Source organism: Mesorhizobium sp. B2-2-4, from assembly GCF_006442375.1.
GTDB lineage: Bacteria > Pseudomonadota > Alphaproteobacteria > Rhizobiales > Rhizobiaceae > Mesorhizobium.
Genome location: NZ_VFWB01000017.1, coordinates 1 through 114,322, shown reverse-complemented (window position 1 = coordinate 114,322; position 114,322 = coordinate 1). Strand labels below are relative to the sequence as shown.

General features: G+C 62.7%; 104 protein-coding genes, 1 tRNA gene, 1 pseudogene and 1 riboswitch (1 of these 107 cut by a window edge). Of the genes and pseudogenes, 56 read left to right on the top strand and 50 right to left on the bottom strand.

What is annotated here, in order from left to right; genetic code table 11:
- Both FJ959_RS29805 and FJ959_RS29800 read left to right on the top strand, forming a co-directional pair.
- Positions 1–126 carry the final stretch of a heme o synthase gene (locus tag FJ959_RS29805; protein ID WP_140633586.1) on the top strand. Its footprint begins 810 nt before the window's first position, so only the last 126 of its 936 coding nucleotides appear in the window; its start codon lies off the left edge, out of view; the stop codon is at positions 124–126.
- A 312-nt stretch (positions 127–438) separates the two neighbouring features.
- Positions 439–1,260, top strand: a complete 822-nt coding sequence (locus tag FJ959_RS29800; protein ID WP_140633583.1) for a DUF2189 domain-containing protein — start codon at positions 439–441, stop codon at positions 1,258–1,260.
- Between the two features lie 61 nt (positions 1,261–1,321).
- Here FJ959_RS29800 and FJ959_RS29795 read toward each other — a convergent pair whose 3' ends face one another.
- From FJ959_RS29795 to FJ959_RS29765, 7 genes are all read right to left on the bottom strand, one after another.
- The gene (locus tag FJ959_RS29795; RefSeq protein WP_140633580.1) at positions 1,322–1,795 is read right to left on the bottom strand and encodes an aminoacyl-tRNA deacylase; all 474 of its coding nucleotides are present in this window, start codon (positions 1,793–1,795) and stop codon (positions 1,322–1,324) included.
- A 190-nt stretch (positions 1,796–1,985) separates the two neighbouring features.
- Positions 1,986–2,384 (bottom strand): cytochrome C oxidase subunit IV family protein, encoded by a 399-nt coding sequence (locus FJ959_RS29790; protein WP_140495791.1) that lies wholly within the window; start codon positions 2,382–2,384, stop codon positions 1,986–1,988.
- A 9-nt stretch (positions 2,385–2,393) separates the two neighbouring features.
- Positions 2,394–3,113: a heme-copper oxidase subunit III family protein gene (locus tag FJ959_RS29785; protein WP_140495792.1), complete on the bottom strand. Its 720-nt coding sequence runs from the start codon at positions 3,111–3,113 to the stop codon at positions 2,394–2,396.
- A gap of 13 nt (positions 3,114–3,126) precedes the next feature.
- On the bottom strand, positions 3,127–3,831 hold the full coding sequence (locus FJ959_RS29780) for a cytochrome c oxidase subunit 3 (protein WP_140633577.1): 705 nt from the start codon (positions 3,829–3,831) through the stop codon (positions 3,127–3,129).
- Complete coding sequence (gene ctaD / locus FJ959_RS29775; RefSeq protein WP_140495794.1) at positions 3,828–5,597, bottom strand: cytochrome c oxidase subunit I; 1,770 nt, start codon at positions 5,595–5,597, stop codon at positions 3,828–3,830. Before ctaD ends, FJ959_RS29780 begins: the two co-directional genes overlap by 4 nt.
- A 21-nt stretch (positions 5,598–5,618) precedes the next feature.
- A complete protein-coding gene (gene coxB / locus FJ959_RS29770; protein WP_140495795.1) occupies positions 5,619–6,503 on the bottom strand; it encodes a cytochrome c oxidase subunit II in 885 nt (294 codons plus the stop codon).
- 284 nt (positions 6,504–6,787) lie between these two features.
- Positions 6,788–7,468 carry a GntR family transcriptional regulator gene (locus FJ959_RS29765; RefSeq protein WP_140495796.1) on the bottom strand — a complete coding sequence of 227 codons (681 nt, stop codon included), beginning with the start codon at positions 7,466–7,468 and terminating at the stop codon, positions 6,788–6,790.
- A 216-nt stretch (positions 7,469–7,684) separates the two neighbouring features.
- On the opposite strand from FJ959_RS29765, the gene FJ959_RS29760 reads away from it, so the two are divergent.
- From FJ959_RS29760 to FJ959_RS29730, 7 genes are all read left to right on the top strand, one after another.
- Positions 7,685–8,812, top strand: a complete 1,128-nt coding sequence (locus tag FJ959_RS29760; protein WP_140633574.1) for a sugar ABC transporter substrate-binding protein — start codon at positions 7,685–7,687, stop codon at positions 8,810–8,812.
- A 75-nt stretch (positions 8,813–8,887) separates the two neighbouring features.
- A complete protein-coding gene (locus FJ959_RS29755; protein ID WP_140633619.1) occupies positions 8,888–10,429 on the top strand; it encodes a sugar ABC transporter ATP-binding protein in 1,542 nt (513 codons plus the stop codon).
- The gene (locus tag FJ959_RS29750; protein ID WP_140561501.1) at positions 10,426–12,492 is read left to right on the top strand and encodes an ABC transporter permease; all 2,067 of its coding nucleotides are present in this window, start codon (positions 10,426–10,428) and stop codon (positions 12,490–12,492) included. The genes FJ959_RS29755 and FJ959_RS29750 overlap by 4 nt, the downstream gene beginning before the upstream one ends.
- 13 nt (positions 12,493–12,505) lie before the next feature.
- Positions 12,506–13,312 (top strand): SDR family oxidoreductase, encoded by an 807-nt coding sequence (locus FJ959_RS29745; protein ID WP_140495799.1) that lies wholly within the window; start codon positions 12,506–12,508, stop codon positions 13,310–13,312.
- Between the two features lie 10 nt (positions 13,313–13,322).
- Entirely contained in the window at positions 13,323–14,270 is a 948-nt protein-coding gene (locus FJ959_RS29740) for a 3-hydroxyacyl-CoA dehydrogenase (protein WP_140561497.1), read from the top strand.
- Positions 14,267–15,229, top strand: coding sequence for a 3-keto-5-aminohexanoate cleavage protein (locus tag FJ959_RS29735; protein WP_140633572.1), 963 nt, complete (start codon positions 14,267–14,269; stop codon positions 15,227–15,229). Before FJ959_RS29740 ends, FJ959_RS29735 begins: the two co-directional genes overlap by 4 nt.
- 37 nt (positions 15,230–15,266) lie before the next feature.
- A complete protein-coding gene (locus tag FJ959_RS29730; protein ID WP_140633569.1) occupies positions 15,267–16,145 on the top strand; it encodes an SMP-30/gluconolactonase/LRE family protein in 879 nt (292 codons plus the stop codon).
- 195 nt (positions 16,146–16,340) lie between these two features.
- On the opposite strand, the gene FJ959_RS29725 is transcribed toward FJ959_RS29730, so the two are convergent.
- The 9 genes from FJ959_RS29725 to map form a co-directional block, all read right to left on the bottom strand.
- A complete protein-coding gene (locus tag FJ959_RS29725; RefSeq protein ID WP_140633566.1) occupies positions 16,341–17,657 on the bottom strand; it encodes an ArgE/DapE family deacylase in 1,317 nt (438 codons plus the stop codon).
- Between the two features lie 2 nt (positions 17,658–17,659).
- Complete coding sequence (locus FJ959_RS29720; protein WP_140517085.1) at positions 17,660–18,616, bottom strand: ABC transporter permease; 957 nt, start codon at positions 18,614–18,616, stop codon at positions 17,660–17,662.
- Positions 18,613–19,539, bottom strand: coding sequence for an ABC transporter permease (locus FJ959_RS29715; RefSeq protein WP_224518945.1), 927 nt, complete (start codon positions 19,537–19,539; stop codon positions 18,613–18,615). Before FJ959_RS29715 ends, FJ959_RS29720 begins: the two co-directional genes overlap by 4 nt.
- Before the next feature lie 68 nt (positions 19,540–19,607).
- On the bottom strand, positions 19,608–20,594 hold the full coding sequence (locus FJ959_RS29710; RefSeq protein WP_140495805.1) for an autoinducer 2 ABC transporter substrate-binding protein: 987 nt from the start codon (positions 20,592–20,594) through the stop codon (positions 19,608–19,610).
- A gap of 31 nt (positions 20,595–20,625) precedes the next feature.
- Positions 20,626–21,396 (bottom strand): ATP-binding cassette domain-containing protein, encoded by a 771-nt coding sequence (locus tag FJ959_RS29705; RefSeq protein ID WP_140495806.1) that lies wholly within the window; start codon positions 21,394–21,396, stop codon positions 20,626–20,628.
- A gap of 27 nt (positions 21,397–21,423) precedes the next feature.
- On the bottom strand, positions 21,424–22,200 hold the full coding sequence (locus FJ959_RS29700; protein ID WP_140495807.1) for a glutamine amidotransferase: 777 nt from the start codon (positions 22,198–22,200) through the stop codon (positions 21,424–21,426).
- Positions 22,201–22,236: 36 nt separating this feature from the next.
- The gene (locus tag FJ959_RS29695; RefSeq protein WP_140521013.1) at positions 22,237–23,418 is read right to left on the bottom strand and encodes a PfkB family carbohydrate kinase; all 1,182 of its coding nucleotides are present in this window, start codon (positions 23,416–23,418) and stop codon (positions 22,237–22,239) included.
- A 231-nt stretch (positions 23,419–23,649) separates the two neighbouring features.
- Positions 23,650–24,375, bottom strand: coding sequence for a DNA repair protein RadC (gene radC, locus FJ959_RS29690; RefSeq protein ID WP_246675555.1), 726 nt, complete (start codon positions 24,373–24,375; stop codon positions 23,650–23,652).
- 112 nt (positions 24,376–24,487) lie between these two features.
- Positions 24,488–25,315: a type I methionyl aminopeptidase gene (gene map / locus FJ959_RS29685; RefSeq protein WP_140517079.1), complete on the bottom strand. Its 828-nt coding sequence runs from the start codon at positions 25,313–25,315 to the stop codon at positions 24,488–24,490.
- A gap of 209 nt (positions 25,316–25,524) precedes the next feature.
- On the opposite strand from map, the gene FJ959_RS29680 reads away from it, so the two are divergent.
- The 4 genes from FJ959_RS29680 to FJ959_RS29665 all read left to right on the top strand — a co-directional run bounded on the left by FJ959_RS29680 (position 25,525) and on the right by FJ959_RS29665 (position 27,145).
- Positions 25,525–25,923: a hypothetical protein gene (locus FJ959_RS29680; protein ID WP_140495811.1), complete on the top strand. Its 399-nt coding sequence runs from the start codon at positions 25,525–25,527 to the stop codon at positions 25,921–25,923.
- A gap of 108 nt (positions 25,924–26,031) precedes the next feature.
- Complete coding sequence (locus FJ959_RS29675) at positions 26,032–26,268, top strand: hypothetical protein (protein WP_140495812.1); 237 nt, start codon at positions 26,032–26,034, stop codon at positions 26,266–26,268.
- A gap of 178 nt (positions 26,269–26,446) precedes the next feature.
- Positions 26,447–26,743 carry a DUF982 domain-containing protein gene (locus FJ959_RS29670; protein ID WP_140517077.1) on the top strand — a complete coding sequence of 99 codons (297 nt, stop codon included), beginning with the start codon at positions 26,447–26,449 and terminating at the stop codon, positions 26,741–26,743.
- A gap of 87 nt (positions 26,744–26,830) precedes the next feature.
- Positions 26,831–27,145, top strand: coding sequence for a DUF6074 family protein (locus FJ959_RS29665; protein WP_246680841.1), 315 nt, complete (start codon positions 26,831–26,833; stop codon positions 27,143–27,145).
- Between the two features lie 40 nt (positions 27,146–27,185).
- On the opposite strand, the gene FJ959_RS29660 is transcribed toward FJ959_RS29665, so the two are convergent.
- The 5 genes from FJ959_RS29660 to phaC all read right to left on the bottom strand — a co-directional run bounded on the left by FJ959_RS29660 (position 27,186) and on the right by phaC (position 35,124).
- Entirely contained in the window at positions 27,186–28,328 is a 1,143-nt protein-coding gene (locus tag FJ959_RS29660) for a hypothetical protein (protein ID WP_140633563.1), read from the bottom strand.
- Positions 28,329–28,494: 166 nt separating this feature from the next.
- A tRNA-Glu gene (locus FJ959_RS29655) sits at positions 28,495–28,569 on the bottom strand.
- A 228-nt stretch (positions 28,570–28,797) separates the two neighbouring features.
- Positions 28,798–31,530 carry an SUMF1/EgtB/PvdO family nonheme iron enzyme gene (locus FJ959_RS29650; protein WP_140633560.1) on the bottom strand — a complete coding sequence of 911 codons (2,733 nt, stop codon included), beginning with the start codon at positions 31,528–31,530 and terminating at the stop codon, positions 28,798–28,800.
- Positions 31,531–31,824: 294 nt separating this feature from the next.
- Positions 31,825–33,072 carry a YcbK family protein gene (locus FJ959_RS29645; protein ID WP_140495817.1) on the bottom strand — a complete coding sequence of 416 codons (1,248 nt, stop codon included), beginning with the start codon at positions 33,070–33,072 and terminating at the stop codon, positions 31,825–31,827.
- Between the two features lie 216 nt (positions 33,073–33,288).
- Positions 33,289–35,124 carry a class I poly(R)-hydroxyalkanoic acid synthase gene (gene phaC, locus FJ959_RS29640; protein WP_140633557.1) on the bottom strand — a complete coding sequence of 612 codons (1,836 nt, stop codon included), beginning with the start codon at positions 35,122–35,124 and terminating at the stop codon, positions 33,289–33,291.
- Between the two features lie 98 nt (positions 35,125–35,222).
- Between phaC and FJ959_RS29635 the strand changes: the two genes are divergently transcribed.
- The 7 genes from FJ959_RS29635 to recJ all read left to right on the top strand — a co-directional run bounded on the left by FJ959_RS29635 (position 35,223) and on the right by recJ (position 41,995).
- Positions 35,223–35,615 carry a hypothetical protein gene (locus tag FJ959_RS29635; RefSeq protein WP_140633554.1) on the top strand — a complete coding sequence of 131 codons (393 nt, stop codon included), beginning with the start codon at positions 35,223–35,225 and terminating at the stop codon, positions 35,613–35,615.
- Positions 35,616–35,689: 74 nt separating this feature from the next.
- Positions 35,690–36,907, top strand: a complete 1,218-nt coding sequence (locus tag FJ959_RS29630) for an LL-diaminopimelate aminotransferase (RefSeq protein WP_140633551.1) — start codon at positions 35,690–35,692, stop codon at positions 36,905–36,907.
- 48 nt (positions 36,908–36,955) lie between these two features.
- Positions 36,956–38,269: a homoserine dehydrogenase gene (locus FJ959_RS29625; protein WP_140633548.1), complete on the top strand. Its 1,314-nt coding sequence runs from the start codon at positions 36,956–36,958 to the stop codon at positions 38,267–38,269.
- Positions 38,270–38,397: 128 nt separating this feature from the next.
- Positions 38,398–38,754 (top strand): hypothetical protein, encoded by a 357-nt coding sequence (locus tag FJ959_RS29620; RefSeq protein WP_140517065.1) that lies wholly within the window; start codon positions 38,398–38,400, stop codon positions 38,752–38,754.
- A 65-nt stretch (positions 38,755–38,819) separates the two neighbouring features.
- Positions 38,820–38,987, top strand: a complete 168-nt coding sequence (locus FJ959_RS29615) for a Thivi_2564 family membrane protein (RefSeq protein ID WP_140495823.1) — start codon at positions 38,820–38,822, stop codon at positions 38,985–38,987.
- A 179-nt stretch (positions 38,988–39,166) separates the two neighbouring features.
- Positions 39,167–40,150 carry a class II fructose-bisphosphatase gene (gene glpX / locus FJ959_RS29610; RefSeq protein ID WP_140495884.1) on the top strand — a complete coding sequence of 328 codons (984 nt, stop codon included), beginning with the start codon at positions 39,167–39,169 and terminating at the stop codon, positions 40,148–40,150.
- Positions 40,151–40,210: 60 nt separating this feature from the next.
- Entirely contained in the window at positions 40,211–41,995 is a 1,785-nt protein-coding gene (gene recJ / locus FJ959_RS29605) for a single-stranded-DNA-specific exonuclease RecJ (RefSeq protein WP_140633545.1), read from the top strand.
- An 11-nt stretch (positions 41,996–42,006) separates the two neighbouring features.
- Here the strand turns inward: recJ and FJ959_RS29600 are convergent, their stop codons facing one another.
- From FJ959_RS29600 to folE, 3 genes are all read right to left on the bottom strand, one after another.
- Positions 42,007–42,978, bottom strand: coding sequence for a patatin family protein (locus tag FJ959_RS29600; protein ID WP_140633542.1), 972 nt, complete (start codon positions 42,976–42,978; stop codon positions 42,007–42,009).
- 97 nt (positions 42,979–43,075) lie between these two features.
- Complete coding sequence (hisI, locus tag FJ959_RS29595) at positions 43,076–43,534, bottom strand: phosphoribosyl-AMP cyclohydrolase (RefSeq protein WP_140633616.1); 459 nt, start codon at positions 43,532–43,534, stop codon at positions 43,076–43,078.
- A gap of 89 nt (positions 43,535–43,623) precedes the next feature.
- Entirely contained in the window at positions 43,624–44,259 is a 636-nt protein-coding gene (folE, locus tag FJ959_RS29590) for a GTP cyclohydrolase I FolE (protein ID WP_140517057.1), read from the bottom strand.
- A 242-nt stretch (positions 44,260–44,501) separates the two neighbouring features.
- On the opposite strand from folE, the gene FJ959_RS29585 reads away from it, so the two are divergent.
- Positions 44,502–44,948 (top strand): iron-sulfur cluster assembly scaffold protein, encoded by a 447-nt coding sequence (locus tag FJ959_RS29585; protein WP_140495827.1) that lies wholly within the window; start codon positions 44,502–44,504, stop codon positions 44,946–44,948.
- 16 nt (positions 44,949–44,964) lie between these two features.
- Here FJ959_RS29585 and FJ959_RS29580 read toward each other — a convergent pair whose 3' ends face one another.
- A complete protein-coding gene (locus FJ959_RS29580) occupies positions 44,965–45,870 on the bottom strand; it encodes a LysR substrate-binding domain-containing protein (protein ID WP_140633539.1) in 906 nt (301 codons plus the stop codon).
- 91 nt (positions 45,871–45,961) lie between these two features.
- Between FJ959_RS29580 and FJ959_RS29575 the strand changes: the two genes are divergently transcribed.
- The 5 genes and pseudogenes from FJ959_RS29575 (at position 45,962) to FJ959_RS29555 (ending at position 50,712) form a co-directional block, all read left to right on the top strand.
- A complete protein-coding gene (locus tag FJ959_RS29575; RefSeq protein WP_140521002.1) occupies positions 45,962–46,120 on the top strand; it encodes a hypothetical protein in 159 nt (52 codons plus the stop codon).
- Positions 46,121–46,196: 76 nt separating this feature from the next.
- A complete protein-coding gene (yidD, locus tag FJ959_RS29570; RefSeq protein ID WP_140633536.1) occupies positions 46,197–46,571 on the top strand; it encodes a membrane protein insertion efficiency factor YidD in 375 nt (124 codons plus the stop codon).
- Positions 46,572–46,713: 142 nt separating this feature from the next.
- Positions 46,714–47,531, top strand: a pseudogene (gene blaOXA / locus FJ959_RS29565) (class D beta-lactamase).
- Positions 47,532–47,678: 147 nt separating this feature from the next.
- On the top strand, positions 47,679–49,655 hold the full coding sequence (gene thrS / locus FJ959_RS29560) for a threonine--tRNA ligase (protein WP_140633533.1): 1,977 nt from the start codon (positions 47,679–47,681) through the stop codon (positions 49,653–49,655).
- 118 nt (positions 49,656–49,773) lie between these two features.
- Positions 49,774–50,712 carry a GNAT family N-acetyltransferase gene (locus tag FJ959_RS29555; RefSeq protein ID WP_140633531.1) on the top strand — a complete coding sequence of 313 codons (939 nt, stop codon included), beginning with the start codon at positions 49,774–49,776 and terminating at the stop codon, positions 50,710–50,712.
- Between the two features lie 52 nt (positions 50,713–50,764).
- Here FJ959_RS29555 and FJ959_RS29550 read toward each other — a convergent pair whose 3' ends face one another.
- Complete coding sequence (locus FJ959_RS29550) at positions 50,765–51,727, bottom strand: hypothetical protein (RefSeq protein WP_140495833.1); 963 nt, start codon at positions 51,725–51,727, stop codon at positions 50,765–50,767.
- Positions 51,728–51,881: 154 nt separating this feature from the next.
- Between FJ959_RS29550 and FJ959_RS29545 the strand changes: the two genes are divergently transcribed.
- The 3 genes from FJ959_RS29545 (at position 51,882) to FJ959_RS29535 (ending at position 53,952) form a co-directional block, all read left to right on the top strand.
- Entirely contained in the window at positions 51,882–52,466 is a 585-nt protein-coding gene (locus tag FJ959_RS29545; RefSeq protein ID WP_140633528.1) for a nitroreductase, read from the top strand.
- On the top strand, positions 52,467–53,075 hold the full coding sequence (locus FJ959_RS29540; protein ID WP_140633525.1) for a flavin reductase family protein: 609 nt from the start codon (positions 52,467–52,469) through the stop codon (positions 53,073–53,075).
- A 202-nt stretch (positions 53,076–53,277) separates the two neighbouring features.
- Entirely contained in the window at positions 53,278–53,952 is a 675-nt protein-coding gene (locus tag FJ959_RS29535) for an isoprenylcysteine carboxylmethyltransferase family protein (protein ID WP_140495836.1), read from the top strand.
- Positions 53,953–53,955: 3 nt separating this feature from the next.
- On the opposite strand, the gene FJ959_RS29530 is transcribed toward FJ959_RS29535, so the two are convergent.
- Together FJ959_RS29530 and FJ959_RS29525 are read right to left on the bottom strand one after the other, a co-directional pair.
- Entirely contained in the window at positions 53,956–54,837 is an 882-nt protein-coding gene (locus tag FJ959_RS29530; RefSeq protein WP_140633522.1) for a CoA ester lyase, read from the bottom strand.
- On the bottom strand, positions 54,837–55,289 hold the full coding sequence (locus tag FJ959_RS29525) for a MaoC family dehydratase (protein WP_140517043.1): 453 nt from the start codon (positions 55,287–55,289) through the stop codon (positions 54,837–54,839). The genes FJ959_RS29530 and FJ959_RS29525 overlap by 1 nt, the downstream gene beginning before the upstream one ends.
- A gap of 152 nt (positions 55,290–55,441) precedes the next feature.
- Between FJ959_RS29525 and FJ959_RS29520 the strand changes: the two genes are divergently transcribed.
- A complete protein-coding gene (locus FJ959_RS29520; protein ID WP_140633519.1) occupies positions 55,442–56,566 on the top strand; it encodes a DUF2336 domain-containing protein in 1,125 nt (374 codons plus the stop codon).
- Between the two features lies 1 nt (position 56,567).
- Here FJ959_RS29520 and FJ959_RS29515 read toward each other — a convergent pair whose 3' ends face one another.
- Together FJ959_RS29515 and parE are read right to left on the bottom strand one after the other, a co-directional pair.
- Positions 56,568–58,634 (bottom strand): FUSC family protein, encoded by a 2,067-nt coding sequence (locus tag FJ959_RS29515; RefSeq protein WP_140633516.1) that lies wholly within the window; start codon positions 58,632–58,634, stop codon positions 56,568–56,570.
- 38 nt (positions 58,635–58,672) lie between these two features.
- Positions 58,673–60,733, bottom strand: coding sequence for a DNA topoisomerase IV subunit B (gene parE, locus FJ959_RS29510; RefSeq protein WP_140495843.1), 2,061 nt, complete (start codon positions 60,731–60,733; stop codon positions 58,673–58,675).
- A 235-nt stretch (positions 60,734–60,968) separates the two neighbouring features.
- Between parE and cpaB the strand changes: the two genes are divergently transcribed.
- From cpaB to FJ959_RS29460, 10 genes are all read left to right on the top strand, one after another.
- On the top strand, positions 60,969–61,895 hold the full coding sequence (cpaB, locus tag FJ959_RS29505; RefSeq protein ID WP_246672739.1) for a Flp pilus assembly protein CpaB: 927 nt from the start codon (positions 60,969–60,971) through the stop codon (positions 61,893–61,895).
- A 122-nt stretch (positions 61,896–62,017) separates the two neighbouring features.
- Positions 62,018–63,397 (top strand): type II and III secretion system protein family protein, encoded by a 1,380-nt coding sequence (locus FJ959_RS29500; RefSeq protein ID WP_246679019.1) that lies wholly within the window; start codon positions 62,018–62,020, stop codon positions 63,395–63,397.
- 4 nt (positions 63,398–63,401) lie between these two features.
- Positions 63,402–63,671: a hypothetical protein gene (locus FJ959_RS29495; protein ID WP_140517033.1), complete on the top strand. Its 270-nt coding sequence runs from the start codon at positions 63,402–63,404 to the stop codon at positions 63,669–63,671.
- A gap of 24 nt (positions 63,672–63,695) precedes the next feature.
- Complete coding sequence (locus FJ959_RS29490; RefSeq protein ID WP_140633510.1) at positions 63,696–64,910, top strand: response regulator/pilus assembly protein; 1,215 nt, start codon at positions 63,696–63,698, stop codon at positions 64,908–64,910.
- A complete protein-coding gene (locus FJ959_RS29485; protein ID WP_140633507.1) occupies positions 64,907–66,328 on the top strand; it encodes a CpaF family protein in 1,422 nt (473 codons plus the stop codon). Before FJ959_RS29490 ends, FJ959_RS29485 begins: the two co-directional genes overlap by 4 nt.
- Positions 66,329–66,332: 4 nt before the next feature.
- The gene (locus FJ959_RS29480; protein ID WP_140517027.1) at positions 66,333–67,298 is read left to right on the top strand and encodes a type II secretion system F family protein; all 966 of its coding nucleotides are present in this window, start codon (positions 66,333–66,335) and stop codon (positions 67,296–67,298) included.
- 1 nt (position 67,299) lies between these two features.
- Positions 67,300–68,262, top strand: a complete 963-nt coding sequence (locus FJ959_RS29475; RefSeq protein WP_140564047.1) for a type II secretion system F family protein — start codon at positions 67,300–67,302, stop codon at positions 68,260–68,262.
- Positions 68,263–68,418: 156 nt separating this feature from the next.
- Entirely contained in the window at positions 68,419–69,150 is a 732-nt protein-coding gene (locus tag FJ959_RS29470) for a hypothetical protein (protein WP_246679018.1), read from the top strand.
- Positions 69,151–69,312: 162 nt separating this feature from the next.
- Positions 69,313–69,783, top strand: coding sequence for a tetratricopeptide repeat protein (locus FJ959_RS29465; protein ID WP_140633504.1), 471 nt, complete (start codon positions 69,313–69,315; stop codon positions 69,781–69,783).
- Positions 69,784–69,958: 175 nt separating this feature from the next.
- Positions 69,959–71,134, top strand: a complete 1,176-nt coding sequence (locus tag FJ959_RS29460) for a diguanylate cyclase (RefSeq protein WP_140495851.1) — start codon at positions 69,959–69,961, stop codon at positions 71,132–71,134.
- Between the two features lie 9 nt (positions 71,135–71,143).
- On the opposite strand, the gene gcvP is transcribed toward FJ959_RS29460, so the two are convergent.
- The 9 genes from gcvP to FJ959_RS29415 form a co-directional block, all read right to left on the bottom strand.
- Positions 71,144–73,954 (bottom strand): aminomethyl-transferring glycine dehydrogenase, encoded by a 2,811-nt coding sequence (gcvP, locus tag FJ959_RS29455; RefSeq protein WP_140633501.1) that lies wholly within the window; start codon positions 73,952–73,954, stop codon positions 71,144–71,146.
- A gap of 17 nt (positions 73,955–73,971) precedes the next feature.
- A complete protein-coding gene (gcvH, locus tag FJ959_RS29450) occupies positions 73,972–74,340 on the bottom strand; it encodes a glycine cleavage system protein GcvH (RefSeq protein ID WP_140495853.1) in 369 nt (122 codons plus the stop codon).
- Positions 74,341–74,347: 7 nt separating this feature from the next.
- A complete protein-coding gene (gene gcvT, locus FJ959_RS29445; RefSeq protein ID WP_140633499.1) occupies positions 74,348–75,445 on the bottom strand; it encodes a glycine cleavage system aminomethyltransferase GcvT in 1,098 nt (365 codons plus the stop codon).
- A gap of 148 nt (positions 75,446–75,593) precedes the next feature.
- A riboswitch (glycine riboswitch) is annotated at positions 75,594–75,680 on the bottom strand.
- 103 nt (positions 75,681–75,783) lie between these two features.
- Positions 75,784–76,575: a molybdopterin-binding protein gene (locus tag FJ959_RS29440; RefSeq protein WP_140579705.1), complete on the bottom strand. Its 792-nt coding sequence runs from the start codon at positions 76,573–76,575 to the stop codon at positions 75,784–75,786.
- Between the two features lies 1 nt (position 76,576).
- On the bottom strand, positions 76,577–77,455 hold the full coding sequence (locus FJ959_RS29435) for a cytochrome b/b6 domain-containing protein (RefSeq protein WP_140633607.1): 879 nt from the start codon (positions 77,453–77,455) through the stop codon (positions 76,577–76,579).
- A gap of 116 nt (positions 77,456–77,571) precedes the next feature.
- Positions 77,572–78,249 carry a DUF1345 domain-containing protein gene (locus FJ959_RS29430; RefSeq protein WP_140633496.1) on the bottom strand — a complete coding sequence of 226 codons (678 nt, stop codon included), beginning with the start codon at positions 78,247–78,249 and terminating at the stop codon, positions 77,572–77,574.
- Between the two features lie 25 nt (positions 78,250–78,274).
- Entirely contained in the window at positions 78,275–78,742 is a 468-nt protein-coding gene (locus FJ959_RS29425) for a YaiI/YqxD family protein (protein WP_140495857.1), read from the bottom strand.
- A 64-nt stretch (positions 78,743–78,806) separates the two neighbouring features.
- Positions 78,807–79,376: an S-(hydroxymethyl)glutathione synthase gene (gene gfa / locus FJ959_RS29420; RefSeq protein ID WP_140495858.1), complete on the bottom strand. Its 570-nt coding sequence runs from the start codon at positions 79,374–79,376 to the stop codon at positions 78,807–78,809.
- Positions 79,377–79,441: 65 nt separating this feature from the next.
- Entirely contained in the window at positions 79,442–80,569 is a 1,128-nt protein-coding gene (locus tag FJ959_RS29415) for an S-(hydroxymethyl)glutathione dehydrogenase/class III alcohol dehydrogenase (RefSeq protein ID WP_140497529.1), read from the bottom strand.
- A 202-nt stretch (positions 80,570–80,771) separates the two neighbouring features.
- Between FJ959_RS29415 and FJ959_RS29410 the strand changes: the two genes are divergently transcribed.
- From FJ959_RS29410 to FJ959_RS29400, 3 genes are all read left to right on the top strand, one after another.
- On the top strand, positions 80,772–82,784 hold the full coding sequence (locus tag FJ959_RS29410; RefSeq protein WP_140562434.1) for an acetyl/propionyl/methylcrotonyl-CoA carboxylase subunit alpha: 2,013 nt from the start codon (positions 80,772–80,774) through the stop codon (positions 82,782–82,784).
- A gap of 113 nt (positions 82,785–82,897) precedes the next feature.
- Positions 82,898–86,425: a DNA polymerase III subunit alpha gene (gene dnaE / locus FJ959_RS29405; protein ID WP_140562435.1), complete on the top strand. Its 3,528-nt coding sequence runs from the start codon at positions 82,898–82,900 to the stop codon at positions 86,423–86,425.
- Between the two features lie 67 nt (positions 86,426–86,492).
- Positions 86,493–87,296 carry a potassium channel family protein gene (locus FJ959_RS29400; protein WP_140501525.1) on the top strand — a complete coding sequence of 268 codons (804 nt, stop codon included), beginning with the start codon at positions 86,493–86,495 and terminating at the stop codon, positions 87,294–87,296.
- A 17-nt stretch (positions 87,297–87,313) separates the two neighbouring features.
- On the opposite strand, the gene FJ959_RS29395 is transcribed toward FJ959_RS29400, so the two are convergent.
- The gene (locus FJ959_RS29395) at positions 87,314–88,195 is read right to left on the bottom strand and encodes a DMT family transporter (RefSeq protein WP_140623444.1); all 882 of its coding nucleotides are present in this window, start codon (positions 88,193–88,195) and stop codon (positions 87,314–87,316) included.
- Positions 88,196–88,374: 179 nt separating this feature from the next.
- On the opposite strand from FJ959_RS29395, the gene FJ959_RS29390 reads away from it, so the two are divergent.
- Positions 88,375–88,881 carry a hypothetical protein gene (locus tag FJ959_RS29390; protein WP_140501529.1) on the top strand — a complete coding sequence of 169 codons (507 nt, stop codon included), beginning with the start codon at positions 88,375–88,377 and terminating at the stop codon, positions 88,879–88,881.
- 23 nt (positions 88,882–88,904) lie between these two features.
- On the opposite strand, the gene FJ959_RS29385 is transcribed toward FJ959_RS29390, so the two are convergent.
- Positions 88,905–90,233, bottom strand: a complete 1,329-nt coding sequence (locus tag FJ959_RS29385) for a DNA polymerase IV (protein WP_140623446.1) — start codon at positions 90,231–90,233, stop codon at positions 88,905–88,907.
- A 65-nt stretch (positions 90,234–90,298) separates the two neighbouring features.
- Between FJ959_RS29385 and FJ959_RS29380 the strand changes: the two genes are divergently transcribed.
- Positions 90,299–90,886 carry a GNAT family N-acetyltransferase gene (locus FJ959_RS29380; RefSeq protein ID WP_140518294.1) on the top strand — a complete coding sequence of 196 codons (588 nt, stop codon included), beginning with the start codon at positions 90,299–90,301 and terminating at the stop codon, positions 90,884–90,886.
- Positions 90,887–90,980: 94 nt separating this feature from the next.
- Entirely contained in the window at positions 90,981–92,483 is a 1,503-nt protein-coding gene (locus tag FJ959_RS29375) for a hypothetical protein (RefSeq protein ID WP_140633604.1), read from the top strand.
- A 150-nt stretch (positions 92,484–92,633) separates the two neighbouring features.
- On the opposite strand, the gene FJ959_RS29370 is transcribed toward FJ959_RS29375, so the two are convergent.
- Positions 92,634–92,933: a DUF3572 domain-containing protein gene (locus FJ959_RS29370; RefSeq protein ID WP_140501536.1), complete on the bottom strand. Its 300-nt coding sequence runs from the start codon at positions 92,931–92,933 to the stop codon at positions 92,634–92,636.
- 236 nt (positions 92,934–93,169) lie between these two features.
- Between FJ959_RS29370 and FJ959_RS29365 the strand changes: the two genes are divergently transcribed.
- The 10 genes from FJ959_RS29365 to FJ959_RS29315 all read left to right on the top strand — a co-directional run bounded on the left by FJ959_RS29365 (position 93,170) and on the right by FJ959_RS29315 (position 105,082).
- Positions 93,170–93,541, top strand: coding sequence for a response regulator (locus FJ959_RS29365; RefSeq protein ID WP_140501538.1), 372 nt, complete (start codon positions 93,170–93,172; stop codon positions 93,539–93,541).
- A gap of 33 nt (positions 93,542–93,574) precedes the next feature.
- Positions 93,575–94,948, top strand: coding sequence for a PleD family two-component system response regulator (locus tag FJ959_RS29360; protein ID WP_140633493.1), 1,374 nt, complete (start codon positions 93,575–93,577; stop codon positions 94,946–94,948).
- Positions 94,949–95,476: 528 nt separating this feature from the next.
- Complete coding sequence (locus tag FJ959_RS29350; RefSeq protein ID WP_140633490.1) at positions 95,477–96,970, top strand: FAD-dependent monooxygenase; 1,494 nt, start codon at positions 95,477–95,479, stop codon at positions 96,968–96,970.
- Between the two features lie 150 nt (positions 96,971–97,120).
- The gene (locus FJ959_RS29345) at positions 97,121–97,855 is read left to right on the top strand and encodes a FadR/GntR family transcriptional regulator (protein ID WP_140501544.1); all 735 of its coding nucleotides are present in this window, start codon (positions 97,121–97,123) and stop codon (positions 97,853–97,855) included.
- A complete protein-coding gene (locus tag FJ959_RS29340) occupies positions 97,852–99,039 on the top strand; it encodes a PLP-dependent transferase (protein ID WP_140633488.1) in 1,188 nt (395 codons plus the stop codon). The genes FJ959_RS29345 and FJ959_RS29340 overlap by 4 nt, the downstream gene beginning before the upstream one ends.
- A gap of 29 nt (positions 99,040–99,068) precedes the next feature.
- Complete coding sequence (locus tag FJ959_RS29335) at positions 99,069–100,346, top strand: sugar ABC transporter substrate-binding protein (RefSeq protein ID WP_140579680.1); 1,278 nt, start codon at positions 99,069–99,071, stop codon at positions 100,344–100,346.
- Between the two features lie 180 nt (positions 100,347–100,526).
- Positions 100,527–101,450, top strand: a complete 924-nt coding sequence (locus FJ959_RS29330) for a sugar ABC transporter permease (protein WP_140501550.1) — start codon at positions 100,527–100,529, stop codon at positions 101,448–101,450.
- Positions 101,450–102,298 carry a carbohydrate ABC transporter permease gene (locus FJ959_RS29325; RefSeq protein WP_140501552.1) on the top strand — a complete coding sequence of 283 codons (849 nt, stop codon included), beginning with the start codon at positions 101,450–101,452 and terminating at the stop codon, positions 102,296–102,298. Before FJ959_RS29330 ends, FJ959_RS29325 begins: the two co-directional genes overlap by 1 nt.
- 3 nt (positions 102,299–102,301) lie before the next feature.
- Positions 102,302–103,369: a sn-glycerol-3-phosphate ABC transporter ATP-binding protein UgpC gene (ugpC, locus tag FJ959_RS29320; protein WP_140501554.1), complete on the top strand. Its 1,068-nt coding sequence runs from the start codon at positions 102,302–102,304 to the stop codon at positions 103,367–103,369.
- Positions 103,370–103,942: 573 nt separating this feature from the next.
- Entirely contained in the window at positions 103,943–105,082 is a 1,140-nt protein-coding gene (locus tag FJ959_RS29315; protein WP_140564033.1) for a hypothetical protein, read from the top strand.
- A gap of 270 nt (positions 105,083–105,352) precedes the next feature.
- On the opposite strand, the gene rpmG is transcribed toward FJ959_RS29315, so the two are convergent.
- The 8 genes from rpmG to FJ959_RS29275 form a co-directional block, all read right to left on the bottom strand.
- Entirely contained in the window at positions 105,353–105,520 is a 168-nt protein-coding gene (rpmG, locus tag FJ959_RS29310; RefSeq protein ID WP_006201775.1) for a 50S ribosomal protein L33, read from the bottom strand.
- A gap of 152 nt (positions 105,521–105,672) precedes the next feature.
- A complete protein-coding gene (locus FJ959_RS29305; protein ID WP_140633485.1) occupies positions 105,673–106,131 on the bottom strand; it encodes a hypothetical protein in 459 nt (152 codons plus the stop codon).
- 149 nt (positions 106,132–106,280) lie between these two features.
- Positions 106,281–107,456 carry an MFS transporter gene (locus FJ959_RS29300; RefSeq protein WP_140501562.1) on the bottom strand — a complete coding sequence of 392 codons (1,176 nt, stop codon included), beginning with the start codon at positions 107,454–107,456 and terminating at the stop codon, positions 106,281–106,283.
- A 23-nt stretch (positions 107,457–107,479) separates the two neighbouring features.
- A complete protein-coding gene (locus FJ959_RS29295) occupies positions 107,480–108,220 on the bottom strand; it encodes an NUDIX domain-containing protein (protein WP_140633482.1) in 741 nt (246 codons plus the stop codon).
- Positions 108,221–108,293: 73 nt separating this feature from the next.
- Positions 108,294–108,740 (bottom strand): DUF983 domain-containing protein, encoded by a 447-nt coding sequence (locus FJ959_RS29290; protein ID WP_140633479.1) that lies wholly within the window; start codon positions 108,738–108,740, stop codon positions 108,294–108,296.
- Positions 108,740–111,058 carry a ribonuclease R gene (rnr, locus tag FJ959_RS29285; protein ID WP_140633477.1) on the bottom strand — a complete coding sequence of 773 codons (2,319 nt, stop codon included), beginning with the start codon at positions 111,056–111,058 and terminating at the stop codon, positions 108,740–108,742. Before rnr ends, FJ959_RS29290 begins: the two co-directional genes overlap by 1 nt.
- 6 nt (positions 111,059–111,064) lie before the next feature.
- Positions 111,065–113,686 carry a type I DNA topoisomerase gene (topA, locus tag FJ959_RS29280; protein WP_140633474.1) on the bottom strand — a complete coding sequence of 874 codons (2,622 nt, stop codon included), beginning with the start codon at positions 113,684–113,686 and terminating at the stop codon, positions 111,065–111,067.
- A gap of 345 nt (positions 113,687–114,031) precedes the next feature.
- Positions 114,032–114,322: hypothetical protein (locus FJ959_RS29275; RefSeq protein ID WP_140633471.1), on the bottom strand; the 291-nt coding region annotated here is incomplete at its 5' end.

The window sequence follows — 114,322 nt, the reverse complement described above, 5'->3', positions numbered from 1 at the left end:
CCCGACAAGGAGATGAAGCAAGCAAAGGCGTTGTTTTCTTATTCGATTTTCTACCTGTTCGCGATCTTTGCAACGTTACTTGCCGACACTACTGTAATGCGTACGATCGCATCAGCCGGCCGTTGACGCCGGCGCAAAACATTACGTCGGCAGTGCGCAAAAACCCAGCAGCAGCAGAACAACGACGCCAAGGCCGAGTATGAGAACTGTCCTTCCGTCCATGACCCTTCACCTTCGACTTGAGGAGAATATCGAAGAAAGGCGTCCAGAGCTAGCCAGGCGACCGGGCCTTCTTACCCAACCTTCTTACAAAGCGCGACAAGTCGCTCGCATGAGAGTATATTGATCCTGGTGCAGGTCGCGGTTTGCGTGGCCAGTCTTGCAGAACGGCAGCACCGTGAAACCGCGGCCTTACCAGACCTGTCTGGAGGAATGGTCATGGCAAGCTTTCACGTCATAGCAGGCGCCAGCGAGACGCTGGAGCACACCAGAATTCGCAAGATCGGTGTCACCGACCTTTTCGATGCGCTCAGGCGCGGCGTCGACGATTTCATGGTCAAACCGTCGCACATCATTTTTCTCTGCCTGATCTACCCGCTTGCGGGGGTCGTGCTTGCAGTCTGGACATCGGGCAATAACACGCTCCCATTGTTGTTTCCGCTCGTGTCCGGATTTGCGCTAATTGGTCCATTCGCCGCAATCGGCCTCTATGAGATCAGCCGGCGACGGGAAGCCGGGCTAGACGCCTCATGGAGGGCCGCCTTCGAGGTCAGGAATTCTCCGGCGCTGCCAGCCATCGCCGCGGTTGCGATCATGCTGCTTGCAATCTTCATCGCCTGGCTTTTGACTGCGCAGGCGTTTTACCAACACCTGTTCGGCCCCGCCCCACCGCAATCCTTATCCAGCTTCATCAATGACATATTCGCCACAGGACGCGGCTGGACGCTCATCATCCTGGGGCACGCCATCGGCTTCGTCTTCGCTGCGATCGTGCTGTGCACGACGGTCGTCGCCTTCCCGTTGTTGCTCGAGCGAGATGTCGGCGCCTATGAAGCCATCCACACCTCGGTGCGCGTGGTGCTGGCGAACCCGATCGTGATGGCGGTATGGGGCCTGATTGTCGCCGTCGCCCTGATCATCGGCACGCTGCCAGTATTCGCGGGGTTGGCGGTCGTGCTGCCGATCCTCGGTCACGCTACCTGGCATGTCTACCGCAAGGTCGTGGAACCGCCGCCGACGGCCGGACCGGCGCCTCGATGAACTCCCTGCCGCGCCGGCAAGAGGACCGGTGCGTGCAGGTTGATCAGAGCCCTTTCCGGCTTCAGTAAGCCGGATGGCTGAAGCGGGCCTGGTGGGCGCCCATAGTCAGGTTACGGAAATCCTTGCCGCTGACACGCACCAGCGTCCTGTGATCGCCGCCCTCGAAATAGATATCGGCGGCACCGCCAAGGCTTTCGTCAATGACTACCGGCACATCGTAGGCCGCGCCGATCGGCGGAATGGCGCCGGTATCGCAATCGCCAAAGAGCGAAACCGCTTCATCTTCGGTGGCGAGTCCAAGATTCTTGTCCATGACCTTCTGCAACGCGCCGAGCTCGATCCTATGTGTGCTGGGGACCACGGCCAGCGCATAACCCAGATCGTGGTGAACGAGCACCGATTTGGCCATTATGCTGCCGGGCACGTGCGCGGCTATGGCGGCCTGCCTGCTTGTGGCCGTGCGATGATGCGCGACAGTATCGTAGGAAATCCCTTTCCGGTCGATATAGTCCTTCAGTTTGTTTGCGATTGTCATTTTGGGCGTCCCTTGCTGAGTTCGCGACGCAGGTCAAAACGCGGCAATCATTTCGCTTCCGTCGTTTCGGTATGAATAAAGATGGCCCAACCGTCGATTGTTTCAAGGCGAGGGTGGCGGCACCGGACCGCCCGCAGCATCGTCGGAATCCCTGATCGGCCATCGACAAGGTCTGAACTCCGATTTGGCGTCAGGGCCCAGCCCCGAAAAACGCCATCCGGGTGAGAAGCGTGTAATCCGCTTCAAAGACCATCATCGCCACGAATACCAACACCAGCACGGGCGGCAGGATGATTGCGTATGTCAGCGCCAGCCGTTCCCAGGCCATGTGCATGAAAATGGCGACGATGAGCCCTGCCTTGAGGATCATGAAGATCAGGATCAGCGACCATCTGAGATAGCCGTGCAGACCGAAATAATCGATCAGATAGGAGCAGGTGCTGAGAATGAACAGCCATGCCCAGACCACCAGATAAAGCTTGATCGGGTGCTCCTGATGAACTTCTGCCGGGGGGGCGCCGGTCGTCGCCGCGTCATGAGTAGCGTGCAGCGTGTGTTGCCCGAGGCCGTTTGCGGTTGCTTCAGCCATATCTGCCTCTCACCAAAGATAGAAGAACGCGAAAATGAAGACCCAGACCAGGTCGACGAAATGCCAGTAGAGTCCCATGATCTCGACGTTCTCGTAGCGGCCCCTGCGGCTGGTAAAGAAGCCGGGCCGCCCAAAGTCAAAATCTCCACGCCACACCTTTCGCGCCACGATGATCAGGAAGATCACCCCGATTGTCACATGCGTGCCGTGGAAGCCGGTGATCATGAAAAAGGTTGACCCGAACTGGGCAGCGCCCCAGGGATTGCCCCAGGGCCGCACGCCTTCGGTGATCAGCTTGGTCCATTCGAAGGCTTGCATACCGACAAAGGTCGCACCGAGTGCTGCGGTCAGAAGCATCAGGATTGCCGTTTTGCGGCGGTCGCGGCGATAGCCGAAATTGACCGCCATGGCCATGGTCCCGCTGCTTGAGATCAGCACGAAAGTCATGATGGCAATAAGGATCAGCGGAATATCCGAGCCGCCGATACGAAGCGCAAAGACCTCGCTGGGATTGGGCCACGGCACGCGTGTCGAAATGCGCGCGGTCATATAGGAGAGCAGAAAGCAGCCGAAGATGAAGGTGTCGCTGAGCAGGAAGATCCACATCATGGCCTTGCCCCATGACACGTTCTTGAACGCCCGCTGATCCGAGGACCAGTCGGCGGCGATGCCTTGCCAGCCTGCGGGCCGCGGCTCTGTCTGAGCGATATGCGTGAGTGTCTCAGCCATCCGCCCGTTCCTCCTACGTCAGTAACCCCCGGCAAATATCGATGAAAGTCGCGGCCCAGCCGGCCAGAAGCGCGAAGATGGCAAGCCAGACGAAAAGCAGGAAATGCGAATACATGGCGCACAGCTCGACGCTGAGGCGAAGCCGCGCCGGCCTTGCCCCGTTCCAAGCGCCGACGGTTGTTCTGCCCAGGCCCACCAGTCCGCCCAGTATGTGCAGGCCATGCATTCCGGTAAGCAGGTAGAAGAAACTGTTGGCCGGATTGGAAGCCAGAAAGTAGCCATCGGCAGACAGCTCGCGCCAAGCCATAAACTGTCCAATCAGGAAGGAGAGCGCCGTAAACCCGGCGGTGGCAAGGCCGAGCTTAACCATGTCCATTTGACCCTTACGCGCCGCGAGCGAGGCGCATTGCAGCGCAATGCTGCTGAGGACCAGCATGCCGGTGTTGAACCAGAGCAGCCGCGGCAGCGGCAGCGCCTGCCAGTCCGACAGCGCCATGCGCATGAAGTAGGCGCTGGTGATCAGCGCGAACAGACAGCCGACGACCGCCAGGAAGACGCCGAGGCCGATCTTGGCGGTCGGTAGCGCCGATCCTTCCATACCAACAAAATCCCCGGCCATACCTTGCTCGAGCCATGGCTTGGTCATCAGCCGCTGGTGGGAAAGCCACCATCCGGCAAAACCGGCGATCACGAGCATGAAGACCAGAATGACGCTCATGCCGGCTCCTTGGAGGGACCGAAGGAGCCCGGTACGTTTTGCGGGATAAAGTCCTCCTTGGCGCCCGGTACGCTGTAGTCATAGGCCCAGCGATAGACGATCGGTAGGTCTTTGCCGAAATTGCCATGGGCCGGTGGTGTTTGCGGCGTCTGCCATTCGAGGGTCGTGGCCCGCCACGGGTTGCCGCCGGCCTCGCGGCCATGACGGATGCTCCAGATCAGATTGAACAGGAACACAATCTGGGCAAAGCCGACGATGAACGCCATGATGCTGATGAACGAGTTCAGATGGTGGGCCGATTCTGTCATCACCGTCATATCGGTCAGTTCATTGTAACGCCTGGGCACGCCCATCAGTCCGAGGTAGTGCATGGGAAAGAAAATCAGGTAGGCGCCGAGGAAGGTGACCCAGAAATGGAACCGGCCCAGCGCCTCGTTCAGCATCCGGCCGGTGACCTTCGGATACCAGTGGTAGATCGCACCGAAGATCACGATGATCGGCGCGACCCCCATGACCATATGGAAATGGGCAACGACGAACATCGTGTCCGACAGCGGGACGTCGACCACGACATTGCCAAGGAACAGCCCGGTCAACCCGCCATTGACGAAGGTGACGATGAAAGCCAGGGCAAATAGCATCGGTATGGTGAGGTGGATGTCGCCGCGCCACAATGTCAGCACCCAATTGTAGACCTTGATGGCGGTCGGAACCGCGATGATCAATGTCGTGGTGGCGAAGAAGAAACCGAAATAGGGATGCATGCCGCTGACATACATGTGGTGCGCCCAGACGACGAAGCTCAGCGCACCGATGCCGACGATGGCCCAGACCATCATGCGATAGCCAAAGATGTTCTTGCGCGCATGGGTGCTGATCAGGTCCGACACGATGCCGAAGGCCGGAAGGGCCACGATGTAGACTTCGGGATGGCCGAAGAACCAGAACAGATGCTGAAACAGGATCGGGCTGCCGCCATTATGCTGTAATTGCTCGCCCATTTCGACGATCGCCGGCATGAAGAAGCTGGTGCCGAGCGTCCGATCAAGCAGCATCATCACACAGGCGACGAATAGCGCCGGGAAGGCGAGCAGAGCCATGACGGTCGCGGTAAAGATGCCCCAGACAGTCAGCGGCAGACGCATCAGCGTCATGCCGCGCGTGCGGCCCTGCAACACCGTCACGACATAGTTCAGCCCGCCCATGGTGAAGCCGATGATGAACAGGATCAGTGAGACGAGCATCAGGATGATGCCCCAGTCCTGGCCCCCCGGTGTGCCGGTCATGATTGCCTGCGGCGGGTACAGCGTCCAGCCGGCCCCCGTCGGTCCGCCAGGCGCAAAGAAGCTCGACACCAAAACCAGCACGGCAAGCAGGTAGATCCAGTAGCTCAGCATGTTGACATAGGGAAAGACCATGTCGCGAGCCCCCACCATCAATGGGATCAGGTAGTTGCCGAAACCGCCGAGGAAGAGCGCCGTGAGCAGATAGATCACCATGATCATGCCGTGCATGGTGATGAACTGGTAGTAGGCTTCAGGCGTGATGAAGTCGAAGGTGCCGGGAAAGCCGAGTTGCAGCCGCATCAGCCAGGACAGCACCAGGGCGACCAGGCCAATTCCCGTTGCCGTCGCCGAATACTGGATGGCAATGACCTTGGCGTCCTGCGAGAAGACGTATTTCGTCCACCAACTGTGCGGATGATACAGTTCGACTTCCGCGACTTCGGCCGGCGGGATGGCATCAGCAGGGGTAATATCGACCATAGGAACACCTCCGTGTCCTTTTTAGCGGGACCCGACGGTTTCGAGCTTTGCTGCAATCCTCGAACTTGACACCGTCGTTGGACCCGACGCCTGGCTTGCCGAGCCCGTCTGCTGGGGCGCCGACAATTGCGCAAACGTCTGTTGCTGGCCAAGCCACGCTAGGTAATCCTCCTGCGTATCGACCATCACCACACCGTGCATCATCGGATGTCCTTGGCCGCAGAGTTCAGCGCACAGGACCTGGAAGGTTCCGGTTTTCGTTGGGGTGAACCAGAAGTAGGTGACCGAGCCCGGGATCATGTCCATTTTGGCGCGGAATTCCGGCACATAGAAATCATGCAGCACGTCGATCGAGCGAAGCAACATCTTGACCGGCTTGCCAACCGGCAGATGCAGATCGGCCGCTTCGACCACGACATCGTCCTGGCCATTGGAATCGCTGGTGATCACGCCCAACGGATTGTCAGCGGTGACGCCGCGGGTGTCGGACGTGCCGAGCTTGCCGTCCTTGCCGGGCAGGCGGAAACTCCATTGCCATTGCTGGCCGACAACTTCGACCACGGTTGCGTCGCTCGGAACGTTGACGAACCGGTTCCAGACGAACAGGCCGGGAACCAGCAAAGCCGTTACGCCGACCGCGGTGACAACCGTCAGCCAGGATTCGAGCCGCCTGTTCTCCGGTTCATACGCCGCCTGATTGCCTTCCCGATGACGGAAGCGGAAGACGCAATAGGCCATGAACAAAACCACGGCGGCAAAGACGACGCCGGTGATCCAGAAAGTTATGATGATGGTGTTGTCGATATAGTCCCAGTTCGAGGCAATCGGCGTCCACCACCATGGGCTCAGGAGGTGGAACAGCACCGAGCCCACAACTATCAAAACGAGTACAAGCGCGAAGGCCATGTCCCGTTCCTCCCGGCATTCCAGGGGCGCGAAGCCGTCTCCGGAAATGCCAAGTGCATCATAGCTTGATTTGGGGTCGCAATTCTAGAGCCGACTGTCTTGACGGGAAAAATCCCGCCTTGCCTGCGCCAACCCTTCGAGAGGAGCCGTCCATCACACACGGGGACGCGTTCGTCCGGCTGATGCGCCTGCGCCGGATCGTTTGGGCGAAGTCGACGGTGGGGTGTGCCAAGCCACGTCGGCAGGCCGAATTCGATCTTCGCGCCGACGAAGTTTCGTTTGTGCTATTTCAGCAGGCCGACCAGAACGTCGAAGGCGGCGTCGATGTCGGCGCGGACCGCGGCCTTGACCGCTTCCGCGTCCCGGTCACGCAACGCAGCGAACATCTCCTGATGGTGCGCATTGGCGGTCGAATAGTTTCCGGAATCGTGCAGCATGTTGAAATAAGGACTGATCTGCAGCCACAAGTTCTCGATGATGTTGAGAATGTTCTCGGAGCCGGCCGCCCGGTAGATGGAGAAATGAAAGGCGTAGTTGGCGCGCAGATAGGACTTGACGTCTCCCGCCGCATTGGCCTGTTCGAGCGCGTCCAGATGCTGGCGCAGCCGGGCGATAGCTTGGTCGTCCATACGCTCGGCCGCCCATGCGGCGGCGATCGCTTCGATCTCGAAGCGGACGTTTCTCAGATCGACGAGGCGTGTGCGGCTGAGTGCGGGAATGCCGATCGAGCGGCCTGAAACCACCATCAGCGCGTTGGCGGCGGTCAGCCGCCGCAGGGCCTCCCTGACCGGCATCGGACTGACGCCGAAAGCATCGGCAAGGCTTTGCACCGTTACCATCTCGCCCGGCACGATGCTGCCGTCGAGGATCAATTCGGTGACATGGCGATAGACCCTGTCCTGCAAGGTCTCCTTGGACAGGGGCGCGATCTCGACGCCCGGCTTTCTGAACGCCGCTCCAGCCATCTCCCCTCAACCTTCCCGCGCAAGCTGCGCCATAACCCGTATCCGGAATGCAGGCTTCCGGCTGCGGCGTCAAGCACCCCCGCCGTCGCCTTGTTATGAGCATATTTCATCATTGATCTTTGATCAAATGGTGATACGGTTGCGATATCGGATGGCAAGGTCACGTCTCGTGCCCTTGGGAGGCATCCGATCGTTCGGATCGGGAGGAGTTTCATAATGGGTATCGGATTGAAAGCCCGGCGGCTTGCGCTGCTGGCCGGCATGGCTGCCTGTGCTTTTGGCATCTCCGCGGCCGAGGCCGCTGAAAAACACAAGATTTTTCTCAGCATGAGCTTCATCGGCAATGACTGGCAGGCCGAGGCGGCGAACATGGTCAAGGCGATGGCCTCGCACAAGAGCCTGGTCGACAAGATCGACCTGCAGGTCCAGGTGGCCGGGCCGAATGCGCAGCGCCAGATCCAGCAGATCAACGCCATGGTGCAGGCGGGAGCGGAGGCGATCGTGATTTATCCGATCTCGCCGACGGCGCTGAACCAGGTCGTCAAGAACGCTTGCGAGAAGGGGGTCAAGGTCTTCGCCTACGACGCCGAGATCACCGAGCCCTGCGCTTACAATGTCCATATCGACCAGGAGGAGGCTGGCAGGGTGACAGCCGAATGGCTGGCCAAGAAGCTCAACGGCAAGGGCAACATCATCGCCGTGACCGGCGTTCCCGGCACCTCGGTCGACGAGCTGCGCACCAAGGCCGCCAAGGCGGTGTTCGCCAAATATCCGGACATCAAAATTGTCGGCGAAGCGGTCGGCATGTGGAGCCAGGCGGTGGCACGCACCGAGCTTTCCAAGATTCTCGCCACGCGCAGCTGGGACGACATTAACGGGCTGTGGATGCAGGTAGGCTGCTTCACCGCCAATTCGATGCAGCTCGAGGCGGGCAGGAAGGCCAGCCAGCTTCTGCCTTGCGCCGGTGAAGGCTCCAATGGCGGCCGCATCCAGATGCTGCCGGAAGGGACGGAGGTCGAGGGTGCTGCTTCTCCCTATGCACCGCTCGGCGCGCCGCGCATTTCGTATGCCTCGCCGCCCTATTCCGGCGCGCTCGCCTTGAAGCTCGCCATCGAGGCGATCGAGGGCAAGGATGTGCCGAAAGCGACAATCCTGCCGCTGCCGATCGTCACCAACGAGACGAGCAAGCTTTGCAACGAGGGCACCTGGGCCGAAATGAAGGCCGGATGCAACACCTTCAACCCGTCGCTGGTTTCCAACCCCGGCTGGTTCGCGTCGATCTTCTCCGACCAGACGCCCGAGATCGGCCTCAACGCGGCGCTCGTCGGCCAGCCCGAGGAGTAGGCTTCAGCAATCCGTGCGCGTGGGGCACTGTGGGCTCCACGCGCCCGCAAGCATGGCATGCCGGAACCGGGAATGATGACTTCAACAACGCATGTGCCGGCTATTGCCGTCAACGGCATACGCAAGGCGTTTGGCGCGACGGTCGCGCTTGACGACGTCTCCTTCGCGATCTCGCCTGGCAGCGTGCACGCCTTGCTGGGTGAGAACGGCGCCGGCAAGTCGACGCTGGTCAAGCTCCTATCGGGACTGGTGCGGCCCGATCAGGGCCAGATCAGCATCCTTGGCGCGCCGGCCGCGCTCGGTTCGCCGCGCGCCGCGCATGAACGCGGGGTGCAGACGGCGTTCCAGGAGATGACGCTGGTCCGCGACCTCAGCGTTCTCGACAATATGCTGCTGCCCTATGCGCCATCCGGCCCGACCGGATTGATCAGGCGGTCGGCCGCGCGCAAGGCAGTCGGCCGGCACATTGCCGATCTCGGTTTTTCGGTCGATCTCGACGCCGAGGTGGCGACGCTCGATCTCGCGGTCCGCCAGAAGATCGAGATCGCGCGCGCCGTCTACCGCAAGCCGCGCATCCTGTTGCTGGACGAGCCGACCTCGACGCTTTCGGGCGGCGACGTCGAATGGCTGGGAACAATCATCGCGCGGCTCAAAGCCGCCGGAACGACGGTCGTGTTCATCACCCACCGCATGCGTGAGGTGCGGGCCTTCTGCGATACCTTGACCATCCTTCGGAATGGCCGCCACATCATCACCGCACCGGTGGCCGACATCTCGGATGAGGATGTGATCGGGAAGATCATCGGCCGCGCCCTCGCGCAGACCTTTCCGCCAAAGCCCGAGGGCGCGGCAGTCTTCGGTCCGCCGGTGCTCGGCGTGCGCGATCTCAAGGCGGGCAGAAAACTCGACGGCGCCAGTTTCGACCTGCGCAAGGGCGAAATCCTCGGCATCGCCGGACTTCAGGGCATGGGCCAGCTAGACCTGTTCCTCGCCTGCTTCGGCATGGCCGAGATCGAACGCGGCCACGTCATGGTCGACGGCCGCAAAGTGTGGCTCGGCTCGCCGGCCGATGCGCTGAGGCCCAACATGGCGATCGGGCTGGTGCCGGAGGATCGCAAGACCGAAGGCCTGTTCCTGAAATTGTCGGGCCGGCAGAATGCATCGCTGCCGGTGGTCGGCCGCTTCACCCGGCTCGGCTTGATCCGCGAGGAGGAGGAAGCACGCGCCGTGCAGGCGGCCTTCTCGACGGTCGAGGTGGACAAGCGTGCGCTGTGGACAAGGGCCGGCGCCTTTTCCGGCGGCAACCAGCAGAAGATCGCCATCGCCAAATGGCTGGTTGCCGAAAGCCGCATCCTGCTGCTCTTCGACCCGACCCGCGGCATCGATGTGGGCACCAAGCACGAGCTTTACGTGATGATGCGCGACTATGTGGCGGCCGGCGGCTCGATCCTGCTGCATTCGACCGAGATTCCCGAACTCGTCCATCAATGCGACCGCGTGCTCGTCCTCTATGACGGACGGCTGGTGGCCGAACTCGCCGGCGGCGAGATCACCGAGAGCGCGATCATGCGGCCGGCGCTGGGACATGGCGGCAATATGCTGGAGGCAGCACAGTGAGCGCGGTCGGTTCGACGGCAACCGGGCAGGCCGGATCCCTGGTGCGCCTCCTGGCGCGGCATCGCGGCGCTATTATCGCGGCGATCGTCTTTGCAGTGCTGCTCGTCGTCGTCGACCTGATCAGCGCCGGGCGGCTCACCTATTTCGATATCTCGTTCCTGTCGAGTGGCGGCGCCACCTCGGCGCTGGCGGCGATGGGCCAGACCATCGTCATCCTGTCCGGCGGCTTCGACCTGTCGGCGGGCGCCGTGGTTTCGCTGGTTAATGTGGTGCTGGCCACGTCGATGGATCCGATGGCGACCGGAACGAACGTCTGGCTGTGGACGCTGGCCGGCATTGGCGTCGGCATGCTCGTCGGGGCGTTCAACGGCTTCTTCATCGCGGTGCTGCGCATGCAGCCCATCGTCGTCACGCTGTCGACCATGTTCATCTTGCAAGGCATCACACTGCTGGTCATGGACAAGCCCGGCGGCTTTGTCTCGCCCGATCTCGGCGCCTTCTATCTCGGCGACGCGATCCCAGGCTGGTTGCCCATGCCGTTGGTCGTCATCGGCGTGGTCCTGCTGGCATGGTTCTGGCTGAAGGGCACGCGGTTCGGCACGGCGCTCTACGCGGTCGGCAGCGATCCGGACGCCGCTGCCGCGGTCGGCGTGCGCGTCGTTCTCGTGCGCTTTCTCGTCTATGTCATCGCCGGCGGCTGCTATGGGCTTGCCGGTGTGTTCATCAGCGCCCAGACCGGCAGCGGCGATCCGCTCGTCGGCAATCCGCTGCTGTTGTCGATGTTCGCCGCCGTCGTGGTCGGCGGCACGCGGCTCGGCGGCGGGCAGGGTGGTCCGTTCGGCACCGTCTTCGGCGCCTATATCCTGATGATGGTCGTCAACGTCCTGCTCGTCCTCAACGTCTCGGCCTATTATTCGACCATCGCCGAGGGCACCATCCTCATCCTTGCCGTTCTCGCGGGCTCGCTGTCGCATGGCTCCGTGCTTGCCTACCAGGTTCGCGCCTTGCGCGCGCGGTTCGCCGCATGGCGCGCCGGCATGCTGCCGTCGCAACTCGACCCCACCGACCGCAGGCTGCGCATCGCCCACAAGCCCGCCGTTCCGGGACAGGCACCCGGCTTTCGCATGCGCAATGCCGAGACGCTGCGCTACGCGCTGCCGGCTTACGTCTGCCTGGCCGCCGTCATGATCGTCACCCAGATCTGGCTCGGCCGGGCCATCTTCAATCCCACCTACTGGAACTCGTTGTTCGTGCTGTCGAGTTTCCTTGCCGTGCTTGCGCTCGGGCAGGGCGGCGTCATCCTCACCGGCGGGCTCGACTTGTCGGTGCCGTGGACGATCGGCTTGTCGGGCATCCTTCTTGCCGGCATGGTCAACGGATCGGACGCGGCACTCGTTTATGCGCTGCCGGTGGTGCTGGCCATCGCCTGTCTTATCGGATTGGCGAACGGCGTCGGCATTGTTTTCCTCGGCATCTCGCCGATCGTCATGACGCTCGCCACCAACGGCATCCTGCAAGGCTTCGCGCTTCTCTATTCGCAAGGCACGCCGGCCGGCTTCTCCTCGCCGATGCTGCGCTGGTTCATGACCGGCAAGATATGGGTAGTGACGCCGGTCGTGCCGTTCATGGTCGTCTTCGTGGCCCTTGCGGTGCTGCTGCTCGGCCGCACCGCCTTCGGCCGGAAGGTCTACGGCATTGGCAACAGCCCGCGCGCGGCCCAGCTTTCGGGCATCGCCGTCGGACGGACGCTGATCTTCGTCTATATGCTGTCAGCGCTGTGCGCGGCCATCGTCGGCGTCATGCTGACCGGCTTTTCCGGCCAGGCCAGCCTCGGCATGGGCGACGACTATCTCCTGCCGTCCATCGCCGTTGTCGTGGTCGGCGGCGCGCTGATCACCGGCGGGCGCGGTCACTATCTCGGCATGCTCGGCGGCGTGCTGCTGTTGACGGCGCTGCAGATGCTGCTGGCCGGCACGACGCTGCCTTACGCCACACGGGCGATCCTGTTCGGGCTGGTGGTGCTCGGTGCCGTCATGGCGCTGCGTGAAAGACGCATTCAATGAAGGGAATGGAATGATGAGCACGAGCGCACCCAAATCGCCCGACGAATTCCTGGCGGGGCTCAAAGGGCAACGTGTCCTGGTCACGGCGGGCGCCGGCGGCATTGGCTTCGCCATTGCCGAAACGCTGTCGCGGCTCGGTGCGCGCATCGTCGTCTGCGATGTGTCCGACGAAGCCCTGGCGGCCGCCCCCAAGAAGATGGCGCTCGTCGCAGCGGTCAAGGCCGACGTGTCGCGCGACGACGATGTCGACCGGCTGTTCGAGGCGGTGGAGGAGAAACTCGGCGGCCTCGACGCACTGATCAACAATGCCGGCATCGCCGGGCCGACCGGCGGCGTCGACGAAATCGATCCGGCCGACTGGAGGCGCTGTCTTGACATCGGCCTGACCGGCCAGTTCCTGTGCGCACGGCGCGCCGTGCCGCTCATCAAGGGGGCCGGCGGCGGTTCGATCGTCTCGATGTCGTCGGCGGCCGGCCGCCACGGCTATGCGTTCCGCACGCCCTATTCGGCGGCCAAATTCGGCGTCATCGGCTTCACGCAGAGCCTTGCCAAGGAGCTTGGGCCGCACGGGATCAGGGTCAACGCCATCCTGCCGGGCATCATAGAGGGGCCGCGCATCGAGAGCGTTATCTCGGCACGCGCCAAACAGGTCGGCATCAGCCATCAGGAGATGACCGAACGCTATTTGCAGAACATCTCGTTGCGCCGCATGACCAGCCCGTACGACGTGGCTTCGATGGTCGCATTCCTGCTGTCCGACGCGGGCATCAACATTTCAGGCCAGTCGCTCGGCGTCGACGGCAACGTCGAAACGCTTTGAGGAGCAAGCCATGGCCAGGGTTGCAATTGTCGGAAGCGGGTTCATCGGACGGGCATGGGCGATCAGCTTCGCGCGCGCCGGCCATGATGTGCGCATGTGGGACCAGTCGCCGGTCGCGGCAGGCGGCGCGCGCGACTACATAGAAGGCGTGCTCGGCGATCTCGCTTCGAATGATCTGCTGCGCGGACAGACCGCGCACGCGGTGCTCGAGCGCATCGTCGTCATGGGAGACTTGGACGCGGCTCTGGCCGGCGCCGTGCATATCCAGGAGAACACACCGGAAAATCTCGAAGTGAAGCGCGAGGTGTTTTCGCGGATCGATTCCCTCTCTGATCCGCAGGCGGTGATCGCCAGCTCCACCTCGGCGCTGCTGCCGTCGAAATTCACCGATCATCTCCCGGGGCGGCACCGCTGCCTGGTCGTGCATCCGATCAACCCGCCCTACCTCATTCCGGCGGCGGAGGTGGTGCCGGCGCCGTGGACGTCCGCCGAGACGCTCGAAAGGACGCGCGCCTTCCTCCTCGATGCCGGCCACGCGCCGCTGGTGATGAAGCGCGAGCTCGACGGCTTCATCATGAACCGGCTGCAAGGGGCGCTGCTCGAGGAAGCTTTCCGGCTTGTCGCCGACGGCTATGCCAGCGTCGAGGACGTCGATATCGGCATCCGTGATGGCTTGGCGCTGCGCTGGTCGTTCATGGGGCCCTTCGAGACCATCGATCTCAACGCGCCGGGCGGCGTGCGCGACTATGCCGAGCGCTACCAGGGCATCTATTCCAATATTTTCCCGCAGATGCTGCGTCGCGTCGACTGGGCGGGCGAGGTGATGGAAACCGTCGAGTCCGAGCGCAGCAGGCGCTTGCCCAGGGAGAAACTGGGCGATCGGCAGGTATGGCGGGATCGCCGGCTGATGGCGCTGGCGGCGCACAAGAAGAAATCGGATCAGGAGTTCGGACAATGAAAGAAACCAGCCGCAAGCCCGGCGTCACGGCGGCCAGGGGCAAGGTCATCATCACCTGCGCGGTGACGGGGGCGATCCACACGCCGACCATGTCGCCCTATTTGCCGATCACGCCGGACCAGATCGCCTCGGAGGCGATCGCCGCCGCGGAAGCCGGCGCCGCGATCCTGCATCTGCATGCCCGCGATCCGGAGACCGGCAAGCCCGACCAGACGCCGGAGGCCTTTGCCCGTTTCCTGCCGCGCGTCAAGCAAGGCACCAACGCCGCCATCAACATCACCACCGGCGGCAGCCCCTATATGAAGGTCGAGGAGCGGGTGCGCCCGGCCGCCCAGTTCAAGCCGGAGGTAGCCTCGCTCAATATGGGCTCGATCAATTTCGGGCTCTATCACCTCGCCGACAAATACGAGATCTTCAAGTTCGACTGGGAAAAGCCGCATCTGGAAGCGACGCGCGACCTCGTCTTCCGCAACTCGTTCAAGGACATCGAGTACATTCTCGCGACTTGCTACGACAACGGCACGCGGTTCGAGTTCGAGTGCTATGACATTGCGCATCTCTACAATCTCTCCCACTTCGCCGACCGTGGGCTGGTGAAACCGCCCTTCTTCGTGCAGTCGGTGTTCGGCCTGCTGGGCGGCATCGGCACGCATCCGGAGGATGTCGCGCATATGAAGCGCACAGCGGACCGGCTGTTCGGGGATCAGTTCCGCTGGTCGGTGCTCGGCGCCGGCGCCAGTCAGTTACGCATCGCCGCGCAATCGGCAGCACTCGGCGGCAACATCCGGGTCGGGCTGGAGGACAGCCTGTGGGCCGGCAGGGGCAAGCTTGCCAAGTCGAATGCCGAGCAGGTCGTGCTGGCGCGCAAGATCATCGAGGGGCTCGGCATGGAGGTGGCGACGCCGGACGAAGCGCGCGAGATCCTGTCGCTGAAGGGCGGCGACAAGGTCGCTTTCTGACGCAGCCAATCGCCGCGCGAGCAAAGAGGAGGACGGCATGAAGATCGAAGTCGTGGTGGACGTGAAGACGACGCTGGGCGAGGGACCGCTCTGGGACGTCGAGCAGGAGCGTCTCTACTGGATCGACAGTTTCGACGGGCGCGTCTTCCGCGCGACCGCCGACGGGCGCGAGATCCGCTCCTGGAACGTGCCGATGAAGATAGGCTCGATGGCGCTGCGCAAGGATGGCGGCGGCGCTGTCGTCTCGTTGCAGCGCGGTTTCCATCTGCTCGATTTCGCCACCGGCGAGGTGACGCCGATCCATGATCCGGAGCCGGACAAGCCAATGAACCGTCTCAACGACGGCAAGGTCGACCGGCGCGGCCGCTTCTTCGCCGGCTCGATGGACACGATGGAAGAGGGGCCCTCCGGCGGCCTTTACAGGCTCGATCCGGATTTCTCCGTCACCAGGATCGATTCCGGCATCATCTGCTCCAACGGTCCATGCTGGAGCCCCGACGACCGCACCTTCTATTTCGCCGACACCTGGACCGGCGAGATCTGGGCCTATGATTACGACATCGAGACCGGTACGGCCAGCAACCGCCGCACCTTCGTTCGCGTCGATACCAGCCGCGGTGGTGCCGCCGACGGCTCGACCGTCGATGCCGAAGGCTGTCTGTGGAATGCGCTGGTCTATGACGGCCGCCTGGTGCGCTACGCGCCGGACGGCAGCATAGACCGTATCATCGACATGCCGGTGAAGAAGATCACCAGCGCCATGTTCGGCGGACCGAAGCTCGACACGCTCTACGTCACCTCGATGGCCAAGCCGCCGCTGCCGCGTTTTCCCGGCGATGGCGTGCTGCGCGGCAGCCTGTTCGCCATCACCGGCCTTGGCGTGACCGGAGTTCCCGAGCCGAGGTTTGGTGGCTGACGGGCGGCCTCTTAGAGCAGTTCACCGTTTCATGGAAACGGCGAACCGCTCTATCTCTTTGTTTTTGCGCAATTCCATAGGGAAAGCGCTACGCGCTTTTCCCGGGAAAACCGTACACACTTTTCCTGGAATTGCTCTCGCCGCTCCTCCCGGACGTCTTCCGCAAACTTCCTGCCGCTCGCAGTCAGCTAAAAACTATCGGCACCATTTCTCCACCGCTAAGGCGATGGCCTTCGTGCAGTCGACGAGATCGCGCACCGAAACGCGCTCGTTCGGCTGATGCGCCTGCGCCGGATCGCCAGGACCGAAGTTGACGGTCGGGGTGTTGCCCAGGCCGGTCGGCAGGCCGATGTCGCTGTGTGCGCCGAAGCCGCTCAGGGCCGGCGACAGGTCGGCTGCTTTGACGGCCTCCTGGAACAGGCCGACAAAGGGGTTGTCCGACGGGATCTCGGCGCAATCGGCATCGAGGATCCATTCGACACGGGCAGGGTGCTTTCGCAGATAAGGATCCGCCTGGCAGACATTGGCGATGTGCTCTTCGATTTCGCGTTTGACATTGCCGCCCAGCCTGAACTCGTCATGCTCGCTCGGCAGATACTGTGCGTCGATGATGATCTCGCCGCGTCCTGCCATGGAGGATGGATGTTCGCCGGCATTGATCTGGGTGACGATGATCTGGTTGGGCAGGTCCATCAGCGGGTGGTTCTTCCTGGGATCGAACATCCATCGCCGGTTGAGGATGTCGATGCCGTCGAGGATCTGCCGGCAAAGCTGGACGGCGTCGACCGGGCCGCTCGAATACCAGGCGTTCGGCGTCAGTTCGGCATGGCCGCCTATGCCGTCGATGATGATCTTGCCCCACAGAATGCCGTGACAAAGCGGTGCGATCCTGTTCGCCGTCGGTTCCGTCATGATGCCGGCGTCGGCGCGAAAGCCGCGATCAACCATGGCGAGCGACCCCATGCCGCCGATTTCCTCGTCGACGACGGTGGTGAAGACGACGTCGCCGGAGAGGGAAACGTCGAGTTCCTTCAGGATTTCGACCGCCATCAGCATGCAAGCGACGCCGCCCTTCATGTCGACCGTGCCGCGACCGTGCAGGAATCCATCTTTCAGGACAGGCTGGAAGGGATCGGTGGTCCAGTGCCCGGCGGCACCCGGCGGCACGACGTCGATATGGCCGGTCAGCATGATGGACCGCCCGCCGCCGGTGCCTTTCAAAACGCCGCCGAGATTGGGCCGGCCCTCGAACGTCCTGCCCTTGTTGGCGCCGGCACGTCCCTTGTATTTTTCGTAGAGTGCCGGGCCGTCTGGATCCCAGAGATCGGTCGAGAAGCCGAGTGCCTCAAGGCGCTTTTGCAGGTAGCGCTGGCAATCCCGCTCGCCGGGGCCGGCCTCCTTCGGATTCGATTTCACGATCGAAGGGAAGGCGACGAGATCGCTCAGCGTCTTAACGATGCGCTCGGCGGCTGCCTCGACGCGCGCGGCGATGGTCTCTTCCATGGAAGGCATTGTTATCTCCAACGTTGGGAAAGTCGGTCGGCGAGAAGGACGAAAACCAGAAGGGCGCCGACAATCCCCACCTGCCAGACCGTGTTGATGTTCAATTGCAGAAGGCCGGTCTTCAGCGTGACCAGCAGCAGGACGGCCGCGAACACGCCGCCGACGCCACCGCGTCCGCCGGTGATGACGATGCCTCCCAGCATGGCCGCGGTCAGCGATTCCAGTTCGAGGTTCTGGCCGATATTGGGCCTGCCGCTGCCGAGCCAGGCGAGAGAGACGAGGCCGGCAGCACCGGCCAGTGCGCCGCTCAGCACGTAGAGAATGAAGCGTACGCGATCGACCGGAATGCCGACCAGTTTGGCCGAGCGCTCGTTGAAGCCCATGGCATAGATCCAGCGCCCCCAGGCCGTCGAGAGCAACACGAGACCGGCAAGCGCGAAGCAGGGGACGGCGAGCGTGAGGAAAGGCACGGGGATGCCCATAATCGCACCGCGCCCCCAAACGAGCAGCCAGGCGGGCACGCCGGACTGCGCCGCGCCGCCGGTGACCGCAAGCGCGAGGCCGGAATAGACGAAGAATGTTCCCAGCGTCGCGATGAAGGGGAGAAGGGCGAGCTCGTTCACCAGCCATCCGTTCAAGGCACCGAGCACAGCGCCAGCCAGGATGCAGACGACCGGCAACAGAAGGGGCGGCAACCCCAGCTTCAGGGAAAGCATGGCAACGATCGCCGAGAGCGAAACGGCGCCGCCAACGGACAGGTCGATGCCCGCGCCCCCGGCCAGGACGACCAGCGCCTGTCCAAGGCCGACCAGGGCCAGGATCGTCGAAAATTGCAAAATCGTGGTGACGGTGCCAAGATTGAAGACCGAGGGCTTGAGCGCCAGCAGGCCGACAATAACGACCAGCCAGAGGCCGCACAGCAGAGCCAAAGTGAGGGCGGGGCCCTGCAGGTTCCGGATCCTGTTCATGCGCGGGCTCGCAGGAATTGGGCAAGCGGCAGCCGGTTGGAGACAGCTTCGAAGCCAAGCACGCCGATGATGAGAACGCCGGTAACCACAGGCTGCCAAAGCGAGGGGACGCCGATCAGGAGCAATCCATTCTGGAGAATTCTCAGAAGCAGTACGCCGAAGACCGTGCCGATCAAGCTGCATCTGCCGCCCAATATGCTCGTGCCGCCGAGAATGACCGCGGCGATCGCATCGAGCGCCAGCGTGCTGCCGATCGTCATCTCCACATTGCGGTAGGTGGCGACGTAAAACGTGGCGGCAATGCCAGTCAGGACGCCACTGATGACGAAGGTCATGAAGCGTACCTTGACCACGGGGATTCCGGACAGCCGGGCCTTTTCCTCGGAATTGCCGATCGCCAGCAGGTGCGGCCCGTAGGGGGTTCGCCGCAACGCCAGCCAGACGACCAGATAGGCGATGGCAATGACGATGGCTGGGACTGGAATGCCGAGTACGGTGGTTGCCAGAAGATTGGTGAGGCTCGAGGGCAGGCCCGAGAGCCACTGCCCGCCGAGAAGGACAAAGACGGCGGTGCGGTAGACGCCAAGCAGGCCGAGCGTTCCCACGATTGCCGGAACGCGACCGAGGACGACGACGGTGGCCGTCACGCAGCCGAGCAGCGCACCGACCGCAGGGCCAGCGATGAGCGCCAGCAGCGGATTGCCCTCGGCGCCGAGCACACGGCCGATCGCTATTGCCGCCAGACCCATGACGATGCCGATCGAGACGTCGATGCCGCCCATGGCCAGCAGCAAGGTCATGCCAAGGCCGATCAGCAGCAGTTCGACGCTGTTGCGCAGGACGGTCGCCGCATTGCCTGGCGTCGCGTAGTGGGGCGATGCGACAGAAAAGATGACGATCGCCAGGAGACAGGCGGCAAGCAAGGACCACTCCCGCCCGTTCATGGCCAAAACGCCGTTTCCAAACTGTCGCACCGTGTTCATCCCAAGGCTCAGAAGTTGAACTTGTCGACATTGTCCTTCGTGAAGACCGCCGGCGGTCCGAGCAGCAGGATGCCCTTGGCGGCATCATAGGTGGCGGGCTTTTCGAGGCCGGCGATCTTGTTTTCCGCTTCGAAGCTCTTGCCGTCGATCAACTGCTTGCCGGCCCAGACCGTGAGATAGCCCAGCTGTTCGGGATCCCACAGCACGGTGAAGCCGAAGGCGCCGCTCTTCAGGTAGGATCGCGCCGTGTTCGGGCTGCAATAGCCCGTGCCGATGACGGAGCCGATCTTACCGGCGGTTTCGATGGCCTGGGCGACGCCCGGGCAGGTCGAGGATGCGACGGCGATGATGGCCTTGATGTCGGGATTGGCGGCCATGAGATCGCCTGATATCTGCGCGGCGCGCTCGGCCGTGCCGCCGGCGAATTGCGGAGCCAGCAGTTTCAGCTTCGGATATTTGGCGGTGGCCTCTTTCTGCATGAAGCCGATCCAGGCGTTGAGATTGGACGCCGTCGCCTCGCCGGAGACGATGCCGATCGTGGCGTCCTCGCCGACGCGCTTCACCAACTCATCGATGATCGTCGTGCCGAGCCCTTCGTCGGTCGCCTGCGCCACATAGACGGCACGGCCGCTGTCGGGTGCATCGCTGTCGCTGGTGAAAAGCTTGATGCCCTTGGCCTTGGCGCTCTCGACGACGGGCGCGATGCTGGACGCATCCAGCACGCTGACCGAGATCGCCTGGACACCCTGGTCGATCAGGTTCTGCACGATCTGCAACTGATCGACCGGGTTGGTGTCGACGGGGCCGGAATAGATGAAATCGACGCCCAGGTCCTTCGCGGCGCGATTGCCGCCGGCTTCCATGGCATTGAAATAGGGTATGCCGATCAATTGCGGGACGAAGGCGACCTTGGGCTTGTCGGCGGCATGCGCCGCCGTGGCGACCACGAGTGACAGCACGGAAACGGCGAGCGCTTTTTTGAGTTGAGAAAGCATTGGTTTATCCTCTCTGGAATGGACGTGCATTTCAGTTTGATTTTTCAAGCGCCCGCACGTCGGGATGAGCGCCTGTTATGAGCGAAACGACTTCCTCGTGATTGGTCTCGGCCGCCAGCCGTTCGGCCACCTTGCGGCCGCGCCGGAACACCACGATGCGGTCGGCGACCTCGAACACTTCGGAAATGTTGTGGCTGATGAGGACGACGGCACAACCGCGCGCGGCAAGCCGCCGCGTCAGTGCCAGAACCTTGCGGGTTTCGGCGACGGCAAGGGCCGCCGTCGGCTCGTCCATGATGACCAGCCTGGCATTCAGATTGAGGGCCCGGCAGATGGCCACGGCTTGGCGCTGACCGCCGGACAGGCTGCCGACGGGTGCTTCCGGATCGGAAATATGCGCGTCGAGCTCTTTCAGCAGGCCGTCGACGCGCTGGCGCATTTCCTTGCGCTTCAGGAAGGGAATACCCAAAATGGAGCGTTTCAATTCGCGGCCGAGAAAGACGTTTTCGGCAATCGACAGGTTTTCCGAGAGCGCCAGTTCCTGAAAGATCGTCGCGATCCCCGACGACGCCGCATCCTTGGGCGAGGAGAAAGCCACCGGATTGCCCTCGATGAGAAGCTTTCCATCGCTGGGCGGATGGGCGCCCGCCAGGATCTTGATGAAGGTGGATTTGCCGGCGCCGTTGTCGCCGAGAAGCGCCAGCACCTCGCCGGAGCGGATTTCCAGGTCGACATCGGCAAGCGCAGTCAGGGCGCCGAAGCGCTTTGCGATATTTCTGGCGACAAGAAACGGTTCTGTCATGGCGGTTCCCCGGCGGTTGCTGGTCGGCTAGACGGCCTTGCTGACCCAGCGCAGCACGTTGGTCCAAAGACGCGCATAGCCCGGCCATTCCACGAAGCTGTTGGGCAGCCAATGCGGGCCGATATCCGACGTCCAGGCCAGCGTGCGGCCCTGGCCATGGCGGCCGGTGACCAGCAGCGGATGACCGCCGTGATCCTGCGGCAACCGTGCGAGGATTTCGACGTCATCGCGATCGCGAGCGACGACCTCGTTGGCGCCGAGCAGCAGCGGCCATTCGCCTTCGATGCCGGCAAAGATCGGGTGATCCTTGGGACCGGTGATTTCAGGCCGGAACCCTTCGGGAATCTCGAGCCGGTCGTCATAGGGGAGGCAGGTTACCGGCAGCGCCTCCTCGACGGCCGTGCGGTGCCAGCGCGCCTTGCCGTCGATGCCCTGGAAAGAGAAATAGCCGCCGATCATGACCATGCCACCACCGGCCTGCGTCCAGTCGCGCAGAAGCTTGAGCCGGTTGGGCACTGTCTTGCCGTGCAGCCAGACATCGGGGTGAAGCAGCAGCGAGTTCGCGCCGATGTCGGAGAGGATGATGGCCTTGTATTGCGACAGGCCCTCCGTGGTGAAAGGCAGCTTTTCGACGGCTTCATGGGCCGGCATGTAGTCGAGGTCGAATTCGCTGCTCTTCAAGGCATCGACCAGCGGCGTCGCGCCCAGGTGAAAGGTGACGCTGCCGAACTGATCGAACCCCTTGTAGTGGGTCGCCGAACTCATCCAGCTCTCGCCGACCAGAAGCACTCTTGTTTTCGCCATGACCAATACTCTCCTGGGTTCCCGTAAGTTGTTGGTTCAGCTTGCCAACATGGCGTTGTTCGCCAAAGCGGCAGCCTTCAAAGTCGCGAAATCCGCGATGTAGCCCTGTGCGCCTTCGACCGTGGTCGTCAGGCTCGCGCCGATCGCCGCATGGCGGGCGGCGTCGTCCAGCGACGCACCATGCAGCCAGAGGCTTAGGAATATGCCGGCGAAGCTGTCGCCGGCGCCCGTCGCATCGACGCGGTCGACAGGCAGTGCCGGCACCTCGATCTGCGGTCCGCCATTCGCCGGAAAGACGACCGCGCCAAACTCGCCGAGAGTGAGCACGACCGTTCCGCGCGGCTTGATGCGCGCCAGCATCAGCCGCACCTCTTCGATCATCGTCGCCATCCTGGAGCGAAAGTCGAAAATCTCCCGCATCATCACATCGTTGATGAAGGTCAGGTCGATGTGCCGGACCATCTGCGTGAAGGTTTCAGGCGTGCGTGCGCTCTTGGGCAGGCCGGCCGAATGCAGGCTCACCCTCCAGCCGGCCTGATGAAAGCGCGCGATGGAAGCGGTCATCGTTTCGTAGTGGAAGCCTTCGATGTGAAGACAGGCCGGGCGCGGTTCGGGCTGGATGTCCAGATTGGCGGTCAGATCGATCTCGCCGAGTTCGAACGGTTCACTGATGATCGTGCGGCTGCCATTGCGCTCGATGATCACGATGGCCTGCGAAAGGCGGTTGTTGGGCGTGTTGCGGATCGGCAATGCGTGGACGCCCAGTTTGGAAAGCGCGCCGAGCGCCCAGTCACTCTCCGGGTCTTCGCCGACCGCCGTCGCCAGTTCCACGTCGAGAGCGTAGGGCGCCCCAACACCGGCGGCGGCAACCGCGAGATTGGCCGCGGGCCCGCCCAGCGCCTTCTCGATATGGCTGGCTGTGATGCGGTCGTCGCGATGCGGCAGGACGTCGACGCGGCAGAGAAAGTCGACACTGACCCGGCCCGCGACCAGGAGCCTCGGCAGATGATCGAGATTCTTCGGCCTGTGGGGCGCGCGGCCCGGCAGCGAGCGCGCAAACGAACTCGGCCGGTACATCAGCGTGGCGATCGCCTTTTCGATGCGTTCGCGCGTGGCCTCCTTCAGGCCGGCGGTCCCATTGATGAAGTTCGACACCGTTCCGATGGAGACACCGGCGGCGCGTGCGACATCCGCTATGGTCGGGCGCTTGCGTTGCAACGGCAGGTTCCAATTGAAGCGTTTCAAACGGTATCAACGGAAAAGCCGCCCCTCAACGGAATTATGTTCTAAAAGGTCTGGAATCTGCGAGTGAATTTGGAAAACTATGGCGATATGGCCTCAATTTCGGGCCATTCGTTCCAGAATTGAACGATTTTCAAATTCTTGAGCCGAAAGACCGGGCCGGCGAATTGCCTGCTTTCATTCGGATAGCTTCGCCGAGCCGATGATCTAGATCAGCAGCAAGCCCTTCATGCTGGAATAGCCCTTGCGACCGATGATGATGTGGTCATGCACGGAAATGCCCAGCCGCTTGGCCGCGTCGATGATCTCCTTGGTCATCTCGATATCGGCACGCGATGGCGTCGGATCGCCCGACGGGTGGTTGTGCACCAGGATGATTGCCGTCGCCGACAGTTCGAGAGCGCGCTTGACCACCTCACGCGGATAGACGGGCGTATGGTCAACAGTGCCGGTCTGCTGCACCTCGTCGGCAATCAGCGTGTTCTTCTTGTCAAGGAACAGGATGCGGAACTGCTCGCGCGCCTCGAAGGCCATGGCTGACCGGCAATAGTCGAGAAGCTGCTGCCAAGAGGAGAGGATTTCGCGGCCATGGACCTCGCTGCGCGCCATGCGCTGGGCCGTCGCCGCAATGACCTTCAGGTCGAGCGCTACCACCGGGCCCACGCCCTTGACCTCCTGGAGGAGGCCGACGGGCGCGCCAAGCACCTCGGCCAGGGTACCGAAGCGGGAGAGCAGCGCCTTGGCGACCGGCTTGGTGTCGGCGCGCGGGATCAGGCGGAAGAGCAGGAGTTCCAGAAGCTCATAGTCGGGCAGGGCGTCCGAACCTGCCGAGGCGAAGCGTTCGCGCAAACGGTCGCGGTGGCCGAGATAATGCGGCTTCTCCTCGATCCTGCCGGCCTTCGCAGGAGGCCGGGCTGTCCCAGGAGAGTGCATGGTCGCGGAAAGCTGCGCAGGCTTTTCTGCAAAGAAACTGCGCTCGTCGTCGTCACCTGACATCTCGTCTGCCCCCCAGCTCCCCGACCGCGAGCGCCGGGAGAACGAAACATTAGGCTGGCAGGCCGGGGCGGTCGAGCTTTTTGGGGGAGAGCGTGAAGATCTCGCAGCCGGTGTCAGTCACGCCGATCGTGTGTTCGTATTGCGCCGACAGCGAGCGGTCGCGTGTCACCGCCGTCCAGCCGTCCGACAGGACTTTCACATGCGGCCGGCCGAGGTTGATCATCGGCTCGACGGTGAAGATCATGCCGGGCCGCATCTCGACGCCCTCATTGGCGCTGCCATAATGCAGGATATTGGGCGCGTCGTGGAACAACTGGCCGACGCCGTGGCCGCAGAAGTCGCGCACCACCGAGCAGCGCTCGCCCTCGGCATAGCTCTGGATCGCCGCGCCAATGGCGCCGGTGCGGGCGCCAGGCCTGATCGCGGCAATGCCGCGCATCAGGCATTCGTGGGTGACTTCGAGCAGGCGTTCCGCCGCGCGTTTTATGGTGCCGACGGGGTACATGCGCGAGGAATCGCCGTGCCAGCCGTCGAGGATGTAGGTGACGTCGATGTTGACGATGTCGCCATCCTTCAGCGGCTTGTTGTCGGGGATGCCATGGCAGACGACATGATTGATCGAGGTGCAGGAAGACTTGGTGTAGCCGCGGTAGTTGAGCGTCGCCGGCAGCGCGCCATGATCCATGCCGAACTCGAAAACGAAACGATCTATGGTGTCGGTGGTGACGCCGGGCGCAACCATCGGCACCAGTTCGTCGAGGCAGCGCGCCGTGAGGTCGCATGCCTTGCGCATGCCGGCAAAACCTTCCTCGCCATAGAGGCGGATCTGGCCGGTGTTTCTGAGCGGTGCCGTGGCGGCGTCGAGATAAGTGACCATTGGTGTCCGTCTTGCCGGTGTGGCTCTGCAAGGGAGCCGGCGTGAAAATCTCCCCAGATTTGGCACTTGAGGGCAAAAGGTTCAAGGAAGAACTGCCCGGACACGACCAAGCGGCAGGGATATTCGGCGCGCCCCGGTGTCCTTGACGCCCTTGTTCCTTCCCTTTCAGTCGACCGTGCGGTAGGGCGAGGGAGGTTTTTGGAGATTTCATGAGCGTCGAGCACGCCAGATTGCCTGAAGCGCCGTTGAAGGCGGCCTGCTCATTGCTGATGAGCCTTGTGCTGCTGGCGATGCTGTCGCTTGGCCGGGCGGAGGTGCCCGTCTTTGCCGGAGCAGCCTCCGGTGTCGCCAGCGCCGGCGTGGAGCGGTCCGGCGAAGCGGCGGCGCTGCTGCGCATCACCGGCAAGGCGCAGGCGCTGGAAGTTCGTTCCGGCCGGCCGGCCCTGGTTAAGTTCGCCGGCGGCCATCCGGCCCTGTCGGCTCGGGACACCGTCTTTTCCTGGTTTGTTTCGGTTCCGCCGGCAGAGGTCGTCGCCGCCGACGGGGACGCCCGCACACCGTGGGCGACTGCCAATCAGCCGCGCGCGCCGCCATCGGTTCCGGCCTGAGCGGTTTCAACCGCTCCTTCACTCAAACCACTTCCTGTTCGCGCCTCGATCCGCGCGGCGGCTTCGGTCGCGCAGCGGTGCGTAGCGCGTCATTTCCGGATTGTTTCCATGCAACGTATCAAGACACTCAAGAGCCTTTCGCGCGCGGCCTGCGCCGCCATTTTCCTTTCCGTCCAGGCGCTCATCTGTATCGGAACCGTCTACTGGGCGCTGACGGAGACGCTCGGCCTTTCGGCGACAGGGGCACTTGTCCTTGGCGGGATTTTCGCTGTGCCGTCTGCTCTCGTGCTGCTTACGGCGGTGCGCATGGCCTTCGGTGCGGAGACCGATCCCGCCAACCAGTAGCCGGACCGCCAAGGCGCCCGCGTTCGACAAGGCCGGGCGCCTTGGCGCTTGCTTGCGGCGGCTGCGGCAAAACGTCCATGACCGCGGAGACGCCACATTCCTGCGGTAGCGACAGGCCAGAGCAACTTTTTACGACGGATGGCGTTGCCGCTGGTGACGACAGTTCGGGAGATGGCGGATGGACAGACTGCAATTCGAGGTGCCGGTGCGTATCGCGCCCGGACCCGGCCTGCCTGTCGAGGAGATCTACAGCGTCGAACAGGCCCTTGATTTTCTCCAGGCCTGGCCGCTGCGCCGGCAAGGCCCGATTTACCAGAAGGCCTTCAACGCCTGCTTCGGCGCCACCGTGGACGTGGTCAAGACCGAGGATGCCTGCCGGGCGTTCATGGCGTTCTGCCGGGTGACCGGGCTGATGGCCCGGGACATGATGGCGCCGCGCAAGCGCGGTGGCCAGGCGAGAGGGCTGCAAGCCTGAGGTGCGCTGCGCTCTTCGTTCTCCTGGCCGAACGGCGCATCGATGCCGATGCCATTAAGCTTCCGTTTCCACTTTCGCGGCTACGCCATGCTTGTTCGGCAATGGTTGATTCGTTGCGTCAGTCTCGTGGTTCGGAAGATGTCCCCAGAAAAAATCCGTGCATTCCCGATCGACCGTCAGGCATTCCTGGTTCGGGAGGTGGCTGCCAGGCTCGACAGTTTGCATGGCGACAGCGCCACCTCGTTCTGGAGGGCCAAGGCGACGGAGTTGTTCGATCTCGTCGTCAGGTCAGGCACGGACAGGGCGGCGGCCAGCGACGAGGTGCGCAGGTTCTTCTTCGCCGTGCAAAAAGAGATATCGGCCGGCGCGGCCGCTGAGCCGATGCCAATTCTTTCCGCCTGAAGTGCTCCGCAAGGCGTCCCACAGCCGGTCCATGCCACCGCTAGCGTAACAGATATTTTGAAACTTCGGGGTTGCCGCGTCGCCACATGACGTTGTCAAGGAAGTAGTGGTGCACGTTGATGAAGATCAGCACTATGAAGAAGAACAGCGACGAACCCAGGACTTCCTTGTCGTAAGGGATCAAGGCAGTCAATGCCGCCGGGATCAGCCAGAAACCGAGACCGCCGAGGATCCCGCCGGCGACGACGAACCCCAGGACTCGCGTCCTGTAGATCGGACCAAGAACGGACAGGATTCTGGAGTCCGGAACCTTTTGTGCATCGGGACCGTCACGCTCGACATTGCTTTGATAGCGCCAGACCACGGCCAGGTACTGTAGCGAATGGAGAGCCGGCACCACGAGCAGCCAGAGCGGGTTTATTCTCACGACCAGGATCCAAAGATATAGGGACGCGATATAAGCGACGACGCCGTTATACGGCAGGCTGCCGCCATTTTTACTCCAGCGATTGATCAGCATCACGACGGTGGCGGCCGTGGAAGCGGCCGCGGCCGACAGCGCAATCGTGTTGAGCCACGCAGGCGTGGCAAACGTATAATATTCCAAGCCGTAATATTTTGCTTGGCTGACCGCCGTGTTCGTCTGAAGCCATGCGAACAGCCATACGGCATAGCTGTTGACCAGCAAGATTTTCTTGTCCGGATTGGTGAAGAACCTGCGCTTCAACACGGCGTCCACCATCAACATGCCGTAGCCTTGCTTGACGTAGTGCCAGCCCACGAAAAAGAACATCGCGTTGGCTGCGTTTCCGAGCAGCCGGGCGTTCGCCGTTATCGAGCCGTAAGCAAAAAACCCGACCATGAGCAGGGGAACGACAATGCCGGCGAAAATGTAGCGGATCTGGAGGCCCCTGTCGTATCCCTCGCCGCGCACCTTGCTTCCAAAATTGCGATAGAAGAGTTGGTAAGAGTGGGCGAAATGCGGATAGTTTATCAAGTAGGCCAGGAAAAACATCGCCGCCGCAACAAGGCTGTCGTATTTGGTAGGCACGAAGAACAGGGCCGGCAAAATCAGGAATGCGCTGCCGCCAAGCATGAGGAAGTCGGCCAGCGGGCCAAAGAGATATCTTTGTGGCGGCGTCGCCGCAGGAGCTCGAGCATCCGCCGAAAGGTGAACTGCCATATTAGCATCCCCTGGGAAAGCCGATTTAACCATCGAGCCTTGCCCTCGACAAGGTCGAGGCGGCGGAATGGTCAACACGTAAAATGACGTTTCGGAAGGGGGTGTTACCCTGTCCGGCGCAATAGCTCTTGACGCCGAAAGGAGCGGAGGGGACATCGAGTGAAGCTGGTACGCCCAAGGGGAATCGAACCCCTGTTACCGCCGTGAAAGGGCGGTGTCCTGACCGCTAGACGATGGGCGCGCTCAGATGAAAGCGGCTTATACTGACGTTGTGCGCAACCGGCAACCCGTCAGGTGCCGGCTTGGACAACTTTTTTCCTGCCTGCCGAAGCGAGTGATTCACGCAGCGCCAGCGGCAATTTTTCTGGCGGCCGTCACCAGCCGCTGCGTGGATTTCCGGGCACTTTTCAGACGATTGCGGAAGCGGCCCGATGCAAATGCATGTCGCTCAACAGTGACATCGGTTTGTTCACCAGACATCGTGTTTCGTAAAGCGCTTGTATTTGCCGCCATTCACCGGGGATCCGTTTCTGGTTATGTATACCGTCTCCGCGCGATCATAGACGAAGAGCTTCTTGCCCTTCGGGGAATAGGCAACCGTCTGTTTGACCAAAGGTCCATCTCGTTCAACAACGAACTTGATAACGAAACGTCCGTTCGCATTCAGGTGCGACACCGCCAGTCGGCCCTCGGCATCGTACGCGTTCTCCCAGACAAGCTGGTCTCCGCTTTTGAGTTTCGCCTCTTCGTGTGCCAGATGGCCGTGGTCGTATTTTCCGAAATTTGTCACCGTGTCGCACGTGTCGACAATGCATGTAGACCTGCGGGACAGGGTATTCCCGAACTCGTCATATTCGTACTTCGTTGTCTCGAATTTCAGGTCACCGTCATACTTGTCGTGCACCGGATAAAGGCTCGTTTTCGGATCGTAGTGATAGTCATACCAAAACCTCGGATAGTACCAGTATGCTCGGGTAAGGGCTCCGCTGTCATCGAACCATTCACGTGCATGCCATAGTGATGCGCCGCTTTTCACCTCCGTAATGTTCAGATCGACGAAGTCATCGCGATAGCTGAAGAGGCCGACCTTTTCGGCTACGCCATCTGCATTCAGGACCTCGATTCTAGCGGGCTGCATCTTTGCATTGCGCGCAATCACGCTGGTATCGAGCACATTTCCGTCCGGACCTTTCGCGACTTGCCGCGCCACATGGTTCGACTGACCGTCGTATTCCACGGCTGTCAGACCGGTCTTCTTGCCAAACTCGTAGCGGGTAAAGATCGAGGGCCTCCCAGCCGCATCGCATTCCACGTCGTACCAGGAGGCAGCGTCACCCTTTGCCTCGAGCATTTGTCGATCCACCTTCGGGCCGAGCAGAGGATCGTACAGGAACGTGACCAATTGCACGAAGACATATGAGCCGCCGCAATTCTCTGTGGTCGAAGGTGCGGTGTCCGTCCCTATCTGGCCGCCGGTGACGCGCGACGTCGCCGCATGTTGGGCCTTTCGCCAAATCCAGCCCTGGTTTTCATAGTGGATCACGACATCGCAGCTGTCGCTGGACATGAATTTGGCGTTCGGAGGGGGACCACAATGCGGGTCGCCCGCATAGATTGTCGCTGAAATCGAACTCAGCTTTTTGTCCTCGCCGATGTCGAAGGTGTCGTCGTACAGATGCTCGTGGAAGATTTCCTTCCAACCGCCGTTCCCTTCGACCATGACCACCACATCGCACCCGCGATTGCTGCAATTCGCGCCCGGGTAATGGCCGGAGCATAAGGTTTCATTCTCGATGAGAAGGGCTGGCGTGCCGTCGACAAGCGAAATCGGTCGGACGCCCGACATCTTGTTGGCAGGGATGCCGCTCGCGTCATGGTCCTTGCAGCTGTTGCGGATATCCTCGACGTAGGTTTTGACCGCGGCGGGCAGGTGGTCATATTGCGGACCACTGTCTGTTGTGGTCGGTGATGCAGCGGCCGCAACCTTCACTTCTGCCAGTTTTTCGGGCGCAGCAGCTCGCGCGGTCTTGTCCCAGCTCTTATCGTCGAGCGACAAGGCCACACGGAAACCCATGACGTTGAAGCGTTCATCGGATCCTTCATCCCGGTTCCACATGCCGTCATCGGTATCGTCGGTGTATCCGAACAGCAACCGCTCTGAGCCACGCATGGAGAACTGCGTCAACTCATAGTCGCCGCTGCGCGCCGCGAAGAGAACGCAGTCCGGCTCCGTCCAAGGCGAACCGTCAGCGGGCGCCCCTTGGTAGCTCTTGTGAAAGCAGTCCTCGACGGCTTCCTGGGCGTTACCGCCCATGTCGTAAAGACTCCATGAGTTGGGCTTGTAGGAACCGACCTCGGCGGTCCAGTCAGGATGTATTTTCTCCGAACAGGAGGCAGCCATGCCTGCCTGATAGCCGGACTTGCGGTCTGCGAAGTTCGCGTAATCGCATGTCTGCTTGAAGTCATCGCCCCAATAATTGAACGAATCCGTTCCCGCCCGACAAGCGTATTCCCACTCCGCTTCTGTCGGCAGCCGGTAGTGTTTGTTCGCCATCATGGAGAGCCAGTCGAGATAGTCTTTCATGTCGTTGCGGGAAACGCATACGGCCGGTTGCCGTCCTGTCACAGGTAATCCCGGCTGCGCGTAGGAGCCGTCGCTGATATAGATGGCGTATGGCGCGGATTCAGTCTTGTCGCCGCCGGGGACGGGTGTGCCGCTATATTTGAATTTGTTCGGGCCGCTTTCGATCGTACGTATACCGCACTTGCCGCCGACCCCAGCACCGGTTTCCTTCACATAGGCGTCAAACTCATCAACGGTGATCTCGAAGCGACCGATGGCGAACGGATAGCCGATCGTTACCTCATGTTGAGGCGTCGCCCATTGCCCATATCTGAGCCGCTTCATCTCCTTCTGGCTTGCGCCCATCATGAAGCTGCCCGGAGGCAGCGGGACCATTTCAGGGCAATGTTCGCAATCGCGAAATGGCGTTCCGGCCCGGGCGTCCGATGAAGCGGCAGCAGCCTGGGCGTCGAGCTCATAGCAGTTATCGACAGGCGCGAGGCCGCTCTGACCGGCCGTGTCTTTGTCTGGAAATCCGATTTCCGTGCAGCGTTGCTGAGCGAAGGATGGCGATATCGAACCCATGTCCGCCACCAACGCAAGCACAAGCACAGCAATCGCCGCGACGACCTTGTGCATTCCAATCCCCGAGCATGATTAACAAATCCTGAGTGGAAAGCTCCCCCTCAAGGATATCACTGTCAACCTGAAGAAAAGAGGTAAGCGGGAAGGTGGGAAACCCGGCTTCTTGCTGCTGGGATCAAAAACTACCGCGCCATAATTAAGCTAAGTCTCAAGAAGGAGATGACTAAGCCTTAAGAACAGATTGCATGTGCCCGTGCCAAACCCAGAACTCACCTCGCTCTTTGCGAAGGAGAGCAATCGCGGAGGTTTGGACCACGGTGTTAGCGCGTCCAGCCGAACCGGCCCTGGTCAGCCTTCGCCACCGCTGCGCCGGCGGCAGCGCCAGTTCCAGTCGCGCTCGGGGCCGACGTCGACGTGGACCGATTCGGTGTGGCAGTAGGTGCCGACGCCGCCGCGGCCGGGCATCGTCCTGACGTAGCTCGCCAGCTCCCATTTCGAGACGCCCGGCACCTGGATGTCGGCGGCGGCGCAATACATGTGCAGCGAATTCTTGGCGCCGTTGGCACGGCGGTTGCGGGCGGGGTCGCGATAGCCGGAGGTGACGACCATCTTGCGGCCGTAGTGGCCTTCGATCGTCTTGAGCACGCGCACCAGCGAGGGCTTGAGGCACGCCACGTCGACACTCTCGTTCTGCTTCAAGAGCCCGTTGGGCGCCAGGCGCGCCATGCCGGCGGCGGAAGCTACCTGGTAGAGGCCGCCCGAACCTTCATCCTCGTTGAGGTCGACGTCGCTTTCGTCGTCGAGGCCGGATTTGCGCTTGATCTCGAACAGCGCCGTCTGGCGGACGCCCGGCAGGGCATCGCTGCCGGTGATGTGACCTGAGTCGTCGCCGAGCGAAGCCAGCTGCACCGGTTTCGCCGTGGAATCGGCCGAGGCCAGTGTAATGATCGGCTTTGCCGCCGCCGGGGCGGGCTTGGCCTGCACAGCCGGCTGTTCGCCTGCGCGCGTGTTGACCAGTGGAGCGGGCTTCGCCGAAGCCGGCGTGGCGCCAAACATCGAGGCCAGGAAACCCCTTTTCTTCGGCGCCTCCGCTTGCTGCGCCTCGCCAGCGGTCACATAGACCGGATTGTTCATCGCCGGTGTGGCGGCCTGCTTCGGCGCCGTCACGGCCGCGTCGGCGGCGGCGATCTTCTGCGCCGCCGCATCGGTCTGCTGCGCCGTCTGCGGCTGCTGCTCCAGCGATTGCGGCGTGTTTCCGGCAATCGTTTCAGCTTCAGCCGGCGCGGTGAGCGGGAAGGCCGCCTGCGGCTTGGTAATCGGCACGTAGGCGACCGTCTCGGGCAGCGCTGTGTCGCCTTCCGCCATCACGGTGGTCTGCGTGGTCGCCGTCTGCGACGACGAATCGCCGGCCACGATCGGCTTGTTTGTCGAGGCTGCATTGATGTCCGACGCGGAGGCATTGTAGCCGGGCATGCCAACCGACATTGTGGGGTCGCCGGCCGAGGTGCAGGAGGCCAGGAGCACGGAGCAGAGCGCCGCCGCAATGGTGCGGCGTTCTCCCTTCGCGAGGCTCCACCCTGCTGATTTCAAAGTCAAATTCCCCCTCGATATCCGATCGGTATATCCTTGGCGCGGCGTCCGAACGGCTGCGTCGAGGTGCCCCTTGTCTCCGATCCGGAAACGAGACCTGTGTCAAATCAGCAAGCCTGGAAGTATTTTTGCGGCAATTGCCGAATTTAGGCGGCAAGATGGTTGACGACACCATTTCGCCCGCTTTTACGGGTCCGTCAACTCACCAGACATTACAGTCGGTTACACACGCACCTTGACATAGGTGCCGGGGGCATCACCAAAAGTTTTCATATGCTTGCCTGCTTTGCGGGCGGGCACGCGATTGTTGTCCTTGGCCTCTATCCAGCTCTGCCAGTGCGGCCACCAGGAGCCAGGATGGTCGGTGGCCCTTGCGATCCACTCGCCGAAGTCGCCCTCCGGCTTGCCGCCGGTCCAGTACTGGTACTTGCCCGATGCGGGCGGGTTGACGACGCCGGCGATATGACCGGAGCCCGCCATCACGTATTCGACCTCGCCACCGAAATATTTCGAGCCGAGGAAGACGGACAGCGCGGGAGCGATGTGGTCTTCCCTGGAGGCGAGGTTGTAGATGGGGATCTTGATATCGGCGAGCGAAACGGTGCGTCCGGCAAGTTCCATCCTGCCGCGCGAGAGGTTGTTCTCGAGATAGCAGTTGCGCAAATAGAAGGAGTGGTTGGCCGCCGCCATGCGTGTCGAATCGGCATTCCAGTAAAGCAGGTCGAAGGGCAGGGGATCCTTGCCGCGCATGTAGTTGTTGACGACATAGGGCCAGATCAGGTCGCCCGAGCGCAGCATGTTGAAGGCGGTCGCCATCTTGGTGCCGTCGAGATAGCCCTTTTCGTTCATCGCCTTTTCCACCGCCGCGACCTGTTCCTCGTCGACGAACACCTTGAGGTCGCCGGCATAGGTGAAATCGACCTGGGTGGTGAAGAAGGTCGCCGATTTGATGCGATCGTCACCCTCCTGCGCCAGCAGGGCAAGTGCCGCCGCCAGCAACGTGCCGCCGACGCAGTAGCCGATAGCGTTGACCTCTTTCTCGCCTGTGGCCTTCTCGATAGTGTCGAGGCCGTATTGCAGCCCCTCTCTTGTATAAGCCTCCCAGTTCTTCATGCCGTGGCGTTCATCAGGGTTGATCCAGGAGATGACGAACACGGTGTGGCCCTGTTCGATCGCCCAGCGGATGAAGGATTTCTGCGGGTTAAGGTCGAGTATGTAGAACTTGTTGATCCAGGGCGGGCAGATCAGCAGCGGCCGTTTCAGCACCGTCTCGGTGGCGGGATCGTATTGAATGATCTCGGCGACGTCGCTGCGGCCGACCACCTTGCCGGGGGTGGTGGCGATGTTGCGGCCGATCTCGAAGGGCGAGTAGTCGGCCTGACGCAGCTTCAGGTCGCCCTTGCCGGCGGCGATGTCCTCGGCCAGCATCTTCATGCCGCGTACAAGGTTTTCGCCGTTCGAGGCGATCGTTTCGCGAAACAGTTCCGGATTGGTCAGGATGAAATTTGACGGCGAGATGGCGTTGGACACCTGCTTGACGTAGAAGCTCGCCTTGTGGCGGGTGTGGTCATCCAGGCCTTCGGCGTGCTCGACAAGATCAGCCGCCCAGCGCGAGGTGACGAGATAGGCCTGTTTCAAGAAATCGAAGAAGGCGTTGCGGCCCCATTCCGGATCCTGGAAACGCTTGTCGCCGCGCTCCGGCTTGACCGCGTCCTCGGTTCGCTCGGCATCGGGGCTGACGCGCTGGATGGCGTTCGCCCAAACCGTCATGTAGCCGGCGAACAACCGCGTCTGTGCTTCGAGCGCGCGTTGCGGGTCGGCAAGCCAGTATTCGCTGAGCTTGGAAAAGGTCTTCACCATGTCGACGACCGGTTCGGCGACGTGGTCGCGCACTTCGCCCTTCTCGCGCGGCTCGGCCCAGGCGGAAGCCGCCTTGCCGGCCTGCTCGATCATGCGCGCCATGTTCAGGGCGAAGCGTTCCGGATCCTTCACCAGATATTGCTCGACCGTCGAAGGTCCGCCATCTTCCGCTTTGCCCGAATCGGGTGTTTTGGACATGGTGCGCGGGGTTCCTCCCGAAGCGTTTTCTTGACATATTACCATGGGACATCCGACCGGGTCCAACCTCGCTCTACCCCGGCTGCCAAGGAAACAATATGACGATTAACATTGGCGAGACTGTTTTTTTCGGCGCCTGTCGTTTTTGCCGCATCGGTGCGGCAATTGCCCTGATGTGCCTTGGGGCCTGCTCGAGCACCAATACCAGCGGCCCGGTGCCCATCGCCACATCAGCGGGACCGAAGGATACCGGCACCTTTCCGAACCTGAACATCCCGCCGAAAGTGGCAGCCAAACAGTTTACCGATGCCGAGAGGAATGCCAGGCTCGCGGAATTGAAGGGGGACGAAAGCGCGCAGGCAGCCAATGGCGGCGTCCCCAACGTCACCAATCAAGCGGCGCTGACGGACCTGGCCAGCAAGCATGGCACCCAGACGCTGAAGCAGATCGAAGGCAAATGCGACCCCACCCTCGACCCTACCTGCAAATAAGTATATAGCGCGCGCCCAAGGCACTTGCCGACACGGCGCGCCTTGCCAAACGCCAAGTGATGTCTGGAACTGCCATGGAAGAGTTTCACAAGGTCCGCCGGCTTCCGCCCTATGTCTTCGAGCAGGTCAACCGGCTCAAGGCCAGCGCCCGCTCGCGCGGCGCCGACATCATCGATCTCGGCATGGGCAATCCGGACCTGCCGACGCCCAAGGCAATCGTCGACAAATTGTGCGAAGTGGTGCGCGATCCGCGCACCCATCGCTATTCCTCCTCGCGCGGCATTCCGGGCCTGCGCCGCGCCCAGGCCGCTTACTATCAGCGCCGCTTCGGCGTGAAGCTCAATCCCGATACGCAAGTGGTGGCAACGCTGGGTTCGAAAGAGGGCTTCGCCAACATGGCGCAGGCGATCACCGCGCCTGGCGACGTGATCCTGTGTCCGAATCCAACCTACCCGATCCATGCTTTCGGCTTCATTATGTCGGGCGGCGTCATCCGGTCGCTGCAGGTGGAACCCGATGACGGTTTCATCCCGGCGGTCGAGCGCGGCATCCGCCATTCGATTCCGAAGCCGCTGGCGCTGATCCTCAACTACCCGTCGAACCCGACGGCGCTGGTCGCCTCGCTCGATTTTTACAAGGACGTGGTGGCGTTCGCGAAGAAGAACGACATCATCATCCTGTCGGACCTTGCCTATTCGGAGATCTATTTTGACGGCAATCCGCCGCCTTCGGTGCTGCAGGTGCCGGGCGCGATCGACGTTTGCGTCGAGTTCACCTCCATGTCGAAGACCTTCTCAATGCCCGGCTGGCGCATGGGCTTCGCCGTCGGCAACGAGCGGCTGATCTCGGCGCTGACCCGGGTGAAATCCTATCTTGATTACGGTGCGTTCACCCCGATCCAGGTGGCGGCCGCGCACGCGCTCAACGGCGACGGCGCCGACATCGCCGAAGTGCGCGACATCTACCACAAGCGGCGCGACGTGATGGTCGATGCTTTCGGCCGCGCGGGCTGGACCATTCCGGCTCCGGCTGCGTCCATGTTCGCCTGGGCTCCGATTCCGGAGCCGTTCCGCCATCTCGGCTCGCTCGAATTCTCCAAGCTGCTCATCGAACATGCCGACGTTGCGGTGGCGCCAGGCGTCGGCTTCGGCGAACATGGCGATGATTTCGTGCGTGTCGCGCTGGTCGAGAACGAGCACCGGATCCGGCAGGCGGCGCGCAACATCAAGCGCTTCCTGGCGACCAGCGCCAAGCAACCCAACAATGTCGTGCCGCTTTCCGCCCATCGGTAAGCTTTCCGCACACAATTTCGTTTGATCTTTCGGGGGACATCGCCGGCCATGGCTGAAGCTCTGCGTGTTGGAATTGCCGGCCTCGGCACGGTCGGCGCGTCAGTGGCGCGCGTGCTGCGCGACAAGGCGGCGGAACTGACACGGCAGTGTGGGCGCGACATCGTCGTGTCGGCGGTTTCGGCGCGTGATCCCAAGCGCGACCGCGGGGTCGATCTCAATGCCGCGAAATGGTTCGACGATCCTGTCAAGATGGCGCAGGCCGCCGAGATCGACGTTTTCGTCGAGCTGATCGGCGGCGACGAGGGGACAGCGTTTGCGGCTGTGAAGACGGCGCTCGAGGCCGGCCGTCATGTCGTTACGGCGAACAAGGCGCTGCTGGCCAAACATGGTGTCGCACTGGCCGAGATCGCCGAGAAGAAGGGCGTGCTGCTCAACTACGAGGCCGCGGTGGCGGGCGGCATTCCCGTTATCAAGACCATGCGAGAGGCGATGGCCGGCAACTCGGTCACCCGCGTCTTCGGTATTCTCAACGGCACCTGCAACTATATCCTGACCCGTATGGAGGCCGAAGGGATCTCGTTCGATGCCTGCCTCAAGGACGCGCAGCGGCTGGGCTATGCCGAGGCCGACCCGACCTTCGACATCGAGGGCCATGACACCGCGCACAAGCTGTCGATCCTGACCAGCCTGGCCTTCGGCACCAAGATCGCCGCCAACGACATCTACATGGAAGGCATCTCCAACATCACCCAGGCCGATATCCGTGCGGCCGGCGATCTCGGCTACCGGATCAAGCTGCTTGGCGTTGCCCAGCGCACCGACAGCGGCATCGAGCAGCGCGTGCATCCAACCATGGTGCCGACAGCCTCGGTGATCGCGCAGGTCCACGGCGTCATCAATGCGGTGGCGATCGAGACCGACATCCTCGGCGAACTGCTGCTCTCCGGCCCCGGCGCCGGCGGCAATGCCACCGCCTCGGCCGTCATCGGCGACATCGCCGATATCGCAAAGAGCCGTCCCGGCTTCCAGCACGGCCCGGTCTTCGGCAGGCCGGCGAGGGAATTGAAGCCTTACAAGAAGGCGCAGATGCGCAGCCATGCCGGCGGCTATTTCATCCGGCTGACCGTGCATGACCGCATTGGCGTGTTCGCGGCCATCGCCAAGCGCATGGCCGATAACGATATCTCGCTGGAATCGATCGTCCAGCACGCGATCAGCGGCGAAGTGGCGGCGCAAAAGACGGTGATCCTCGTCACCCACGAGACCACCGAAGCCGCGGTGCGCAAGGCCGTGGACGGTATCACCAAGGATGGTCACCTGACCGACAAGCCGCAGGTCATCCGGATCGAACGGGCAGGATAGATATTTCCTTCCGTCGCGCACCACTGGATTGCTGCGACGATACTGTTGCGGCCGATGCCGCTGCTTGGCTCGCCGGAACCAATCCCGGCCAGCGCCGTTCTCCCGAGGTGCAAACCGAGGGAATGCCAATGGCCGAAACATCGAAATCCGACACCCCCCAGATCGACGACATCCAAAAGACGCTCGAAAAGCAGATCGCCGATCTGCGCAAGGAGATCACCAGGATCAACAAGAGCCTTTCGGAGCGAGGTGCGGAACTGGTTGACGAGGCCTCGGCTCAGGCATCCGATGTCTACGACAGCGCGGCGAGCCGTGCGTCGCGAACGGCTCAGCAGTTGCGCAGCCAGGCGCAGGCGGTCTCGGAGGTCGCGCGGGAAAATCCGGGCACGACGACGGCTGTGGTCGGCGTCATCGGGCTGCTGGGTTTTCTGGCCGGCCTCGCCGTTGGCCAATCGATGAATGACACCCAGCGCCGCTGGTATTGATCCGGTAACGACCGAACCGGGTTTGCCGGCTTACCTGTCCATCGAGCAATTTCCAGGGGAGCACCATGGCTTCTTCCGTCCTGATCGGTATTCTGATCACGTTCCTCGTGATCATTCTGGTGCTTTATCTCATTCAGCGATTGCCGCTGGATGCCAGGATGCGGCAGATCGCGCAGATCATCGTCATCATCATCGGCATCGTTTCGCTATTGAAATATCTGGCCGTGTTTTAGATCTCGATACCTACTTTGAAAGCGGCCCAAGTTCGCCGGAATCGTGCTATCCATAGTTTAATCGAATGATATTGCAGGCTTTTCGAGAAAACCTTCGAGAGGTCTTGCCGTTGTCATGCTCGTTTGACACAAGAGGCGCGCCTCCGGCGGGAGGTGGCATGCGAACGAGGATCGACCTGATGAACGTGGCCCACAACATTATCGCCGGACTTGACCGGATACTCACCATGGAACTGGTGCGCGTCACCGAGCGCGCCGCCGTCGCGGCCGCCAGGCTGCGCGGACGCGGTGACGAAAAGGCCGCCGACCAGGTCGCGGTGGACGCCATGCGCCAGGAGCTCAATCGCCTCGCCATCAAGGGCACGGTGGTGATCGGCGAAGGCGAGCGGGACGAGGCGCCGATGCTCTATATCGGAGAGGAGGTCGGCACCGGCAAAGGCCCGGCGGTCGACATTGCGCTCGACCCGCTGGAAGGCACCACGATCTGCGCGAAGAACCTGCCCAACGCGCTGGCCGTGATCGCCATCGCCGAGAAGGGCAGCCTGCTGTTCGCGCCCGACGTCTACATGGACAAGATCGCCATCGGCCCGGGCTATGCCGAGGGCGTCATCGACATCGATGCCTCGCCGGCCGAAAACATAGCCAGCCTGGCAAAGGCCAAGGGCGTCGCGGTGTCCGACGTTACCGCTTGCATCCTCGACCGTCCGCGCCATGGCAAGCTGATCGACGCCGTGCGCGCCACCGGGGCGGCAATCCGGCTGATCGGCGATGGCGACGTCGCCGGTGTCATCCACACCACCGATCCCGAGGAAACCGGCATCGACATCTATCTCGGCATTGGCGGCGCGCCGGAGGGCGTGCTGGCCGCGGCGGCGCTGCGCTGCACGGGTGGCCAGATGCAGGGCCGCTTGATCCTCGATACGCCCGAAAAGGTCGCCCGCGCCGGCAAGATGGGTATTGCCGACCCGAAGCGGGTCTACCGGGCCGAGGACATGGCGCGCGGCGATGTGTTGTTCGCGGCCACCGGCGTCACCGACGGCAACATGCTGGCAGGGGTCAAGTTCGGCCGCAACTACATCACAACGCACACGATCGTGCTGCGCTCGTCGTCGCGCACCGTGCGCGAGATCAAGGCCCGGCATCAGGACCTGGAAAAGTTTTGATGCATTCCTGACTGGCCGTCGCATATTGTGGGCAATGATCATCCGCAAACGTCGCCTCGCATGACGGGCGAGAGACGCCTTTTTCTCGATGTCCGACAGTCGGCCACCGGTGTTTCCTGGGAACATCGGCTGACCGAGCGGCAGGACATGGTCGCGCTTGCCATCGCACAGGGGCACGGCGTGCCCGATATCGTCGCGCGCGTGCTTGCCGGACGTGGCGTGACGGCGGAACAGGCGGAGCGCTTTCTCGACCCGACGATCCGCGACCTGCTGCCGGACCCGGCTTCGCTGACTGACATGGACAAGGCGGCCATTCGAATAGCCGCCGCGGTGATGGCCCGGGAGAAGGTGGCGATCTTCGGCGACTACGATGTCGATGGCGCCGCCTCGTCGGCCTTGCTCAAACGCTTCCTCGCGCATTTCTCGATATCGTCGGAAATCTACATTCCCGATCGTATCTTCGAGGGTTACGGTCCCAATCCCGAAGGCATGCGCGAGCTCGTCTCGCGCGGCGCGACGCTGATCGTCACCGTCGATTGCGGCACCAACAGCGCGGCTTCCATCGACGCGGCCAATGCCGCCGGTGCCGATGTCGTGGTGCTCGACCATCACCAGGTCGGCGGCGCCTTGCCGGCGGCACACGCGGTGGTCAACCCCAACCGCGACGACGACCTTTCCGGGCAGGGCCATCTCTGCGCCGCCGGAGTGGTTTTTCTCGCGCTGGTGCAGACGGCCAAGGTCCTGCGCGGCCGGCTGGCCGACGCCACGCCGCCGGACCTGCTCTCGCTGCTCGATCTCGTGGCGCTGGCCACGGTCTGCGATGTAGTGCCGCTCACCGGCGTCAACCGTGCCTTCGTCGTCAAGGGCTTGCAAGTGGCGCGCCAGCAGAAGAACGAGGGAATGTCTGCGCTGGCGCGGGTCTCGCGCGTCGGCGAGCCGCTCAGCACCTTCCATCTGGCCTACCTGATCGGACCGCGCATAAACGCCGGCGGGCGCATCGGCGACGCCGCCCTCGGCAGCCGGCTGCTTGCGACCGACGATCCGGTCGAGGCCCGCACCATCGCCGAGACGCTCGATCGGCTCAACCAGGAGCGGCAGCTGATGGAACACGAGATGCTGGCCGCGGCGCGTGCCGAGGCCGATGCCGAGCTTGCCGGCGGCAGCGGGCCGGCCATCGTCGTTACCGCTAGCACCAACTGGCATCCCGGCATCGTCGGCCTGCTTGCCTCCAGGCTCAAGGACCATGCCCGACGGCCGGCCTTCGCCATCGCCTTCAACGCCACCGGCACCGGCACCGGTTCAGGTCGCTCGGTGTCGGGCTTCGATCTCGGCCGGCTGGTGCGCGAAGCCGCAGATGCCGGGCTGATCGTCAAGGGCGGCGGCCATGGCATGGCAGCCGGCATTACCGTCGAGCGCACGCGGCTCGGCGAGCTCAGGGCATTTTTCGAGGAGCGCGCAGCAGCCGACGTGTTCCGATTGCAAGACGAGGAAAGCCTGGCGATCGACGGCGCGCTTGCCGCCGAGGGTGCGACGCTGGCCTTGCTGGATGCGCTGGAAAAGGCCGGCCCGTTCGGTGCAGGGCATGTCGCGCCTGTTTTCGCGCTGCCTCGCCATCGGCTGGCCGACGCCCGGCTGGTTGGCACCAACCACATCCGCGCCGACCTCCAGTCGGGCAGTGGCGGTCGCATCCAGGCGATCGCCTTTCGTGCCGTCGACACGGTGCTCGGCGACTTCCTGTTCAAGAACCGCGGTAAGACGATCCACGTCGCCGGCTCATTGTCGGGCAATTACTGGAACGGCAATCGCAGCGTGCAGTTCCGCATCGTCGACGCGGCACGCGCCTGATGCGTCTTTGATCAGGCGAGAACCGTCTGAAGCCGGGTCAGTTCGCCGATCTGTGCCATCGTTGCCCTATAGCCGATCTGGATCGCCTCATCGGCGCGGTGGAATTCGGTCAGACCGATGTGGCTGAGCTTGGGCTGCAGCGACATGTCCGGCGGATCGCCGGCAAGCCTGGCGCGCGAGATTCGGTCTTGGATGATGTTGAAGGCCTCGACCATGACGCCGGTGATGCCAAGCCGCGTCTGATGCGCCCGGTGCTCCGGGTCGAATTGGCCACTGCGCGGTGCATCGTTCTCGACGACCAGTTCGCCGGCGCTATGCTTGATGACGGCGGCACGGCCGAACAGGTCGTAATGAAGGTTGACCGCGACAACCAGCGGCTGCTCATAGGCACGGCAGACCGACACCGGCACCGGATTGACCAAAGCTCCGTCGACCAACACGCGGCCATTGCAAGTCACCGGCTCGAACACGCCAGGCAAGGCATAGGAAGCGCGCATGGCTGTTATCAGCGAGCCGTTCGACAGCCAGATCTCATGGCCGGTGCGGATTTCGGAAGCGACCGCGACGAACGGCTTGGACAAATCGTCAAAGCGAATGCCGGCCACATGCTCACGCAGGCGAGCATCCAGCTTCATGCCGCCGAACAGACCGCTGCCGCGCAGGTTTAGATCGAGCAGGCCGAAGATGCGCCGCCTGGTCAGGCTGCGGGCGAACTCTTCCAACTCGTCCAGTTTTCCGGCGAGGTAACAGCCGCCGACCAGCGCGCCGATCGAGGTGCCGGCAATCATCGAAACCTCGATGCCGGCTTCATCGAGCGCGCGCAGCACGCCGATATGCGCCCAGCCTCTTGCGCAACCGCCGCCCAGTGCAAGCGAGATGCCAGTTTTCTTTGGTGATGTTGTTTCGGACGCGCCTCCGGACGAAGCGGGACCATTCGCCTCTCGTACGTCCGCTCTGTTACGCAATGACGCCCACTCGAGCATCATGATCTCCCTTGTCCCACAGCTAATATATAGGCGGGCCGTATCGAAATGGTGAATCTATGTGGTTGGCTGCGGGCAAAAGGTTCAAGCTGGTCATTCACGGGAGCTTCCGATACGTTTTTTCCGCATCGAACAAGGGCTCGCTGCCATCGTCGGCAAGCATCGCCTTGCCGTCGATCAGCCCCACCGTCCGATAGAAGCAGGAACGCCGGCCTGTGTGACAAGTTGCGTCGTGGCCTAGCACTTTGACGCGCAACCATATGGCGTCCTGGTCACAATCCGTGAGCACCTCGATGACATGCTGGAGATTGCCTGACGTTTCGCCCTTCTTCCACAGCGCATTCCGTGAACGCGACCAGTAGTGGGCGATACCTGTTTCAAGCGTCAACGCCAGAGCCTGCGCATTCATGTGCGCGACCATCAAAAGCATGCCGTCCGCCGCATCGGTGACGACGACGGTGACCAGGCCGGCGGCATCGAAGCGCGGTGAAAACACCCCGCCTTCTTCCAGCGCTTTCTTGTCTGAGGGAGCCTTCGGAAATTCCAGTGCCGACATCGCCGGGCTATCTTCCTGTTTGACCATGACTATCCGAAAACCGGTATCCACTTTCGGAATCATGGTCCGGCGATGCTGGGCGAGGCGGCTTACACCCCACCGCCACGCACCATGGTGACGAAACGAACCTGTTCTTCGGGAGTATCCTTGAACACGCCGGTGAAGGTCGAGGTCAGCGTGGTGGAGCCCTGCTTGCGGATGCCGCGCATGGCCATGCACATGTGCTCGGCCTCGATCATCACTGCAACGCCGCGCGGATTGAGCACATCCTGAATGACGCCGGCGATCTGCGCGGTCATGGCTTCCTGGGTCTGCAGGCGATGGGCGAAGATATCGACCACGCGCGCGATCTTGGACAGGCCGACGACCTTGCCGTCCGGCAGATAGCCGACATGGGCCTTGCCGATGATCGGCACCATGTGATGTTCGCAATGCGAATGGAACTGGATGTCCTTGACGATGACAAGATCGTCGTAACCAGCCACTTCCTCGAAGGTGCGGCCAAGCTCTTCGGCCGGGCACATGTCATAGCCGCCGAACATTTCCCGATAGGCCTTGGCCACCCGCTTGGGCGTGTCGACCAGCCCTTCGCGATCGGGGTTGTCGCCGGTCCAGCGCAAAAGCGTGCGGACCGCAGCCTCGACCTCGGCCTCGCTCGGCCGGTCGGTGACGGGCTTTTCCATGTAGGCCGACTGGGGCATGAACTTCTTGATAACGGCATCCATAAAGGCGTCTCCCGTAGTCCCTCTCTCAGGAGGAACGAGTTGAACGGACCACGACCTTTCGGCGTCGGAAACTCGCCCGGTTTCCAGCCCCGTAAGCGGCGTGAGCAAACTGCGGCAAAGACGTGGGCTTTTCGTCGCCTTGTCGATACCGGACTGCCACCATTATATATGGTCATGACGAGCGAAAGAAAGACGCGTCAGCGGCAAACGCTGTTCGCTTGGCGGCGACGGACTGGAAAATAATGATCAACGACGTCTACAATGCGAAAATTCTCGGTTTTGCCGGAAATATCACACGGATCGGCCGGCTCGATCATCCCGACGCCAGCGCGAGGGCACATTCCAAATTGTGCGGCTCTACCGTTACCGTCGATCTCAATATGGCAGACGGCGTGGTTACCGATTTCGCACATGACGTGAAGGCCTGCGCGCTCGGCCAGGCCTCGTCCTCCATCATGGCGCAGCATGTGGTTGGCGCTACGGCCGACGAATTGCGCGCGGTGCGCGAGACCATGCTGAAAATGCTGAAAGAGAACGGAGCGCCGCCGGAAGGCCGCTTCGCCGATCTCAAATATCTGGAACCGGTGCGCGACTACAAGGCGCGCCATGCCTCGACCATGTTGACCTTCGACGCGGTGGTCGACGCGATTGGTCAGATCGAGAAGAAGCGCGCCGAAGAAGCCGCCTGATAGCCCATTTGGCGGCCTATTGGAGCCGTCTGCTTTCGGCGAATTCGCTTCTCACCCAGTCGGCGAACGCGGCGGCTGGCTCGGGGAGATCGCGCAGGCTTCTGGCCACCAGCCAATAGGCGCCGGACGCGACGTCGATGTCGAACGGCTTGACCAACGTGCCGGAGGCGAGCTCTTCGCCGATCTGCAGGAGATCGCCCAGCGCCACGCCGTGTCCGAGCAGGGCGGCCTGCTTCGAAAGCGATGCATCCGCCAGCATGGGACCGCGCGCGGGCACGGCGTCGGCAGGCACACCAGCCGCCTCAAACCAGCGCGCCCAACCCTGTCGGTTTTCCTCATGCAACAGCGTATAGCGGCCAAGGTCGGCCGGCTTGTCGAGGGGAGGCCCCGCGGCAAGCAGCGCCGGCGACAGAACCGGTGAATCGACCGTCGAGGCAAGCTGCTCGGCCTCGCTGCGCGGCCACGACACAGCATGCGCACTGAAGCGTAACGCAAGCTCAGGCTGGTCGCCGCGAAACTCAATCAGCCTTGGATCGACTTCGAGCGCGACGTCGATGTCGGGCCGCAATTGGCGAAAACGGTTGAGCCGCGGCACCAGCCATACCGATGCCAGAGACGGCTCGACGCTGACACGAACCACTGTCTGCGCGGGAGCCGCCACCAACTCTGAAAGCAGGGCGTCGATGGCGTCGAAACTCCTGACCAGCTGACTGAGCAGCCGGCGGCCCGCATCGGTCAGTTCGACGCGGCGATGGTGACGTTCGAACAGGGGCCGGCGCAGAAAGATCTCGAGCTCGCGGATCTGCCGGCTGATCGCTGCCTGCGAGACGAAAAGCTCCTCGGCCGCCCTGCTGAAACTCAGGTGCCGCCCGGCTGCTTCAAAGCTCCTCAAGGCCGTCAGCGGCAGTCGCCCACGCTTCATTCGCATAACCCAGGATTATCCGAAGTGGAAATTATACTCGTTTGAAGGCGAAGGCCAGCGGCGGTCTACTCGTCGCCAAGGAGATACGGCCATGATCCAGTTGCTGGAGATTTTTGGCGATGTGATGCGGATTGCAACGTTTCAGTGGCGTGACGAAAAAACCTGTCGAAAGCACCACGAAGAGCAGCCTAGCCCCTGCCGGTGGGCACCGCCGGCTGATCGGCAGCCACTTCGCCGCTTCCGCCCGTGAAAGCTCAGCAAGCAGGGGCGGGATTGCGTTCTCCCGATGAAGCCCACATCTATCGTGTGGAAAGACGGAGATCGCAGTGGGCGACCAGCATGGGCATGCACATACAGCCGGGCCGCCGCGGCAAGGCCGCAACTGGTCCGGCCCGTGGCGCAAGACCCCCGGCCGGGTGTTGGGCACGTCGCTGGTGCGCCTCTATCAACTGACGCTGTCCAGCTTCATCGGCAATTCCTGCCGTCATCTGCCGACCTGCTCGGAATATGCGCATGAGGCGATCGCCCGCCATGGTCTTTGGGCCGGCGGCTGGATGGGATTTTTCAGGGTTCTGCGCTGCGGACCATTCGGCACCCATGGCGTCGACCTTGTTCCGGAGGTTCTGGCGGATCGGTATGTCTGGTTCACGCCGTGGCGATATTGGCGGATCGGCAGCAACCGCGACGAGGCGCGAAGCTGACTGCCGGTCAGTGCTTCAAGGCAACCGTTTACGATCTGGTAGGGTTAACGGCAGCCTGCACAACAACTGCGAATTTGAGACAAAATCGAGACAAGAGACCTCGCTAAGCCGCTCGCCGAACCCCCTCTGGAGCGAGCATCCAATGCGCAATGTCGACCGTCTTCCCTTCATCCTTGCCGGAGTCCTGTTCCTGCTTGCTTGGCTTCTGGGATTTCCGATGCGCGCGCAATCGGCGTCGCTCGGGGATGTGCAGTGCACGTTGATCGCCGATGCACAGAGCGGCAAGACGCTTTACCAGAACGGCGTCTGCGATCAGCGGTTCAGCCCGGCCTCGAGTTTAAGGTGCCGCTGTCGCTGATCGGTTACGATGCCGGCATACTCAGCGACGAACACACGCCGAGCTGGGGCTACAAGCCTGAATTCAAGGCGGTCAAGCGGGACCACAAGACCGTCGATCCGACGATCTGGGAGCGGGACTCGGTGCTGTGGTATTCGCGCGAGATCACCCGCCGGCTTGGACCGGAGAGCTTTGCCGGCTACGTCTCGAAGTTCGGCTATGGCAATGCGGACGTTTCCGGCGATCCCGGCAAGAATGACGGCCTGACCCACTCGTGGGTGAACTCCTCGCTCAAGATCACGCCGGTCGAACAGATAGACTTCCTGCGTAAGCTCCTCGCCGGCAAGATGCCGGTCTCGGCCAAGGCTCACGACATGACGAAAGCCGTCATACCCAGCTTCAAGGCCGGCGATTGGACCGTCCAGGGCAAGACAGGCAGCACCAGGGTCGGGGAGGGCGGTAAGGACAGGCGTTCGCTAGGCTGGTTCGTCGGCTGGGCGCAGAAAGACGGCCGCCAGATCGTGTTTGCCCGACTTGTCGTAGACACCAAGCGGAGCGACATGCCGAAGGGGCTCGCGACGCGCGCGGCCTTCCTGAAGGACCTGCCAATGCTGATTAAATAGCCGAGGCTTTACGGCGGCGGCATCTGCCCATAAAAGACTGCCGCCGCCGGACGCCTCCGGCTACCTGGCAGGTCGCAGCCTCGAACGGCTGACGACCTGCATTTCACCACCCGCGCTCGTTTGCGGGACTGGATAGGAGAATACCTGATGCTGAATGCCGTTTCCCTGACATTTCCCGATGGCTCCGTGCGCGACTACGACGCGGCGATGACCGGTGCAGGCCTTGCCGAATCGATCTCCAAGTCGCTGGCCAAGAAGGCCGTGGCCTATGCCATCGACGGTACCGTGCGCGATCTCTCCGATCCGCTCGGCAAGTCCGGCAAGATCGAGATCATCACCCGCGACGATCCGCGCGCGCTGGAACTCATCCGCCATGACGCGGCACATGTGCTGGCGGAGGCCGTGCAGGAGATATGGCCGGGAACGCAGGTGACCATCGGGCCCGTGATCGAGAACGGATTCTACTACGACTTCGCCCGCAACGAGCCGTTCACTCCGGACGACTTCCCGGTGATCGAGAAGAAGATGCGCGAGATCATTGCGCGCAACAAGCCGTTCACGAAGGAAGTCTGGTCGCGCGATAAGGCCAAAAAGGTCTTTGCCGACAGGGGCGAGCGCTACAAGCTGGAACTGATCGACGCCATTCCTGACGATCAGGATCTCAAGATCTACGCGCAAGGCGACTGGTTCGACCTTTGCCGCGGTCCACATATGGCCTCGACCGGGCAGATCGGCAATGCCTTCAAGCTGATGAAGGTGGCGGGCGCCTATTGGCGCGGAGATTCGAACAACCCGATGCTGACGCGCATCTACGGCACGGCGTGGGCTGATCAGGCGCAGCTCGACGCCTACCAGACAATGCTGGAGGAAGCCGAAAAGCGCGACCACAGGAAGCTCGGCCGCGAGATGGATTTGTTCCATTTCCAGGAAGAGGGGCCGGGCGTCGTCTTCTGGCATGCCAAGGGCTGGAAGATGTTCCAGAACCTGGTCAACTACATGCGCCGCCGCCTCGACGAGCAGGGCTACCAGGAGGTCAACGCACCGCAGGTGCTCGACAAGAGCCTGTGGGAGACGTCGGGCCATTGGGGCTGGTACCGCGACGCCATGTTCAAGGTCACGGTTGCCGGCGACGACACCGATGACGACCGCGTGTTCGCGCTGAAGCCGATGAACTGTCCTGGCCATGTGCAGATATTCAAGCACGGGTTGAAATCCTATCGCGACCTGCCGGTAAAGCTTGCGGAATTCGGCAATGTGCATCGCTATGAGCCGTCGGGCGCGCTACACGGGCTGATGCGCGTGCGCGGTTTCACGCAGGATGACGCGCATATTTTCTGCACCGAGGAGCAACTGGCGTCGGAGTGCCTGCGTATCAACGATCTGATTCTGTCGACCTATGCCGATTTCGGCTTCGACGAAATCAGCGTGAAGCTGTCGACCCGGCCGGACAAGCGCGTCGGCACCGACGAAGCCTGGGATCACGCCGAAGCGATCATGGGCGGCGTGCTGGAGACGATCAGGACGCGATCGGGCAACCGCATCAAGACCTCGATCAATCCTGGCGAGGGCGCCTTCTACGGGCCGAAGTTCGAATATGTGCTGAAGGATGCCATCGGCCGCGAATGGCAATGCGGCACCACGCAGGTCGACTTCAACCTGCCGGAGCGTTTCGGTGCCTTCTACATCGGCTCGGATTCCGAGAAGAAACAGCCTGTCATGGTGCACCGTGCCATCTGCGGCTCGATGGAGCGCTTCCTCGGCATCCTGATCGAGAACTATTCCGGCCATTTCCCGCTGTGGTTCGCGCCGCTGCAGGTGGTGGTGGCGACGATCACTTCGGACGCCGACGGCTATGCGAACGAAGTGGTGGCGAAGCTGAAAGCCGCGGGCTTGTCCGCCGAGGCGGATCTGCGCAACGAGAAGATCAACTATAAGGTCCGTGAGCACAGCCTAGCCAAGGTTCCGGTCATCCTCGTCTGCGGCAAGCGCGAGGCGGAAGAGCAGACGGTCAACATGCGCCGCCTCGGATCGCGCGATCAGGAGTCGCTGGGTCTCGCCCAAGCGGTCGCGCAGCTGACCGAAGAAGCGATCACGCCCGATCGCCGACGCAAACCTGCGGCCTGATCCGGTAGTATTTCAAGCGGAATGGCGGTGGAGCAGTCCACCGCCATTTCCATATCGCACCGTCTTCACATCCCTCCGTTTTCACATCCCTGTCACGGCAGTCTTGTAACAAGCCCTCATGCTCAAGCTGAAATTGCGTGAAAAACCGTTTCCCGAGCTTTCCTATGCTAATCCCCGACAGCCAGCGCTGACGCGGTGGGTCATCCATTCCATCGAAGGCCTGTCCGGACGCGACCGTTTTGCAGCGCTTTATGATTTTTGGCGCCGCCAGGTGGTCCCGTCCGGCGAGCGCGTGTTCAGCCGCATGCTCGAATTGATCGATGTGCGGGTGCGAACCCCCGACCAATGGCCCCCGCAGACCCTGCCTGACACGCCGCTGGTGATCGTCGCCAATCATCCCTTTGGCATCGGCGACGGGATTGCCGTGCTGTCGCTGGCCGAGCAGCTCGGGCGGCCGTTCCGGGTCATGATCCACAAGGATCTGCTCAAGATCAGCGAGATGGAGCCCTATTCGCTGCCGATCGACTTTTCCGAAACCAAGGACGCGTTGAAGAACAACATGGCGGTGCGTCACGAGGCGGTGCGGCTCTTGAAGGAAGGCGTCACCATCGTGGTGTTTCCGGCCGGCGGCGTCGCCACCGCGCCGAAAGGTTTTGGCCAGGCACGCGATCTGCCATGGAAGATGTTTCCGGCCCGTCTCGTGCAGGATGCCAAGGCTTCCGTAGTGCCGATGCATTTCTCCGGCCAGAACGGCAGGCTGTTCCATCTGGTCAGCGGCCCCATGAACATGGCCGAGCGCGACGGGCGCATGGCGAAGTTCGTCGGCAAGGCATCGCTGACGCTGCGCATTTCGTTGCTTATCCACGAGTTCGCCCGGCTTTCCGGCAAGTCGATCGACGTGCGTGTCGGCGATGTGCTGAACTGGAATGAACTGGAGCCCGTGCGCGACCGCAAGGCGCTGCTCGAGCGCCTCTATAAAGGCGTCTTCGATCTGGCGCCGCCGGTGCCTTGCCGGCGGATTCCATTCCTGCCGGCACGGGCCAAGCTGGCGGCGTAGGTCCATTTCGTGGAGATCCGAAGGAAAGCGGCCCGAGGCTTTCCGGAATTGACTAATCCGCGCCTTCTTCCGGATCCATCGCGGCGGCTTCCGTCGCGAGAACCTCGATTTCCTGGTTCTGTCCGGCCACGACAGTGAAATCCTTCTGGTAGATCCGGTCGCGGTTCTTGGCGATGATGGTGTAATCGCCTTCGGCCAGAACCATGGAGGCGAAGGCGCCGACGGTTTCCTTGATCGGATCGCCGGATTCGTTGAGCAGCGACCATGATGTGTCGGCGATCGCTTCACCGCCCGCTTCACGCACCAGCTTCAAGGTAATCTCGGCGGCGTGATGCTCGACGGTGGCTTCGGTCAGCTTGCCGGCCTCGACGCGAATGTCGGAGCGGATGACGGCATTGACCGCGCCATAGGTCGAGACCACGTGGTAGATGCCGGCATTGAGACGCACGACGCTGTTGGGCTCGACGTCGGGAATGATCAGCGCGCGATCGCCATTGGGTTCGGCATTGCCCTCATAGATCGAGAAGCGCAGCTTCTTTGGCGGGATGCGCGCCCCTCCCGAAAGGACGGCATCGAGCTTCAGGCCGCCGGCATCGAGCACGAGGCTCTCGCGCTTGGCGTCCTTGCCGACGGTGATGCGCTTGGTGGCGCCGGCCCGGCCGTAGGAAGCGTGAACCAGATAGCTGCCGGGTTCGAGTTGGAAGACCGCCGTGCCGCCATGGGCGGAAGCCACCATCGGCAATTTGCCGTTGACGGCCTCCGGCTTGAAGACGCGCCAGACGATGCCGCGAGTGATATCGCCTCCCTTGTCGGTCAACTGCGCGGACAAGGTGATGGCGCCGCCGCCGCCCAGCGCCAGCGATGTCTCGCCTTTCGGCGTCGCATAGCTCGAAATTCCGGGAAGCTTCAGGTCGCTGACGCCATCCACATTCTGCGCCACGGCAAAGGAAACCGGCGCCATGAGCAGCAGGGTGCAGACCCAGATCAGGAAAAGACGCAAAGTCCCCTCAAACATGCCTTGCGTTGAAGCCCATGGCGGTGGCAATTTCAAGGCTTAAGAGTCCGACCGATACGACTCTCCAGCCTGGCGCGCCCGCGTCGATGCCCGAGCCGCCCCGCATTCCCATGGCGCGCTTCAGCTCAAAATCGAACTTAGGAGACTTGCGCCCATGGCGTCCCCGATCATCGACTTCCTGCTGACCCGCAATTCAGCGCCGATACCGGACTTGAAGGAGCCCGCGCCCGGCGACGCCGAGATCGCCACGATGATCGCCGCGGCCACGCGCGTGCCCGATCATGGCCGGCTCGAGCCCTGGCGCTTCATTCTTTATCGCGGTGATGCCCGCATCGAAATCGGCAGGAAGCTGGCGGCCCTTGCCGAACAGCGGGAGGGACCTTTACCGGATGGCCGCCGCAACCAGGAGCTGGCGCGCTTCTCGCGCGCGCCGCTGGTCATCGGCGTGGTGTCGGTGCCGAAGGAAAATCCAAAAATCCCGCAATGGGAGATGTTCCTGTCCGGCGGCATGGCGGCGATGAACCTGATGATTGCTGCCAACGCACTGGGCTATGGCACCAACATGATCAGCAACTGGTATTCAGACGTGCCGGAAGGCAGGGCGATCCTGGGGCTGGCGCCGCAAGAGCGCGTCATCGGCTTCGTCCATGTCGGCTCCTATGGCGGCCCGGCGCCGGAGCGGCCGCGCCCCGATCCGGCAAAGCTTTATGCGGACTATGCCGGGCCCTGGGCGGGGTAAGTGTTCTACGAGCCGTCAAAGGGGCACGGACTGCCGCATGATCCGTCGAAGGCGATCGTGGCGCCGCGCCCGATCGGCTGGATCTCGACCCTTAACGGGGCCGGCGAGATCAACCTCGCGACCTATTCCTTCTTCAATGCCGTTTCGACAAGGCCCTTCATCGTCTGGTTTTCCTCCGAGGGCGAGAAGGACAGTGCCTCCTTCGCTGAGGAGACCGGCGAGTTCGTCGCCAATCTGGTCGGCCGCGATCTCGCCGAGAAGATGAACCGGACGTCGGTCGACGCGCCGCGCGGCGTCAACGAGTTCGTTTATGCCGATCTCGCCATGGCGCCGTCGCGTCTTGTCGCGCCGCCGCGCGTGGCGGCCGCACCCGCCGCACTCGAATGCAAGATGACCGAAGTGTTCCGGCCAAAGGCCCTGGACGGAACGCCGACCAGCGCCGTCGTCGTGGCCGGCGAAGTGATCGGCGTGCATATTGACGATGCCTACCTGAAAGACGGCCTGTTCGATATCAGCAAGGCCGGCAATGTCGCTCGCCTCGGCTACATGGATTATGCCAGCGTCAACGAAGTGTTTTCGATGCGCCGGCCGCGTTGGGGCAAGGATTAGCCCGCAAGGGGGCCCAGTCACTGTGCTTTCCTGACGGCGAGCCGTCATCACGACGCGCCCTGAGCTTGATGACGCGGCATGACGAAACCTTCTGCACACCAGGACCGTTTCGTCCAGGCGCGGGATGGGCGATAGTCCGCTGAGGGTCGGCGGTAGTCTGTTGCTGGTAAATGCCGACGGCAAATATCATGGAAGGTTGATCATGGTCTCGAGATTGATCCTCCAGACGTTCGTGTGGTTCGGCGCCATGGGCGCGCTGCTTTTCCTGACAGCGGGTACGCTGACCTGGCCGGGAGCCTGGGTATATCTGGCGGTGATGACCGGGCTGAGCCTGACCCTTGGCGTGACGCTGGCCCGGCGCGATCCCGGGCTGATGAACGAACGGCTGAGCTCTCCCATCCAGAAGGACCAGACCGCGGCCGACAAGGTTCTGTTGAGCATACTCCTGCTCGGCATATTTGCCTGGCTGGCCTTCATGGGTTTCGACTACCGCTTCGGCTGGTCCGTCGTTCCGGTCTGGGTACAGGCGATCGGTGCGCTGGTTCTGCTGGTCGGACTATGGATCAGCTATCTGACGATGCTGGAGAATAGCTTCGCGGCGCCCGTCGTGAAGATCCAGGCGGAGCGCGGACAGCAAGTGATCACAACGGGTCCCTATAGCTATGTGCGCCATCCCATGTATGCCGGCGCCATCCTCTTCTTTGCCGGCACGGCTCTCCTGCTCGGCTCCTGGTGGGGGCTGGCACTGGTCGTCGTGTTCATCGTTCTCTTGGCCATCCGCACATTCATCGAGGAAAAAACGCTTCGCACCGGCCTGCGCGGCTATGACGACTATGCGGCCCATGTCCGCTACCGCCTGATCCCGTTGGTCTGGTAGCGGTCAGGCGGAGATTCCGGCTGCCCGGGCGCGTGCCAGAAGCCGCTCGGCCAGCCGCAGATGCGGCCGGTCATACATCTTGCCGTCGATGCCGACGACGCCGGGATTTCCCGCCGCCTGGAATGCCGCGACAATTGCCGCCGACTGTTGCACCGCTTCCACCGAGGGCGTGAAGGCGGCGTTTATGACCGGCACCTGATCAGGGTGGATCGCCATCTTGCCGGTGAAGCCGTCACGTTCGGCCTCCCTGCATTCGGCCTCGAAGGCCGCCATATCGCGGAAATTCGGGAAGACGGTGTCGATCGCCGCGACTTCCGCCGCGCCGGCGGCGAGAATGGTCATGGCGCGAGCGAAGCGGAATATTTCGGTGTAACGGCCATGCTGGTCGCGGGTGGTTCGCGCGCCGATCGCCGCCGACAGGTCTTCCGCGCCCCAGGTCAGCCCGGCAAGCCGCGCGCTTGCCCCGGCGTAGCTCGCCGCCGCCAGCACGGCCGCCGGTGTTTCGGTAATGATCGGCAGGATTTTTGTCGCGCCGTCGGCCAGGCCGTTCTCCGCTTCGCGCAGCCTGAGCTTTGCCGAGAGGTGCTGGACATCCTGGCCGCCAGCCGATTTGGGCAGTATGACGCCGTCGGGCGTTGCCGGAATGAGCGCCGCAAGGTCGTCGTCCGTCAGTCCGGTCGACAGGTCGTTGACCCTGACGTAGATCGCCGATCGTGTTTGCGCCCGGTGGTTGACGATGAATCGCGCCGCGATCTTTCGCGCCGATGCCTTGTTGTGGGGCGCCACCGAATCCTCGAGATCGACAATGACCACGTCGGCGCCGGCGCCAAAGCCCTTCTCCAGCTTTCTCTCGGAATCGCCGGGAACGAACAGCAGCGAACGCATCAGGCTATCTTCTTCAGCATCATGGCGTGTCTCGTGCATTTGGCGACGAGGTCGCCGTTCTGGTTATAGGCCCGATGTTCGAACTCGACGATGCCGCGATCGGGCTTCGACCTGGATTCGCGCACCGAGACGACAGTGGTCTCGACGCGGATGGTGTCGCCATGGAAGACCGGATGCGGAAACACCGTTTCCTTCATGCCGAGATTGGCGACAGTCGTACCGACGGTGATGTCGTTGACCGAAATGCCGATCATCAGGCCGAGCGTGAACAGCGAGTTGACCAGCGGCTTGCCCCATTCGCTCCTGGCGGCGAAATCGAAGTCGATATGCAGCGGCTGCGGGTTCAGCGTCATCACCGAGAACATCATGTTGTCGCTCTCGGTGACGGTCTTGCGCAGCGTGTGCTGGAAGACATGGCCGACGACGAACTCCTCGAGATAAAGCCCAGCCATTTTCGGTCTCCTCCGCTGCTGGACGGTTGATAGGCGCTGCATCCAGCGCTCGCAAGCCAGTTAACGAACATGGTGAACGCTTCATAAACCAATTCGTCCTAACGTCCGGCACGGGGTCGGAAACCTTCCGGCAAGGGGCGTAAGCAGGCGGTATGGTTGTTGTCTCGCATTTCCTGAAATGGATCTACACGGCCAGGGTATCGGAGCGCGCCGCGGCGGCAAGCGCGCTCGCCCGCGCCTATGTCGACGCGGAATTGCCGTTCGAGGATCGCTGCGCCGCCGAGGCGGCGCTGACCTTGCTGCTCGACGACGCATCGTCGAAGGTACGGCTGGCGGTGGCCGAGGCGCTGTCCATGAGCCATCACGCACCGCCCCAGATCATCAGCGCGCTTGCTTCCGACCAGCCGGAAGTCGCCGGCGTCGTGCTGACGCGATCGCCACTGCTTACCGACGCAGACCTGATCGATCGCGTGGCTTCAGGTCCGAAGGCGACGCAAAAACTGATCGCCGATCGGCCATTGGTCTCGATGGCGCTGTCGGCGGCTATCGCAGAGATCGGCGAGGCGGAGGCCTGCGCCGTGCTTTTGGCCAACAGCGGGGCCGATATCGCTTCGTTGAGTTTTCGCCGCATGGCCGAGCGCCACGGCCATCTGCCGCTGGTGCGCGAGGCGCTTATATCGGATTCACGCCTGCCTGCCGACTGCCGGCACATGCTGCTCGTCAAGCTCGGTGAGATGCTCAAGACCTCGCCGCTGGTCATGGCCTTGATGGGAGCCGCCCGGGCCGACCGCGTCATGCGCGACGCCTGCGTTAAGGCCTGCGTGACGCTGATCGAGAGCACGCGCCAGGAAGAGCATGCAGCACTGATCGAGCATCTCAGGCTGCGCGGCGATCTCACCGCGAGCTTCCTCATCCGCACCATCGCGCATGGTAAGGTCGACTTCTTCGGCTCGGCGCTGGTCGCGCTCAGCCAGCAGTCCGCCCAAAGAGTGAGGGCGCTGCTGGCCGGCGGACACGACGTGGCCTTGCAGGCGCTGTTCCGCAGTGCCGGCCTGGCTGCCGCCACGCACGCGGTCATCTTGCGCGCGCTGAAAATCTGGCGAGAGGTCGCCAACGGCAAGCGCGTCGCCGGCGTGCAGGAAGTCAGCTGGCTGATGCTGAAGGAATTGGGCGGACAGTCCGCGGAAGGCGATCTCGCCGCGCTGATCAAGTCGATCCATCTCGCTGCGTTGCGTGAAAATGCGCGCGGCCATGCGCTGGCGATCGCAGCCGCTTAACTTAGCCTTTATCCCTGGCAAAAAAATCCGGGAAATCCTCCATCGCCGCCGCGATAATCCGTAGTGACGCCGCAATCTGGAGCATTTCACCAGTGGCGTTTCGCTGAGCGATGCCGGCGGCATACTGCCGGGCGACGGCAATGGTGGCTGTCTGCGGGTCGCCCGGGGCGCGGAAGAGCAGTTCGCGTGCCAGTCCACGCAGGAAGTTGGCGATCGAAAGCGTCGTCTCGGCCGGAACCGCGTGCGCCTGCTGCGCGGCACGCAGCCGCAGGATCTCCAGACCGACGGTGACGGCGGCGACACTGCCGCCCAGAACCGCTTCACCCTTCCTGCCGCTGGTCTGCACCAGCGGCATCAATTGGTTGATGCGGTCATAGGCGAGGCTCTCGAAGGCCGAACGCCTCGGCACGCGCTCGTGCAGGCAAAGCCGCGCCAGATCCTCGCGCATGGCCCGCACGATGCGGTGCGCCGCGAGCCATGGGTCGGCGGGCAGCACGATGATGAAGACGCCGATTGCCAAAAGGATGCCGACCAGGATCGAGGCCGAGCCGGCGAAGAACGGGCCCGGGTCGTAGGTCATCGCCTGGTGCGGGCTGAGGAAAGCAAGAAAATTGATGGCGAAGGCCGTCGCCACGCCGACATAGCGGGGATTGGCCATGGCGAGCGCCGCCGGCACCAGGATCGGTACGACGAACAGCATGAACCAGCCGAAACCAGGAAAAACGGGAAGCGCGATCTGGCCGACGAGAAAGGCAAAGGGCAGAGCCAACAGCGTTCCCTGGAAGAACCCCCAGGCTACCCGCACCGGATCGGGGCGGGCGGCAAACAAGCTCGACACGACGGCAACCAGAATGACCGTGCCGGCGGCTTCCGACCATCTCGTCGTCAGCCAGAAAGCGGCGACCAGCAGCGTTGCAAGTGCCGCGCGGACCGCGTTGCGGCTCGCCCCGTGATAATCGCGATGTACCACCAGCGCCGGGGGCCTGCGTTCGCGTGAAGGCCGCGTGACGGGCGCACGCAAGGCATCGAGACCGCGCAGGGCCTGCTTCAGCGCTTCGGCGAAATCGGCAGCGATGGTGAGCCGGGTGACGGTGCCGACCCTGTCGCCGTCCTGGTCGGCCAAGGCGTCGGGCATCTGCGTTGCTTTGGCGCCGATCGCGTCGAGCCGTGCCAGCCAGGGCGCCGTGTCGTCGAGCGCGCCTGGCGTCGCCGCCATTTCAGTGACGAGGGCTTGCAGCTCCGAGCGCACCGGAATGAGCGCCGCGTTCTTCGGTGCGGCGTGTGAATGCAGCGCGCGGGCCGCGGACAGGGCTGAAAGCAGTTGTCCGATGGTGCGCCGGACCGGATGGGCGCGCGGCGCGAAGCTCGGGGCCTCCAGCCTGGCATAGGCGCGCATCTCGGCGAGCGTCTGGGTGTCGGCGACCAGCTTCCGGTGCAGGCCGGAAAGCATTGCCGTGTCGCCACCGGAAAAGGCGCCGCCGGCATAGGTGGCAAGGTCGAGAATGCTGCGCTTCAGCCGCGAGATGATGGCCTCGCTGGCCAATTTGGGCAGGATCAGCCGACTGGTCAGGCCGGCGCAGACAATGCCGAGTACGATCTCGGCACAGCGCGCGACCGCGAGGTCGACGACGAGATGCGGCTGGCCAAACGCCGGCAAGCCGATGATCATCGCGGTGTAGCCGGCCAGCGCCGCTCCGTAAGCTTCCGGGTTGCGCAGCAGCGACGACACGAAGGTGCAAATGCCGATCCATAGGGCAAGCACCGTCACCAGCACCCAGGGATTCGTGCCGAAGACAGTGGTGATGGCAATTGCGGCAGCACCGCCCGCCAGCGTGCCGAGCAACCGATAAAAGCCTTTCCCCAACACCATGCCGGCGACCGGCTGGGCAACGATGAACACCGTCATCATCGCCCATTGCGGGTGATCGAGCTTGAGGGCGTAGGCGGCCATAAGCGCGATCAGGCCGGCCGAGACCGTGCGCAAGGCGAAGATCCAGTCCGACCGGGTCGGCTGTGTCAGCCCGGCAAGAGCCGCTTCGAAATAGTCTTTCAGCCGTTGCCAGCTCACACGCGCGTCTCCGCAAGCCTTGATCGACCGGCCTGCGCTCAGATATCCAGCACTTCCGTTTCCGCGAATTCGGCGCGTTCCTGGATGAACCGGAAACGAGCCTCCGGCTTGGTGCCCATCAGCGCATCGACCGCGTCCTTGGTGGCGGCCTCGGCATCGATCACATCGACGCGGAGCAGCGTACGCTTCCTCGGATCCATGGTTGTCTCCTTGAGCTGCGCGGCCATCATTTCGCCCAGGCCCTTGAAGCGACCGATCTCGACCTTGCCGCGCCCGGTGAACTCGGTGCGCAGCAATTCGTCCTTGTGCGCGTCGTCACGCGCATAGGCGACCTTGCCGCCCTGCCGGATCGAATAGAGCGGCGGCACCGCCAGGTAGAGATGTCCGCCGCGAACCAGGTTCGGCATCTCCTGGTAGAAGAAGGTGATCAGCAGCGAGGCGATGTGAGCGCCGTCGACGTCGGCGTCGGTCATGATGATGACGCGGTCGTAGCGAAGATCCTCGTCGCGGTATTTCGACCGCGTGCCGCAACCAAGCGCCTGGATCAGATCGGAAATCTGCTGGTTGGCGGCCAGCTTGTCGTTGCCGGCGCTGGCGACGTTGAGAATCTTGCCGCGCAGCGGCAGCACCGCCTGGCTGGCGCGGTCACGAGCCTGCTTGGCCGAGCCGCCGGCCGAATCGCCTTCGACGATGAAGAGTTCGGCGCCGGCGGCCGCATTCTGCGTGCAATCGGCAAGCTTGCCCGGCAGGCGCAGCTTGCGCACCGCACTCTTGCGCGACACTTCCTTTTCCTGGCGGCGTCGTACCCGCTCGTCGGCGCGTGCGATAACCCATTCGAGCAGCTTCGACGCTTCCTGCGGATTGTCGGCCAGCCAATGGTCGAACGGGTCGCGGATCGCGGTCTCGACGATGCGGATCGCCTCGATCGTCGCCAGCCTGTCCTTGGTCTGGCCGACGAATTCAGGCTCGCGGATGAACACCGACAGCATGCCCGCCGCCGAGATCATGACGTCTTCCGAAGTGACGATCGAGGCGCGCTTGTTGCCGACGAGGTCGGCATAGGCGCGCAGGCCGCGCGTCAAGACGTTGCGGAAGCCGGCCTCGTGGGTGCCGCCTTCGCCGGTCGGGATGGTGTTGCAGTAGGAGTTGATGAAGCCGTCGCCGCCGAACCAGGTCACCGCCCATTCCAGCGAGCCATGGCCGCCTTGCCTGTCGCTCTTGCCGGCGAAGATTTCGCGCGTTACCTGGAATTCGTCGCCGAGCGACGCTTTCAGATAGTCCTTGAGGCCGCCGGGAAAATGGAATTCGGCCTTGGCCGGAGTGGTGTCCTTTTCCTTGATCAGCGAAGGATCGCAGGTCCATCGGATTTCGACGCCGCCGAACAGATAGGCCTTCGAGCGTGTCATGCGGTAGAGCCGCGCCGGCTCGAACGCGGCACCCTTGCCGAAAATCTGCTCGTCGGGATGGAAGCGGGTCCTGGTGCCGCGCCGGTTGTGAACTTCGCCAAGGTGCTCGAGGCCGCTGACCGGGATGCCGCGCGAGAAGCGCTGCCGGTAAAGTTGCCGTCCGCGCGCGACTTCGACTTCGAGATGATCCGACAGCGCGTTGACCACGGAGACGCCGACGCCGTGCAGGCCGCCCGAGGTTTCATAGACCTTGCTATCGAACTTGCCGCCCGAATGCAGCGTCGTCATGATCACTTCGAGCGCCGGCTTCTTGAACTTCGGATGCGGATCGACGGGAATGCCGCGGCCATTGTCGGTGACGGTGAGAAAGCCGTCAGCCGAAAGCTCGACATCGATGAATGTGGCATGGCCGGCAACCGCCTCGTCCATCGAGTTGTCGATGACCTCGGCGAACAGATGGTGCATGGCCTTGTCGTCGGTGCCGCCAATATACATGCCCGGACGGCGCCGCACCGGCTCCAGGCCTTCGAGTACCTCGATATCGGCGGCGCTGTAGCCCTCTGAGCCGTCACGAGACGCCGCCGCCGGACGCTTGGCTGCCGCCTGCACCAGCGGATCGGCCGGACGCGCCGGTGTGCGAACCGGTTGCGGCTGCTTCTCCAGATTGCCGAAAAGATCGTTGTTGTCGTCCATGCCTGCCATAGAGCCCAAGCTGCGAATCACCCGCCGATACTGCCACGCTTTTCAGCGCCAAGCGACGGAGGTTCCTGTTACGTTCGGGGATTAACCCCCTCTTATCCTAAAACCATTCGATAACCAAGCCGGCGGAAATCAGGCGGATAGCCAGCGAGAAGATTCCTGATTCTTTAACAATGCCGCCTAGCGTGAGCCAACATAACAAGAAACTACGGGCATCAGGGGTTTGGGCGTGAGGGGCAAGGCCATAACGATGATCGGCATCGCCGCCGTTTTCGGCGCGATCTCGATCTTTGCCGCGGATTTCTGGGTCAAGCGCCAGGCCAGGGCCGACGCCGAGGAGAAAACCGCGTCGATCGCGGCGCCCGCCGCGCCGACGGTCGAATTCAAGACCATCGTGGTGGCGAATGCACCGTTGCGATACGGCATGGATCTCGACCGCGCGAAACTCAGCGAAATTCCGTGGCCGCAGGATTCGCTGCCGCAGGGCGCCTTCGCCACCATCGATGGACTGCTCGGGGACGGCAACCGCGTGGTGCTGTCGCCGATCGAGGTCAACGAACCGGTGCTGCTTACAAAGCTGTCCGGCCCGAATGGCCGCGCCACGCTCTCCAACATGCTGACGCCCGGCATGCGGGCCGTCACCATCCGCACCGACGAGATCGCGGGCGTCGGCGGCTTCGTCACGCCGGGCGATCGGGTCGATGTCGTGCTGACGCGCGATGCCGGCGAAATCCAGGAAGTGGCCAAGAATGCGCAAGGCGCCGCCGGTTCGACCATCACCTCAGAGATCGTCGTTGCCGACGCGAAGGTGCTGAGCGTCGGGCAGGGCGCCGACGAGCGCCAAACGACGCCGCAGGTGGCCAATTCCATAACCATCGAGGTGACCACCGAAGGCGCGCAGAAAGTGGCGCTGGCCCGCACTGTCGGCACGCTGTCGCTGTCGCTTCGCTCCGCCAGCGAGGGCGGCGAGGGCAAGGACGGTGTGACCACCATCTCCTCCTTTGGCGGATCGGTGGCGGGCAAGGCGCAGGCCGCAGCCGGCTCGCTGTTCGACGCCGTGGCAAAGGAGCCGGAGAAGCCGAAATTCAAGACGGTCATCGTGACGCGTGGAACCACGGCCGAGGAATATCAGGTTCCTGCGCGGGACCAGAAATAGGAATATCCGGTTCCTGAGTGGGACCAGAGCAGGACCGGTGGGGACCGGACGGGACGGGAACAATGTTCAGGCAACTTCAATATCGAATGGCATGCCGGTTGCACTTCGCGCGGGCCGTGGCGATGGCGGTGACGATGGCGGCGGCCGGCATCTTCGCCGGCCCGGCCAGGGCGGACAACGACATCGTCTATGTCTCGGCGACCAAGAACGCCTCGATCAAGGTCGCCAAGGGCAAGCCAAAGACGATCATGACGAGCGCGGCCTTCTACCAGATCGTCATCGGCGATCCGGAGATCGCCAACGTCAACCCGCTGACCGACAAATCCTTCTATGTGCTGGGCAACAATCTCGGCACCACTGGCATTGCCCTGTTCGACGAGAACAAGCAGCTCGTCGGCACCGTCGACATCGAAGTGACGCTCGATACCGACCAGTTGGCCGACACGATCCGCGCCAGCGTGCCGGACGCCAAGATCAAGGTCGGCTCCGCCAATGGCCGCGTCGTGCTGTCGGGCGAGGCGGATGACGCGGTCGCCGCCGAAAAGGCAAACAAGATCGCCACCCGCTTCTCCGGCAATGAGGAGGTGATCAATTCGGTCAACATCTCGTCCTCGCAGCAGGTCCAGCTCAATGTTCGCTTCGTCGAGATCAACCGCCAGGCGGGGCAGGATCTCGGCGCCAAATACAGTGCCAATTTCGCTTATGGCATGGGCGGACGCGACGTTACGATTGCTCCCGGCACCATTGAGCCGGCGGGGACCGGCGAGATCATCGGCAAGCTGCTGTCGAACGGCGTTTCCATCGACATCGCCATCAAGGCACTGGAAGAGCGCGGCCTGGCTCGTCGGCTGGCCGAGCCGAACCTGATCGCCCGGTCCGGCGAGACGGCGAGCTTCCTGGCCGGCGGCGAGTTTCCGATCCCGGTTTCCGAAGACAACGGCAAGATTTCCGTCAGCTACAAGAAGTACGGCGTCAGCCTGGATTTCACGCCCACCGTTCTGAAGGACGGGCTGGTCAGCCTCGACATCGCGCCGGAAGTCTCCTCGATCGACGCGTCGGCTTCCTACAATATCGGCAGCATCTCGGTGCCCGGCTTCATCGTGCGCCGCGCCAGGACGTCGGTCGACCTGAAGAACGGCCAGAGCTTCATGATCGCGGGGCTGCTGCAGTCGCAGAACGACATCACCACCTCGCGCATACCGGGCCTCGGCAAGATGCCGGTGCTCGGGGCCCTGTTCTCGTCGAAATCCTACCAGCGGCGCGAGACGGACCTGGTGATCATCGTCACGCCTTACCTTGTCAAGCCGGTGGATCCGTCGAAGAAAATGGCCGAGCCGACCGATGGCACGCAGCCTGCCAGCAATGTCGACTATTTCCTCAACAACACCGAGGAGGTGAGGGCGTCGGACACCAATCGCGCGCTGGCGCTGGCTGACGGCAGCGCCGCGCGTGCCGCTCCCGCCACCAAAGTCGGGCATTTCCTCGACCTGCCGAAGGACTGAAGCCATGCGGATGGTCTTGAGCTCGAGCGTCGCCTTGCTGCTTGCCGGCTTCACCGCCGGCTGCACGAGCGACGACTATGTGCGCAGCGAAGGCGTGACCAGCGGCGCCGGGGAGGCCCAGGCCGCCAACACCGTCATGCAGATGGTCGATCCCTGGAAATACGGCGTCCAGAACACCAGGCTTCTCGTGCCTGCCCAGCGCGGCAGCACGGAACCCGCCACCGCCGAGCAGGCGGCCAGCGCCAAGGCATCGCAAGCCAGCGCCGACAATTGATCCGAGATCACAGGCTGACAATAAATGGCAAACGGCATCAAGATCAGGAAAATCCTGCTCATATCGACGGACAGAACCTTCGCGCAGGACACCCGGACGGCGTTTGCCGCCTCGGAGATCATCCAGCTCTCGACGGTGGACAAGAATATCACCGAACTTCGCGGCGAGGTCCAGGAGGCCGATCTCGGGGCGATCATCGTCGATATGGACGCAGCGAAGCTTCAGGAGATCGATGCGCTGCAACGCGTCATGCGCCGGCTGGAAGGCAAGGCGCCGGTCGTGGTCGTCACCCAGGAGTTCAACGCCGCCGCCGCGCGCATCCTCGTGCAGCTCAAGGTCGCGGATTTCCTGGTCAAGCCGATCACCACGGCCGATCTCGTGCGTTCGGTGGTGCGTGCGCTGCAAGGGCCGGGGCGCGAGGAAAACACCGAGTCGCAGATCTATACCTTCATGCCCGCGGCAGGCGGCGTCGGCACCACGACGCTGGCTTTGCAGACCGCGTTCCAGCTGCATCATTCAGTGACGCGCGGCGCCTCGACCTGCGTGGTGGACCTCAATTTCCAGCAGGGCGCCTGCGCCGAATATCTCGACCTGGAGCCGCGTTTCGACATCACCGAAATCGAGAACCAGCCGGAGCGTCTCGACAGGCAATTGCTCGACGTGATGCTGTCGAAGCATGCCAGCGGACTTTGTGTTCTGGCCGCACCGACGCAGCCGGCGGAGATGCGATCGTTCAAGACCGATGTCGTGGTGCGGATGCTGGACCTCGTCTCGGCCTATTTCGACAATGTCGTCATCGACATGCCGCGCACCTGGTTTCCGTGGACGGAGACGGTGCTGCTCGGCTCCAACAAGCTCTACATCGTCGCCGAAATGACGGTACCGTGCCTGCGCCACACGCAACGCCTGATCCAGGCGGTCTACGAGACCGCCGGCAAGGAAGTGAAGCCGAACGTCATCGTCAACCGTTTCGAGCAGAAGATGTTTGACAGCGGCATCAAGCAGGCGGACGTCCAGGAAATCCTCGGCGAGCATTTCGTCGGCGGCATCGCCAACAATTACCGGCTGGTGCGCGAGGCCGTCGATCGCGGCGTGCCGCTGCACGAGATCGATGCCAATGCCAACGTCGTCAACGACCTGAAGAGGATCATCCTTCCGGAGGAAGTGGCGGCGGCGCCGGGCAAATCGAAATCGCTGTTCGGCTTCGGCAAGAGCCTTTTGAAGAGGAAGGCCGGATGAGCAGCCGCTTTTCCACCTTGCAGAACCGCGATGCGCGTCCGCAGCGCTCCGCCGAGCCGACGGCGGTTGCGCACCACGCGGTCGTCATCCCGACGAGCCGGAAGGTCTTGCCGGCGAAAATCGAAGCCGTGCCGGGCAAGAGCGCCAACAAGGTGCTCGATGCGCGCGTGCGTATCCACCGGTTGCTGCTCGAGGAGATCAATCTTGTCGCGCTGGAGCGGCTGCCCAGGGACGAGATGCGCCGGCAGGTGCATGATTTCGTGTCGGAAAAGACGCGCGAAGAGCGGATGGCGATCAACACCGTCGAACTCGATGCCCTGGTCGACGACATCGTCGACGAGATGGTCGGGCTCGGCCCGCTCGAGCCGCTGCTCAAGGACCCCGACATCAATGATATCCTGATCAACGGCCATCAGAACTGCTTCGTCGAAAAGAAGGGCAAGCTGCAGCAGGTCCACATTCCGTTCAAGGATGAGGCGCATCTGCTTAGAATCATAAACAAAATCGTTGCCGCGGTCGGCCGCCGCGTCGACGAATCACAGCCGATGGTCGACGCCCGCATGCTGGACGGCTCGCGTTTCAACGCCGCCATCCGTCCGGTGGCGGTCGACGGGCCGCTGGTGTCGATCCGCAAATTTTCCAAGAACAAGCTCGGCCTGCACCGGCTGGTCGAATTCGGCGCCATCACCCAGAACATGGCCGAAGTGCTTGCTGCGGCAGTACATGCCCGCAAGACGACGATCATTTCGGGCGGCACCGGCACCGGCAAGACGACCATGCTCAACGCGCTGTCGGCCTTCATTCCCGAGGACGAGCGGCTGATCACCATCGAGGACGCGGCGGAGCTTCGGTTGCAGCAGCCGCATGTCGCGCGCATGGAAACCCGGCCGGCCAACATCGAAGGCCATGGCGAGCTCAAGCAGCGCGACCTCGTCAAGAACGCGCTGCGCATGCGGCCTGATCGCGTCATCCTCGGCGAGTGCCGCGGCGAGGAGGCCTTCGACATGCTGCAGGCCATGAACACCGGCCATGAAGGGTCGATGGCCACCATTCACGCCAATACGCCGCGCGATGCCATTTCGCGGCTCGAGCAGATGCTGGGCATGACCGGCATGCCGATGACGGTGCAGTCGATCCGCAGCCAGATCGCCAGCGCCATCGACATCATCGTCCAGTTGACCCGGCTCTCCGACGGCAAGCGCAAGGTGACGAGCGTCGCCGAGGTGACGGGCATGGAAGGCGACGTCATCCAGATGCAGGAGATCTTCCGCTTCGTGCGCACCGGCATGGACGCCGATGGCACGATCCTCGGCCATTTCGAAGCGACCGGGATCCGGCCGCGCTTCCTGGAGGACCTGCGCGCCATGGGCATCGAGTTTCCCGGGCGCTATTTCGAACCCGGCCGGCCGCAGGAGTAACCAGGTGTTGGACGGATTCAGCGCGATCTATGTCGTCTATGCCGGGGCTGCATTGACCGGCATCATGATCGCCGAGGCCGTTTACCTGCTCTATGCCGGCCGCAGCGACAGGCGCACCGCCATCAACCGGCGCATGAAGCTGCAGGAAAACAGGATCAGTCAGGAACAGGTGCTGATCCAATTGCGTAAGGAGCGTGGTCTCGATGCGGGCACGTCGCTGTTCTCGCCTGACCGTTTTCGCGCCCTGCGCGCCCAGTCGGGCATGATCATGCCGCTGTCGAAGTTCCTGATAATCACTTCGGGGATGGCGCTGGCTGCGGCCCTTGCCGCCATCTGGTATGGCTTGCCGCTGCTGATGGGCGCCATTCTGTTTGTCGTCGTGTTGCCGGTGCTGCCGGTGATGGCGATGCGCTCCATGCGCAAGCGCAGGCTGAAGCGGTTCGGCATGCAGTTGCCGGAAGCGCTGGAACTGATTACGCGCGGCCTCAAGGCCGGCCATCCGGTACCGGTGGCCATCGCCATGGTGTCGCGCGAAATGCCCGACCCGATCGGCACCGAGTTCGGCGTGATTGCCGATGAGGTGACCTTTGGTTCGGATCTGGTTTCGGCGCTGAATTCGCTGTTCGACAGGGTCGGCCATGAGGATCTGCCGCTGTTCGTCACCGCCGTGTCGATCCAGACGAGTTCTGGCGGCAATCTGCGCGAAATCCTCGACGGACTGTCGACGACGATCCGCGAACGCGGCAAGCTGCGCCGCAAGGTGCGCGCCATTTCAACCGAAGGCCGTCTGTCGGCCTATATCCTGACGGCCGTGCCGGCGCTGCTGTTCACGACCATCATGGCATTCATGCCTGGATATTACAGCGACGTCTGGGGCGTGCCGAAGACGTGGTACATGGTTGGTGGCTCGGTCACCTGGCTGATGCTGGGCAATCTGATCATGTTCAAAATGTCGAACTTCAAATTCTGACATGCAGAAGGTCGTTGAATTCCTCGCCTCGCTCGCGCCGACCTCGCTGATGCCGGTGGCTGTCCTGCTGCTGGCCGTGGGCGCTGCCGCTTTTGCCTGGCCGATGGTGGTGGCAAAGGGCGATCGCAACGAAGTCAGGCGCAGACTCAAGGTCGACGACGGTCCGGTGGCCGCCAGGCCGGAACCGGTCCAGAAGAAGAATACCGGCGTCGTTCGCGAGAAGGCGGTGAAGAAGGCGCAGGAATTCTACGCCAAGAGCGATCCCGAAAACGTCGCCCGCCTGCGTTTGAAACTCATCCAGGCGGGCTACATGGAGCCGCGCGCCGTCGGCATGTTCTTTCTCATCCGTTTCACGGCGATGGTGGGCATCGCGCTCGCCGTCTTCGTGCTCAACCGCTGGATGGCCAGCCCCGACGCCACGATGACCAGCCGCTGGGCCTTCGTCGTGCTGTCGGGCGTGGCCGGCTATTTCCTGCCAGGGCTGGTGCTGACCCAGAAGATACGGGAAAAGATGCGCGAATACCGCAACGGCTTCCCCGATTTCATGGACCTGATGATCGTCTGTTCGGATGCCGGCATGAGCATGGAAGCGGGCGTCGAGCGCGTCTCGAAGGAACTCGCAAAGACCTACCCGTCGCTCAGCCAGAACCTGCAGCTCGTGTCGCTGGAGCTGCGGGCCGGGCGCAGCCTCGACGATGCACTGAAGGCGCTCGCCGATCGCCTGAGCCTGGACGAGGTGCGCTCCTTCGCCACGCTGCTGCAACAGTCCAAGGAGCTTGGCACCAGCCTGTCGGGGGCGCTGCGCGTCTTTTCCGACGAGATGCGCCACAAGCGCATGTCGCTGGCCGAGGAAAAGGCGCATGCCTTGCCGGCCAAGATGTCGGTGCCGGTCGTGGTTTGCATCCTGCCGGTGGTGCTGATGATCGCGGTCATTCCGATCATCGTCAAAATGACCGGCCACTAGGATTTGCTGATATTCAGTGAAGCCGGCGATCTGCAAAGTCCGCAAATGAATGAGAAGTCCATGCGAATGCTGTTGCGCGCTTTTGTCCTCGGCCTTGCCGCGGCCAGTCTGTCGCCCGTCTGGGCTGCAGCCGATTGCGGCGATGCCGCTGCCCTGGTGCAGCAGGCTTATCCCAAGGCCCGCAAGAGCGCTGACTGTGCCTCGTTCACGCTCGAACCCCACACCAGCATCGCCCTGACGTCCGCATTTGGCGACCCGCCGGGGCTGATCTGCAAGATCTGGCCCGCCCATGAGGCCCTGCTGTTGGTCGCGGTGCCGCTGATGGACAGTTCGCAACCCAGCGACTACGCGCATGCCGGCGATATCGAGCTTCTGGTCATCGACAGGAAAAGCCGGCAGGTGCGCCAGCGTCTGCTGCAGCCCGGGCTGATGAATGATGATGCCATCGCCATCCGCAAGTTCGAACTCGATACCGGCCGGTATGCGCTGGCGCCCGATGTCTCCGCCTTCGGCCTGCGCATCGAAATGGCGAACAATTCGCTGCCTAACCCTTTCAGTGAAACCGACCTGCGGCTCTATGCCGAGGACGGCGATGCCCTGCGGATGGTGCTCGATGGCCTGGTCGTGGCCGGCAATGGCGGCGAGGGCGATACCAATTGCGCCGGATCCTTCCATATCAGTCAGGTGAGCCTGGCGATGAGCCCGGCCAAACATCATGGCTACCACGACATCGCGATGGTCGAACGGATGGATACCGACAATCCGTTGCCCGACAGCAATGGCGAGTGCCAGTCCCACCCCGGCAAGTCCGTGAGCCAAACCTACCGGCTGCGCTATGACGGCAGCCGGTATACGGTTCCGGCGGGACTCAAGGCCCTGGAACCGTGAGAACGCCGCTGGCCGTGATCGAGGCGTTGCGGCCTGGTGGTTAATAGCTGGTGTACCCAGGGCCTAATTTTGGCGGCGTTTCGGCACCTAAGTTTAATTGCTCTGGAATAGTGTGTTTCCTGAAGAACGACCCGGCAAAAAACCGGGCGATGGGGCAGGGGCATGCGTCACAGTAATTTCACGGCAATGGCCGCGATGGCGGCCGTCTTGATGATGTCTGGTTGTACGACGAGTGGCGTCGACACCACCAAAACCACCGCCATTCAACCGGCCGCGAAGGACGTCAGCACATCCGATCTGGCGGAAGGCAAGGCGCAATTTCGCGACGCGAATTACGGTCTTGCCGAACAGCATTTCCGCAAGGCCGTCGAGTTGAAGGCCGACAATCCGGAAGCCTGGATGGGCCTCGCCGCTTCCTATGACGAACTCGGCCGCTTCGACTTCGCCGATCGTGCCTACGATCAGTTGCTCAAGGTCGCCGGGCGCAAGCCGCAGATCGTCAACAATATGGGCTATTCGCAATTGCTGCGCGGCAACAGGAAAAAGGCAAGGGCGCTGCTGCTCGAAGCCAAGGCCGGCATGGCCGACCCCACGGTCGTCGATGCCAATCTTGCCCTCCTGAACAAGGGCTGACGGCTGTCTGGTGGCCACGATCGTCGCGAGGACGATTTTGGGACACTCGGCGTCGACGCTTTGTAAACTCTATCCGAAGGTCTCAGCCGGAAGATCAGTTGAAAATCATGTCTGATGGCTGTCGTTGACCTAGAATGCAGCGGTAAGGCCGACGCTCAGGGAACCCCCGCCCAATATGCTGGATTTCAGTTCGCTCCTGCTCGCAGCCGCGCTGTCGGGCATCTGCCTCAGCATCACCATGTTCGCGATCTGGTTCGCCGCGCCCCGGGCCAGCTTCGTGCTGACGGTGGGGTGCGGCATTCTCGTGCTCGTTGTGCATGTCATCCTGTTCTGGCGATACACGAAGGAGCCTGATCCGCTGCTTTGCCAGGTCGCGCTTGCATTGCTCAGCCTCGGTTTCCTGGTCATCTGCCTCTCGGCCATGCAGTATCTCGGCGTGCCGGATTACCGGCGTGCCATTTTGCCGACATTGGCCGCCATGACGATCTGCGCGGCGGTGACTTCCCTCGGTCTCGACGGGGTAGGCTTCATCGTTACCTATGTAACGGTGACTGTGCTGCTCTCGGCGATCGGAACCATGTTCTGGCTCAACGGCAGTCATGATCGCAAAATCCTGCTGGTGGTTTCGTTCCTGGGCGGCACCTGTGCGGTGTCGTTTGCACTTTGCGCGGTCGTCCTGGTGGCCAAGGGGCAATGGACGCTCGGGGCAGCCCCCGATAACTGGGCCGAACGCCTGAATTCGGTCGTGGCCGTGGCCTGCATGACCGGTCTCGGCGCATTGACGCTTTCCCTGCATCACCTGCAGGCGCAGATCGAGCTGAAGGCCGAGACGATGACCGATCCGTTGACCGGGCTGATGAACCGCCGGGGATTGATGTCGCTCCATGGCGAACGGGCCTTCGGTCCGTTCATGGCTGTCGTCATGTTCGACCTCGATCATTTCAAGAAGACGAACGACATCTATGGTCACCCGGTGGGGGATCAGGTTCTGTGCCGCTTCGCCGCAGTCATCAGAAAATATGCCAGAACGGGCGTCGACGCCTTTCGTCTCGGCGGCGAGGAATTCGCGATCGTCATGTCCCGGGTGACCGAAGAGAGGGCTTACGAGCTCGCAAGCAAGATCGGCGTCGCCTTCGGCACCGAGATCGTTGCGACCTCCCACGGTCCCTTGCGCAGCACTGTCAGCGGAGGCATCGGCTTTGGCGGCGCCAACGGCAACAGCCTCGGCGAGGTGCTGGCCGAGGCGGACGCAGCGCTCTATGCCGCCAAGCGCGCGGGCCGCAATTGCGTCGTCAGCCACAAAAGGATGGGCAAGGCCGAGCCGATCAAGCCGGCCTTGCGCTCAGCATAGTTTGCGAGACTATTCGGCCGCGCCCAAATAGTCCGACAGCGGCGGGCATGAACAGACCAGGTTGCGGTCGCCGGCGACATTGTCGATGCGCGATACCGGCGGCCAGTATTTCGCCGCCATGTCGGGGTCTCCGGCGGGGTAGGCCGCTTCCAGGCGCGAATAGGGATGGCTCCACTGGCCGGCCAGCGCCTCCGCGGCGGTGTGCGGCGCATTGACCAGCGGATTGTCAGCCAGGGGCCACTCGCCCCTCGCAACCTTGGCCGCTTCGCCCGCGATGGCGATCATCGCCTCGCAGAAGCGGTCGAGCTCGCGCTTGGGCTCGGATTCGGTCGGCTCCACCATCAGCGTGCCGGCGACCGGGAACGACATGGTCGGCGCATGGAAACCGTAGTCGATCAACCGTTTGGCGATGTCCTCGACACCGATGCCGGCGCTCTCCTTGAGCACGCGGGTGTCGAGGATGCACTCATGGGCAACGCGGTCGCTCCTGCCCTTGTAAAGGAGCGGGAAGTGTGGGGCGAGCCGTGTCGCGACGTAGTTGGCCGAAACGATCGCCGTCTCGGTCGCCTGCTTCAGGCCGGAAGCGCCCATCATGCGGATGTACATCCAGGTGATGGGCAGGATAGAGGCACTCCCGAAAGGTGCGGCGGCCACGGCATGCGCGGAGCCTTCGGTGACATGGCCCGGCAGATAGGGCTTCAGATGCGCCCTGACGCCGATCGGGCCGACACCCGGGCCGCCGCCGCCATGGGGGATGCAGAAGGTCTTGTGCAGGTTCATGTGGCAGACGTCGGCGCCGATGTCGCCCGGGCGGGCGAGGCCGACCAGAGCGTTGAGGTTGGCGCCGTCGAAATAGACCTGGCCGCCATGCTCATGGATGAGGGCGCAGAGATGTCGCGCGCCCTCTTCATAGACGCCATGCGTCGAGGGATAGGTGAACATCAGCGCCGCGAGATTCCTGGAATGCTCGTTGGCCTTGGCCCTCATGTCGTCCATGTCGATATTGCCGTCCTCCAGGCAGCGAACGACGACCACGCTCATGCCGGCCATCGCCGCGCTCGCCGGATTGGTGCCGTGCGCGGAGGACGGGATCAGGCAGACCGTGCGATGGCCCTCGCCGCGCGAGCGGTGATAGGCGCGGATGGCCAGCAATCCGGCATATTCGCCCTGGCTGCCGGCGTTGGGCTGGAGGCTTACCGCATCGAATCCGGTAATCTCCGAAAGCCAGCCTTCCAGATCGTCGATCATGGCGCGGTAGCCTGCCGAGTGCGCGGCCGGCGCGAAGGGATGCATGTTGGCGATTTCAGGCCAACTCACAGGCATCATCTCGGCCGCGGCATTGAGCTTCATGGTGCAGGACCCCAGCGGGATCATCGCGCGGTCGAGGGCCAGGTCCTTGTCGGCCAGCCGGCGCAGGAAGCGCATCATCTCGGTTTCCGACTTGTTCTCGTGGAAGACGGGTTGGGTAAGAAACTCCTTGCCGCGTGGCTTGCCGGGCATGGCGGCGGCGGCCTCCGCGCTCGGCTTGGCCCCAAACAAGGCGGCAATGGCTTCCAGGTCGGCTTCGTCAGAGGTCTCGTCGAAGGCGATGCCGACACGGTCGGCGTCGATGACGCGCAGAAGCCGGCCGCCCTTTTCGGCGGCGGCGGCGATCTGCGCGGTCTTCCCCTTCGTCTCCACCGTCACCGTGTCGAAGCGGCTCGTGCCGATCACCGGCAAGCCTGCCGCCTTGAGCCCGGCTGCCAGGCGGCTGGCCAGCGCGTGGATGCGCCCGGCGATTGCCTGAAGGCCGGCGGGGCCGTGCCAGATCGCGTAGGCTGTCGCCATGTTGGCAAGCAGCGCCTGCGCGGTGCAGATGTTGGACGTCGCCTTGTCGCGGCGGATGTGCTGCTCGCGCGTCTGTAGGGCAAGCCTGTAGCCTGGACGGCCCTTGCTGTCGGTCGACTGGCCGACCAGGCGGCCGGGCATCAGCCGAGTCAATTTGTCGGCAACGGCGCAGTAGGCGGCATGCGGGCCTCCAAAGCCCATCGGCACGCCAAAGCGCTGCATTGGACCGACGGCAATGTCGGCGCCGAGCCTTGCCGGCGTGTCGGTCAGTGTCAGGCCGAGCGGGTCGGCGATGAAGACGACCAGAGCGCCGGCCGCGCGCGCCTTGTCGATGGCCGCCTTGTGATCACCATAGACGCCGAAAGTGTCCGGCCAGGAGACGAGCAGGGCGGCTGTGTTGTCGTCGATCGTCTCGCCGTCGATCTCGATGCCGAGCGGCTCGGCGCGGGTGCGCGCCACATTCAGCGTCTGCGGGTGCGGTGTGCCGGCGAGAGCCACCTTGGTGCGCTTGTCGCGGTGATGGCGCAATGCGATGCCGATCGCTTCGGCGACCGCTGTCGCTTCGTCGAGCAACGAAGCCGATGCCACAGGCAGGCCGGTCAGTTCCGCAACCAAAGTCTGGAAATTGAACAGCATTTCCAGGCGGCCCTGGCTGATCTCCGCCTGGTAGGGCGTATAGGCCGTGTACCAGGCCGGGTTCTCGAACAGGTTGCGCTGGATGACCGGCGGCACGTGCACGCCGTGATATCCGGCGCCGATGAAGCTCTTCAGAACCGTATTCCGGGCCATGGTCGCCGACAATTCGGCCAGCGCTTCGGCTTCGCTGGCCGGCGCGGGCAGGGACAGCGGCCGGTCGAGGCGGATCGATCTCGGCACGGCCTGGCTGATTAACGTCTCCACTGAGGGCACGCCGATGACGGCCAGCATGGCTCTCACATCGGCAATGCCGGGTCCGATATGGCGGGCCGAGAAGGGGTAGGGTGCTGCGGTCATGTCAATGCGTCCTGATTTCAGCCGATATGGGCTTTGTAGGCGGCCTCATCCATGAGGCTGGCGAGCTGGCTTTCGTCGGCAAGCTTCATTTTCCACAGCCATCCGGCGCCGGTCGCCGCCGAATTGACCAGCGACGGGTCGGACGACAGCGTCGCGTTGGCCTCGGTGATCTCGCCGTCGACCGGCGCGTACACGTCGGAGGCCGCCTTGACGGATTCGACCACGACGGCGGTGTCGCCCTTGGCGAGCTTCTTGCCTGTTTCCGGCAGTTCGACGAAGACGAGGTCGCCCAGCTGCTCCTGCGCGTAGTCGGTGATGCCGACGGTGGCGATGCCGCCCTCGACGCTGAGCCACTCGTGATCGGCGGTGAAATAGGTCTTTGCCATCTGAAAATTATCCTTTGCGGTAGCGATGCGGGAGGAAGGGCAGGGAAGAAACGTCGACAGGTATCTTCGTTCCGCGCACGTCGGCGAAAACCCGAGTTCCGGGTTTTGCCAGCGGTGTCGGGACATAACCCATGGCGACGGGATGGCCGGCAGACGGACCGAAGCCGCCCGAGGTGACGTGGCCGGCGGGATTGCCGTCGGCATCGAAGAGCGTGGCGCCGGCGCGCACCGGCTGGCGGGAATCCGGCCTCAGGCCGACGCGCTTCTGGGCGGAGCCGCGCTCGACGGCGGCGCGCAGCGTGTCGGCACCGATGAAAGTGCCGTTGGCGCGGATGTCCTTCGGGATGGCCCACATCAGCGCCGCGCTTGCGGGATCGGTTTGCGTGGTGATGTCCTGGCCGTGTAGGCACAGGCCGGCTTCCAGCCGCAGACTGTCACGGGCGGCAAGGCCGATCCATAGCACGCGCTCGTCTTCGAGCAGTTTCGCGACGAGACCGCGCGCGTCTGCCTCCGGCAGGCCGATCTCGAAGCCGTCCTCGCCGGTATAGCCGGACCGGCTCATGAACCAGTTCTCTCGCGGTTCAATGCCATGCATGAACAGCAGCGACCCGGTCTCGATACCGGCGCGGGAAAGCGCCGCCCAGGCCTCGGGACCCTGGATGGCGAGGAAGACCCGATCGAGCGGTTCGACCTTGACGTCGAAGTCGGTCGCAAGCTCGCGCAAATGCTTCTCGTCGGCGATCGCGTTGCCGGCATTGGCGACGACCATGAAGTTGGTATCGCCCAGCCGGGTGACGATCAGATCGTCCAGGATGCCCGCGGCCTCGTTCAGGAAAAACGTCAGCTTCGACTGTGAAATTTCGAGCGCGCCCGCATCGAGCGGACAGGCACGGTTGAGCAGGGGAATCGCGCCCGGCCCGCTGACCCTGAACAGTTTCATGTGGGAGATGTCGAACAGGCCCGCATGTTCGCGGGTGTGAAGATGCTCCTTCATGACGCCGGCCGGGTAGGTCAGCGGCATCGACCAGCCGGCAAAGGCGCCAAAGCGCGCACCGGCAGCTGCGTGGACGTCTTCGAGAGGAAGGTGTTTGGTGTCGCCCGTCATGTGTTCTCCAGAGTCGCACGCAATCGGTCGCGAATGGCGACCAGTCCGTGCCCCTCTGTCTGAAGCCTGAGAGACTCGCGCCCCGTAACTCTGTCGGCAGCGCTTACACCTTCGGCGCGGGGGCAGGCCCCGACTTTCCAGAGTGTCTTTCCCGTCTACGGTTCTTTTGCCTGAGAGATTTCGGGCGATTTCCCCTTCGGCGGCAGCTCTCGCTGCTCTCTCCCGCAAACAGGTAGGGCTCGCAAAAGCCCTCGACTCGTCATCCATAGCCCGTCAACGACGGATTGTCACCTGCATGCGACGTGCAAAATAAAATGGCGGCATCGTGCCGATTGCGATCAGATCCCGCCATACCAGTCGTAGCCATTGTCTTCCCAATAACCGCCCCGTCCGCCTCCTAAGGCGGCGAAGCCGTCGACCAGCTCGATCTTGTAGAGATATTTCGGCATCTTGTAGCCGAGCTGGCGCTCGACCCGGACACGCAGCGGCGCGCCGTTCTCGACCGGCAGCGGCTTGCCGTTGACGCCGTAGGCCAGGATCGTCTGCGGGTGGCGGGCGTCGATGAGGTCGATGCTGCCGTAATATTTGATGTCGCCCGACAGGCTGCGGTCGATCGTGTCCAGGCAATGGAACATGACGTAGCGCGCCTCGGGTTTGACCACCGCCTGGTCGAGGACCAGCGACAGCGGCGTGCCGGTCCATTTGGCGATGCAGCTCCAGCCTTCGACACAATCATGGCGGGTGATCTGCGTTCGGCTCGGCATGTTCATGAGCTGCTCGCGGGTCAGCGACAGCGGCTTTTCGACCAGGCCCGAGACCTCCAGCCGCCAGTCGGCGAAGTTGTTGGCGAGCAGGGTCTTGTAGGTATCGTCGTCGGGTGACGTCACCCCGTTGGGGCGCATCGGCTGACGGATATCGGCTTCAGTAAATTCCGGCGCCAGCGAATCACGGCCCGCGAGCAGACGTTGCGCGCGGTGTGTGAGATCGTTGGCATTTTCGAGGAAGCTGCGCAGCCCGCCGCCCACGCCGAGTTGGCTGTCGAAGGCGTCGCAGCCTGAAAGCGCGATACCGGAAAGGCCAAGGCTGGCCGCGGTCAGGAATTTCCTGCGGTTGATCTCGAATTTTGCCATATCAGGCGCTCCTTTCGGAGGATTTTGCGTCATGCGGCGGATCGGTCCGATACCATCCGGTGACGATCGAGCGCAGTTCGTTGATCGGGCCGGCGGCCACGATCATCAGAATATGGATGATGAAGAAACCGACGAGCAGCACCATGACGGTGAAATGGATGGTGCGCGCAGTCTGCCGGCCGCCGAGCAGGTCGTTGAGGAACGGCAGCACCGAATTCATGCTTGGCGACATTGCGAGCCCCGTGAGGATCATCAGCGGCAACAGCACGAACAGCACGCCGCCATAGGCCATTTTCTGCAGCGTGTTGTATTCGCGCGTGTGGTGGAATTTCAGCCTGGCGTGATTGGCGATATCTTGCGGTAGGCGCCTGAGATCGTCCAGGCGAGGGGCGAGGTCACGTCTGATGTGGCCGTTGACCAGGCTGGCGACCAGCCACACAAGCAGCGTCGTCGTCAGTACCCAGGCGAAGAAGAAATGCACGACGCGTGCCGTGCCGAGGTCGTAGTATGACGGGATCGTCGCCCAGGACGGGAAAGCGCGGGGCGTCTCTTGTCCTGCCGGCCCAGACCAGCCGAGCACGCCGGTCGTGTCGAAGCGGTGTCCGAGGATTTCGGTATAGCCGCGCGGCCCGGCATTCGTATTCTCGGCGCCGATAGCGAAGACGGTGTTGTTGTAGTCGAAGCCGGACTGCTTGCCGAGATAGAGCTGCGGGCGGGCGTTGAAGATCTGGAGGCCGGAAAGCAGCATGAAGAAGAGCGAGATGGCCCACAGCCAGTGCGTCAGCCGCGTCCAGGCCGATTGCCGGTAGATCAATGTCGTGGCCTTCGTAGCGTCACTGTCCGCGCTGGCGGCGGGTTGGTTCATGGCAACCGATTCCATCTGGTCTCGCTTCCTGGCCGTTCCATCCGGCGCGGCCGGTGTCTGCATCATTCTCCTCCTGATACGTCGCCAGCCAAGCCGATGTTTCATCGATCACGAAAATATCAGATCGAAGCTCAAGGGCCGCCCAGGCTGACGGCGAGATTGACGGCGGCGGCGACGATGACCGTGTTGAAGAAGAACGACAGGATCGAATGAACAAGCACGACGCGGCGCATATGGGTTGTCGAGATGTTGGTGTCGGCGGTCTGCGCCGTCATGCCGATGACCGTCGAGAAGTACAGAAAATCCCAGCCTTCCGGCCGTTTGTCGCCGGGGAACAGCAAGCCGCCGACCGGGATTTTCTTCTTGGTTCCGGCATCGACCAGGTCGCCGTCCATCCAGTACACATGCGCATAGTGCAATGCCGCCATGGCGTGGATGGTGAACCAGCCGAGGGGAATCGACAGCAGCGCGAAGCCGAGCTCCATCGCGTTCGAACTGCCTTTCTGGTTGATCAACTGGAACAATGCTGTGATGGCAACGCCGACGACGACCAGCGTGACGGCGAAGATGACCAGCACAGGCTGGTCGGTGTCACGCGCATTCTTGCTGAGATAGATGCCGGTGAATTTGGGCATCTGGGCGACAACCAGCGTGACATAGGCGGCAAAAAAGGCGTTGGCGCCGATCGAATAAGCGAGCGGCGCGTGAAGCAGCAACGCCAGCAGAAGCGCAAAGACGCCGACACAAGCCGACACCGCGAACAGCATGTGCCGGTGCATGGGCGTGCTGGAGGGGATTTCGGCGGCCATGATGGTTCCGAATGGCGCTGGGCTTCTACTGCGGTGTGGCGGATTTTAGAGCGCGCCGCAAGATGCGGTCGAGTTCGCCGAGAAACCGCGAGCGGTCTTGCGGTGCGAAGCTGGCATTGTAGCCCTTGCTTTCACCGGTCTCGCGCAAATGCTGCTTCAAGTCGCGCATCGCCACCGCCATGCCGATCGTTTCCGGCGTGAAGGGACGTCCGGTCGGCCCCAATACATGGGCCCCGAGCGCCACCGTGCGTGCGGCCAGTGGAATGTCTGCGGTCACCACGATGTCGTTGGGTTTTGCGTTTTCGACGATCCAGTCGTCGGCGGCGTCGGCACCCTTGGACACGACGACATTGCGGATCATGGGGTCGCGGGAGGGGCGCAGGCCGCCATTGGAAACATAGGTGACGACGACGCCGTGGCGCTCGGCAACTTTTTCGACTTCGGCTTTGACCGGGCAAGCGTCTGCGTCGACGAGGATGGCGGGTGCGGGCATTGTCTCTCCAAATGAGCATGGGGCCGGCAACCCGTCCGGCCCCATGCCTCAAATCTCATGGTCGTCAGGCCGGAAGCGCTCCCGACCTCTTGGCGGTCCAGGTGGCGATATAGTCCATCAGGCCGGGGTTGAGGCAGTCATAAGGTTCGAGGCCGATCGATTTCAGTTGGCCGCGAATGCTGTCCATGCGGCTCGGGTCGACACCGGATTCGATGATCGAGGAGACAAAGGCGGTAAAGCCCGGCGGCGACCAGCCATCCTCCTCGAAGCGCTCGGGATGGATGAAGGACAGGCCCTTGAACGGATGGTCGCGCTCGACGGGTCCATGCATGTGGACGCCGCAGCCGGTGCAGGCATGGCGCTGGATCAACGCGCTCGGGTCCACCACCTTCAGCTTGTCGCCGTTCTCGGTGACGGTGACGTCGCCGGTGCCGGCTACGGCCACCACCGAGAACACCGCCCCTTCGGGCTTCCAGCATTTGGTGCAGCCGCAGGCGTGGTTGTGGGCGATCTGGCCCTTGACCTTCACCTTGACCGGATTGCTGGTACAGGCGCAGACCAGCGTGCCGCCGATAAAGCTCGCACTCTCCCTGGGCAGACCATTGTCGATTTTCGGATGCAGTTTTTCCGCCATGCTTTTCTCCTCCCATTTTTGACCACAGAGGTCGCGGGCCCGTTGCCCGCGGCGTGGGGCCGCCCTCAGTAAACCACGACACTCCTGATCGACTTGCCCTCATGCATGAGGTCGAAACCCTTGTTGATGTCCTCGAGCTTCAGCGTGTGGGTGATCATCGGGTCGATCTCGATCTTGCCGTCCATGTACCAGTCGACGATCCTGGGCACGTCGGTGCGGCCGCGCGCGCCGCCGAAGGCGGTGCCCATCCAGGTCCGCCCGGTGACCAGCTGGAAGGGCCGCGTCGAGATCTCCTGGCCGGCGCCCGCCACACCGATGACCACCGACTTGCCCCAGCCGCGATGCGAAGCCTCCAGCGCCTGGCGCATCACCTTGGTGTTGCCGGTGCAGTCGAACGTATAGTCGGCGCCGCCGATCTGGTCGGCGCCGCGCTTGGTCATGTTGACGAGATGGGGAACGATGTCGCCGTCGATCTCCTTCGGATTGACGAAATGCGTCATGCCGAAGCGCTCGCCCCAGGCTCGTCTGTCGTTGTTGAGATCGACGCCGATGATCATGTCGGCGCCGGCAAGTTTCAGGCCCTGGATGACGTTGAGCCCGATGCCGCCGAGGCCGAAGACCACCGCGGTCGCGCCTTGCTCGACCTTGGCGGTGTTGATCACCGCGCCCACGCCGGTGGTCACCCCGCAGCCGATGTAGCAGATCTTGTCGAAGGGCGCGTCGGGATTGACCTTGGCAACGGCGATCTCCGGCAGCACGGTGAAGTTGGAGAAGGTCGAGCAGCCCATATAGTGAAACAATTTTTCGCCCCCGATCGAGAAGCGCGAGGTGCCGTCCGGCATCAGGCCTTGCCCCTGCGTGGCGCGGATGGCGGTGCACAGATTGGTCTTCCGCGACAAACACGACGGGCACTGCCGGCATTCGGGCGTATAGAGCGGGATCACATGGTCGCCCTTTTTGACCGAGGTGACGCCCTTGCCGACATCGACCACCACGCCGGCGCCCTCGTGGCCGAGAATGGCCGGGAACAGGCCCTCGGGATCGGCGCCCGACAGCGTGAACTCGTCGGTGTGGCAGATGCCGGTCGCCTTGATCTCGACCAGCACCTCGCCCTCGCGCGGACCGTCAAGGTCGACCTCCATGATCTCAAGCGGCTTTCCGGCAGCAACGGCAACGGCGGCGCGGGTTTTCATCTGGCAATCCTCCAACGCAATTTTGCGCTCAGGCTTTCAGGTTTTGGCCTGCTCATCAACCGCCAGATGAGACGAAATATCGGCTTTCTTGACGCAGGTAGCACACCCTTGACCGCAGGCGTTCGCGCCACGCACACGGTACTTGAGACATGGCGACATAATCCATAGAACTGGACCGTCCGCCGGAGGGGAATTTGCCCGCATGTTCACCAAAATCCTGATCGCCAACCGTGGCGAGATAGCCTGCCGCGTCATCAAGACCGCGCGCAAGATGGGCATCGCCACGGTCGCTGTCTATTCCGACGCCGATCGCGATGCCGTGCATGTCGAGATGGCCGACGAGGCGGTGCATATCGGACCGTCGCCAGCCGCGCAGAGCTATCTCGTGCCCGAGAAAATCATCGCGGCGTGCAAGGCGACCGGCGCTCAGGCCGTGCATCCCGGCTATGGCTTCCTGTCCGAGCGCGCATCATTCTGCGAGGCGCTGGAGAAGGAGGGCATCGTCTTCATCGGGCCGAAGCCGAAGGCCATCAAGGCGATGGGCGACAAAATCGAATCGAAGAAATTCGCCAACGCCGCCAATGTTTCGACGGTTCCCGGCTGGCTCGGCGTCATCGAGAACGCCGACCACGCGGAGAAGATCGCCGGAGAGATCGGCTATCCCGTGATGATCAAGGCCTCGGCCGGCGGCGGCGGCAAGGGCATGCGCATCGCTTGGAACCAGGCCGAGGTGCGCGACGGCTTCGACCGCGCGCGCTCGGAGGCCAAGAGCTCGTTCGGCGACGACCGCGTCTTCATCGAGAAGTTCATCGTCGATCCACGCCACATCGAGATCCAGGTGCTGGCCGACGCGCATGGCAACGCGCTCTATCTCGGCGAGCGCGAATGCTCGATCCAGCGCCGCAACCAGAAGGTGGCCGAGGAGGCGCCATCGCCTTTCCTCGATGCCAGGACGCGCAAGGCCATGGGCGAGCAGTCGGTGGCGCTGGCCAGGGCCGTCGACTACCAGAGCGCCGGCACGGTGGAATTCATCGTCGACGCTGAGAAAAACTTCTATTTCCTTGAAATGAATACACGATTGCAGGTCGAGCATCCGGTGACCGAGCTTGTCACCGGTATCGATCTGGTCGAGCAGATGATCCGTGTGGCCGCCGGCGAGAAGCTCGCCTTGAAGCAAAGCGACGTGAAACTGAATGGCTGGGCGGTGGAGAGCCGGCTCTATGCCGAGGATCCGTATCGCAACTTCCTGCCGTCGATCGGCCGCCTGACGCGCTATCGACCGCCGCAGGAAGGGCAAGTCGGCGACGTCATCATCCGCAACGACACCGGCGTCACCGAGGGATCGGAGATTTCGATGTTCTACGACCCGATGATTGCCAAGCTGTGCACCTGGGCGCCGACCCGGCTGGAGGCAATCGACGCGATGTCCGAAGCGTTGGACAGTTTTGTCGTCGACGGTATCGAGCACAACATCCCGTTCCTGGCGGCGCTCATGCAGCATCCGCGCTGGCGGGAAGGGCGGATTTCGACCGGATTCATCGCGGAGGAATATCCCGACGGCTTTGCGCCGATCCTGCCCGATCATGACGACAAGGCCGTGTTGGCGGCGGTCGCCACCGTGGTCGAATTGCTGCGCCGCGACCGACTCGACCGGCTGGGCGGGCGCTTGGCGCCGCATTCGGGAGCACTCAAGCGCGACTGGGTGGTGAAGATTGGCAGGGACTATCTGTCCGCGTCCATCCTGGAGGGCATAATCTCCATTCCGATGGAAGTCGACTTGTCCATCGAGGGCGGCAAGCCGCTGACGGTTTCGTCGGCCTGGCGGCCGGGCGAACTGGTCTGGCGCGGCAGCGTCGGCGGGCACGAAATGGTGGCGCAACTGCGCCCCGCGCCGAACGGCCTTCGCATCGCCTGGAAAGGGCTTTCGGTGACGGCGCGCGCCATGCTGCCGCGCATTGCCGCGCTGGAAAGGCTGATGCCGGAAAAGCTGGCGCCCGACACCTCCAACCTGCTGCTATGTCCCATGCCCGGCCTCGTCGTGTCGATCGCCGTCGCCGAGGGTCAGGAGGTCAAGGCCGGCGAGACGCTGGCCGTCGTCGAGGCGATGAAGATGGAGAACGTGCTGCGCGCCGAGCGCGATCTCGTGGTGGCGAAACTCAACGTCAAGCCGGGCGACAGCCTGGCCGTCGACGCGGTGATCATGGAATTCGCCTGAAGCGGGGGCGGCCGGAAGCCTGTGGCCGATGTTCGTTTGTGCTGGACTGGCACAGCCCGGTGCCGGACAATACATCTTGATCGACTCAAGTCCTTCGGGAAACGCGAAAAACCATGGCGGATGACAGACTTCCACGCGACCCCTTGCTGCGCGAAGCGGCAGTGAAGGCGGCGGCGCCAGAAGCGCCGGCGCGTCCTTTCGTGCATCTTCGCGTCCACTCGGCCTATTCGCTGCTGGAAGGCGCGCTCCAACTCGGCAAGATCGTCGGCCATGCGGTCAAGGACGAGTGTCCGGCAATCGCGGTCACCGACACCAACAATCTGTTCGGCGCGCTCGAATTCGCGCAGAAGGCGGTGAAGGACGGCATCCAGCCGATCATCGGCTGCCAGATCGCGCTCGCCTTTTCCGGCGAGAACGTCGACGGCCAGCGCGACCGCCGGCGGCAGGGGCCCGAGATGCGGCCAGTCGTGCTTATCGCGGCGACCGAAGCCGGCTATTCCAATCTGGTCAGGCTGGTAAGCCGCGTCTATCTGGAGACGCCGCCCGGCGAAGCCGTGCATCTGACCAGCGAGATGCTGGAGGGCCAGACCGACGGGTTGATCTGCCTCAGCGGCGGTCCCCGCGGCCCTATCGGCGCGGCTCTGAAGGAGGATCGACGCGATCTCGCGGAGACCCGGCTGTCGACCCTGAAAGCCCTGTTCGGCGATCGGCTCTATGTCGAACTGGAACGAGTTTCCGGTTACGACCGGCTGATAGAACATTCCACGATCGATCTCGCCTATGCCCACGAATTGCCGCTCGTCGCCACCAACGAGGCGTTCTTCTCCTCGCGCGACGATTATGACGCGCATGATGCGCTGATCGCCATAGCGGAGGGCTCGGTCGTCGCCGTGGACAATCGCCGCCGGCTTTCACCGGATAACTTCCTGCGTAGCCAGGCTGAGATGGCAGCGTTGTTCGCCGATCTGCCGGAAGCGATCGACAACACGGTCGAGATCGCGTTGCGCTGCTCCTACTATCCGAAAACCCGCAGCCCGATCCTGCCGCGCTTTACCGGCGGCGACGCGTCGGACAAGGACGCAGCCGAGAAGGCCGAGGCCGCCGAACTTGCCCGCCAGGCGCGTGAAGGGCTGGAGGCCCGGCTTGCCGCGCACGGACCGACGCCGGGCTATACGGTCGAGCAATACCGCGAGAGGCTCGAGTTCGAGCTCGGCATCATCGAGAAGATGAAATTCCCAGGCTACTTCCTGATCGTTGCCGACTTCATCAAATGGGCCAAGTCGCAAGGCATTCCAGTCGGGCCGGGGCGCGGCTCGGGTGCGGGCTCGCTGGTCGCCTATTCCACCACCATCACCGACATCGATCCGCTGCGTTTCTCGCTGCTGTTCGAGCGCTTCCTCAATCCGGACCGCGTGTCGATGCCCGATTTCGACATCGACTTCTGCCAGGACCGCCGCGAAGAGGTGATCCGCTATGTCCAGCAGAAATATGGACGCGACCAGGTCGGCCAGATCATCACCTTTGGAACGCTGCAAGCCCGCGCGGTGCTGCGCGACGTCGGCCGCGTGCTGCAGATGCCTTACGGCCAGGTCGACAAGCTGTCCAAGATGGTGCCGCAGAACCCGGCCAATCCGGTGAAACTGGCGGACGCTATCGCCAACGAGCCGCGTTTTGCCGAGGAGGCCGAAAAGGAGCCGATCGTCCAGACGCTGCTCGACATGGCACAGAAGCTGGAAGGGCTTTATCGCCACGCGTCGACGCACGCCGCCGGCATCGTCATCGGCGACCGGCCGCTGTCGGAGCTAGTGCCGATGTACCGCGATCCTCGTTCGGACATGCCGGTCACCCAGTTCAACATGAAATATGTCGAACAGGCCGGGCTGGTGAAGTTCGACTTTCTCGGCCTGAAGACGCTGACCGTGCTGGAGACGGCGGTGAAGCTGATACGCCGCCGCGGCATCGATATCGACCTGGCGACGATCCCGCTCGACGATCCCGAAACCTACGCCATGCTGTCGCGCGGCGAAGTGGTCGGCGTGTTCCAGGTGGAAAGTGCCGGCATGCGCAAGGCGCTGATCGGCATGCGGCCCGACTGCATCGAGGACATCATCGCACTGGTCGCGCTCTACCGGCCGGGACCGATGGAGAACATCCCGACCTACAACGCCAGGAAGCACGGCGAGGAGGAGATGGCCTCGATCCATCCCAAGATCGACCATCTGGTGAAGGAGACGCAAGGCGTCATCGTCTACCAGGAACAGGTGATGCAGATCGCGCAGGAGTTGTCCGGCTATTCGCTGGGCGAAGCCGACCTTTTGCGCCGCGCCATGGGCAAGAAGATCCGCGCCGAGATGGACAAGCAGCGTGAGCGCTTCGTCTCGGGCGCGGTCGAGCGCGGCGTGGCCAAACCGCAGGCCGACTTCATTTTCGACCTGCTGGCCAAGTTCGCCGACTACGGTTTCAACAAATCGCACGCGGCCGCCTACGCCGTCGTCTCCTACCAGACAGCCTATCTCAAGGCGCATTATCCGGTCGAGTTCCTGGCGGCGTCGATGACGCTCGACATGGGAAACACCGACAAGCTCGCGGATTTCCGCCAGGATGCGCTGCGCCTCGGCATCGAGGTGGTGGCACCGTCGGTGATATCAAGCTTTCGTCCCTTCGAGGTCGGCGAGAACCGCATCTACTATTCGATGGCCGCGCTCAAGGGCGTCGGCGACGCGGCGGTGGAGCATATCGTCGCCATGCGCGGCGAGAAGCCGTTCAAGAGCCTGGCCGATTTCTGCGAGAGGGTCGATCCGAAAATCGTCGGCAAGCGCGTCTTCGAAAGCCTGATCATGGCCGGAGCGCTAGACTGTTTCGGCCATGACCGCGCCGCGATGATGGCTGGCGTCGAGCGGATGATGGGGCTGGCGTCACTGGCGCAGCAGAACGCCGTCTCAGGCCAGGCCGACATTTTCGGCGCGTCTCTAGGGGCACAGTCGCAGGCGCTCAACTTGCCCGTGACCGAACCGTGGCTCGCCGCCGACCGCCTGCACCGCGAATTCCAGGTGGTCGGTTTCTATCTCTCCGCCCATCCGCTGGACGAGTACAAGGCGGCGCTGCAGAAGATGCGGGTGCAGAACTGGGCGGAGTTTTCGGCCGCGGTCAAGCGCGGTGCCACCGCAGGGCGCCTCGCCGGCACCGTGACCACCAAGCAGGAGCGCAAGACGCGGACCGGCAACAAGATGGGCGTGGTGCAGTTCTCGGACACGTCCGGCCAGTATGAGGCGGTACTGTTTTCCGAAGGATTGGCGCAGTATCGCGACATGCTGGAGCCGGGCCGCTCCGTGGTCATTACCGTGGCGGCGGAGGACAGGCCGGAGGGCGTCAACCTGCGCATCCAGACCGTGCAGTCGCTTGAGGACGAGGCCAGCCGCATCCAGAAGGCGCTGCGCATCTTCGTCAGAAACGATGCGCCTGCCTCGATCATTCAATCGCAGCTTACCCAGCGTGGTGAAAGTCAGGTGAGCATCATCGTTATCAAGGAAGAAGCGCAGGGCGAGGTGGAGATTGCCCTGCAGGGGGGCTACCGCGTCTCGCCGCAAATCGCCTCGGCGATGCGCGCCGTGCCAGGCGTGGTCGAAGTGGAGCTGGTGTGATCGCCCCTTCCGGGGACTGGTGGCAATCCGCCGGGCGGCATCCGCCGCTCAAGTCACCGCAATTGCCATGAAGACGAAAGACAGCGACGGATTGCAGGACCGTTCCACAATGGCGTGGCTGCGCGACACGCTGCGCAAGCTCTACCACGGCCGCACGCCGGCGGCTTTTCGGTTTCAGCTGGTTGCGGTCATCATCGACCTGGCCATCATTGCCTTCTTCATCGCCACGCCCGTCATCCAGCAGTCGGCCTCATTCCTGTGGCTCGACTATGCGGTGGCGGCTCTGGTCGCCGCCGACCTGGTTGCCAGGCTGCTTGCCTCGAACGACATGCTGCGGCTGATGAAGCAGCCGACCTCCTGGGTGGACATTTTCATCCTTTTGACGCTGCTGATGCCGACGGCGCTCGCCAATCTCGGCTTTCTGCGCATCCTGCGGCTGTGGTCGCTGTCGCGCAGCGGTTCGCTCTGGCGGCATTTCGAGATGCAGGGCCTGCGGCCCTGGCGCGAAGCGAGCCACGCGGTGATCAATCTCTTGACGTTCCTCTTCGTGATCACCGGTTTCGTCTACACTTTCTTCTTCCGCAGCGGAGCGGGGCTGGAAAGCTACATCGACGCGCTTTACTTCACCGTCGCGACGGTGACCACGACCGGGTTCGGCGACATCGTGCTGCCGGGAATGGCGGGGAAACTGACGGCGATCGTGACCATGATCATCGGCATATCGCTGTTCGTCAGGCTGGCGCAGGCGATCTTCCGACCGGCCAAGGTGTTCTTTCCCTGTCCGCAATGCGGCCTGCAACGGCACGAGCCGGACGCCGTTCACTGCAAGGCCTGCGGCCACCTCCTCAACATACCCGACAGCGGTGATTGAGGGGCGATTGAGGCGCGCTACGATGCCGCCGCTTGCGCCGGCTTTGGCTGCCGGCGCTGCAGGTTGAGCATATTGCCCATCAGGATCAGCAATGCCCCGCCTGCGGTAAAAGCGTCGATCTGCTCCTTGTAGAGCAGCCAGCCGATCAATGCCGACAGCGGCACGCGCAGGAAATCCATCGGAGAAATGACGGTGGCATCGGCGTAGCTCAGCGCCCAGGCCATGCAGAAATGTGACGACATGCCAGTGAAGGCGATCAGCAGGATCCACGGCCACAGCTCGAGCGAAGGGTTGCGCCATTCGTAGAGCGCCGGGATCAGGCCGAGCACCGACTGGATGATCAGCATCCAGAAGATGATTCGCACAACGCTGTCGGTCCGCGTCAGCGACTTGACCAGGACCAGCGAGATGCCGAAGCACATTGCCGCGCCCAGCACGACCAGATGTCCCGGATCGACCGAGCCGACGCCTGGGCGCACGATGATCACGACACCGATCAGCCCGAGCGCCACGGCGCCGAGCTTCGGCCGGGTGAGCCTTTCGCCGAGAAAGGTGACCGCAAGGATCGCCGTCCAGATCGGCGTCGTGAATTCGATCGAGATCAGCACCGCCAAAGGGATCAGCGTCAGGGCGTAGAGCCACGCCGCCTGGCCGGTATAGTGAACCACGTTGCGCGTGACATGGGCGAGGGGGCGCCCAGTGCGCATGGCGGCAAAGCCGCCATTTTGCATGACCAGCGGCAGCAGGATGAAAAAGCCGATCACCGAGCGCAGCTCCAGCACCTGGAAAACGTTGAGCTCGGCCGTGGTGGCGCGGCCCGCGACCGACATCGCCAGGAACGAGGCGATCGACAGCGCCATCCAGAACGCGGCCTTGGGGATGGAAGGGGTGGGTGCCATTTCCGCTATGTCGCAGGCCGTGGCTTTTGCCGCAACCGCTAGCAGCCGCATTCTTCTGGGCCAGCCGGATGTTGCAAAACAGTCATGTTGAAGGCGGAACCTGGCACGGCAGGGGGCGTTGAGTTCCGAATATCGGAAGTGCTTCGCAGGTGCCTTTCAATGTCGATAGGAGAATTTCGATGAGATCATTTGCGCAATTTGCGCTTGCTGGCTGCCTGTTGGTCACGGCAGGCGCGGCACATGCCGACGAGTCCAGATTTCTCCAGTCGTTCAAGGGCAATTTCACCGGCAAGGGCATCGTCAAGGTGACTACCGACGCGCCGACGGTGAATGTGTCCTGCACGTTCAGGTCAAACGCGACGTCGACCTCATTGTCGCTCGATGGCAATTGCCGAGGGCTTATCGTGGTGACGCGCGCCATCAGCGCGGACCTGAGGACTGCCGGAGCGAAATATAGCGGCACTTATGTCGGGTCTCGTACCGGGCCTGCGCAATTGAACGGCACCCGTTCGGGCAACGCGATCAATCTCGGCATCCGTTGGGCCAAGGAGGTCAATGGTGACCGAAAGGCGCAGATGAAGGTCGAGAAACGAGGCGAGAACGGCATGCGGCTGACGGTGATCGACACTGATCCGAAAACCGGCAAGAGCATGGTGACAAGCAGGATCGATCTGCAGCGCACCTAAATCTCGACAGCTGATATCCATTATCAGTCTTCCAGCGGCTCTGGCGGGTGGGTGTCGCGGCCTTTGCCGAACGTATAGCCGGTTTCCACCGCCTTGCGGCCGAACTTGTCGCGCAGCGCGTCGATGGCGCCTTCGGCCATGGCCCGCTTGCGCGACTGGATATCGACCAGATCGGGCGGATCGGCCTTGTCATCGGCGGAAAGATCGCTGACGCCGATGCCGAGCAGCCGGTATTTGGTGCCGTCGGTTTCCTTGCGCAGCAGCTCGACCCCGGTCGAAAAGATACGGTCGGCGAGCCGGGTCGGGTCGCCGAGCTGGCGGTTGCGGGTGCGGATCTTGAAATCCTGCGTCTTCAGCTTGAGCACCACCGTGCGCCCGGCGATGCCGGATTTCTTCAGCCGCGCCGAGACCTTTTCCGAAAGGCCCCGCAGCACCGAGACCAGCTCGTCCAGCGAAGCGATATCGGTGTCGAAAGTGGTTTCGGCCGATACGCTCTTGGCGTCCTGGTCGGGATCGACGCGGCGGACGTCCTCGCCGCGCGAGAGCCGGTAAAGCCGGTCGCCCATCACGCCATAGCGGCGCATGAGGTCGCCACGGTCCATCTTCTGGAGCTGGCCGATGGTGTGGATGCCGTCCTGTTCGAGCGTGGCGTTGAATGCCTTGCCGACCCCCCAGATCATGCTCACCGGCTGTGCGGCGAGGAAACCCACGGCTTCCGCTTCGCCGATGACCGAGAAGCCGCGCGGTTTGCGGAAATCCGACGCCACCTTAGCCAGGAACTTGCAGTAGGACAGACCTGACGAAACGGTGATGCCGATCTCCTTCTCGACGGCCAGCGCGAAACGGGCCAGCACCACCGCCGGCGGCAGGCCGTGCAGCCGTTCGGTTCCGGCAAGGTCGAGAAACGCCTCGTCGATCGAGAGCGGCTCGACCAGCGGCGTCAGCGCCTGCATCATGGCGCGCACCTCGCGCCCGACGACCACGTACTTTTCCATATTGGGCGGGATAACCACCGCTTCGGGGCAAGCCTCGAGCGCCTTGAACATGGGCATGGCGGAACGCACGCCCCTTATCCGGGCGATGTAGCAGGCGGTGGAGACGACGCCGCGCTTGCCGCCGCCGATGATCAGCGGCTTGTCCTTCAGCGCCGGGTTGTCGCGTTTTTCGATTGCCGCATAGAAAGCGTCGCAGTCGATATGGGCCAGATGCAGCCGGTACAGCTCGGGATGACGGGCAAGCCTGGGGCTGCCGCATCGCTCGCAGCGCCTGGCGTCGCTGCGCTGAAAGGCCAGGCAGTCGCGGCAGAAACCGTGATCAGGATTATTGACAGGAGCCGCCATCGCTGCGAACATAAAGAGAACAAACACAATGGTACGACAGTGCAAGGCTAGCGACAAGCTTGGCCTGGGGAGAACGCATGAGCACGACCATAGTGCCGCTGGCGCCTGAGCTCTGGCCTGAATTCGAAGATCTCTTCGGCAAGCAGGGCGCCTGCTACGGCTGCTGGTGCACGCATTTCCGGCTGGCGCCGGCGGCTCGTCGCGAAAGCAGCCGCGAACGCAACAAAGACCACATCAGGGCGCGCATCGAAGCAGGCCCGCCACCGGGCATGCTGGCGTTCGAGGACGGCAAGGCAGTCGGCTGGATGCAGATCGGGCCGCGCGCCGACGTGCCCGAGTGGAACAACCGGGGCCGGGGCTCGGCTCCGGTCGATCCCGCGGACGCATCGGATCCGAGCGTCTGGGCAATTTCCTGTTTCTTCATCCGCGCCAAGGCACGGGGCCGGGGCATCAGCCATCGCCTGGTCGAAGGCGGCATCGATTTCGCCCGCAGGAACGGCGCGCGAATGGTGGAAGCCTGCCCGATAGACCTGTCGAAGGATTCACGCTCCATCGGGCTGTTCGTGGGCTCGTCGCGCGTGTTCGAGAAGGCCGGGTTCGAGCGGCTCCTGGAACGCAAGGCGGGCCGGCCGTTGATGCGGCTGGTGCTGGAGCCGAGCGCCTGAACTTCGCCGTCTTGCAGTTGTGACGGTCTTTCCCTACCAGAAGTAGGAGACGATTTTGCCTTTTCGACCAAACGGAGAATTCTACGTGAACCGGATGTTGCCAATCGCCTTTACCGCGCTTCTGCTCAGCGCGCCCGCTTTCGGCCAGAGCGTCGACAGCCAGGGTGCGAAGCAGCTATCCGAGAACCTGTCCCGCTATGTCGGCAAACAGGCCCTCGATAAGGGCATCCTGAAGGTCTCGGTCGAAGGCGGCGCCTACAAGATCATGTTCGATTTCAAGGCGCTCGCCGGCACCTTGCCCGACCAGAAGCTGTTGAAATTCGACTTTGCGCCCTACGCCCTGCTGGTCAAGCCGCGTAGCGACGGGACCTGGGATGTCTCGATGGATCTTTCGCACAGCGCCTCCTTCGAGTTCAACGGGCCGCAGGGGCTGCAGAGCACGCAATTTTCTATCAAGGACGGCAAGGGTTCCGGTGTCTACGACCCCAATCTGGCGGCCTTTACCAGCGGCACCAGTTCGATGGCGGGCATGACGATGGTGTCGCAAGATGCCAAGCAGCACATGGAAGTCAGCGCCGACGGCGGCACCGCGACCATGGCCGCCACCAAAGCTGCCAATGGCGGGATCGATTTCGCGTTGTCGCAAAAAGTGTCGAACTTTGTCGAGTCGATCAAATTCGACGATCCCGAAAGCGGACTGAAATTCCCGGTCACCGTCAAATCACCGGAACTGTCGGTGGATGCCAAAGGCAAGGGCGTGCAGACCAAGCCGCTGCTCGATCTCCTGGCATTTGCCGTCGCCAATGAGAATGAAGCCACGCTGAAAGCCAACCAGGCGCAGCTCAAATCGCTTCTGCTCGCCGCGCTTCCTGTGTGGGAACGCATCGACGGGACATACGGGTTCAAGAATTTCGCGGTCGAGAGCCCGGTCGGCACGTTCGGTGCGGCGCAGCTCAGCACCGCCTTCGGAATGGATGGCGTCGCCCAGAGCGGTACGATCGGCTACGGGATCAAGGCATCTGGGTTGACCGTGCCGCAGCAGCTTCTGCCGAACTGGAGCATGGCGCTGCTGCCGACCGATATCGACCTGAACTTCGGCGGCGCCAATATCGATCTCGACAGCATGGCGAAGAAGGCAATCGAAGCCTTTGATCTTAACAAGAACCCGCCGCTGTCGGCCGAATTCGGAGAGCAGCTCAAAACCGACTTCATGGCCAAGACGCCGAAGGTCGTCATTGGCCATAGCACCATCAAGAACAAGGATACCGAAATTGCCTTGGAAGGCGAAATGACTTTTCCTGGCGAGAAGCCGGAAGCCAATGTGACGGTGGACGTGGCCGGCTTCGACAAGATCGTCGAGGGCTTGCAGGAAGCGGCGAAATCGGAACCGGAGGTGGCGCAGTACGTGCCTGTGGCCCTGATGGTGAAAGGGTTCGGCAAGACCTTGACGGACGGCCGCATGGAATGGGTCGTCAACGCCAAGCCGGACGGTTCGGTCATTGTCAATGGCGTCATGCTGAAGCCGGCCGATCCTGCCGAGGACGACAGCATTGACGATGGCGGCGACGAGACGGACCAGGCGGATCCGACACCGTAGCCACTCGGCTCACCAAAGCGCGTCGCCTTCGAACGGATTGGCGCGACGCGCCTCAAGCCTTCGTTTTATACTTGTCGCTCAAAACGGGCGGGCGACAAGAGTCAGACTTCGCTCGACCTGGCGATCGGGGCGCCGCCTTGGGATCGTCACTCATATGGAATGCTCGTGGTTATCGTCGCCCAGCGGCAGCGCGCGCAACGCCTTGCCGACGGAGGCCGGTGGCGTGCCGGTTTCCTCAGCAAAACGCAGCAATGTGGGTTCGTGGGCGAGAACGAACTGCAGCACACCGGCCAGAAATCCCGGCTCGCCGGCAGCTTTGCGGATCGAATGCGCCTCGATGCCGGTGATCGCCAGGAAGCGAGGCAGCAGTTCGGGATCAGAGGCGACGAAGGCCAGAGCCTTCACGGCAATGGTTTCGGCCTCTTCGCGCATTGACGCTGCGTTTGCCATCACTACCTTTCAGGGTATGCGGAATGTGAGTCTCTTCCGCAGTAATGGCAAGCGTCGCTTGCGGCAAGTCGTTACCTCTTCAGTGCGGGACCCGAGGTGGAAACGGAGCAGCTTTTCTCGCCGCAGGTTTCCGTTTCGTCAATCATATTGCCGTAGAGTCGACCAGGGTTTGGTGCGTCCCGGAAGGGCGCATAACGGCCGCGTTCGAGCGAAACAGCGGCCGGGACGGGATATCGATGCCTAAGAAGGTCATGATCGTCGAGGACAATGAGCTCAACATGAAGCTCTTTCGGGACCTCATCGAAGCAAGCGGTTACGAGACAGTTCGCACCCGCAACGGTCTGGAAGCGCTCGATCTGGCGCGTCAGCACCGGCCGGATCTCATTTTGATGGACATCCAGTTGCCTGAAGTGTCTGGGCTGGAGGTGACGAAATGGCTGAAGGAAGACGACGACCTGCACGTCATCCCGGTCATTGCCGTCACCGCCTTCGCGATGAAGGGCGACGAGGAGCGCATCCGCCAGGGCGGCTGCGAGGCTTATATCTCCAAGCCGATCTCGGTGCCGCGCTTCATCGAAACCATCAAGTCCTACCTGGGTGATTCCTGATGCACCTTGCCGCCAAAGCCGGAGCCTTGTGAAATGACCGCTCGGATTCTCGTCGTCGACGACATCCCTGCCAATGTCAGGCTGCTGGAGGTTCGGCTGCTGGCCGAATATTTCGAGGTGTTGACCGCCACCAACGGCCCGGATGCGATCGAGACCTGCGAGAACGGCAAGGTCGATGTCGTGCTGCTCGACGTCATGATGCCGGACATGGACGGCTTCGAGGTCTGCCTCCGCCTGAAGAGCGATCCGGCGACGTCGCATATTCCAGTGGTAATGATCACCGCACTCGACCAGGTTTCCGACAGGGTGCGCGGGCTTGAGGTCGGCGCCGACGATTTCCTGACCAAACCCGTCAACGACCTGCAACTGATGACGCGCGTCAAGAGTCTCGTCAGGCTGAAGTCGCTGACCGACGAGTTGCGGCTGCGCGCTTCGACCACGCGCAACATCGGCATCGAAGAGTTGCTCAGCCGCAATTTCGCCTCCGAGGACACGACGCCGAAAGTGCTTCTGATCGATGAGCGCAAATCGTCGATCGAGCGCGTCCAGAAGATGCTGCGCGACTGTGCTGACCTGGATGTCGCCAGCGATCCGCATGCCGGCTTCTTCCAGGCGGCGGAGACGCCCTATGAATGCGTGATGATCTCGACGAGCTTCGCCGATTTCGATCCGCTTCGGCTCTGCTCGCAACTGCGCTCGCTCGATCGCACACGCTTCCTGCCGATCATCCTGCTGGCGGAGGAGGGCGAGGAGGAGCGCATCATCCGCGGCCTCGAACTCGGCATCAACGACTATCTGATGCGGCCGATCGACCAGCAGGAACTGACGGCGCGGTTGCGCACCCAGGTGCGCCGCAAGCGCTACAACGACCAATTGCGCGCCAGCGTGACGCAGACGATCGAAATGGCGGTGACCGACGGGCTGACCGGGCTGCACAACCGCCGCTATCTCGACAGCCATCTCCAGACGCTGTTCGACCGCGCCGTGGCGCGGCGTCGGCCGCTGTCGGTGATGATCACCGACCTCGATCGCTTCAAGTCGATTAACGACACGCACGGCCATGACGGTGGCGACGAGGTGCTGCGGGAATTCGCGCGGCGGCTGCGCAAGAACGTGCGCGGCATCGATCTGGCCTGCCGGTTCGGCGGTGAGGAGTTCGTAGTGGTCATGCCTGACACCGATGGAGCGATCGCCGAAAAGGTGGCCGAACGCATCCGCGCCGAAATCGCCCAGATGCCGTTCGTCATCGGGCCTGACGGCAAGGCCATCGAGGTCACCGTCAGCGTCGGCGTGTCGTCGGTGCTGAAGGGGGTGGATACGGTGGCGGCGCTGATGAAACGCGCCGATCTGGCGCTCTATGAAGCCAAGAGCGGTGGCCGCAACCGCGTCGTCGCCAAGGCTGCCTGACGGACCGGGTAAGAGTATCCGTCAATCCGGCAAGGTTACCCATTTACCTTAATCCAAGCGATTCACGAGGCTTGGTTAAGAAACTGTTGATTTTCATAAGCTCTTGCGCAAATGTGCGGCCACAGACAGAGCGACGCCGGCACGAGGACAGACAGCCGGGTCGATCAAAAAATACCCCATGATGCTCAGGTCCGCCGCATCTCCTGGGTCCGTGGGGTCGGCCGGCCGGCGCTGGCACATAGTGGCCTCCTCGTACCGCTGCCAAACGCCGACCGGCCCCCTTTCAAAATAGCATCAGGATTCTGCGCCAACCTCCGGATATCAGGAGCTTTTTGCGCACAGGATATCGACAGCATTTGGACTGTAAAAGGCGAGCCACGATGTGGAGAGCTGCGGCGCACGCTCTCTTGCCATCCGGCGGAGGGCGTTGCTCCTCACTTCATACATATGGCGCCCAAGGGGCTTGCTTCAAGCCCGGGTTCCTCCCGTAAAACCGCGGCCCTAGCCAATAGGAGCGGAGTGACGGGAATGCGTGCACCGACAGATGGATCGCGTCGAAATCATGCGGTGATTGTCGCCGGGGGCGGCCCGACAGGATTGATGCTGGCAGGCGAACTCGCATTGGCGGGCATCGACGTCGCCATTGTCGAGCGGCGCCCGACCCAGCAGCTGATTGGCTTGCGCGCGGGTGGCCTGCACGCACGCACAATCGAGGTGCTCGACCAGCGCGGGATCGCCGACCGGTTCCTCTCCCAGGGGCGATGCTTCCCGACCGTCGGCTTCCACATGATCCGTTTGGACATCAGCGACTTTCCCAGCCGGCACAACTATCTGCTGGCGCTGCGGCAAAACCACATCGAGCGGATATTGGCCGACTGGATCAGCGAATTGGGGGTGCCGATCCATCGCGGACAGGAAGTCACGGATTTCATGCAGGACGACAGTGGCGTGGATGTGGGGCTTTCCGATGGCCGACGGATGAAGGCGCAGTACCTCGTCGGATGCGACGGTGGACGCAGCACGATCCGCAAGGCGGCGGGCATCGAATTCGCTGGATGGGATCCGACGATGAGCTGGATGATCGCCGAGGTCGAGATGTCGGAAGAACCGCCATTGGGCTTTCGCAGCGACGCCCACGGAACCCATGCGATAGGCAAGATCGAGGACGGCGACCGGTTGGGCATCGTGCTGACCGAGAAACGACTGATCATCGGTGGTGAACCGACATTGGACGATCTCCGCGAGGCGCTCACCGTTATCTATGGCACCGATTTCGGCGTCCACAGTCCGACCTGGCTCTCTCGTTTCACCGATATGACGCGCCAGGCTGCCGCTTACCGCGACAGACGTGTCCTGCTGGCCGGCGACGCTGCGCATATCCATCCCCCAATGGGCGGACAGGGCCTCAACATCGGCGTGCAGGACGCGGTCAACCTGGGATGGAAGCTGGCCCAGGTCGTCAAACGGGCATCACCGGACAGTCTGCTCGACAGCTACCATGCCGAGCGCCATCCGGTCGCCGCCCGCGTGTTGCGCAACACGATGGCGCAGGTCGCGCTTCGCCGCATGGATGACCGCACCAAAGCCCTGGGCGACACCATCGCCGAACTGCTCGCCATGGATGAACCACGCAAACGAATCGCCGCAGAGATGTCCGGCCTGGGTGTCCACTACGACCTCGGGGAGGGGCACGCGCTGCTTGGGTGGCGAATACCCGACCTCGATCTGCTCACCGCCAGCGGGCCGGTGCGGCTGTTTACCTTGCTGCACCATGCCCGGCCGGTGCTGATCAACCTCGGCACGCCCGGCAGACTTGACATCAAGCCGTGGGCGGATCGGGTCCAGCAGGTCGACGCCGTGTACGACGGCGACTGGGAGCTGCCAGTTCTCGGGGCCGTCGCCGGGCCCGACGCGGTGCTGATCCGCCCCGACGGGTACGTGGCATGGGTTGGTTCCGGAAGCCAACAGGGACTGGCCGATGCGCTGACCACCTGGTTCGGGCCGCGCGTTGATGCGGCGTAGCAGGGTCGAGGCCGGCCTGGCGCATCGCCCGCAAACGCGTGCTTGTCATGCGTTGCGAGCTTTTACGGTTTTAGGTCTCCTGACATCCCGTTGACAGGAGGTATCATCTGTGCAGAAAATGGTTGGACCATTGGACCACTTGGAACGCGCGTGGATCAAAACAGCCTGCCACCTATTCAGACGACGGCGCGTGACGACGCCGTGCTGAAGGCGTTGGTAGGCTTTGTTCGTGCCGAGGCCCTCCAGCCGGGCGAGCGGCTGCCAACGGAACGCATCCTGGCCGAGCGGCTGAAGGTCAGCCGCAACACGGTGCGCGAGGCGCTGACGCGCTGGGAAGGGCTCGGGCTGGTCGAGCGCCGGCAAGGCAGCGGCACCTATCTCAAGGCAGCCGTTTCGCCGGACATGTTGCATCTGCCGCTGACGCTTGCGGGCGGCAACGACTTCACCAGCCTGATGCAGACGCTGGAAATCCGTCGCGCGCTGGAGGCGGAAGCCGCCGCCCTTTGCGCCGAACGCGCGAGCCAGACCGATATCGCCGAAATCGAGCGCAAGCTCGACATCATGGAGCAGGCGTTCCGCACGCGCGAGGGCATGTCTTCGGAAGAGGACTGGGAGTTCCACCAGGCGATCTACAGGGTTTCCGGCAACCCGCTGTTCGAACAGATCATCGCCGCCATGCACGAATTGTTCCACCGCTTCTGGGAGCATCCGCTGGGCGTGCGCGATTTCGGCCACGCCAGTTTTCCCTATCATCGGACCATTTACGAGCGCATCGCCGCGCGCGACCCGCACGGCGCCCGCGCCGAAGCGCTCAAGCTGATCGCCACCGTCGAGGACGATCTCAAGCGCGGCGCCGCCAAACTCAAACTTTCGAGCCAGACATGAACGAGCATCCCTCAGGTTTCGATCACGACTATCTCGCCGAGGCGGCGACGCTTCTGGCGCATGACCAACCTTTCCCGGGTGGGGCGGTGGTGCCGCCGATCTACCAGACATCGCTGTTCACCTTCGCCAACTATGCCGAGATGGCGGATACTTTTGCCGGCAAACGGAAGCAGCCGATCTATTCGCGTGGCGACAATCCGACGGTGATGGAGTTCGAGGCACGCGTCGCCGCGCTCGAGGGCGCCGAGGCCGCGCGCGGCTTTTCCAGCGGCATGGCGGCGATCAGCGCCACGGTGCTCGCCTTCGTCGGCGCCGGCGAGCGCATCGTTGCGGTGCGCAATTGCTATGGTGATGCCTATCGGCTGTTCGAGCGGCTTTTGCCGCGGCTCAACATCAGGGTCGACTATGTCGACGGCTCCGATCCGGATGCGGTGGCGGCGGCCCTTCCGGGCGCCAGGCTGCTTTATCTGGAGAGCCCGACCTCGATGATGTTCGAGTTGCAGGACCTGGCTCACCTGACCCGGCTGGCGAAGGAGCAGGGCATCGTCACCACGATCGACAATTCCTGGGCGACACCGGTGTTCCAGAAGCCGATCACGCATGGCGTCGATCTGGTGCTGCATTCGGCTTCGAAATATCTCGGCGGCCATAGCGATACGGTCGCCGGCGTGGTGGCAGGCTCGGCCGCCCACATCAAGCACATCAACGAGCAGACCTATTCCTATCTCGGCGGCAAGCTTTCGCCCTTCGAGGCCTGGCTCTTGCTGCGCGGGCTGCGCACGCTGCCGCTGCGCCTGCCGCATCACATGAAGAGCGGGCTTGCCATCGCCGAGCGGCTGAAGGCGCATGGCAATGTCGAGCGCGTCAACCACCCCGCCTATTCGAACCATCCGGGCAAGGCGACGCTTGCTGGTTACGCGGGGTTGTTCTCCTTCGAGGTCACCGAGGATATCGACATCCCCGTCTTCGTCGATGCGTTGAAATATTTCCGCATCGGCGTGAGCTGGGGCGGCCATGAGAGCCTGGTCGTGCCCGCCAAGGCGTCGCTGGAGCAGACGCCGGGACTGAATTCGATGGCGCGCTTCGGCGTCAGCCCCCGAACCATCCGCTTCAATGTCGGATTGGAGAATGTCGAGGACCTGTGGGCCGACGTGGCGCAGGCCTTCGAAAAAGCCAGAAAATAACAAGCCGCTTCAAAATGGGAGTCTTGAAGATGAAAAAACTGACCGTCATGCTTGCCACAGCCGCGGGATTGGCGATTTCCGCCGGAAACGCGCTGGCCGATTCGACCCTGAAAATGGTCGAAGTCATCACCAGCCCGCCGCGCACGGAGTTCCTGAAGAAGCAGATCGCCGAATTCGAAAAGGCCAATCCCGGCATCAAGGTCGAGCTGGTCTCGCTGCCCTGGGGCCAAGCTTTCGAAAAGTTCCTGACCATGGTGCAGGCAGGCGATACGCCCGACGTGGTCGAGATGCCGGAACGTTGGATGGGCCTCTACGCCAACAACGCCCAGCTCGAGGATCTCGGCCCGTACATGGCCAAGTGGGACGACGCCAAGACGCTCGGCGAGCGCGCCAAGCAGTTCGGCTCGACCGTCAACAACACCCAGTTCATGATCCCTTACGGCTACTATGTGAACGCGCTGTTCTGGAACAAGAAGCTGTTCAAGGAAGCCGGCCTCGACGGCCCGCCGGCCACGCTCGACGAGTTCGTCGCCGATTCCAAAAAGATCTCGGCGTTGCCCGGCAAATACGGCTACTGCCTGCGCGGCGGGCCCGGCGCCTTCAACGGCATGCACATGTTCATGAACATCGCCGCCGGCAAGGGCGGCTACTTCAACGAAGACGGCACCTCGACCATCAACGAGGAGGGCTCGGTCAAGGGCCTGCAGATGCTGGCCGACATGTACAAGCAGGGTCTGGCGCCCAAGGACGCGGTGAGCTGGGGCTTCAACGAAACCGTCACCGGCTTCTATTCCGGCACCTGCGCCATGCTCAACCAGGATCCGGACGCGCTGCTCGGCATCGCCGACAAGATGAGCGCCGACGACTTCGCCGTGGCGCCGCTGCCGGTCGGGCCGAGCGGCAAGTCCTATCCGACGCTCGGCTATGCCGGCTGGGCAATGTTCGCCAATTCGCAGCACAAGGACGACGCCTGGAAGCTGATGGCGACGCTGCTCTCGCCCAAGGACAATCTGGAATGGGCCAAGGAAGTCGGCGTCGTCCCGATCCACAACGGCGCCGACCAGGATCCGCATTTCAAGACCGAGCAGTTCAAGGGTTGGTTCACGGAGCTCAGCGACAGCGCCAAATATGAAATGGTAACGCCCCCGACGCATCTGGAGAACCTCGGCAATTTCGTCGACCAGGTGGCGATCAAGAACTTCCAGGAAGTATTGCTTGGCCAAAAGGCGGCCAAGGAGGTTGCCGACCAATGGGCCGCCTTCCTGACCAAGGAACAGCAGGACTGGATGGCGAAGAACAAGAAGTAGTTTTTTCTTCCTTCTCCCCGTTCACGGGGAGAAGGTGGCCCGATAGGGCCGGATGAGGGGCGGCGCTACGTTCTGTCAGCCTGGCGCTGCCCCTCATCTGCCTGCCGGCATCTTCTCCCCGTATACGGGAGAAGGGTGCTGTCGCCTTCGCCGGCACCCACTCACCACTGTTGAGCCCAAATGACCTATGCCGTTTCCGAAATACGACCCGCCGGGAGGCCGCGCCGCAAGCGGCTGACGCACGCTGCCAGCGAACCCTGGCTTTATCTTAGCCCGGCGATCATCCTGCTGGTCGTGGTGCTTTTGGTGCCGCTGGTCATCGGCATCAGCTATTCGTTCCGTAAGTTTTCGGCCTTCAAGTCGGAATATGTCGGGCTCGGCCAGTACCAGGCGATGCTGTCGGATGCCGTGCTCGGCCAGGCGCTGGTCAATACGTTGTGGTGGACGCTCTCCAGCCTGTTCTTCCAGTTCTTCCTCGGCCTTGGCCTGGCGCTGCTGCTCGACAAGCCGTTTCGGGGCCGCAAGGTGGTGCAGGCGCTGGTGTTCCTGCCCTGGGCGGTGCCGTCCTTCCTGTCGGGCCTGACATGGGCATGGCTGTTCAATCCGATCATCGGGCCGCTGCCGCACTGGCTGTTCGCGCTGGGGCTGAAGGCCGAGCCGACAAACGTTCTCTCTGATCCCTCGACCGCCATGTGGGGGCCGATCGTCGCCAATGTCTGGTTCGGCATCCCGTTCTTTGCCATCACGTTGCTGGCGGCACTGAAATCCATTCCCTCGGAACTGCATGAGGCGGCAGCGATCGACGGCGCCTCGCCCTGGCAACGCTTCACCAAGGTGACGCTGCCGTTCCTGGCGCCGACCATCGCCATCACGGTGATGCTGCGTACCATCTGGATCGCCACTTTCGCCGACCTGATCTTCGTCATGACCGAGGGCGGGCCGGCCGGGTCGACCAACACGGTGCCGGTCTACATCTATGTCAGTGCCTTCAAGTCGCTGGACAAGGGCTACGCATCGGCGGTTGCCGTGCTGCTGCTCGTCCTGCTCATTGCCTATGCGATCGCGCTGATCGCCATCCGCCGCTCCCTGGTGAGGCACGTCTGATGATTGCGGGACGCTCATCTTCGCAGCGCTTCTTCGGCGGCGTCGGGCTCTATGCGGCCATCGCGGCGTATGTGATCTTCGCCCTGTTCCCGATCTTCTGGACGCTGAAGATATCGGTTACACCGGAACGGCTTCTCTATTCCGAAGGCATCACCTTCTGGCCGTCGCAGATGACGTTGCAGAACTTCGTCACCGTGCTCGAGGCGACCGACTTTCCGCGCTATTTCCTCAACAGCGTCATCGTCTCGGTTTCGACGGCTGCACTGGTGACTGTCATCGCGACGCTTGCCGGCTATGCCATGTCGCGCTTCACCTTTCGCGGCAAGGCGGCACTGGCGCTGATGCTGCTTTTGACCCAGACTTTCCCGCTAGTCATGGTCATTCCACCGATCTATCGCGTGATGGGCCAGATCGGCCTGATCAACAGCCTGACCGGGCTGATCATCATCTACACCGCCTTCAACACCGCGTTTGCAACCTTCCTGATGCAGTCCTTCTTCGACGGCATACCGAAGGACCTGGAGGAGGCGGCGATGATCGACGGCTGCACACGCGCGCAGGCGATGCGCCGGGTGATCGTGCCGCTGACGCTACCCGGCATGGGCGCCACGCTCGGCTTTGTCTTCACCGCTGCCTGGAGCGAACTCCTGTTCGCGCTGATGCTGATCTCCAGCGATGACAAGAAGACCTTCGCCGTCGGCCTGCTCACCTTCATCGGCAAGTTCGCCGTCGACTGGGGGCAGATGATGGCGGCGTCGATCCTGGCGCTGATCCCGGTCTGCATCTTCTTCGGCTTCCTGCAACGCTATCTCGTCACCGGCCTCACCGCCGGCGCCGTGAAGGGATAATCGATGGCTTCCGTTACGCTGGAAAAAGTCCGCAAAGACTATGGCGCCGTGCGTGTGCTGCACGCGGTCGACCTCGACATCGCCGACGGCGAGTTCGTCGTCCTCGTCGGTCCGTCCGGCTGCGGGAAATCGACGCTTCTGCGCATGATCGCCGGTCTGGAGGAGGTTTCCGATGGCGAGATCCGTATCGGCGAGCGGCTGGTCAACGACGTCGCGCCGAAGGACCGCGACATCGCCATGGTGTTCCAGTCCTACGCGCTCTATCCGCATATGGACGTGTCGAAGAACATGGGCTTCAGCCTGATGCTGAGGAAGGCGGAAAAGCAGGCGATCGACGCGCGGGTCGACGGCGCCGCCAGGCGGCTTGGGCTGGACAATTTTCTGCAACGCCTGCCGCGCCAGCTTTCCGGCGGCCAGCGCCAGCGCGTCGCCATGGGCCGGGCCATCGTGCGCGATCCCAAGGTCTTTCTTTTCGACGAGCCGCTTTCGAACCTCGACGCCAAGCTGCGCGTGCACATGCGCGCCGAGATCAAGGCGCTTCACCAGCAACTGAAGACCACATCGGTGTATGTCACGCATGACCAGATCGAAGCCATGACCATGGCCGATCGCATCGTCGTGATGCATGACGGCGTCGTCCAGCAGGTCGGCGCGCCGCTCGACCTCTATGACCGGCCGGCCAACATGTTCGTCGCCGGATTCATTGGCTCGCCCGGCATGAATTTCCTGCCGGCGAGTGTTGAGAAGGGCGGCAAGGCGGATGCCGTGCTGTCCGATGGCCAGAAACTGCGATTGCCGGATGGCCTGCCGCTCAGGGAAGGCGATGCGGTTACCGTCGGTTTGCGGCCGGAGCATATAAGGCTGGCGGATGACGGCCCGCTGCAAGGCGAAGTGGTGGTGGTCGAGCCGCTCGGCCTCTCGACGCAGTTCTACGTCAAGCTGGCCGGCCAGCAGCTTTGCGTGTTCGCCATGGGCCGCGCCGGCGTGAAGCCTGGCGAGACGGTGCGGCTATCGGCCGATCCGGCGGCGCTGCATGTTTTCGACCCGAAAAGCGCCGACCGGATAGGGTAGGGGCGCGGCCGCCGAGCGGCCACTCTGTTGCCCGCTGGGCACATTCTAACCATACGGCCTTTTGACGAGTCGAAACTTGCTTGACCCGGGCCAACCGCTTTGCGGAGCCACATTAATAGAAACCTCCTCCTGCCGCCATCATGTGGCGTCCTTTCATCAATCAGTTTGGTTCTTGAATCGCCGCAACGCGGCGGGGGGGAGATTTATAATGCCTGCGAATAACAATTCCGCCGACGCTCGTATCACTGAACCATGCCGCGAGAATGACCAGCCTAGGCCGGTGAACCGGTATGTCAGAAGACGGCTTCCGTCTGCCATCACGCTCGGAGACCGGAGAATTGCTTTCATACGCAGCGAAATCACGGAACAGATTCAGTCGCGAATTGACGCCTAGCGGACAGCGAGGGCAGCAGTATCAAGCCACGCTCTATCCCAGGGCGGCCGGCAAAGCAGCCTAAATCTCTTTGAACTCCACCGTCCGCGGCGGGATATGAGCTAGGCTCAGCCGTTTGGTATTCTTGATTTCTGGTCAACTGCCGCCCTACTTTGGGCCATCATCAGGGACCTAGACGAATGATCTCGGTTTGCGGATACATCGGGGCGGTGATCGGTTGGAAGGCGCTCGAAAATGCCGGCGACATCCTAGATAAGATCGGCGAGACGCTGTTTGGCGGACGTTATAAAGCGATCTACGAGGACGTCGCATCCAAGCTGCGCGCTCATACAGGCGCGGTTCCAGCAAACCACGATTTGGAGCACGCCATTCGACTCAGTGAACTCACCTCTTCACTCGTGATGGTGCGCATGTATGTCGATACGCAAGAGGCCGACCAGTTGCGGCTTGGCGGACGGCCGCCGGAGCGTCGCGCGAGGATTCAGTTCGCTAGTGCCGCGCGCCGCTATCTGCATAAGCAGATCGGATTGGGCGGGCCATTCAAGCTAGAATCCAACAAGGACGTTGTCGATGAAATAGAGACAAACTTGGACGGCGCGCTATCGGCTCGCGACTTTGCAGCGGTCCAGGCGAGTCTGGATGCAGCGTGCAAGCGCGTTCTGCGCGATCTCATCGCCGGAACGGAGCAGGGAAAGGACCAACTGGCCGTTCCTGCCGATTTCGCGTCATTTTTTCGTGGAAAGGCGACAGATGATGAGCCGGGCTGGGCTCTTATTTTCCTTGCCTTCATGCGGGAGGCATTGAAGCAAAATCACAAAGCGGAGGTCGCCTTCATCGCGTCTCGCCTTGGGTATTTGCGCAATTCGCTACCGAAACTCGAAGCCAAATTTGACCAATTTTTGCAGATAGCGAATTCGATAAAGAACGACACATCTGATATTAAAGATGATATATCTAAAATCCTAGCAATAGTTCAGAGACGTGAGTCTTACGTAATTGGTGGAATCCAATTTGAATTTCCTATTAAAATTGAAATAGCCATAAATGATCGTGGAGAGCTTATCATTTTCCACAGTCGGCCGTTTAACGATGATTTGTCTAAACTCGAATTCAATATGGACGAAGATCGACTCTCTCTAATCATGATTAAAGGATTCTCTTGTAATATACCAATACGATCTGAGTTATCTGTGTTTATGAGAAAGTCTACTCAGGCTCTAATGGTGCTTGTGAACGAGGAAGGTGGAAATCTAGTCGAGGGTGACTACGTGCCATTGCATGTCATGAAAAGGTACTTGGAACCACTTTCTTGTGGCTAGGGCAAAGCTGCGTAGAGACAAATTCTCTGGATCCTTGCTGAGGCGCCGTGGCTTTTGTCGTGGAGATTTATGCGGTGACGACGCGCACGCCTTTCGCGGTTTATGAGAGCCGCTCGACAAGGCCCCTGCCTCACGCGGGCTTTGTGACTATAGCAGCCCCATCGTTGGCCGTTATGCTGGGTTTGACTACCATCCAATGAAATCAATGCTTTAGGAACAAAAAACGCCGCCCGATGGGCGGCGTTTCGGCATTCTCTTGGAAAAACCAGATTACTTGATCTTGGTTTCCTTGAACTCGACGTGCTTCTTGGCGACCGGGTCGTATTTGCGGAACGACAGCTTGTCCGTCTTGGTGCGACTGTTTTTGCTGGTCACGTAGAAGAAACCGGTGTCGGCGGTCGACAGAAGCTTAATCTTGATGTTTGCGGCTTTGGCCATGGTATCAGTCCGTTTGTTCGTGGGGTTTTGGCCGCTGGAGCACGGGAAAACACCCGGACGCGGGAAACTTGCCGCGACACATAAAGAACGCGCCCGGAAAGTCAAGCCCGACGCGCCTTGCGGCCGTCATGGAAGCCAATGCCTGTCGGCATTCACACGTGTTCCGCCTCCAGAACGATGGTTTTCTTCCAATCTCCCGTGGTGTTCCACCAGCGATTCGGATTGGCGCGGTCGTCCAGTCCCTTGGAACGGCTGGCAAGGACCGGCTGAATGCGGATCACCGGTTCCTGGTAGCTGTGCGCTTGGAAGATCGCTTCTACGACGCGCGCCGCCAATTCCTGCTCATCGGGCAATTCGAACGAAACCTCGACCGTGCCGGGGCGCCGCCGCAATTCGGTCTCGGCGCCGGCGGCTGCGCCGTCAAGTGGCCGGTAGCGCTCGATGCCATGCGCCGACTGGTAGGCGTTGCGGTCATATTTACCCATGGCCAGCGGCGCCAGCGCCACCACGGCGTCCATGATGCGGTCGACATCCGCGGCCGGCGCCTGGAAAGTGACAAGCAGGAGCAGCGTCATCCGCAATGATGTGGTTTCAAAGCCGCTGTCGATCATCGGAGTCTCCTCAACTTCAGGTGTTTTGAGGTCTCCGTATAAACCGTGGCTGCTGACACGGTTCTGTCAGCAGCCAGTCATCCGGGGGTAGCCAGTTATGGGCCAGCCGGTAGTGGGCGATCGTGAATCCGGTTTGCGCCGGTGGCGGCTCACAAGATCTTGCGGACCAACCTGACGCTGGCAAGAACCATGTAGGCGGCGAAGAACAGGCCGAGCGACCAGCCGAAGCCAGAGGGACCGAACGCATCCATGCCGATGCCTATCGCCTGCGGGCCGAGCACCATGCCGACGCCGTAGCACAGCACGAAGGCGGCATTGGCGGAAGCCAGTTCATGGCCGGAAAGCTGCGAGCCGAGATGGGCGAGGCCGATCGTGTACATGGCCGCGACCACGCCGCCCCAGACGAACAGAAGGCCCGCCATCAGGTGCCAGTTGCCGGCCAGATGCGGCATGAAGATCGTACCGGCGAGTCCGACAGTGGCGCAGGCCAGAAGCAGATAGCGGCGGTCCGAGACGCGATCGCTGATCATGCCGATCGGGATCTGCAAGAGCACGTTGCCGAGGCCGATCATGGTGAGCAGCAAGGCGGCGTCGGCTTCGGAATAGCCGATGCGGTTGCCATAGACCGGAAACAGGGCGAAACCGCCCGTTTCGACGGCTCCAAACACCAGTACGGCGGCGGTGGCGGTCGGCACCAGCCAGATATAACGCAGGAAATTGCTGGTCTCGCCGTCAGATACGATCGTCGGGCTCTCGTTACGCGCCGCCAGCACCGGGATCGCGGCCAGCGCCACCAATGCGATGATGACTCCGAAAGGCCTGAAGCCGGAACTGCCGAGATGGGCGAACAGCCACGGCCCCGCGGCAAAGCCGAGCGACAGCACGGTGGCGTAGATGCCGAGCACAAGACCTCGCCGGTGCGGCGGCGCCGAGGTGCTGATCCAGAATTCCGACAGGATGAACAGCACCGTCAGCGCGATGTGCAGCACGACGCGCAGCGGAAACCACATCCAGAAATCGGGTGCGAAGTGGAAGCCGACGAAGGCCAGCGCACCGGCGGCAATCATGGCGATCATCGTCCAGGCAACGCCGAAGCGCATGGCGAGCGGCGTGGCCAGAGGGGCGCCGGCGATCGAGGCCAGGCCGGCGACGGCCGTGTTGAGGCCGATCATCGAGGCCGAATGGCCGCGCGTTTCCAGGATGACGCTGAGCAGGGGCATGCCCAGGCCGATGGCGATGCCGACGACGCTGATCGACGAGATCGCCGCCACCATCGGCAGCCAGTGTACGCGCTCGTCGCCCTTTGGTTGGGTATCGACCGTCATGTTATGTCTGAATACTCGATGTTCTACAGAATTTCGCGGGTGAAGCGGTTGCGGACAAGCCGGTAGAAGGGCACGGGACCGCCCGGACGCAATAGCGGATCATGGGCGAGGCGGCTTTCCAGCTCGTCCAGGATCATCCGGGTGATGTCGGGAATGTCGGCTTCCCTGGCCTTGGCAAGCGGCAGCCAGACCAGTTCCTCTAGTTCGTTGGTCGGACCGCCGCCCGGCAGTTCGACGGCGACGTCGCTTCGCCACGCGCAGAAGAAGCGGGTGTCGAAGCGGCGCACCCGGTTGGGCGGCGTGATGGCGCGCGCAATGAAGCGCAGCATGTCCAGGGCAGGTTGCACCCCATGTTCGGCAAAGCCTTGCCAATCAGACCTTGTCGTGGCGAAGGCGCCTTTGCGACCAATCAGCAGCCCGGCTTCCTCATAGGTCTCGCGGATGGCCGACAAGGCGATGGCGCGGGCACGCGCCTCGCTCGTGCGGCCGGGACCGGCGATGAGCTTTGCTTCCTGCTCGGGATGCAGCGCGGTGGCGGTGGGGATGCGGCTGTCCGCCGGGTCGGTACGGCCGCCGGGAAAAACGAACTTGCCTGGCATGAAGGCGTGACCGGCATGACGGCGACCCATCAGGACCCGCAAGTCGTTGGCCTTGCCGTCGAGCAGGATCAGGGTCGCGGCATCACGTAGACGAATCGCCCGGCCGCCATGCGTGGCCAGACCCTTGTCGATCCTGTCGACGTCCGCCTTGGTCATTCCTTCCATGCGCAGGACCTAGCGGAAACGTCTTGCATGCGAAAGTAGCCTTGACGGTTGGCATGTTGCGCCAGCCAGCACCTCAGGCACCGGGATGGGGTTCGGCCACGTCGTGTTCGCCAGCAAAACCGTGCATATAGAATGCCCATTGCAATCCGATGACGGCACCTTTCACCGGCTGCAGTAGGGCAACCGACAGCAGGATCGTCAAGGGTACCCAGATGGCGATGTGCTGCCAGGTGGAAAGGGTCGACGTCGCCTCCACGCCCATGAAGGCGCCGAGCACGATGTGGCCGACGATGACGATGACCAGATAGGCGGGCAGATCGTCGGCGCGGTGATGGTGTATCTCCTCGCCGCAGGCGCTGCATGTCTCGACGGTCTTGGTGAAGCCGCGAAACAGCTTGCCTTCGCCGCAATGCGGGCAGCGGCCGAGCATGCCGCGCTTCATCGCCGTCCACAGCGGACGCGCGACCCGGCCCGAGTGATGTTCACCGCCGAAAACCTGTTCTTCCGTGACTCTTGCCATCATCGTCTCCTGCCACGCGAGCCTGGGCGCGATTGTGACGCACGGGCGCGGCCTTTTGCCTTGTGAAACGACCTGACGGAGCCAGGCAGGGGCTTCGGGTCGGTCAACATCTCAAAGCGCATCGCGCCGGCCATCGGCGCCACTTCGACGAGACGGACCTCGACACGGTCCGCCAGCTGATAACCCTTGCCCGAGCGTTCTCCGTAGAGCGAGCGGGCCGTTTCGTCGTATATATAGTAATCGCCGCCCAGAGTTGACACAGGGATGAAACCATCCGCGCCATACTGCGGCAATTGGACAAATAGTCCCGATTTGGTGACGCCCGAAATGCGGGCGTCGAAACGGTCGTCGATGCGCTCGGCGAGATAAGCGGCGATCAGCCGGTCGACCGTGTCGCGTTCGGCCGCCATTGCACGGCGTTCTGTGCCGGAAATCAGCACCGAAACATCCTCCAGCCGCGCTTCCTCCTCCTGCGTCAGGCCCCCTGGGCCGAGGCCGAGTGCGGCGATAAGCCCGCGGTGCACGATGAGGTCGGCGTAACGGCGGATCGGCGAGGTGAAATGCGCGTAACGGTTCAGGTTGAGGCCGAAATGGCCGATGTTCTTGGGTGAATATTCGGCCTGGCTCTGCGAGCGCAGCACCACCTCGTTGACCAGACCTTCATTGTCGGCGCCGCGCACGCGCTCGAGAATGCCGTTGAACTGGGCGGGCCGCATCTGCGCACCGCGCGCCAGCGACAGGCCCAGGGTTTGCAGAAATTCGCGCAGCGATTCCTGCTTGGCCAGCGAGGGCGCGTCGTGGGTGCGGTACACCAGCGCCTGCTTCTTCGCCTCGAGTGTCTCGGCGGCGGCGACATTGGCCTGGATCATGAATTCTTCGATGAGTTTATGGGCATCGAGCCGTTCCGGCACGACGACGCGATCGACCGTGCCGTCGGGCTTCAGCAGGATCTTGCGCTCGGGCAGGTCGAGTTCGAGCGGCTGGCGGCCATCGCGTCCGCGCTTGAGGATCGCATAGGCATCCCATAGCGGCTTCAGCACCGCGTCGAGGATCGGCCCGGTCTTGTCGTCCGGCACGCCGTCGATCGCCGCCTGCGCCTGTGGGTAGGCGAGCTTGGCCGCCGACTTCATCATGACGCGATGGAAGGAATGCCTGACCTTGCGCCCGTCCGCCGAGAAGGTCATGCGCACGGCCAGTGCCGGGCGATCCTGGCCTTCGCGAAGCGAGCAGAGATCGTTGGAGATGCGCTCGGGCAGCATCGGCACGACGCGATCCGGGAAATAGACCGAGTTGCCGTGCTTCAGCGCTTCACGGTCGAGTGGAGTGCCGTAGCGGACGTAAGCAGCCACGTCGGCGATGGCGACCGTGATGACCACGCCGCCGGGGTTCTTCTCATCGAGATCGGGCGTAGCGAACACCGCGTCGTCGTGGTCCTTGGCGTCGGCCGGGTCGATGGTGACCAGCGGCAGTTCGCGCCAGTCCTCGCGGTTGGCCATCGTCGCAGGCTTGACGGCTTCGGCTTCGGCGATGACGTCGGCCGGGAAGACATGCGGAATGTCATGTGCGTGGATGGCGATCATCGAGACCGCCTTTTCGCTGGTCAGCGAGCCCAGCACGTTGAGCACTTTTGCTCTCGGCAAGCCATAGCGCGAGGCCCGGGCGGGCTCGACCTCGACGAGATCGCCGTTCCTGGCTCCGTTCTGGAATTCCTTGTCGACGATGAGTTCGGGTTGCCGGCGCTCCACCGGCTCGATGCGGAAGCTGCCGTCCTGAAGCACCCGAAAGACGCCGAGAACGGCATCCGTGCGCTTCTCGAATATCTTCATCACCCGCCCTGTGTAGGCCGGGCCGCCCAAGGCGACGTTCGTGTCGTCCGCGGGAAAGGTCTTGGCCAGCACGCGGTCGCCAATGCCAGGCGCCGGTCCGCCGCCACTGCGCGACAGGCGGATGGAAACGATGGGGGGCGGTCCATTGGCGGTGTGTTCGGTGGGACGCGCCAGCAGCACGCCGTCGGCGTCGCGGTCGAAAATATCGAGCACCGTGACATGGGGCAGGGCGCCAACGCGGGCCAGGCGCTTACGCTCCTTGGTCAGGACGCCTTCGTCCTGCAGGTCGCGCAGGAGATCCTTCAGCCAAATGCGGTCCGGGCCGCGCAGCGCGAACGCCTTGGCGATGTCGCGTTTTCCAGCGCGATCCGGATTTTCGGCGATGTAGCGCAGGATTTCGTCACGCGAGGGCCTGTAATCGCCCTTGACCTTGGCCGTTGTGTCGGCGGTGCGCGGGTCGCCGTGGGTTGTTGCGGAGATCCTGCGCGCCACGCCGTTCTATCCCTTTTTCCTGGCGGCAGGCTTCTTGGCCGCCGTCTTCTTGGCAGCGGGCGCCTTGGCCGCCGCCGCCTTGCGGAAAGGCTTCTTGCCGCCGCCGCCCTTGGCTTCCTTCTCGGCGATCAGCGCCAGCGCATCCTCCATCGTCACCGATTGCGGATCCTTGCCCTTGGGCAGCGTGGCATTGACCTTGCCGAAATTGACATAAGGCCCGTATTTGCCGTCGCGCACGACGATCTTGCCGCCGCCGTCGGGATGATCGCCAAGCTCCTTGAGGGCTGCCGCAGTGCCGCCATTGCGGCCGCCCTTGCCCTTCAACTGCTTCTCGGCGATCACCGAAACAGCGCGGTTGAGCCCGATCGAGAATACATCCTCGATGCTGTCGAGATTGGCGTAGGTGCCGTCATGCAGCACGAAAGGCCCGTAGCGGCCAAGCCCGGCCGAGATCATCTTGCCGCTTTCCGGATGCTTGCCGACATCGCGCGGCAGGGAAAGCAGGGCAAGCGCCTTCTCATGGTCGATCGAATCGGGCGTCCAGCCCTTGGGCAAGCTGGAACGCTTGGCTTCCTTGCCGTCGCCACGCTGGATATAGGGGCCAAAGCGGCCGCTGCGCAGCGTGATCTCCTCAGCCGTGTAGGGATCCTTGCCGAGCACCTTGGTGCCGTCCTCGCCGCCGCCATTCTCGCCATTGGGATTGGCCGCGTCGCCGAGCTGGCGGGTGAAGGAGCATTCGGGATAGTTCGAGCAGCCGACGAAGGCGCCGAACTTGCCGAGCTTGAGCGACAAATTGCCGGTGCCGCATTTCGGGCAGATGCGCGGATTGGAGCCGTCCTCCCGGGCAGGGAAAACCAGCGGCGCCAGTTCCTCGTTCAGCGCATCGAGCACATCGGTGACGCGTAGTTCCTTGATGTCGGCTACGGCGCCGGAAAAATCCTTCCAGAAATCGCGCAGAACGTCCTTCCAGGCGAGCTTGCCATCGGAGATCTCGTCGAGCTTTTCCTCGAGCGATGCGGTAAAGTCATATTCGACATAACGCTCGAAGAAGCTTTCCAGGAAGGCCGACAGCAGCCGGCCCTTTGCCTGCGGCACAAGCCGGCGCTTGTCGATGGTGACATAGTCGCGGTCCTCGAGCGTCTTCAGGATCGCCGTGTAGGTCGACGGCCGGCCGATGCCGAGCTCCTCCAGCTTCTTGATCAGCGAAGCTTCGGAATAACGCGGCGGCGGTTCGGTCGTGTGCTGGGTGGCGTTGATCGCCTGGCGGGCAAGCTGCTCGCCGGCGCGGATTTCGGGCAGGCGGCGGTTTTCCTCGTCCTCGGAATCATCATCCTTCTGGTCGGTATAGGCGGCGATGAAACCGTCGAAGCGCACGACTGAACCGACGGCGCGCAACTCGGCCGTGCGCGCGCCGTTGACCGCCTCGATCTCGACCGTGGTGCGTTCGATCTCCGCCGGCTGCATCTGGCTGGCGATGGCGCGCTTCCAGATCAATTCATAGAGCCGCATCTGGTCGGCATCGAGATATTGCCTAACCGATGCCGGCGTGCGCATGAAGTCGGTCGGGCGGATCGCTTCGTGCGCTTCCTGGGCGTTCTTGGCCTTGGTCGTGTACAGGCGCGGCTTTTCCGGCAGGTATTTCGGGCCGAACTCCTTGGCGATGGCATCGCGTGCGGCGTCGATCGCCTCGGGCGCCATCTGCACGCCGTCGGTTCGCATATAGGTGATCAGGCCGGTGGTCTCGCCGCCGATCTCCATTCCCTCATAGAGGCGCTGCGCCACCTGCATCGTGCGGTTGGCCGAAAAGCCGAGGCCCGACGAGGCGGCCTGCTGCAATGTCGAGGTGGTGAAGGGCGGGCCCGGATTGCGCTTGGTGGGTTTTGCCTCGACGGACAGCGCCTTGAAGGCCGCGCCCTCGAGCATGGCCTTGATGTCGTCGGCCTGCGCCTTGTTGGCGATGTCGAGCTTTTGCAATTTCTTGCGCTCGAAAGCGGTCAGGCGCGCCTCGAAATTTTCGTTGCGCGGCGTGCCGAGGATGGCAGCGATCTGCCAGTATTCCTCGCGGATGAAGCGTTCGATCTCGGATTCGCGGTCGCAGACCAGCCGCAAGGCGACCGACTGCACGCGGCCGGCGGAACGGGCTCCGGGGAGCTTGCGCCACAGTACCGGCGAGAGAGTGAAGCCGACGAGATAGTCGAGCGCCCGGCGGGCGAGATAGGCGTCGACCAGCGGCGCATCGATCTGGCGCGGATTGGCCATCGCCTCGAGCACCGAGCTCTTGGTGATGGCGTTGAAGACGACGCGGCTGACCGGCTTGTCCTTCAGCGCGCGCTTCTGCCGCAAGACTTCCAGAACGTGCCAGGAAATGGCCTCGCCCTCGCGGTCCGGGTCGGTGGCGAGGATCAGGCCGTCGGCGTCCTTGACCGCCTTGGCGATGTCGGCGAGGCGCTTGCCGGATGCCGTGTCGACCGCCCAGGACATGGCGAAATCCTCGTCCGGTCGCACCGAGCCATCCTTGGCCGGCAAATCACGGACATGGCCGAACGAGGCCAGGACCTTGTAGTTCTTGCCGAGGTATTTGTTGATTGTCTTCGCCTTGGCCGGCGATTCGACGACGACGACGTCCATGAGGGCTCATATCAGCTGTGATGCGGCAGAAGAATTCCGCTGCGCGCGACGAAATCTCGGTTCTGTTCGTCGCTCACATGGCCGCGCTTTTGCATCCGGTCAAGGGGAAGCGGCCAAATTGCAAGAGTGCCGGCAGCAATACACTCTAAGAGTGTATGGAGAAGATCACATTGTTGAGGGGTAACTAAGACAAATGGCTGGAGCGGTGAGGAGCGGCTCAAATTGGCGCCGATGAGTCGCCGGCGACCCTGTGTATTGAGCCAAATGCCGCGCCAGCGCGTCTGGTGCGGGCTGCCAGGCGTTGGAGGCACGCCCGGCAGCAACGTCGAAGTTAAGGTGGCAGCCTTAGTCGGCCTTGACGATATGCCAGACGCCGCCGACGCCATCACCCGACACATCGCCGGCCTTCTTGTCCTTGATGAATGTGTAGACGGGCCTGCCGTCATAGGCCCACATCTTGGTGCCGTCGGTACGGTCGACTACGGTCCATTCATCGTCCGCCTTGGCGCCGGCCTCGGCCTTCAGCGGCGGCCAGTTTGTGGCGCATTTGTCATAGCAGTTGGTCTTGCCCTTCTCGTCCTTGTCATAGGTATAGAGCGTCATGCCGTTGGCATCAGTGTAGATCTTGGTGCCGCC

What these genes read in the sequence shown, in the direction of transcription:
- FJ959_RS29800 (WP_140633583.1), top strand. Translation starts at nt 439, where the DNA reads ATGGCAAGCTTTCACGTCATAGCAGGCGCCAGCGAGACGCTGGAGCAC.
- FJ959_RS29795 (WP_140633580.1), bottom strand. Translation starts at nt 1,795, where the DNA reads ATGACAATCGCAAACAAACTGAAGGACTATATCGACCGGAAAGGGATT.
- FJ959_RS29790 (WP_140495791.1), bottom strand. Translation starts at nt 2,384, where the DNA reads ATGGCTGAAGCAACCGCAAACGGCCTCGGGCAACACACGCTGCACGCT.
- FJ959_RS29785 (WP_140495792.1), bottom strand. Translation starts at nt 3,113, where the DNA reads ATGGCTGAGACACTCACGCATATCGCTCAGACAGAGCCGCGGCCCGCA.
- FJ959_RS29780 (WP_140633577.1), bottom strand. Translation starts at nt 3,831, where the DNA reads ATGAGCGTCATTCTGGTCTTCATGCTCGTGATCGCCGGTTTTGCCGGA.
- ctaD (WP_140495794.1), bottom strand. Translation starts at nt 5,597, where the DNA reads ATGGTCGATATTACCCCTGCTGATGCCATCCCGCCGGCCGAAGTCGCG.
- coxB (WP_140495795.1), bottom strand. Translation starts at nt 6,503, where the DNA reads ATGGCCTTCGCGCTTGTACTCGTTTTGATAGTTGTGGGCTCGGTGCTG.
- FJ959_RS29765 (WP_140495796.1), bottom strand. Translation starts at nt 7,468, where the DNA reads ATGGCTGGAGCGGCGTTCAGAAAGCCGGGCGTCGAGATCGCGCCCCTG.
- FJ959_RS29760 (WP_140633574.1), top strand. Translation starts at nt 7,685, where the DNA reads ATGGGTATCGGATTGAAAGCCCGGCGGCTTGCGCTGCTGGCCGGCATG.
- FJ959_RS29755 (WP_140633619.1), top strand. Translation starts at nt 8,888, where the DNA reads ATGACTTCAACAACGCATGTGCCGGCTATTGCCGTCAACGGCATACGC.
- FJ959_RS29745 (WP_140495799.1), top strand. Translation starts at nt 12,506, where the DNA reads ATGAGCACGAGCGCACCCAAATCGCCCGACGAATTCCTGGCGGGGCTC.
- FJ959_RS29740 (WP_140561497.1), top strand. Translation starts at nt 13,323, where the DNA reads ATGGCCAGGGTTGCAATTGTCGGAAGCGGGTTCATCGGACGGGCATGG.
- FJ959_RS29735 (WP_140633572.1), top strand. Translation starts at nt 14,267, where the DNA reads ATGAAAGAAACCAGCCGCAAGCCCGGCGTCACGGCGGCCAGGGGCAAG.
- FJ959_RS29730 (WP_140633569.1), top strand. Translation starts at nt 15,267, where the DNA reads ATGAAGATCGAAGTCGTGGTGGACGTGAAGACGACGCTGGGCGAGGGA.
- FJ959_RS29725 (WP_140633566.1), bottom strand. Translation starts at nt 17,657, where the DNA reads ATGCCTTCCATGGAAGAGACCATCGCCGCGCGCGTCGAGGCAGCCGCC.
- FJ959_RS29720 (WP_140517085.1), bottom strand. Translation starts at nt 18,616, where the DNA reads ATGAACAGGATCCGGAACCTGCAGGGCCCCGCCCTCACTTTGGCTCTG.
- FJ959_RS29710 (WP_140495805.1), bottom strand. Translation starts at nt 20,594, where the DNA reads ATGCTTTCTCAACTCAAAAAAGCGCTCGCCGTTTCCGTGCTGTCACTC.
- FJ959_RS29705 (WP_140495806.1), bottom strand. Translation starts at nt 21,396, where the DNA reads ATGACAGAACCGTTTCTTGTCGCCAGAAATATCGCAAAGCGCTTCGGC.
- FJ959_RS29700 (WP_140495807.1), bottom strand. Translation starts at nt 22,200, where the DNA reads ATGGCGAAAACAAGAGTGCTTCTGGTCGGCGAGAGCTGGATGAGTTCG.
- radC (WP_246675555.1), bottom strand. Translation starts at nt 24,375, where the DNA reads ATGCACTCTCCTGGGACAGCCCGGCCTCCTGCGAAGGCCGGCAGGATC.
- map (WP_140517079.1), bottom strand. Translation starts at nt 25,315, where the DNA reads ATGGTCACTTATCTCGACGCCGCCACGGCACCGCTCAGAAACACCGGC.
- FJ959_RS29680 (WP_140495811.1), top strand. Translation starts at nt 25,525, where the DNA reads ATGAGCGTCGAGCACGCCAGATTGCCTGAAGCGCCGTTGAAGGCGGCC.
- FJ959_RS29675 (WP_140495812.1), top strand. Translation starts at nt 26,032, where the DNA reads ATGCAACGTATCAAGACACTCAAGAGCCTTTCGCGCGCGGCCTGCGCC.
- FJ959_RS29670 (WP_140517077.1), top strand. Translation starts at nt 26,447, where the DNA reads ATGGACAGACTGCAATTCGAGGTGCCGGTGCGTATCGCGCCCGGACCC.
- FJ959_RS29665 (WP_246680841.1), top strand. Translation starts at nt 26,831, where the DNA reads ATGCTTGTTCGGCAATGGTTGATTCGTTGCGTCAGTCTCGTGGTTCGG.
- FJ959_RS29660 (WP_140633563.1), bottom strand. Translation starts at nt 28,328, where the DNA reads ATGGCAGTTCACCTTTCGGCGGATGCTCGAGCTCCTGCGGCGACGCCG.
- FJ959_RS29650 (WP_140633560.1), bottom strand. Translation starts at nt 31,530, where the DNA reads ATGCACAAGGTCGTCGCGGCGATTGCTGTGCTTGTGCTTGCGTTGGTG.
- phaC (WP_140633557.1), bottom strand. Translation starts at nt 35,124, where the DNA reads ATGTCCAAAACACCCGATTCGGGCAAAGCGGAAGATGGCGGACCTTCG.
- FJ959_RS29635 (WP_140633554.1), top strand. Translation starts at nt 35,223, where the DNA reads ATGACGATTAACATTGGCGAGACTGTTTTTTTCGGCGCCTGTCGTTTT.
- FJ959_RS29630 (WP_140633551.1), top strand. Translation starts at nt 35,690, where the DNA reads ATGGAAGAGTTTCACAAGGTCCGCCGGCTTCCGCCCTATGTCTTCGAG.
- FJ959_RS29625 (WP_140633548.1), top strand. Translation starts at nt 36,956, where the DNA reads ATGGCTGAAGCTCTGCGTGTTGGAATTGCCGGCCTCGGCACGGTCGGC.
- FJ959_RS29620 (WP_140517065.1), top strand. Translation starts at nt 38,398, where the DNA reads ATGGCCGAAACATCGAAATCCGACACCCCCCAGATCGACGACATCCAA.
- FJ959_RS29615 (WP_140495823.1), top strand. Translation starts at nt 38,820, where the DNA reads ATGGCTTCTTCCGTCCTGATCGGTATTCTGATCACGTTCCTCGTGATC.
- glpX (WP_140495884.1), top strand. Translation starts at nt 39,167, where the DNA reads ATGAACGTGGCCCACAACATTATCGCCGGACTTGACCGGATACTCACC.
- recJ (WP_140633545.1), top strand. Translation starts at nt 40,211, where the DNA reads ATGACGGGCGAGAGACGCCTTTTTCTCGATGTCCGACAGTCGGCCACC.
- FJ959_RS29600 (WP_140633542.1), bottom strand. Translation starts at nt 42,978, where the DNA reads ATGCTCGAGTGGGCGTCATTGCGTAACAGAGCGGACGTACGAGAGGCG.
- hisI (WP_140633616.1), bottom strand. Translation starts at nt 43,534, where the DNA reads ATGTCGGCACTGGAATTTCCGAAGGCTCCCTCAGACAAGAAAGCGCTG.
- folE (WP_140517057.1), bottom strand. Translation starts at nt 44,259, where the DNA reads ATGGATGCCGTTATCAAGAAGTTCATGCCCCAGTCGGCCTACATGGAA.
- FJ959_RS29585 (WP_140495827.1), top strand. Translation starts at nt 44,502, where the DNA reads ATGATCAACGACGTCTACAATGCGAAAATTCTCGGTTTTGCCGGAAAT.
- FJ959_RS29580 (WP_140633539.1), bottom strand. Translation starts at nt 45,870, where the DNA reads ATGAAGCGTGGGCGACTGCCGCTGACGGCCTTGAGGAGCTTTGAAGCA.
- FJ959_RS29575 (WP_140521002.1), top strand. Translation starts at nt 45,962, where the DNA reads ATGATCCAGTTGCTGGAGATTTTTGGCGATGTGATGCGGATTGCAACG.
- thrS (WP_140633533.1), top strand. Translation starts at nt 47,679, where the DNA reads ATGCTGAATGCCGTTTCCCTGACATTTCCCGATGGCTCCGTGCGCGAC.
- FJ959_RS29555 (WP_140633531.1), top strand. Translation starts at nt 49,774, where the DNA reads ATGCTCAAGCTGAAATTGCGTGAAAAACCGTTTCCCGAGCTTTCCTAT.
- FJ959_RS29550 (WP_140495833.1), bottom strand. Translation starts at nt 51,727, where the DNA reads ATGTTTGAGGGGACTTTGCGTCTTTTCCTGATCTGGGTCTGCACCCTG.
- FJ959_RS29545 (WP_140633528.1), top strand. Translation starts at nt 51,882, where the DNA reads ATGGCGTCCCCGATCATCGACTTCCTGCTGACCCGCAATTCAGCGCCG.
- FJ959_RS29535 (WP_140495836.1), top strand. Translation starts at nt 53,278, where the DNA reads ATGGTCTCGAGATTGATCCTCCAGACGTTCGTGTGGTTCGGCGCCATG.
- FJ959_RS29530 (WP_140633522.1), bottom strand. Translation starts at nt 54,837, where the DNA reads ATGCGTTCGCTGCTGTTCGTTCCCGGCGATTCCGAGAGAAAGCTGGAG.
- FJ959_RS29525 (WP_140517043.1), bottom strand. Translation starts at nt 55,289, where the DNA reads ATGGCTGGGCTTTATCTCGAGGAGTTCGTCGTCGGCCATGTCTTCCAG.
- FJ959_RS29520 (WP_140633519.1), top strand. Translation starts at nt 55,442, where the DNA reads ATGGTTGTTGTCTCGCATTTCCTGAAATGGATCTACACGGCCAGGGTA.
- parE (WP_140495843.1), bottom strand. Translation starts at nt 60,733, where the DNA reads ATGGACGACAACAACGATCTTTTCGGCAATCTGGAGAAGCAGCCGCAA.
- FJ959_RS29500 (WP_246679019.1), top strand. Translation starts at nt 62,018, where the DNA reads ATGGCGGTGACGATGGCGGCGGCCGGCATCTTCGCCGGCCCGGCCAGG.
- FJ959_RS29495 (WP_140517033.1), top strand. Translation starts at nt 63,402, where the DNA reads ATGCGGATGGTCTTGAGCTCGAGCGTCGCCTTGCTGCTTGCCGGCTTC.
- FJ959_RS29490 (WP_140633510.1), top strand. Translation starts at nt 63,696, where the DNA reads ATGGCAAACGGCATCAAGATCAGGAAAATCCTGCTCATATCGACGGAC.
- FJ959_RS29485 (WP_140633507.1), top strand. Translation starts at nt 64,907, where the DNA reads ATGAGCAGCCGCTTTTCCACCTTGCAGAACCGCGATGCGCGTCCGCAG.
- FJ959_RS29475 (WP_140564047.1), top strand. Translation starts at nt 67,300, where the DNA reads ATGCAGAAGGTCGTTGAATTCCTCGCCTCGCTCGCGCCGACCTCGCTG.
- FJ959_RS29465 (WP_140633504.1), top strand. Translation starts at nt 69,313, where the DNA reads ATGCGTCACAGTAATTTCACGGCAATGGCCGCGATGGCGGCCGTCTTG.
- FJ959_RS29460 (WP_140495851.1), top strand. Translation starts at nt 69,959, where the DNA reads ATGCTGGATTTCAGTTCGCTCCTGCTCGCAGCCGCGCTGTCGGGCATC.
- gcvP (WP_140633501.1), bottom strand. Translation starts at nt 73,954, where the DNA reads ATGACCGCAGCACCCTACCCCTTCTCGGCCCGCCATATCGGACCCGGC.
- gcvH (WP_140495853.1), bottom strand. Translation starts at nt 74,340, where the DNA reads ATGGCAAAGACCTATTTCACCGCCGATCACGAGTGGCTCAGCGTCGAG.
- gcvT (WP_140633499.1), bottom strand. Translation starts at nt 75,445, where the DNA reads ATGACGGGCGACACCAAACACCTTCCTCTCGAAGACGTCCACGCAGCT.
- FJ959_RS29440 (WP_140579705.1), bottom strand. Translation starts at nt 76,575, where the DNA reads ATGGCAAAATTCGAGATCAACCGCAGGAAATTCCTGACCGCGGCCAGC.
- FJ959_RS29435 (WP_140633607.1), bottom strand. Translation starts at nt 77,455, where the DNA reads ATGGAATCGGTTGCCATGAACCAACCCGCCGCCAGCGCGGACAGTGAC.
- FJ959_RS29430 (WP_140633496.1), bottom strand. Translation starts at nt 78,249, where the DNA reads ATGGCCGCCGAAATCCCCTCCAGCACGCCCATGCACCGGCACATGCTG.
- FJ959_RS29425 (WP_140495857.1), bottom strand. Translation starts at nt 78,742, where the DNA reads ATGCCCGCACCCGCCATCCTCGTCGACGCAGACGCTTGCCCGGTCAAA.
- gfa (WP_140495858.1), bottom strand. Translation starts at nt 79,376, where the DNA reads ATGGCGGAAAAACTGCATCCGAAAATCGACAATGGTCTGCCCAGGGAG.
- FJ959_RS29415 (WP_140497529.1), bottom strand. Translation starts at nt 80,569, where the DNA reads ATGAAAACCCGCGCCGCCGTTGCCGTTGCTGCCGGAAAGCCGCTTGAG.
- FJ959_RS29410 (WP_140562434.1), top strand. Translation starts at nt 80,772, where the DNA reads ATGTTCACCAAAATCCTGATCGCCAACCGTGGCGAGATAGCCTGCCGC.
- dnaE (WP_140562435.1), top strand. Translation starts at nt 82,898, where the DNA reads ATGGCGGATGACAGACTTCCACGCGACCCCTTGCTGCGCGAAGCGGCA.
- FJ959_RS29400 (WP_140501525.1), top strand. Translation starts at nt 86,493, where the DNA reads ATGAAGACGAAAGACAGCGACGGATTGCAGGACCGTTCCACAATGGCG.
- FJ959_RS29395 (WP_140623444.1), bottom strand. Translation starts at nt 88,195, where the DNA reads ATGGCACCCACCCCTTCCATCCCCAAGGCCGCGTTCTGGATGGCGCTG.
- FJ959_RS29390 (WP_140501529.1), top strand. Translation starts at nt 88,375, where the DNA reads ATGAGATCATTTGCGCAATTTGCGCTTGCTGGCTGCCTGTTGGTCACG.
- FJ959_RS29385 (WP_140623446.1), bottom strand. Translation starts at nt 90,233, where the DNA reads ATGTTCGCAGCGATGGCGGCTCCTGTCAATAATCCTGATCACGGTTTC.
- FJ959_RS29380 (WP_140518294.1), top strand. Translation starts at nt 90,299, where the DNA reads ATGAGCACGACCATAGTGCCGCTGGCGCCTGAGCTCTGGCCTGAATTC.
- FJ959_RS29375 (WP_140633604.1), top strand. Translation starts at nt 90,981, where the DNA reads ATGTTGCCAATCGCCTTTACCGCGCTTCTGCTCAGCGCGCCCGCTTTC.
- FJ959_RS29370 (WP_140501536.1), bottom strand. Translation starts at nt 92,933, where the DNA reads ATGGCAAACGCAGCGTCAATGCGCGAAGAGGCCGAAACCATTGCCGTG.
- FJ959_RS29365 (WP_140501538.1), top strand. Translation starts at nt 93,170, where the DNA reads ATGCCTAAGAAGGTCATGATCGTCGAGGACAATGAGCTCAACATGAAG.
- FJ959_RS29360 (WP_140633493.1), top strand. Translation starts at nt 93,575, where the DNA reads ATGACCGCTCGGATTCTCGTCGTCGACGACATCCCTGCCAATGTCAGG.
- FJ959_RS29350 (WP_140633490.1), top strand. Translation starts at nt 95,477, where the DNA reads ATGCGTGCACCGACAGATGGATCGCGTCGAAATCATGCGGTGATTGTC.
- FJ959_RS29340 (WP_140633488.1), top strand. Translation starts at nt 97,852, where the DNA reads ATGAACGAGCATCCCTCAGGTTTCGATCACGACTATCTCGCCGAGGCG.
- FJ959_RS29335 (WP_140579680.1), top strand. Translation starts at nt 99,069, where the DNA reads ATGAAAAAACTGACCGTCATGCTTGCCACAGCCGCGGGATTGGCGATT.
- FJ959_RS29330 (WP_140501550.1), top strand. Translation starts at nt 100,527, where the DNA reads ATGACCTATGCCGTTTCCGAAATACGACCCGCCGGGAGGCCGCGCCGC.
- FJ959_RS29325 (WP_140501552.1), top strand. Translation starts at nt 101,450, where the DNA reads ATGATTGCGGGACGCTCATCTTCGCAGCGCTTCTTCGGCGGCGTCGGG.
- ugpC (WP_140501554.1), top strand. Translation starts at nt 102,302, where the DNA reads ATGGCTTCCGTTACGCTGGAAAAAGTCCGCAAAGACTATGGCGCCGTG.
- FJ959_RS29315 (WP_140564033.1), top strand. Translation starts at nt 103,943, where the DNA reads ATGATCTCGGTTTGCGGATACATCGGGGCGGTGATCGGTTGGAAGGCG.
- rpmG (WP_006201775.1), bottom strand. Translation starts at nt 105,520, where the DNA reads ATGGCCAAAGCCGCAAACATCAAGATTAAGCTTCTGTCGACCGCCGAC.
- FJ959_RS29305 (WP_140633485.1), bottom strand. Translation starts at nt 106,131, where the DNA reads ATGATCGACAGCGGCTTTGAAACCACATCATTGCGGATGACGCTGCTC.
- FJ959_RS29300 (WP_140501562.1), bottom strand. Translation starts at nt 107,456, where the DNA reads ATGACGGTCGATACCCAACCAAAGGGCGACGAGCGCGTACACTGGCTG.
- FJ959_RS29295 (WP_140633482.1), bottom strand. Translation starts at nt 108,220, where the DNA reads ATGGAAGGAATGACCAAGGCGGACGTCGACAGGATCGACAAGGGTCTG.
- FJ959_RS29290 (WP_140633479.1), bottom strand. Translation starts at nt 108,740, where the DNA reads ATGGCAAGAGTCACGGAAGAACAGGTTTTCGGCGGTGAACATCACTCG.
- topA (WP_140633474.1), bottom strand. Translation starts at nt 113,686, where the DNA reads ATGGACGTCGTCGTCGTCGAATCGCCGGCCAAGGCGAAGACAATCAAC.